Here is a 115,343-nt window from a genome sequence, read left to right on the forward strand (position 1 = left end):
CGGACGGGGACGGCTCCAGCTCGCACCGAAGTTGGCAGAACAACCCGAACGGTCGTCGCCTGAACCGTGGAAGGACTGGTTGGAGTCGCGCCAGCGAAGGAGACCGCAGTATCGGCGGGCGTATCGCCCAGGAAGTTGCGGCCCGTGATCGTGAGTGTGTCGCCTGTGAAGGCAGTGGCGGGAGCGATGGCATCGATCGTCGGAATGTCCGCCGGCAGCACAGCAAGGTTGCGTTTCTGCACTGGCAGATTCGACCGCACGGGCTGCGTATCGCGAATGAGCACCACGGATACCTGGTAGGAAGTGGTTGGCCGGTAGTGCGTTGAGAACGCCATCCACAACCGCGAGATTTCTTCGTTCGAGAGCGCCTCTGGTGTGATCTTGAGTTGTTCGAACTGGCTTGCGAGAGAGGTCTTGCTGACGAGCTTGGCCTCTTCTGTTGCGGCGCCCAGCGCTGCCAACGCATCCGAAATCGTGTCCCGCGAGATCATCGGATTGTTGTGGAAGACCTCCATGGCCCAGCCCAACAGGATCTCCGGGTCATATTGCGTGGCGCCGTACGCCGAGACAAGATAGTGCAGGTTTAAAGCCAGCGGAGGGTTCGTCAGCAGCCCACCGGAAACATCGCGGCTGGGAAGCTCCGCGTTGCGGTAACCCGTGTTGAGGCTGGCGTAGTACATAAACAAATTGATCCTTGGCTGCTCGTCCGGTCCCGTCGGAATCAGATCTGGCGGGTTCGCACTGATGGAAGTGGGCGACGTAAGCAGCGTGCCCGGCCCACCATCGGTAAGTGCCGACAGCAACAACGAGCGAAGGACCGCACTCACTCCACTGATCGCCAAGTATCCGTTCATCTGCGTGCACTCCTGGCGAGGAAGTCACTCAGAGAGACCCGTGGACGGAAGGGCGGCGTGCGTGGACGATCCGGCGCACGAACCGCGGCCTGCACTTCGATGTGGTCGATCGAAATCTCAAGGATGGGCTGAGTTGGAATACGCGCAGGCTCCGCTGGAGAAACTTCACTCGGCGCGGCCGACGTCTGTTGCGATGTCTCGGTGCTCGTCGATCTCTTCGCGTCGGGCACGAACAGCACCGTATGCGCCACCGGAGAACCGTGCTGTGTCTCTTCGCGCGCGAACGGCTCCGTGTCGTGCTCTGGGTTCCCGCGCTGCTCAGCAGGTTTGTGTTTCAATTCGGTCTCGCGGAAGTCAGGATCCTCTGGATTGGGAACCGCTACTGCCCGATCCACGCTATGCAACGGCGCTGATTGCAGCTTGATCTCTTCTCGCAACACCTGCGATCTGGATGGCGCATCCGAGGTCGTCGTTTGCACCATTGTCGCCCGCGTCCTCGGCATCTCGACCGATGCAGGGGAAGGAACCGCCATGGCCCGCGATGTCTCTGCGTCCTGCATTACTTCGGCGGGAAGGTTCGTTGCTGCGGCCAGCCGCAGCGCGGCTCGCGAGGGTCGCAGTGGCTCAAGACCGCCACCTGGAACGGCCGCACGTTGCAAAACGCGATGCAGGAGACCACTCATGCCGTCGCCCCCGCGCCCACAATGTGTTTCAGGTAAGCCTCGCGGCGGACTTCGCTCATCCTGAGGATGGAACGTTCACCCCAGCCATAAGCGCGGGCAATCTCATGCACATCGCCCAGCAACACAGAAACGCGATGCCGTATCGCCAGCCAGACAAAATGTGCTGGATCAAAGTCCACGCGATTCAACTCGCCGCACTCTGCGCACTCCAGCGTGCATGACATCTCCGCGTCGGCATTGCGGGCGGCAACGGCGGTTTGAAGCGCCGCTAGAGCTGACTCGCTCACGCTGGACTCGTCGAAGGCGCCCCTTGGGTCGGATCCGCCGGCGATGCACGATAGCAAGAGGATTCGCTCTCTGTCAGCCACGGCCTCTGCCTGTAAGGCGTGCAATACCATCCGGGTGGTGATCTCGAGTACACGAACCGCATCCTTTTCTCCTACCGCTATCTCGTCCTCTTCGGCACGGTCCGGAAGCACGCTGAGCAGGCCTTCGACTTCGCTGCGGAACTCCATTGCGGCGCTGCAGCGCATGCAGGTTGAGAAACCCTGAAGTTCTGGTCCGAAGGTGGAGGCGTACAGCTGCAGTAGCAACCGGTTGCGTCGCACCAGGGAAACATCCTCCAGCGCCTCTGCACTGGTCCCAGGCATGGCATGTGATAGCAGCCAAAGCGGACGCCGTACCGGGTCAGACGCAGCGGCGTCCTCCCATGCCAGCAGCAGTCGTTCTCCTTCCAATGAACGCATCAAGGTTCCCCGCCCCGCGACGATGCGCGGGGCAAATCCTGCGTGACTCTCGTAATAAGGTGAGGCGGCAACAGCGCCGCATCACGACCGCTTCCTCATTCGGCTGCGCTAATCAGGCGCGCGTGGAAGCGAAGCTGGGCTCCGTAGGCTCAGTGACGGACGTGTCCCGTTCCCATCCTTCGTTCTCAAGCTTCAAGTGCTGGATCGCGACCGCGTTTGCATTCGCATCGAGGTCGGGCAGTGCCTGATACTCCGACACCCAGGCTCGATAGATCTTGTAGCTGATCGCGAGTTGGCCGGCTTCGTTATAGAGGTCGAGGATGACGTCTTTGCGGAAGTCCTTCAAAGACACTTCGGCACCAAGCCCCGCCTGCAACTGCCACACCTTTGCAGCCCACGCCTCAAAGTCAGGGTCATGCGTAACGCCGCGCTCTAGTGTGATCGCGTCATACTCGGTGCGTCCCGGCGACTTGCGACTGGTACTGGCATCGCCACCTTCACGATGCTTTACCACTTCCGTCGTGCGCTTCAAGGCTGAGACCTTGCTTAGACCTGCTACATAGCGACCATCCCACTTCAAGCGGAACTTGAAGTTCTTGTACGGATCGAACCGCTGCGCATTGACTACAAATTCCGCCATGGCCTTTTCCTTTCGTTACGACACCGACTGACTGCTGATCTGCTGGATCTGGATCACGACAAATTCGGCGGGCTTGAGGGGAGCAAAACCAACCAGTATGTTCACTACGCCCGAATCGATGTCGGTCTGCGTGGTGGTGGTGCTGTCGCACTTCACGAAGTACGCCTCCTGCGGTGTCTTACCCTGGAATGCGCCACGGCGAAACAAGGTATTCAGAAAGCCTTCGACATTCAAACGGATAGACGCCCACAGGGGCTCGTCATTCGGCTCGAAGACAACCCACTGTGTTCCGCGGAAGAGGCTCTCTTCCAGAAACAACGCAAGCCTTCGCACCGGTACATACTTCCATTCGTTCGCACGGGCATCTGCGCCCAATGTCGTCCGCGCACCCCACAGGACCGAGCCATATACCGGGAAATTACGGAAACAATTCAAACCCAGTGGATTGAGAGAGCCATTCTCCGCATCGCTCAGTTTGTATGCCATGCTCTGCACGCCGATCAGTTGTGCATCGATGCCGGCAGGCGCCTTCCACACACCACGCGAAGCATCGGTGCGAGCATAGACGCCCGACGCAACACCCGACGGCGCGAAGGTGCGCAGCTGAAAGTCATTCAGGGGATCGGGAAGTCGCAGACGTGGAAAGAATGCGGCCGCATTGCGATCCTGAACATTCAGTTGGGTCGAAACCCAGTCCACCGCTGCAGCGGGTGTGTTTACATTCGGTGGAGGGTCGATCAACAGGAACGCGCGCCGCTCATCACAAAGCGCAATGGCTGCACTGTAGATTGCATTGGTATCAATGTTCGAATCCAAGGACGCCGGGTCGCCTGGATTTGCGCGTGTCGCATCCGGAATACTCAGAAGATTGAACAGGTCTACCTTCTCCAGCGCGTAGATACCCGTGAAGTCTGACTGACTCCCGATGAGATCGCCCGTCTGCGGCAGACCCGTACCATCACCACCTGCGACCGACGCCGTCTGCGAACCAAAGACATGCGCCGTCCCGAGCGAGTACTGCGCCACGTTTGCAGTCGTGCCCAGGCCAAGCAGCGCAGACGCATCATTCAAGCCGCCGGTTGGCGTGCCCAGCGTAATCACCGCATCCGGATTTTGAGGCAACGTCACCACCACTCGAAGACCGCTACCGCTCCCTGACTTTGTAACGGTCACGCGCGCCGCACTACCGGGCAGCTTCGACTGCAACGTTGTATTTAGCGCGCGAGCCAGTGCCTGCGCTACTCCCGGCAGACTCTGCGGTATCGTGTTGCCATCCGCGAAGACCGTGATGTTCAGCGGCAACGGGGCGAGCGTCGCTGGACTGCTCACCCCCAGACTCAGGGCGTAGTTCCCGTTGGCAACTGGCTGAAGGATCTTACCGACTGCGGTCGGGTTGTCATTCCCAGTGAAAGGAGGCGCGAGCGTCACCGCACCGGTCGCGGAGTCCAGCTTGGATACGGCATAGACCCCGTTTGTAGCGTCTCCATCAAAGGAGAGGAACTGCCCCACACGCAGCGCCTGCAGGTTCAACGGATTTGAAGCCGTGGCCGTCGCACCGTCCTTCACAACCGCGAAGGTTCCAGTTACAGGTAGCTTCTTCGCGGCACTTCCCAGAATGCCAGCCGCGGTAATCGCACTGCCTGTGAGGCCGGTGCGCGCCGGGGCTACCGTCGGCGCGGGACTATGGACCGATACCTTCACCAACTGCGATCCGGAGTCAGGATCATTTACGACATTGGGCGCAAAATCCTTGCGGACCGGGTCAAGAGACAGGCCAGAAAATGTCTCCACGGTACCGTCAATCAGGTTCGTGATGGTCAGATTGAAGCCGGTTGGCACAGCGGTCTGATCGACACTGTCATAGTTCACATCTGCAATCAGGTTTCCGTTCGCCCAGGTTCCACTACTCAGCGCAGTAAGCGTGATTCCCTCAAATACCGCGGTCGCGTCCGTCGCGCCGTGTTTCGGCACGCGAACGACATACGCCTCGCTTCCACCGTTCTGAAAAAACTGCTGCACTGCATAACTGAGTTCGCTGTCCGAAGCGAAACCACCGAAGGTCCTCTCGAAATCCGCAAAGCTGTAGAGGTGCTCCGCGCGGTTGTCGATGCCGCTCTTCGTGTATCCCACAAATGCCGTTACAGACGTCGCTACCGACGCAATTGTATGTACCGGAGACTCTAACTCCTGGATATAAACACCGGGATACGTATACGCTCCCATGGGAATCGCCTTTCCGCAGCGAAGCTGCAGCACGTTATGCGGCGTGATGTAAGAACGATAGGGGTAACTACACTCGGCGATCGAAACAGGGGTGTTTCGAAGGTGATTCCTTTTACGCCCGCCGATCCTGCCGGTCAAGATTATTTTTGTGAATTATCGATTTAGGGAAAAGGCGCGACAGATAGCGCAAAACAAGTAAATCTTGCGTTTATGCGGGATGGGCTCTCCTACACGCACCTTTGATACCTGTCGCCTATCAACTACATCACTTTGCGATAACTGCGACTTTCACAGACCGTCCGCATGATCATGTCAGCTTAGTGTGGGGTCGATAACTCAGATTTGCTGGTAACTTCATGAACGATGCTGACTTTAGTCCGCAAGTGCCTAATATTTTGTTGTCAAACCCGATGCTTCGTGGAAAATGTTCACTCGCGTCATGTGAAACGGTGCGGCCCCGGACGATGAGCTGCTGGTAGATTTTCGCTTCCCACCACCAGCGGGCATCCGCGCCCTAAGAAATCAACTGAGCGGTTGACAAAATCCGCAGGCGCCGTAAACGATGCGGAATGACAACTGACCGCTCAACATTGCGCGTGTATTCGGACCTATGACCGGGAAGTCGCGACGAGAGGTGACGTTTGAACGTTTACGTTACACAATGGCCCGGACGGAAAAATGGCCTTGCAAAACGCGTCACGGGGTGGGTCCCGTCCTATGCAGCGAGCGGGATTGGCGCCTTCGAGCTTCCGCCTCTCGCACAGACACAATTTGGTCCAACCTCGTCTTCGCTTGGGTACGATCCGATCTGCGATTACAACGTGGGGCAGTTTCCTGGCGAACCGACACGCATCGGTACAGGTGCGGAGATCCAGGCTTGTTCGCGGGCCTGCCACAAGCGGGGATTGCGTCTGACGGCAGATTGGCCGATACATCAATACGGTGGACGTCCCCCGTACGTCGAGCGCGGCTCCAACGGCAAGCCAGATCGCAAGCTCTTCTTCAAGGCAGCCGGGCTATTCGGTGGACCTCGCGACCGTCTCTTTGATCCGGAGATTGTGCCGGACGACGGGACCCGGGTTAACTACCAGACGTCAAAGCCTGCTGGCTACATGCTGAAGCAAAAGCAGCTTTCTGGCAGGTGGCTGGATGCGCGACTGGGGCTCGATGGCTTCCGGGAAGACGAAGCCAAGAGCGAGTCCATTGCCACATCCAGGGCACTGAATGCGGCGCGTCCCGGCATGAATGTGGCGGAAGTCTACACGGGAGACATGAACGAACTGGACGCCTTCTGGAGGCAGGTCGGCATCCCCGTGATCGACTTCCCGTATCACTATGCCTGCCGTGACGTCTCCAATGGAGCCGGCTTCGGGCGACTGGTCGACAGCGCTTACGCCGACCGTAATCCGGAGGGCGCTTATCGCTATGTGGAGAGCCTCGACACGGACGGCCCGGGCGGCGTGGTGAACAACAAGCTATGGTTTTACCTGCATGGCATGACGACCCCCTGCAAAGGCTTTCGCATTTACGCCGGAGACTTCGAAGGCTACGGCCTCGGCAAGTGGATCTTGAACTATGCCTGGATTAGTTCCCTCGCTCTGGGACCGCTCCTCTACCAGCATGTCGAAGATGACATCCTGTGCTGGTCGCGGGATGGCAATGGTGGGCCGTTTGGACGAACGGCGGGGTTGATCTGCGGCATTTCAAAAGACCCGGTTAACACTCGTTGGATCTGGGTGAACACGCCCTTTGGACCGAACAAGCAATTACACAACTACGCCACAAGTGGTGGTCCAGATGTATGGACAAATGCCGATGGATGGGCCAACCTGCCTTTCGGACCGAACGTATTCGGCAGTGCCCAAAACGGTTTTGCGTATTCGCTCGCGGGGCATCAAGGACGAATCAGACTGCCTGCACTTCCTGATCACATCAACGGATCGCTGACCGATTTCAGCATGTAGGGAGCAGAGACATGAAGATCGCCTCATTATTATTATGCGCAACCATCAGCGCGTCGGCACAGAACGTTCTCACGAAGAGTTATGACGTTGCGCGCACAAGCGAGAACCGCAGCGAAACAATCCTCACTCCGGCGAAGGTCGCCCAGGGAATGACCATGCTGCCGCGCATCCCCTGTATCGGCGATGCGCGCGGCTGTGAAGCGCAACCACTGATCGACGGGAACGTGATGATCCTTGCCAGTGACGCCAATGTTATCCGCGGCGTCAACCCAATCGGTGGCGCGGCCATCTGGCAAACGCCGCAGCTCTGCGCGCCGGTGAGGTCAATTCCAGGTAACGACATGTGGCGAGTGCAAACAAACTTCGGAATGCTCTCCACCGGGGTGATCGATGCGGACACTCACAAGCTGTACCAGGACGCGACATGCTCTTCCGACGGGTCAGGTTCCCAGCAATCCATGCAGCAAAAGATGTTTGTCCTTGATGACCGGTCCGGCACGGTGCTGGCAAGCACGATCCTTGACGCCACCAGTAACGGCCAACGCTACTCTGCGGCCCCACGCAAACAACGCTCGGCGCTGGCCCTCTGGTCGCGAAACGGGACTAAGTTCATCATTATTGCTGCGGGCTCTTTCACGGAAAGCGGCCCGGACGCAACGGGATGGATACTCGCCTTCGATACGTTTGATCTGAAGGTAAAGGCTGCACTTGCGACACGGGCAGGTATCTGGATGTCGTCCCAGGGTCCGGCCATCGACTCGGATGGATTCATCTACGCCGGTGCCGGTAACGGATCGTTCAACGGCACTACGGACTTCGGCGAAGCCAGCATGAAGCTGCAATTCGTTCCATCGACAGCAACGACAGCCGCGTCGTTGTCCGTAGTGGGCGCATGGGCGCCATTCTCTGATTCCTCGCGTGAGTGCGGGAACGTGCAACTCACCAATGCGAAGGTCCAGGTATCAGCCGTCACCGGAGCAACCCCCGGTGCGCAGATGCCCATGAACAGCGGCTGCAATAGCCAATGGACAGACCAAGATGCGCACCTCTCCGGGACCTTGGTCGAGCGGTTCCACCAGTACATCACTGCCGGAAAAGACGGCATCGGATATGTCGTCCCCACGCGGTCCTTTCCGCAGACGGCTCCAGCCGACTTCAAGAACCCAAAGGCGAATTGCGCGAAGGTAGCTCTCTACGAATTTGGTTGGGACCTTGGGATCGATCCCTGTCCCGTCAAGCTATCAACGCTGAATCAATTCTTCGGCGGGAAGACGAGGCACCAACACGCTCCAATCGCTCACTACACTGCGCCCGACGGGACGTTTTACCTATTAATGATGGCCGAGAACTCCCCTCTGCAAATGTGGCGGGCAGACACAGGCGGGATCTACCACTTCGTCGGACGCAGTGCTGAGGTCGCGTCGCCCCAGTCCACCGGCAATGGCGGCATGCCCGGAGGCTTCTGTTCCGTCTCAGACAGCAACGGCGCCAACGCCATCGCTTGGTGCTCCGTGCCAAACGGAGACGCGAACCGGACAGTGACAACGGGATTTCTCTATGGCTACGATCTCACCAAGTTGATTGCGGGCCAGCCCCCGCTGATCTTCAAGTCGGAACAGTACACCTACTCGAAATTCTCTCAGCCGATCGTCCACAACGGGACGGTAATTCTGGCGGACTACGCAGGCTCTGTCATGGAGTGGAAGCTGTCGGGTCAATAATGATTCAATGCTCGACTGACCGCTGGGATCATCGCCTTCCCACGCAACGATCGAGACGCGTTGATGTGGGTTTGAGTCTACTTGGGCGAGTGGAGTATTTTGGGGATAGACCGAGTGCCATCAAAGGCATCCAGATGGTCTGGCGCAAGCCACCTGATACCCGCAACTCGCAGATCCATCCAAGAGGTTTCATTGCAACGTAGCTCCCCTCGCCAGATTGCACTTCCATGGTCGCGCCGCCAATTTCTCAGCAGCGTTCCTGCCTGGGTTTTCATGAGCCGTGCGATGAAGGCTCAACCTTCTGCAGGCAGGGTCCTTCTCTGCTCCACAGCCAAAGCGGGTGGTGTCATTCAGTCCGCGACGTGGAACTCTGCAACCGGAGAGATCGGCACGCTGCATGAGTCAGCGAAGATCGTAAGTCCTGCGTTCATGGCATTCGATCGCACGGGAGGCGAAGACCGTGTCTATGTCGTCAGCGAAGCAAACGGCTCCAAGGCCATCGTGAGCGCGTTCGCCGCCGACCCAACAACCGGTGCTCTTCAGCTCATCAACACACAGTCCAGTGGCGGCGATGGACCAACCCACGTTGCGACCTCTCCAGACGGACGCATGCTGGCCCTTGCGAACTATTCCGGTGGCAGCATCACGACCTATCGGATCGATAGCCGCGGTGCCCTATCCACGCCGGTATCGCATATTCAGTACATGGGGCACGGCCCGAATCCCGACCGGCAGGAGAGCGCGCACGCGCATTCTGCGCGTTTCACTTCCGATAGCCGTTTCCTGCTCGTCAACAACTTCGGCTTGGACCAGATCTTGATCTACCGTGTAGATCCCCTCACCGCTGTACTAACGCCTCACTCCACCCCGGTGTGGGCGGCGAAGCCCGGCAGCGGTCCGCGCCACATCGCATTCCATCCCAACGGCCGCTGGATCTATTGCCTCAATGAACTCGACTCTACCGTTGAGATCCTGCAGTGGGATAGCAAAGCAGGGACCGTGACGTCCGCCGGACGGGTCTCGAGTCTTCCCAAGAACTTTCCGCCGGGTAAGGCTTTCTCAGGCGAGATCCAGGTGTCACCTGATGGACGTAATCTTTATATCGGCAATCGAGTCGCTTCGGACACAATGGCAGTCTTCCGCATCGAGAAGGCAGGCGGCGGACTGACCTTGATCCAACTTGCGAACAACGGCGGCAGGAACACGCGCCATTTCGCAATTGACCCAACTGGACGATGGTTGATCCTGTGCGAGATCGCTTCCAACACCGTTGTGATCCTTGAACGATCGGCGTCGACGGGCAGGCTCTCCGAGCCAGTGCATACCTATCCGTTGGAGAGCCCTATGTTCGTCGGCTTCCTGCCCAACTGAAGCAGCCACCGACTAACGCCGGAACGTGAGTGTCCCCCAACGATCGGGTATGTGCATGTTCACCGCGCCCTGTGGTGACCATACCCAATTCTCTTCGCGTGGATGCCCTTGCAGCCACTCCACTCGGCTGAAGTTCACACGCCATTGCGTCCCGTCCGTGGGCACAGTCACTTGCTGCCGTGTTGCGAACGCGTCCAGCGGCAAGGCAATTTCAAGCGTCCATCCCTTGTCCTTGTCGTCACTCTTGTTGAGGGTCCCCTGCACGGCAACTGCGGTCTTGATGCCTGTTGCCTCCCACGCACTATCAGCCTTACCACCTTCGAGATATGGCCGATTCAGGTACAGGTCCCACGTCGTGTTGAGTGCGTTTATCTCGTATTCGAAGTAGTCTTTTGCGGCGGGTACCGGCTTCAGGAAGAGCTCGAAATCGTTATCGTGGAAGATCACGGAATCGTGCGCCGTCAAGGTCCCGTGGACATCGGGCTCTTGCAGTTCCGCAGCGATATAGAGACGGTGGTCGTCCCACAGCATCTTCATGCGCGTGCGATACAGGGGACGCAGCTCTGGGTCGCCCGTGATGTCAACAAAGTCCGTCGTCCACGGCGCTTGCCGCCATGCGGCATCGTCAAGCTTCCCATCGATTACGGGTGGCGCGGCCACGTGATGGCATACATAGCTCAGTGGTGTTGTCACCTGCGAAGCAAGCGGCAGAGCGGTAGTTGCGGCGCATGCCATGAAGAAGATCACTCGGGTCAAGTCGTACCTCCAGATGATTGTTTATCGCAACGCCATGAAGTTTGTGGTCCAGGCGACCTTTAGGCGCATCTTCACGCGGGGCGCTAGGACATATGGCCTAGCCGCATTGCGGAATTTTGGGTTTTACTGACACCACGTTAAACCACCACGAAATCTGGATTAATTGCGGCACAGGCAACTCTCTGTCCCTCTGGTTTGTTCCATTTGAAGATTCCCCTCAGGAGACCAAGTTGATGAAACGTTCTTTACTTTGTTTGTCCGCGGTGCTTGTGTGTACAGGCCCAAGTGCTCTGAGTCAGACCATTACAGGCAGTATCAACGGTACGGTGACAGATGCCTCGGGTGCAGTGCTGCCCGGCGCAAAGGTCATTGCCACCAACGTTCAAACGAACGTTAGCAGCACCACCGAATCCACCAGCTCGGGCGTCTACAACCTCCGCTTTCTGCAGGTGGGCCAATACAAGGTAACGATTCAGGCCAATGGCTTTGCTCCCCAGACGCTGGGGCCGTTCGCGCTCGAAGCCGGACAGGACGCGAAGTTCGATGCAAAGCTGGGCGCAGAAGGCGGAACGCAGACGGTCAACGTGACAGAAGCGTTGGTTCCACTGCTCAACACGGAGAGCGCTGAACTCGGTTCCACGCTTGACTCGCACGCCATCGACAATATCCCGCTCCAGGGCCGTAACTTCTCATCCCTCACCATCTTTACGCCTGGCGCAGTTGCGACCGATCCCACCAGCTTCACGGGCACCAACGCCATTGAGCGCAGCACCGGTGGTGGCGGGCAGGTTTCCGTCAACGGCAACCGCCAGCAGTCCAACAACTTCCTGCTTGACGGTATCGAAATCAACGAGACCATCAACAACAGCATCGGCTTCAATCCAAGCCCGGACGCACTGGATCAGGTTCGTACGGTCAGCGCCAATGCGCAGGCTGAGTACGGCAATGTGAACGGCGGCGACGTAATCGCTCTGACCAAGAGCGGCACGAACCAGTTCCACGGCAGCGGTTTCTATTACGTCAACGACGACAGCTTCAACGCGAATACGTGGTCCAATAACCACAACACCACGCCGACTCCGAAGTCGAGCGCGACCAGCAACATCTTTGGCGGCACCTTCGGCGGCCCGATTCTTAAAGACAAGCTGTTCTTCTTTGCAGACTATTCCGGTAACCGGTATCACACAGGCGGTACATCGGCCGTGAATGTTGCCACGGCCAAGATGCGTGCAGGTGACTTCTCAGAGTTGCTGGATCCGACGCTTGTGAACAAGACGATCCAGCTCTACAACACGCAGGTGGCTGGCTCTCCCGCCTACGTTAATAATCGCCTGCCGGTGACAGCGCTCAACCCTGTCGCGCGCTACCTCTTCGCACACCCTGAGCTGTATCCTCTGCCCAACCAGGCAGCGCAGCCGGGAACCTTGACGAACGGCAACTATCGCGGCGTGACGAAGCAGCGCATCTATAACGATCAGTTCGATGTGAAGGTCGACTATCGTTACCACGATAAGGACACATTCTTTGTTCGCTACAGCCAGAGCACGGCGGGCGACACGAATACGGCACCCATCGCGCTTGCGTTCCCGACCGCTTCGACTTACCCGACAAAGGGCGTCGCCATCAACTATGTGCACACCTTCACGCCGACCATCCAAAACGAGCTCCGTGTGGGCTTCTTCCGGACGGCCTGGCATCAGGGTCTGCCGCAGGACACGACAGGTGTCTTTGGTCTTAACGGCAACAGCCTCCTCGGTATCAGTGGCGGCAACCAGGTCCCGGGCTTCTCGGCACAGAACATCACCTCGACTGGATCAAACCTCGCCTCCAGCAGCGGTGGTTCCGCGTTCGGTAACGCTGGTATTTACTCTGACAACATCATGAACAACTTCACCTATGGGGATAACCTCACGGTGCAGAAGGGTAGCCATGTTATCAAGATGGGCGCCCAGTTCATTCGCTACCAGCAGAACAGCCTCTACACCGGCAACGACGGCGCACAGGGCCAGATGACCTACAACGGTAACTACACCGCAGCGAATGGCTCCGCCGGCTTCGGCGTTGCCGACTTCTATCTGGACCGTGCTGCAACGGCTGGCCGGGGAACGCTCGCCGGTCATACCGGTCAGCGCCAGTGGCGCGACGCTGTCTTCGCTCAGGACGACTGGAAGGTCTCTTCTACCTTCACGCTGAACCTGGGCGTGCGCTGGGAGTACGACCAGCCAATCTACGAAGTCAACAACAAGCAGGCGAATCTGAACCTCCAGACGGGCGCCATTCAGTTGGCTGGCGTGAACGGCAACAGCCGCGCACTGTACAACCCGGTGTGGACCAACTTCATGCCGCGCGTTGGCTTCTCCTGGAACCCCCAGCCCCGCCTGGTATTGCGTGGCGGTTTCGGATCCACAACCTACATGGAAGGCAGCGGCGCCAACCTGCGTCTGAACATCAACCCACCGTTCCAGAGCTCGGTGAGCTACACCGGTTCGGCTCCGTCGGGCACCAGCCTTGGCAGCTACACCACGGCTGAAAATGCCTTTGCGCAGAACACCGCAACCTGCGCCTATTCGACGAATCCAGCGTGCGGCCAGCTCTTCCGTGCCTGGGATCCGAACCTGAAGCCTTCCACAGTGAACGAGTACAGCCTCACCTCGGAGTACCAGCTGAGCAATACCAGTTCGGTCCAGATTGGCTACGTGGGTGAGTACGGTTACCACCTCATCCAGGCAGTCAACGCGAACCAGCCCTACCAGCCTTGCCTCTCCAACGGCGCGGTGCTCGCGGTCAATGACCCTGCCTGCTTTGCAGTCAACAAGACGCCCTACTACCAGGTTGTCGGTCAGTCCGGTCGCGTGGCGCTTACTGCGTCGCAATCCATGATGAACTACAACGCACTGCAGGCGAGCTTCCGCCAGCGCCTGAAGGGCGGCCTGCAATTCACGGCGAACTACGCCTACGGCAAGTCAATGACGAACAGCATCGGTTTTTTCGGTGTGTCGGGCGTTCAGACCAACAGCGCGTATGCGGAAGATCCGCGTAACAACACCATCGAGTACGGCCCGGCAGGAACGGACGTACGCCACAACATCAACTTCACCATGACCTACGACCTGCCGGTCGGCCGCGGTCGGATGCTGGGCGGAAACATGCCACGCATCGCGGATGAAGTCGTTGGCGGCTGGAAGCTTGCTGTCTCTGGCTTTGTCTACTCGGGCTTCCCGACGACGATCACCAGCAGCAACATTAACTCGGGCGTGAACTCATTCCAGCAGCGCATGGTCAAGTTGCGTCCGTTGCATATCGTTAACCGTTCTGTCGGTCACTGGTTTGGCACCGATCCTTCGGCAACGTCCTGCACTACACCCGGCGTTGACAATGGTGTTTGCGCCTACGGCCTGCCGGCCAACGGTGTCGTTAGCCAGCAGCGTCCGGGAACCGAACGCACGCCCGGCTACCAGCAGTACGACGCTTCCCTGTTCAAGGACTTCAACATCACCGAGCGCCAGCACATCAGCTTGCGCGCGGATGGTACGAACGTCTTTAACATCGCAAGCTATGGCAACCCGGACAGCACCGCTCAGGATGCCAGCTTCGGCAACATCACGAACACCCGCTCTGGACCGCGTCAGCTACAGATCTCGGCCAAGTACGTGTTTTAACAAGCAAGCGAGCGGCGGTGTGGGAGACTCTCCATGCCGCCGCAAGCTTTGATGAGCGCAGGAAGTCCCTGCGCTGATCAAAGCTCACAACACAGAAACGAGTCTATGCCGGACACTGTTCTTCGCACGGATCCACGCTTCCCGCTCGCCAGCCGAACGCGCAATGCACGCTTCCCCTCCTCGGATGCGCAGCTGGCCGGCCGCGTGGAGTACTGTCTCGACGCTGAAGATGTGGCTCACGCGCTGCAAGCCACGCTGGACGCAGGACTGCGCCCGACGGTTCGTTCTTCCGGCCACTGTTACGAAGACTTCGTCGTGAACAATCCGAACGGCGCGATTCTCGACGTCAGCTCACTGGATCGCGTTCAGACAGATGTGATGGGCAAGGGCTCCTACTCTCTCGGACCAGGCACCATGCTCGGTCGCGCCTATGAGCAGCTCTATAAGCGCGGAGGTGTCTGCATCCCGGGTGGCACCTGCTACACCGTCACCGCGGGCGGACACATCTCCGGCGGTGGTTATGGAACGCTGGTGCGGCAGTACGGACTGACGGTCGATTGGGTCACAGCGATTGACGTTGTTACCGTCGATCAACATGGTCGCGCAGTGCCACGCCGCGTCTCCAAGCAAAGCGAGCCGCATCTGTTCCGCGCACTCCGTGGAGGGCAGGGTTCGAACTTTGGTGTCATCACGAACTTCCATTTCGATCATCTTCCGCCGACGCCGCAGGAAGTCGTCCACGCGAGTGTTTCCTGGGACTGGAAGGACATGACCGAAGAGAAGTTTGTTTCGGTGTTACTGACCTACGGAAAGTGGATGGCTGAGAACAGTGCTAAGAAAGAGACTTGGGGGCTCTTTGCCGGCTTGTATCTCAGTAACAAGACGAGCGGTCGTATCACGATGCGGGCTGAGTTGATGAATCCGAACGGACCGGTGACCGATCTGTCGGTCCTTTACGATCTCTGCGACAAGCTTCAGCCGTGCAAACCTCTTATAGAAAAGCCGAGTACCATAACGCCCAACGTAGACGATCGTCGAGGCCCACCGCCTGGCGATTCCGTCTGTTACGGTGATCGCCCCGTGGACCGACAACCCTGGCTGGAATCCACACTCCAGAACCAGGGCGGCAGCACCATGGCCGTCAATCGGGGCCGCGCCAAGTACAAATCCAGCTACATGAAGGCCAACTTTACAGAAGAGGAAGCACGCAGCTTTTACCACGTGCTTTCCGACGAGTCGACGCGTGGCGTGCTTGTCGCGATCGACTCCTACGGTGGTGCGACAAACAACCCTGATCGTATTCATGACACTGCCGTCCCGCAACGCTCCTCGGTCATGAAGCTGCAATACATGAGCTTCTGGGGCAATGAAGCCGATGACGCGTTTCGCTTGAAGGGTATCCGCGATCTTTACAACAACGTGTACTCCACAGGCAGTGTCCCGGAGAAGTACAAAGGCACACCCTTTCCCGGTGAGCAGTATGACGGCTGCTACATCAATTATCCAGACGCAGATATGTTGCAGCATGACTTCTGGCCGCAGCTTTACTATGGCACTGGCGAGCTCTATCCGTTCCTGCAACAGGTGAAGCGGGAGTACGATCCTCACAACATCTTCCATCACGCTATGGCGATCCAAGCCTGAGGTGAACCGCATGCAACAGAGTTGGACGAGACGACACTTTCTCGGCGCAGCCAGTCTGACCATGGCAGCACATGGCATTCGCTTCGCAAAAGCACTACCTCCCCATGAAGGGGCGACGCACGCCTACGTTACAGTGCAGGACCGCGACGGACACGACGGTATCCAGGTACTGCGATCCGCCGACGGGGTGTGGCAGAAAACTCACTTCATCGAAACCTTTGCCCCATCAGCCATTCTCCTCAGTGCAGGTGAGGATCTGCTCTTCGTCGCAAATGCGCGCAACCGTTTTGAAGGATTACCCACTGCATCGATCGAAAGCTATCGTATCGATCCACACAGCCGTATCCTCACACGCATCGCCACACGGAAGCTCGGCCTTGCATCCGTGATGCCGCATGCGATGGCTCTCTCTCCTGACGGGTCCCTGCTCGTCGTCGCCGCTGCTGCGGGCGTCTACAACATCCTGCCTGTCTCCCTTGAGGGAATCCCAGGCGAGGTCACAGCGGTACGGAAAGAACTACGCCTCAATTCAGAGTCACCTACGCGCATGAACTTCGTGAGTAAGAACAAGCTCAAGGTTCAAGATCAACACGGCACCCGTCTCTACCATTGCGATCGAGATGGCATGAGTCAGCTTCAGGCATTGCCGTCAAGCACGCAGCAACAGAAACCTGGGCCTCCACTCCTTGTGCCGGGTCAGCGCTCTGTGGTCTTTGCACGCTTTGCGTGATCACTTCTGCGAAAAGTCCTTGTGCTGCACCGCAACGCGTTGCGCCGTAAAGAGGACTTCTGGCGCTGAAGACATTGGTGTACTTGCAACCGACCGCAGTCTGCCGGCGTGGAACGCGGTGGACATAAACCCGCCGTCGCCGCAGCATACAGTCTGGCAACGTATTGAATTTAGAGTCAGCCTCCACTTCGGCACCGCCGCCTGTCTCGATCGCGAGTGGGCGACGGACCGGCGGATCCCAAGGTCTTACGCGCGGGCGTGGCGCGCATTCGCTAGTTCCAAATCTTTCGCTTGGACGATCCTTCGATAGCCGCGAAGTGATTCAAGACACAAGAGAAAGGTGAAGCCTAGGCTCCACCCTTCTCATGTGTCTGATTGATCGTCACGCCTTGCGTGCCTGCCAGGAGGCAACGCCGTATTCGCCAAGCTCAACCGAACCGCTGGCGGTGTTGCCTGCGACCGTGCCCTTGAAGTTCCAATCGATCTGATGACCTGAGACAGGCATCGTGCTGCGCAGCTTCAGGTCGTCGCCGTGGATGGTTCCCTTCAGCACCGCGTTGAAGAGTTCGCCCCTCTGCGTTCCGGACAATTCGCTGCCCTGCTGTGTCAGGTCAAACTCCTGCTCGCCCTTCCCGCGCAGATACTGAATCGCGACATGCCACTTGCCGTCTACCTTGCTTGCGCCAGGTGCAATCACAGGATCGGAGTAGTGGTCAGGATGCGAAAGCGCCACGAAGATAGCGTCCGCGACGATCTTCTCTTCGCCCGGTGACATCATGTAAGGCATCACGGTGAGCGTGCTTGCCATGGTCTCAGGGCGCACGCCGGTGCCCCCGTCGAGCATGATGCGGGGATTGCCTGCATCCAGCTTTGCTGTCAATTCAGTACCGGTGATGTTCAGCACCTTTGCATCCCAGTGCACGCGCAGACGAGGCGAACGGTTCGAAAGATCCTCCGGTTCCAGGTACTCAAATGTCGTCGACTGCAGCGGCTTCAAACGTGCTTCGATGGTCTTCAGCCAGCCCATCCACATCTTCTGCTCGGCCTCGTGATCACGCTTGCCCCACTGCTGCACAGCAGCGCGGATGCCCATGATCTCTTCCTTGCCAACCTTGTAGGCGCGCCCATAATTGTGGTGCGGCGAGGCCTGGAACCATGCAGCCTTGGTCAGTTCCTTGTCGCCCAGCAACAGACCCGCAGCCTGTGGTCCGCGCATGCACTTACCACCTGAATAACCCACCAGCGATGCTCCAGCCTGCAGGTGCTTGTTCGGTGTCAACGGCTCTTCCGCCGCAGCATCGACAAAGACCGGCACGTTCTTCGCACGCGCGATCTGACAGATGTTCGCTATGGAGAGGGGCCCTCTCTCGGCAAGCGGCGAAGACAGCAAATAGACCATCGCAACCTTGTCCGTCAGCTTCGCCTGCAACTCTTCCGCGCTATCGACTTCCACGATCTCCGCACCGGTCATGCGAACACCGAAGTCATACGGATTACGCGAATGCTTCGGGATGATCACCTGCGACTTCATGCGCTTGTACGGGAAGGCTTGCGACCATTCCACGTTCGTGCCGCACGAACAGGCGACCGTCGCAAGCGCAATTGCCGCTTCGCAGCCAGTAGTGACGGTGCAGCCGGGCGCGCCTAGCATCTGCGCAATCTCAGACCCGACCTTATCCATCAGTTCATCGAGGTGCACGAAGTAGAACGAGGCTTCGTACATCGCCTGTTTCACCTCAGGCAAAGAACGCGAGCCCGTGATGATGGTGAAGGTGCCATGCGCGTTCACGATGGGACGAACACCGATCTTCGTGAAGAGGTTGTCCTGCGGTGTGCCGTGCGATGTCGACATCACCGCGGGCGACGACTGACCGTCCGCCAGCAATGCGGCGTGTGCGGACAGTGGAGCAGCAACGGCTGCCGCAGAAAGTACACCAGACTGTTTAAGAACATCGCGTCGCGTGGGACGCGCCTTGCTGAACAGAGACATGATCTTCCTTTGGTGTTTCGATTCCACAGCAGCCATTTGGAACTAGACGTAAGCGATACAGTCCATCTCGACGAGCGAGTTGCCCGGTACACCACCTGCGGGAGCAACAGTCGTGCGGACCGGCGGGATTCCGGTGAAACGGCCCATGTAGGTCTCGTTCATCGCCTGGTAGTCCTTCAGGTCATTCAGGTAAACGTTGACTTTCAGGACCTTGTCCATCGAAGAACCGCACTCGATCAACTGCTTCTCGAGCTCATCAAGCACATGCTTTGTGTGCTCCTGGATCGTCCCCTGGAAGTGTGCTCCGACGCCCGCGAGATACAGCGTTCCGTTGTGCAGCACAGCGCTGGAGAAGAGACGCTTCTCGCCATCCTTCGGCTTGGGCCATCCCTGCTTCTGCTCCTTGGGCGCTGCCGCGGCTGCCATCGACGGTGCCAGCGCAGCTGCGCCAGTGACAGCAGCGGCAGCTCCTGCAGCGTTCTTCAAGAGGTTACGGCGAGTTGTCTTATTTGCGAGGTTCGGCATGTTTCTCCTTTTCAGCCCAGGGCTGGTTTACGAAGCGTTGGGTTGCGTAAGCAGCTTGCGTAGCGCGGCAGCGACCACTTCGGCCTCGCCGGGTTGCAGCATCCACGTCGCAAGCACAATCGTATTCTCGTCGGCAGTATGAATGCGGCCACTGTTGCCGGTCGCAGGATTCAACTCGATGGGAGGTCTCTGAGCGCGCAATTTGTCAGCGACCTGTAGCGGCGTAATGCCCACAACCTTCGGGTCGTAGCGAAGGAAGAGATGAGGAACATGGTTCGCGATCTTTGGCATGAAGATTTCGGTCTTCATGGTCGGCACATCTTTCAACGCGGCCTGGATGACATGCGTGCGATCGAGAAATTCTCGTTGCATGGTGGCGTCATCCTGCGAAAGGATCCAGTCGACCGCCGCGACCATTCCGGCAATCTGTTCCTTCGCGACCTTCATGCCTCGGCCTACGGCATCGCTATTAGGACTGTCGTTGTCGGTTGCCAGATCGATCAACTTCTTCTTGCCCAGCAGCAGGCCAGCGTTCTGAGGCCCGCGGATACCCTTACCGCCTGAGAAGCAGACGAAATCAAAGCCCATGCCCGTGTACTTCCACAGATTTTCAATTGGCGGCATGTCGGCTGCTGCGTCGAGGTGGCAAGGCACGTTCTTTTCGTGCGCAATGTGGAGCCAAGTCTCACGATCAATCAGTGCGGAAGGATTGTTCTCTGGTGCCGCGTCGTTGAAGTAGTTCGTCATCACGGTGCGGTCGTTGAACGCCTTGCGATAGTCGTCCACCGTGGTAACTTCACGCACCTTCACACCACACAGAATCATGGCGTGGTCGTATTCGTATCGATGCGATTTCTGCACGATCACTTCGTAGCCGCGATCCAGTGCGGCCTGCGGGATCTCTTCGGGCTTGATGCCGCCCTTCGCGGCAATCGACGCAGCCGTTGCAAGTGTTAGTGCGGCAGATGCACCAGAGGTGACCAGCGCTCCCTCGCATCGCAGACGCTTCGCGATGTACTCACCCGCTGCTTTGTGTAAATCCTTCAACCGAACAGGATGATGTGCCGCAACAGCGACCGCACGCTGCACAGAAGGTGGCATAACCGCAGCTGTCAGATAGGTATAGGTTCCGGCCGCGTTAATTACGGTGGAGACACCCAGCTTGGCGTAGTAGTCGTCAGCAGCCGGATCGGCCACCGCTTGGGCCATGGATACACCGGGCAGCACAGCCGACGCTGCAACGGCTGTACTCAACTCAAAGAAGCTTCTGCGAGAAAGCAATTGCTGTTCCGTCCGCTGTGTCACGAAAACACCTTTCCCTGGAGAGCGTGCCATTCAACGTAATGAGTCCGAATACCGCTAGCCTACCTGTGCTGCCCAACTGAATGATGGGGCAGATGTCCTAGACTGTTCGTCAAATCCGGCCGAACTGCTTCACTGCCGCGACGATGGAGTGCAGGCGCTCAATATACGGATACATCGCATGCTCCGTCTCGTCCAGCTTCTGCGCAGCGACCAGGACTTCAGCTGCCCGTGCACGAGGGATTACCACCACACCATCCTGATCGGCAGAGATGATATCTCCCGCGTTGACCGTAACGCCATCGCAGTCCACCGGAAGGTTCATGCCGCCGAAGCGATAGTGGCCCACAGAAGTGGACGGCACAGGGCCAGTCGCATATACAGGAAAACCGATCCGCTTTAACTGTGGAAGATCTCGCACCCCCCCATCGACAACCGCTCCGGTAAAGCCACGCGACCACATGGCCGTGCCCATCAGGCCTCCCATACCGGCAATGTCTGCACCGTCTTCGATCTTCATCACATACACCGATCCCGCACCACCGGTATCAATGGCCTTCAGCATGCCGCCCAGCGCGTCCGGATCGTGGTTCTCTTCTTTCTTCAGTAGCACCGTCAAAGCCGTTCCGACGAACTTCGTCGGGAAGATCGCCTGCATCTTGTGACTCATGTAGTGCTTCTCGTGCAAAGTCTGTTCGATCGCATCCGAGACCGACGCAGCCTCGACATGCCGGTATGCCTCAAGCATGCCCGGAAGATCCTTCTCGTAGTCCGCTGCAGTCTTTGGCGTTTGCGCCATTACCACGGTGCGTGTGCAGACCGCAGCACAGGCTGTAAGACTCAACACAACTGTTCCAACGATAATCCGCCGATGCAATGCCATTCGTTCGTACCTCTGTCGTAAATCTAAACTCTCCACTGGAAAGATTAGCCGCCGGATTGCTCCGGCGGCTAGAGACCAGTGAAGTTTGAAGCGGGTTAGAAGTTGATCTTGCCTGCCAGCTGCAGGGTACGCGGCTGGTATCCAGAGGCCATCTGCGAAATGGTTCCAAAGTTCGATCCGCTGAAGTTGAATGCGCCGGCCGTGGTGGCCGAAGGCAGCGTGGAGTTCGGGTTGCCGAGGTTGGCGTGATTGAACAGGTTGAATGCCTCACCGCGAAGCTGAAGCTTCAGACGCTCAAAGATCGCGAAGTCTTTGGACATGGAGAAGTTCACGTTGGCAAAGCCCGGTCCCTTGATGTCATTGCGGTGCAAGGTGCCGAAGGTTCCCAGCGCTGGCAGCGCGTAAGCCGTGGTGTCGATGCAGGCTGTCTTCGAAATGACAGTCGAACGGCCGCAGCTCGCGGAGTTACCGAGGTGGACGAAGTTCGGACGCTGCGTGCCGATGCCCAGCACATGAGCGCGATCGTCCGTGATGCCAACGTTGAATGGAATGCCGCCCTGCAGGGTGACGATACCGTTCGCGTGCCATCCGCCCAGCAGCGAGTTGCCGATGAGGCCAAGCTTCCGGAACTCAGGCATCGCGTAGGTCACCGTGCCGACGAAGCGGTTACGGATGTCCCAGTTAGAGTTCGCGTAGTCCGCGCGCAGATTGTTCTGGATCATTGCCGTACCGCCGCCGTTCGCGTCGCTCGACGTATCCATGTTGTGCGCCCACGTGTAGCCCAACATCACGTCCAGTCCCTTATAAGCATGCTGGCGATAGATAGCACTCAAGCCGTTGTATGTCGAGAAGCTATCGTTGTTGATCTGGCGGATCTGTCCAAAGAGCTGGTAAGGACGGTTAGCATTCGTCGTGGCGGCAACCGATGGTAGCGGCTGGTTCGGGTAATAGGAACGATCCAGATACACGCTCTTCGAACCGAGGTATTGCAGCTCAAGAGCGCCTCCCTTCCACATCTCTACTCCGGTATCCAGATTCCACTGGTACATGCGCGGGGTAGGTAAATAGTGGTTATCCGTGAAGGCGCTGACGTATGTTCCGGGAGTTCCGGCAACCGGAGCAGCAGCGCCCCCCTGTCCACCCGTCGGGTTTGTGTAGGTCAACGGCGCCGTCGCAGCATTGGCGACAGTGTAAACAACCGACGCTGCAAGGGGGTAGTTCGTGGATGCAAGCGTGAATGCATTCAGGTGGTTCGGGTTGTAGTAGATGCCGCCACCACCACGGATGACAACCTTCTCATTCGCGCGGTATGCGAGGCCGAGACGCGGAGAGACCAGGTTCGTGTTGGAACCAACAAACTTGAATCCGGGTGTCGGAACGAACGAAGCTCCAGTGGTAGCGGTGCTATTAGGAATCAGAGCCGTGTAGTCCGAGTTGAGAATGCGAGCAAAGCCATTCAACGAGTACGGCGCCAGCGGCAGTTCATAACGAACGCCGTACTGTACCGTCAGCTTCTGCGATGCCTGCCAGTTGTCCTGCGCGAAGAAGCCATTACGCCACGATGCTACCGAACCCTTTACCTGGTAGACCGGTGTCGTGGTCTGGTAGATATCGCCAGCGATGAAATCGGCTGCTGCGTTGCCGGTATATGAGCCGTTGAAATTGAACTGACCACGCGGAGTATTGCCAGCGGCACGACCGATGCTCATCTTGCGGATGTCAGCACCTACCATGATGTTGTGCTTGCCGAAGTTGTAGCTGATCTGGTCATAGCCATGAATCGTACGGTCATCCTGGAACCAGTTTGTACCTTCTGCACCCAGGCCGGTGTAGTTGGTAATCAGGACCGTGGGGATACCCGGGTTGGCGTTAGCGGTATCAGCGTTGAAGCCGGGTATACCAAGGGCCGTTCCCGCATTGTTCAGTCCAGCCGTGTAGAAGTAGTTAAGCGCATTGGACGAAAGCTTGTTGAAACCAATGCGGAAGTCGTTGATCAGGCGTGGCGTGATGATATGCGTGTACGCAATCAGGCCGTTGGTGTTCTTGGTCGGCGACGAACTTGCCGATGTAGGAACGATGTTGCCCGAGGCCGTTTGGATCGTCTGGTAATCAAAACGTGCAAACAGGCGAACCTTCTCACCGATGTTGTAATCCACGCGATCCAGTGTCTGGTCCTGCATGAAGCTGTTCGGTACGCTTTGATTCGCATTGTTAGTCAGGCCTGCGACGTTTGGCGTGGCATAGTACTGCAGCAACTTTGCAGCAACGGCTGACACCGGTACTTGGTTGTTCGTGTAGAAACCGCCGGCTGGATTACGCAATGGCGTTGTAATCGCAGAAAAGTCGCCCCGCTGCATCGCAGAGGTCAGCAGCGTCGCAACCGTCGTCGTCTCCTGCTTCTGGCGGACGCCTTCGTACGATCCCATGAAGAACAGCTTGTCGCGACCGTTGTACAGGAATGGCAGCACGACAGGACCATCAAGGACAAAGCCGAACTGGTTGAAGTGCTGCACGGGCGTCTTCGCAGTCGATGATGCGAGGAAGCTCTTAGCGTTGAAAGCGGTGTTCTGCACGTAGTCGAACGCAGTTCCGTGGAAGCTGTTGGTGCCTGCTTTGGTGTCCACGTTGATGTGAACGCCCATGTATGCACCGTACTGCGCGGTGTAGTTACCGGTCTGCGTCTGCACGGCACCGACGGCGTCTGCATTCGGCGTCACCGGTGAATTCGAGATAAGCGAATTCATGATGGTGATACCGTCCAACGTCAGCGAGTTCGTGACCTCGCGTGTACCGGCACCGATGTAGTTCGCGCCCGGAGGCGTACCGCTGTAGCTCGTCTTCGGTCCAACAATGATGCTTGGGTTAGTTGATGCCAGTTCCATGACGCGGCGGCTGGCCATCGGCAGATTCTCGACCTGCTTGCTCGTCAGTGTCTCGCCGACCAGCGCGTCATCCGTCGAAAGCGCAGGAGTTTCAGCTGTAACCGTGATTTCCGTACTAGAAGAGCCGACTTTCAGCGTTACATCGGTACGCGCCGCCATGTTCAACAGCACTTCAGTACCACGGCTCGTCACATGCGAATAGCCACTTTGCTCAACGCTGACGTCATAGCTGCCCGGTTGCACAAACTGAATCTGATAGAAGCCCTGTTCATTGGTCGTGCCGGCGTACTTAACTTTTGTCGCTGTATTCACAGCCGTGACATGTGCACCAGCTACAACTGCACCAGTGGTATCTGTGATAGTTCCTACAAGGGACGTATTGTTCGCGACCTGCGCAGACATCACGGCAGGAAGAACGATCGGGGCAAGGTAAAGAAGAGGCTTCTTCAATGGGGCTCCTGGTCGAACTGGATATGCATACAGGCGATGAAGGCGCGGCGATGCCGCACTCACTCGCGAAACTGGTTGTGCTGATAAACGCATTTCATATGACAGCAGCCTTTGGCGCATCGGCCAAATTGCGCAACGATGCCTAAGTCAAATGACCTAGGAGCGGCTGTTGGTTTCCATGGATGGAAGTTCTAAGCCCCGTCCAGATGGACGAGTCCGCGCTGAAGCGCAAAGATGGTTGCCTGTGTGCGGTCACGGGCGCCGACCTTGTCGAGCACCGCGCTCACATGGATCCGAACCGTCTTCTCCGCAATGTGCAACTCTTCCGCAATCTCGCGGTTGGAGCGGCCTCGCGTAATGCAGGTCAGCACTTCGGCTTCGCGCGGGGTGAGATCGGTTGCAGGGATGCGTTCCGCCAGACGGTTGAGAACTGCCGACGGAATGTAACGAAGATCGCGCCCCACAGCCTCAATCGCATTCAGGACTTCATCGCCACTTGCGTCTTTGGTCAGGTAACCAAGCGCCCCGCCCCGCAGTGCGCGGTAGATATCCTCACTCCCCTGGTAGGACGACAGCACGATGCACCGTGCCTGCGGAAACTCTTTGCGGATTGTGGTGAGGACCTCAAAGCCGCTCATCCTGGGCAGTCGCAGATCCAGCAAGACGATGTCTGGCAGAAGCTCACGGTACATCGCAACGCCCTGCTCGCCATCGACGGCTTGCCCCACAATCTGGAGACCGGGCTGCATCGACAAGACGCTGTTGAGCGCCATGCGAGCCAGGAAGTGATCCTCTACCAGCAGGATTCGTGTGAGCTTCGTCATCAGGATCAAAGTATCAGAAAGCGGGTCACCACATGGCTGCCGAGAGTGCGTTCCGTTGCGGCACCGCTCTCGCGTCAGCCGTGGAAAACGGAACCCGCACAACGATCTCGGTGCCTCCACGCGGCGTGGATCGCACAGCGAAATCCCCGCCCAGTTTGCGTGCCCGCTCTTCCATCACCATCATGCCGAAGTGTCCGCTCTTGCCGGTGATGCGCCCCGGCTGGAAGCCGCATCCATCGTCCTTTACTTCCAAGCGGACCTCCCCTTTGCTGAACACCAGTTGCACGTCGATCCGCTGCGGCGAAGCGTGCCGAAGCGCATTCGAGATGGCTTCCTGCCCGATGCAGACCAGGTGGTGCACCGAGCCCGGTGGCAACATGAGCTCCGTTCCGTCTACATGAAGCTCCACATGAATACTGTGTTCGCGGTAGTGCGCATCAATGGCGCGGGACAGCGCGTGCGACAGAACGCCCGAGACTTCCTGCGAGTCGCGCAAATCCCAGATGATGCGACGTGCCTCGGCCTGGCAGTGCAACACCATGCTGTGCGCCAGTTCACACGACTGAACCGCCGCAGCTGGGTCGGTGCCGTCCACCAGCCGTTTGGCTGTAGCCTCCACCTGCCATGCCACTGCCGCGAAGCCAGCCATCAGGGTGTCATGGCACTCGCGAGCGATACGATTGCGCTCTTCCACAACGACTGCCAGCGATGCGCGAACGCGGCTGATGCGCCGCCGATACCAGACCACGGCAGCCATACCGCATAAGAGCAATGCGGCGACCATGAAATACCACGTGGCATACAAATGAGGCATCTGCCGCACGCTTAGGGACGACGACGATGAGATCCAGTCGGTGCCACTCTTGCGCGCCTGCACTTCAAAGCGGTACCGCCCTGAAGGCAGATGCTGGTAGTGCGCCACGCGCGAATGGGTTGTGGTCCATTCGCTGTCATAACCAGCCAGCCGGTAACGGAATTCGATTTGCCCCGGGTTCGAAAGCTCGCGTGCGTCGTAGAAGATACGCAGATCTGTCTGTCCTGGCTTGAGCACCAGCGAGTCGTCACTCTGCAGCGGCTCCATCTCACCACTGGCTACGGGACTCCATCCTTCGATCGACGCCGCGGCAACACGTGGGCCTGCATCTTCCGCAACTGCTGTTGTGTGAACGAATCCGCGTGTCGTCGCAAACCACAAGGTCCCATCAGCCATACGCGTTGCCGCAGGCTGCGAGGGCCCGCTGCAATCGCTGGATCGCATACCGTCGGCCTTGCCAAAGAGGACGACGTCCGGAACCGTTCCGTGGTGATGTATGGCGCGCACCATCTGGGCACGCGACACGCGAAGAATTCCGCGCGACGTGCCGAACCACAGGTGCCCATCGAAGTCCTCCAGGCCACTGTAGATCGGGAGGCTACCCAGGTCCCCGCCTACGTGCAGCGCCTCCACACGGTTTTCCCGAAGTTGCCCAATGCCGCCTCGTCGCGAGCCTACCCAGACATTCCCCGCCAAATCGTGCGAGAGGGAGAGCACATAGGGGTGTGGCAGACCCTCGATAGCCGTTACCGTTTCACCGCGCACGCGGAACAGACCTTCGCTGGTGCCAACGAGGACGCTCCCATCCTGATCCCGTAACAAGCAGGTGATGAGCTTGTTTTCCAGCAGGCGCGTGCTCTGCCCTTTGCCTGGCTCTCCAGAGGCGAAGCGAAAGATGCCCGTATAGGTACCGATCCATAGCTCACCTTCCTGTGAGTAAAGCAGCGCACTCACAGCGTTCACGGGTGATTCGATCCCTAACCGATAGTGCTGCTTTCCTCTGTCTGTCACACGGTAAATCCCGTCAAACCAGGTGCCCACCCATATCTCCCCTGGCTTTCCTTCGGTCAGTGCGCGGATCGGCGTAGAGGGCTGCATCTCAGGCAGCGGCATCGGCACGATGACTTCGCCATGCTTCCGGAACAGACCCTGTCCCCATGACCCGAGCCAGACGTCTCCGCGGCTGTCACCGAAAGCCACCGCTGCGTACCCTACGGCCAATCCTTCCTGTCGTCCGTACGGCGCAAAAGGCGCCTTGCGCCAACGGCTGAGTCCCCCCGTCAGCATGCCGATCCAAAGATTGTCCTCATCGTCGATAAAGAGCGAACGAACCGTCTCGTCCTCAAAGCCTTCATGAGATCCCCAGTGTGCAACCTCGGCTCCAAGCTTTCCGGTGGGGGGGCTATAACGCCAAAGGCCATCATGACGCGTACCCACCCACACATTGCGTCCAGCATCGGTAACCAACTGTGTGACGGGGCTCTTCGTGGCCATCACCTCACGCACCAACGGGTCATTCCCCGACTCGTCCAGAACCTGCAGGAGCGCGTGGTCCGTGCCAATCCATAGAGCCCCTTCGCGATCTCGAAAGAGGGCTGTCGGAGATCCAAACTGCTTCGGTAGTGCCAGCGCCTGCAGCGTTTCATTGTTCCAGCGAAACAGACCACTCGAAGTGATGAAGAGTATTGGCCCCGGCCTGCCGTTCCTCCCAGGCGAGTCCGCGAAGACAACTGTGATGTCACCTGCGATGGTCCCGGTCCCGGGGATGCGTTCCATTCGACCATCGCGAAAACGCTCAATGCCGTTCTGCGTCGCCACCCACAGCATCCCGGTGTGGTCGATCACCATGGTACGAATGCGTTCATGAAGAAAACCGGCCTGCTCGCTTACGTTCACCACGCCGGTCTTGGTCTGGTGCAGAACACCACTGCCGTCTGTGCCTACCCAGAGATCACCGTCCTGACCGGGTAGCATCGCGTTTACCGCTGCGCCATTCACAACAGTCGGGTTCTGAACACTGCTCACCGGTGCAAAACGTTGGCCGTCAAAGGTCAGTACGCCCGAAAACGTCGCCAACAGCAGCTTCCTGTCTGGCCCCTGCGCGATCTGCCGCACATTGCTCTCGGAAAGGCCATCTTCGACCTGCCAGTTCTGTTTCTGGTATTCCGACAGACGCAGTCGCGTCGGAGAATCGTGCGAACGTGTCTGCGAAGGAGGCAAGGGTAAAGAACGTAGCTGTCCAGATGCAAAGCCAATGGACAGGAGCGCCAAGCAGATCGCAGATAAAATCTGCGACTGCAGAGGCCTTGCGCGCTTTAGGATGCTTCTTTTCACGAGTTCCTTCATCTACCAGACCACAAGAGATCAAGCCTCCGCAAGCGTTTGCAGGGCTCGGGGCCTGCTCTCACCTAAGACTATTGCCTTAGACTTGACATGGTCGATGGGCCGATGACAGATACGTAAGCAGGATTGATGATTTGTTTTTCTGCAAGCTAGCCGTAAGGAGTACCCATGCGTTTCCCGTTCCGGTCCCGCTCTATGGCGTTTGGACTCATCCTGCTGTCTGCCGCCACGCTACACGCTCAGCGCTACGATCTGTTGCTACAACACGGCCATGTCATCGACCCCCGCAACAACATCGATGCGGTCATGGACGTCGCGATCGGCGGCGGCAAAATTGCGAAGGTCGCCACAACGATTCCGGCAGCCGATGCCGTTAAGACGGTCAATGCGACAGGCCTGTATGTGACGCCGGGCCTCATCGACATTCACGCGCACGTCTACACCGGGACTGGCGAAAAGAATTCTTATGCTGGTGACAACGGTATCTATCCGGATGGCTACACCTTCCGCGTTGGCGTAACAACAGTTGTCGATGCAGGCAGTTCCGGCTGGCGCAACTTCGAAGATTTCAAGCAGCGCGTCATCGATCGCCAGCAGACGCGCATCCTAGCAGAACTGAACATCGTGGGTGCAGGTATGCGCGGCGCCCACTACGAACAGAACCTGGACGACATGGACGGCACTGCAACGGCCGAGATGGCTAAGAAGTATCCAGGGCTCATCGTCGGCATCAAGAGCGCTCACTTCGAGGGTCCGGAGTGGAAGCCCTATGAGCAGGCCGTGAAGGCCGGCACCATCGCCAACATCCCCGTCATGATCGACTACGGCAACGACCGCAAGGAACGTCCGCTGTATGAGCTTCTGACCAGGGTTTTGCGCCCCGGCGACATTTACACCCACGTGTACAGCGGTCTGCGTGAAGAGCAGGATCCGGTCACACTGGGACCCCAAAAAGGGCTGATCAAAGGCCGACAGCGCGGAATCTATTTTGACGTTGGACACGGCGGTGGATCGTTCAACTGGAACGTGGCCTACCCGATTGTGACCAAATTTAAGTTTCTACCTGACTCCATCTCGACAGATATCCACATCACCAGCATGAACGCTGGCATGAAGGACATGCTGAATGTGATGGATAAATTCCTCGCAATGGGTGAACCGCTGCCGCTGGTCATCAAGCAGTCGACGTCGAACCCGGCGCACGAGATGAAGCAGGACCAACTCGGAAACCTGTCGGAAGGTGCAATCGCCGATCTGGCCGTATTGCGCCTTGAGAATGGTAAGTTTGGTTTTGTCGACATGAATAACGTGCGCGTCGACGGAAAGCAGAAACTCACCTGTGAACTCACCATCAAGGACGGCAAGGTGGTCTACGACCTGAACGGTATCTCGGCGGACGCCTACGGCGCACCCGCATCCAGCGCGCAGAAGCAGTCCAAGCGCTGGACGACGATGCACACCGTCTACGGCAAGGATCAGGAAGCGCACTAAAAGTCTCACTTCCCTACTATCCCGAACGGCGTCCCTTCCGCGGACGCCGTTCTCACTTCACGAAAAGGCATGCAGCTAGGACGCCGCGAAGATTTCCGGATTCTTGTGCGTCCTAGCCGCAAACGGAGACAATTCAGGCATGGTTCCGAAGGCATCATCCGTACGTGTGCGTTATCTGCTTGGATTTCTCCTCTTTCTGTTGAGCGGCATCGCCTTCCTTGACCGCACGAATATCTCCATCGCCGGCCCGCAGATAAGCCGGGAGTTTGCGCTGGGGCACGAGCGGCTTGGATGGATTTTTAGCGCCTTCCTGATCGGTTACGCACTCATGCAGGTTCCCGCCGGCTGGATGGCCGCCCGATTCGGACCGCGATCCGTGCTGACCGTTGGAACACTCTGGTGGGGTGTCGCGACAATCCTGGCGACGCTGCTGCCGGTAGGTACACCAACTGCCGTCTTCTGGTTGATCGCGCTCCGCTTCCTGCTCGGTGCAGGTGAGTCCGTCGTCTACCCCGCCGCCAATCAATTCGTCTCGAACTGGATCCCTGCCGGAGAACGCGGCATCATCAACGGCCTGATCTTCGCGGGCGTCGGCGCGGGCAGTGGCCTTACACCGCCGCTGCTGAACTGGATCATCACCCAGCATGGCTGGCGTGCTGCCTTTTGGTTCAGCGCACTGCTGGGTGCGTTGATCGGCTGCATATGGTGGTTCGCATCCCGCAACATGCCAGAACAGCACCCGTCCGTTTCAAGTGAGGAACTCCAAGAGATTCGAGCCGGGATCACGACAGACTCACCCGCTGAAATCGCCGCAGCTCCCAAGGTTCAGTGGAAGGCCATGTTCACGCGGAAAGATCTGCCCCTGCTGATGAGCGCGTACTTCTGCTTCGGCTACATCTCGTGGATTTACTTCAGTTGGTTCTTCACGTACATGTCGGAGGTGCGCGGCTTCAATCCGAAGTCCAGCGCACTCTTCACGATGTTGCCCTTCATTTCCATGACCTTCTTCTGCCTGCTGGGTGGCGCACTCAGTGATCGCATCACGCGGCGCTTTGGCCTGCGCGCAGGTCGCTGCTGGCTTGCTTCCGGTGCGCTGTGCCTGACCGCCTGCTTTCTTGTCTTTGGTTCGCAAGCAAAGAACCCGGTCACCGCCGCCATCATCCTCTCCTTTGGAGCGGGAGCGCTCTACCTTTCGCAGAGTTCCTTCTGGTCTGTCTCGATCGACATTGCCGGGAAGCAGTCGGGCGTTTTCTCCAGCCTTGTGAACACGGGCGGTCAGGTAGGAGGAGCCGTCACAGCCTCGCTGACGCCCTGGATCGCACACGGCTTTGGCTGGACCTCGTCCTTCGGAACCGCCGCCTGCATGGCCCTTCTCGGAGCAACATGCTGGGCTCTGGTGAACCCTGCACCGGTGCCAGCACGGAATGCGTAGCACGCTAGATTGCCCTCATCTCTACTGGACGTAGCCTGAAGGCGGGAGATCGACCCGCGTCTCCCGCCTGCTGCACTACCGCAGAAGGCCTGCCACGGCGCCATCGCCTAACGTCAGCGCTGCAACCGACCCAAACCGCTCCGAACTCTCAGAGACGCCATTCGCGATGATATGAAGATCACAGCGGCGAGGGTCCGTCCACAAACGCTCATTGCCGGCTAGTTTTTCGTGTCGGCGCTTGCAGGTCGCGCGGACACCTCTTGCAGATGTTTGATGGCCGCCCGACCGAGCGGACGTTCGTGCAGGAGCAGTTCGGCAGCGCGGACCCTCGGATTAGCGTGGAACCACGTCTGGAAGATGTTGTTCCGCAGCAGGTTGGTTGCGGCCAGCAGGCACATGCCTTGGTGGTGAGCCATCCAGCTTCGAACAAGTTCCGGTGACTTCTCCCCAGCGGTGTAGTCGCACGCCTCGTAGAAACCGTAGTCGCCCACCCAGCCGAGATCTGCCATTTTACGGAGATTCTTCAACGCGATCTGACGTGCGAACGGCAGGGTCAGAAAGGTTGAGTAAGGAGAGATCACCGGACCATCTTCCGCGCCGTACTTCAACGCGAGTTCCGGGATACCCCAAGCCTGATAGCCATAACGGCCAAGCGGATCACGCTTCGCCATGCCACTCTCAGAGATGCCCCACGGAATGCGCTTCGTATGGGTGCGTTGGATGGAGACTGCAGATTCCATTGCACGAGAGACAAGCGTGTCGTGGTACTGCTTCATCCACAGGGCTGGCATCAGGTACTCGAACATGGTGCCAGTCCAAGAAAGCAGGCTCACCCGTCCCTTCACGAGAACGTGAGTACGATCGAGCCGAAACCATGCGCGTTGCGGGATGTCGCCCTTTGCGACTGCGAGGAACGTAGCAATGCGGGCTTCCGAAGCCAGCAGATCGTAACAGGCGGAGTGGAGTTCTTCCTGCTTGCCGTCATAACCGATGGAAAGCAGCTGGCGCGCCTCGACCAGCAGAAAGTCGAAGCGCATCACGCTGGCGGCCTCTTCGCTGCGGTCAACGATCTGGCTTAGCTGAGTGGCAAGATTGGCGACGTTCTCCTCCGCGGCCGACAACAGGGTACGCAGCTCAAGCGCAAGCTCTTCGTCTCCGCCTGTCGCGGCGTGAGCCAGTTCACCCAGCCGTTGATTCAGGTTGCGAACGTGCTCGACAGCGCCGATAACGTACGGGATCACGTCGTTCTCAGGATGCTGGAACTGACTGATTTCAAATAACGGTGCAAAGCGCGGCATGAGCCAAGGCAGGTACTTTTCGATGTACTCCCGGACCTGCAGCCTCCGTCGCTCAGCTTCTTCGAGCATCCATTCCCCCTTGCCCGCAACGGGATCAAGGTCGAAGAGCCACTTCACCTGCTGGCGGATAGTTTCGGTGGAGCGTACCGCTTGCTTCTGGTCCAACATGTGGCGGATGGCCGAGAAAAGTTCGGGCTCGATCAACGGCTTCTTCAGTGAATCCATTGCACCGCCGTGCAGCGCATACAGACTGGCGGCGAGGTTGCCGCTATCGACCGTTGAGATGGTGAAGGGCTGCACGGCTTGCAGCGTGGGGATGTTGATCCAGTTGTAAATATGCCCGTTTACCTTCTCAAGCCGCGAATATGTGTCGAGTGTGCCGAGCGTTGCGCGGGTAAATTCCGGCAGCGTAATGAAGCCGAGCGCCAGTGCCGCCTGGCGCGCGTTGAACAGCATGCCAAGGTTTGTTGGTGTCAGTGTCAATACCTCGTGGCGGTTCTTCTCCTCCACATTGTCAGGGATCAGCCAGTGGTTGTCTTCGCCACCGAAGTCCGAATAGTAGCGCCAGGTGAGCAGCGCCTGCCGTTCAAGGAAATGCTGGTCGTCCGCGCTCAAGGGACCTTCGAGCTTCCGAGGTGGCGAGTTGAGCCATCCAGTGATCAGCGGAGCGCAAGCCCACAGGATCAGGATGGGACCGGTTACGAACAGGTCGAAGTGGTGGCGTAGAGCACTGAGTCCTGCGATGACCAGTGCGACAACTGGCGAGGCCTGTAGATAAAGATCGAGCGAACTGCGTGATTGCTTCGCCTCGGCCTGCGCCGCTGTCTCCCATTCGAGAAGCGAACGACCGGTGAGGAAGCTACGCACCAGCGAACGCACGATAGCGTCGATCGCGAGCAGTGTCTGATGCGGCAGGAAGGCGAGGTTTAGGATCTGGAAACCAAGTGAGCTCCAGAATGCGCGGAACGCGTCGAGGCACCCTTCCCAGCTTGCATTCAGCAGCGCGCGGCCGAACGTGAAGACAAGCTGAACGAATACAGGCAACAGCATGAGCGTAAGTACTACAAACGTCCAGTAGCGCGCGCCACCGGGCAGGATCAGCCAGCCACAGATCAGCAGGATGAATGTCACCGGCTCGACAAGGCTTCTGCGAAGGTTATCGACGATCTTCCATTGCGACAGCAACGAGATCGGATTGCGAACTTTCTTGCCGGATTCTTCCGGAACGCGGTCGAGCAACCACTGCGTGATTTGCCAGTCGCCACGCACCCAGCGATGCTTGCGGCGTGTGTACGCTGAATAGTGCGAGGGATAGTCGTCGATGATCTCGATATCGGTGACTAGCCCTGCACGCGCGTACGCCCCTTCAATGAGATCGTGCGACAGTAGCGTGTCCCGTGGAAAGCGCCGGTCGAGCACTTCATGCAGCACGCTTGCTTCATAGATACCTTTGCCCGTGAAAATGCCTTCCCTGAAGAGATCCTGATACACGTCGCTTACGGCCCGTGTGTAGATATCAAATCCCGTTTCGCCGGAGTAGAGCGTCGCAAGACGTGACCGCGATGCCGAAGCAACGCTGACGCCCACGCGCGGCTGCAGAATGCCATAGCCCTTTGTCACGATGCGAAGCTGCGGATCGATGATGGCCTGGTTGAGCGGATGCGCCATGGTGGCGATCATGCGCGCGGCGGTCTTGCGTGGCAACTGCGTGTCTGAGTCAAGCGTGATGACGTAGCGAATGCGGCTGAGGAGGTGTGTTGGACCAGCCTTTACCGGGAAGCTGTCAAACTCGCCTCGCAGCAGCTTGTTCAGGTCGAGCAGCTTGCCGCGCTTGCGCTCCCAACCCATCCACACGCCCTGCTTTTGGTTGAAGACACGATGACGGTGCAGCAGCAGGAAGGACCCGCCACCGTCATTGCCGTACTTTGCGTTCAGGTCATCGGTGAGACGAACCGCGAGGTTTACGAGTTCGTTGCGATCTTCTGTCTGCGGACGCGTAGCCGAGTCCGGCAAATCCGTAAGCAGGCCAAAGTGGAGGTTCGGATCTGTGTTCGAAAGCCAGCGGGCCTCGATCTCTTCGAACAGTTCGAACACCTGTGCTTCATTCAGCAGCAAAGTCGGCACTACGACGAACGTGGATGATTCGTCCGGAATGCTCTTCATGTAATCAAGTTTGGGCAGTGCCCGAGGTTTGATGAAGGCAGTCACGGCATTATTGACGATGTCGCTTGCGCCCTGTGTTGAAGGCAGAAGAGCGAGCAGCAGGGCCGCAATCGTCCAGATGAATTCGTGGTGCGGCACCAGCGGCCGAATGAGTGCTGCGACGCAGGTGATGGAAAGGACAATGATGCCGATGATGTAGACATCTTCCGCGTACTTCATCAGCCATGTGTGGAGTCGCTCGCGGAACGGTGGATGATAGCCGATTCTATGCGACAGCTCAGGTACACCTTCTTCAAAAAGAAAGTACCCAACGTGCCCCCTGCGGCGATCCAGACGCGTGTTGGACGTCGAGTTTCCTGCTGCGGCCTGCGCCAGCTCGATCGCCGTCTGCGCAACCTGAACTTCGTTATAGTTTGAGCGTTTCGCGAGCTCTGCCACGCGCTCCATGTAGCTGGTGCGCGTCTCTTCATCCATGCACAGGAAAACGGTATGCGGATCTTGCGCAAGCACGGAGTAAAAGGCCACTAGAGGCTCAAGCAATTCCGGCCACTCGTACTGATTCAATCGACGCAGCGAATGGAGCGGACCGGAGAATGGTGACTGCTCGATAGGCGGAATGACACTGGCAAATGTTTCATCTGCACGATCGAGAACAAACTCAAGCTGGGCGAGCTTGAGGAAGGTTGGCAGCATCTGAATCTCACGCAGGTTCAGAGATTCCTCTTGCTGTATAGCATTGATGAAAGTTGAGAGAGACTCACCGGACCAGATGCCGTGCGCCGTGTCGAGGTACTCTTCCGTGACCCGCATCACGCGGGGAATCTTGTCTCCTTCCGGACTTTCGACCAGCAGAAGCTGCAGGATCTGTTTTTCTGAACTCTCTGCTTCTTTCAGCACGTTCTGCAACATGCGCGTGCTTTCCAGTAGCTCGAGCTGCGGAGTCAGCTCTGAGAGCCTGGAGATTTTTTCGCAGGCGGCCAGGCGTTCCTCAAGCCGCTTCTCCAGCTTTGCAAGCTTGGTTTGCAAAGCTAGGGTGACCTTGCCCTGCAGACCTGCCGGGTGAAGCTCCCGTGCCAGTTCATGCGCTCGGTGCTGTAGGACCTCGTCGCTTACATCTGGTCTCTCGATCAGACCAGATGTCTCAAAAACCGGAGCGATGAGGGGAACCTGCCCCACGTTGGCTTGTGACTGCGACTCTGTCAGATTCTTAATCTCGTTCACTTGATCCATTACCGATAACTCGCGGCTTGCAGTTCGAACATTTCGGCGTAGAGACCGCCCTGCTCCATAAGCTTCTGGTGATTGCCTTCTTCAAGCAGACGTCCTCCGCTGAGGACGACGATGCGGTCGGCCATTCGTACGGTTGAGAAGCGATGCGAGATGAGCAGTGCCATCTTGCCCTGCGTCAACTCCGCAAACCGGTCAAACACTTCCAGTTCGCTTCGGGCATCTAACGCGGCCGTCGGCTCATCGAGAATGAGCAACTGCGCGTCTCGTAAATACGCCCTTGCCAATGCGACGCGCTGCCACTCGCCGCCTGAGAGCTCAACGCCGCCCTCAAAGCGACGGCCCAGAATCTGGTCGTAGCCATGCTCCAGTTTGGCCACGACGGAATCCGCCAGGCTCTTATGAGCCGCGTACTCAATATCACTGTCGCCATCTTCGCTGGGACGATCGATACGACCGACGGCAATGTTCTCACGCGCCGTCATTTCATAGCGCATGAAGTCCTGAAAGATGACACCGATCTCGCGGTGCAGATCTTCGAGTTTGTACTCGCGCAGATCCTTGCCATCCAGCAGAATCTCACCTTCGGTCGGATCGTAGAGCCGCGTTATCAGCTTCACAATCGTCGTCTTGCCCTGACCGTTTTCCCCGATCAAAGCCACCCGCTCACCTGGTCGCAGCGTAAACGTAAAGTTCTTGAGCACGGTGCGATTGGTTCCGGGGTAGGTAAACGAAACGTTGCGGAACTCGAAGCCTTGGCGAATCGGTACCGGCGCGGCTAAGCCATCGGGTTTGGAGTAAACCGTAGGCTCCATCTTGAAGAACTCGATGAGGTCCGTGAGGAATAACGCCTGATCCGCAATGCCGGAAGCTGTTGAGAACAACTGCTGCAAATTGGAATTCGCCTGCTGAATTGACGCGGTGAGAAACGTGAAGTAGCCGATGCTATACGCGCCGTGGATGGTGCGCATGATTACGAACAGGTATGCGCCGTAGTAACCCAGGGTGCTGATGACTCCAAGTAGACCGCCGAGCCAAAGCTTTTTGCGTGAGAGCTCAACATCCTCGCGATAAATCTGGCGCGCAAGCACTTCGAAGCGTTCCGTGAAGTATTTGCTGAGCCCGAAGAGCTTAATTTCCTTGGCGCCGTCGCGACTGCCCGCAACCGTTCGCAGGTAGTCCATCTGGCGCTTGGCGGGAGTTTGACGGAAGTTCTTCGCGTAGCCCAGGAAGGCGAAGTGTGTCTCTCCAAGGAATGATGGCAGCACTCCCACCAGCATCAGCAGCACAAGCCATGGCGAGGCAAGCACCAGCGCAATCGAAAACACCAGCGTGGTGATGCTTTGCTGCAACAGTCTGCCGATCTGCTGGATCATGACGAGGCGGTCCGTCGCCTGCACTCGCGCACGTTCGAGGCGGTCATAAAAGACCGGATTCTCGTAGGTGGTCAGATCAAGCCGCGACGCCTGCTCCATAACTTTTACGGAGGCGTAATGAGTGTAGCTGTTGGCCAGGAGCGCATCGCTGTAGTCGGTGCCTCGCATCAACAGGCCGATCGCTACGTTGATGCCGACCTCTGCGCCGACAAAGTACCAAAAGTGCGGGTCGACTGGCTTGCCCCGCAGCTTGTCAGCGATGTCGTTGATGATGTACTGGACGACCTTCGCCGCGGCGAAGGGTAGCACTGCCACCATGAGACGCAGGAGAACGCCCCAGACAACTGCCTGGTGACTCGATTCCCAAAGAATTCGCAGAACCAGCGGAACGTTACGGAGAGCAACGATGCGTTCGCGCCACGGGTTCGTATTGCCGGAGGTTTCAGTCATCTCACCGAACCAGATTTTTGCCAGAAGTCGACAGTTAAATCCTTAGGATGCACAAATGCACAGATCAGTCGACGCGGAATGCCATTGATGTTCATTTGCAGGCGAATTGACGCTCGTCTGCCTTGCCAGTCGGTGCACGCGAGACGCGAAACGCTTCACCTCATGGAGAGTTCCTGTATCCCCAGACTTCACCTTTGCACGCACGGCGGGGACTAGTCAGAGCGGGTCTAGCATACGGTGGCATGGTTTTCGTGGAGAATCGGAGTTCGACGGTCATCGAAGACATAGAGACGCAGATTTCCCTTTGCTGTGTCACAGTGGCAGTGAGTGGCTTGAAAGTCGTTTGCTCCTACGAGCGTCGTCATCGAGAAGGCGATGCTCGTTGTTTAAAGGGAAGACCGATTGACTGCGTCGAGATCGTTGCCCTTCATCGAGATCGCTTCCAAACGAAGGGTGCTCTTCCTGGAATGCAATGGACACGAACGGGGGCCACCGGCACATCCGGGCCCATTGACTTCATCAGAGCAGTTTGGGAACGCGAAGCTCAGAAGATCCGGGCGACGTGGTCCCGAAGCGTATAGAGCTGGGCTAAATAGGGCATCGGGGAGCTTTAGTCCAAAGCACGCGAAGGATCTACGGCGTCTGCGGCGTCTGGATGCATTCGCACAGGAGAAATGTGCTGACCGCGATGCCCACGCCATCCCGAGCCAAATCTTCTGAGCGTGTCTACCGTCCGGATATCGACGGCTTGCGTGCTGTTGCCGTTCTCATGGTTCTCGGTGCGCACTTTCGCACGCGCTTCCGCGGCGGATACGTAGGTGTTGATATCTTCTTCGTGATTTCCGGCTACCTCATCAGTGGCCATGTGATCTCGCAGCTCGAAGTCGATTCCTTCTCCATTGTCGGCTTCTACGAACGCCGCATCCGACGAATCTTTCCAGCACTGGTCGTGGTCTTGATCTTCACAACTGTGCTCGCCTGGCACTACCTCTTCCCTGCGGAATTTAGCGACTATGCGAAGTCGCTGCTTGCGGCGATTTTCTCTTACTCCAACCTGCTGTTCTGGAAGCAATCTGGCTACTTTGATGCACCAAGCCAGACCAAGCCGTTGCTTCACACCTGGTCCCTTGGAGTTGAAGAGCAGTTCTACATCTTCCTCCCGATTTTTCTGATTGCAATCCGCCGTTTCGCCCGCCAGCACATGAGGACAGCGATCTACCTGGTCTCAGCGCTTACCTTTTCACTCTCCATCTACTGGGTGCGTCGCGATGCAACCGCGGCTTTCTTCTGGGCACCACTGCGCGCGTGGGAGCTGCTGATTGGCACCATCATTTCGCAGCATTACTTGCCGGTGATCAAAGATTCATTTGCTCGCAATGTCGCGTCTGCCACTGGTCTCATCACGCTGCTGGTGGTAGCGCTCCGTTACACGGATGCGACGTCTTTCCCAGGGGTCGCGGCACTTGCACCGTGTGTCGGAACGGCGCTCATCATCTCTGCCGGCGAAACCGGATCGTCAATCGTCAGCGGGATCCTGAGCTTGAGGCCGGTTGTCTTCCTCGGCACGATCTCCTACTCGCTTTATCTCTGGCATTGGCCTCTGCTTGCCTTCAACAGCATTGGAGACCTTGTCATCGATGGCCCACCTTGGTCACGCTCGTTGAAGAGCGCTCTCTTCGCGCTGTCAACCGCAGCTGCAGTCCTGTCCTGGCGCTTTGTGGAGCGGCCATTTCGCGAAGGATGTTTTCTCTCTACGAGGAAACCTTTGTTCCTTTGCACCGGAATCGCTGTCGCTTGCTTCACGATGGCTGCAATGGCTGCGATCAATTCCGAGGGAGCACCATCGCGCTTCTCTCGACCTGCTCTCGATGCGGCTAGCTATCTCTCCACGGACGTAGAGAAGTCTTTCGGAGACGAGTGTTTCCTGGGAGGTTCGGATTCCCTCATAAAGTTGAATCAGCCCATCTGTCTGCACGCGAGCTCATCCGGTACGTCTTATCTCCTTTACGGTGACAGTCACGCTGCGCAACTCTGGCACGGGCTGACCCAGATCTTTCCCGATCGCAACATATCGCAAGCGACAGCCGCTTTCTGCACACCATACGTACATCAACCCTCTGGAGTTCGCCTTACTTGCGTGCAGCTCAGTGATCTTATCTATCGCGACTACCTTCCCAGACATCCCGGACAGACCGTCATCTTGAGTGGCCGATGGGAGCGTCAGGACCAAGTTGCGATTGGCGATATGATCGATGCCATTCACGCAGCAGGTTCCGAAGTGATCCTGCTGGGCCCCATGATTTACTACACGTTGCCTTTACCAAGACTCATCGCCGAGTCGATTCAGCGAAGACAACCTGGTTATGTGGAATCACACCGCGACCTTGAGGCGCAGGTCCTGGATCAAGAGTTACAGCACCTCGCCCAGACGATTTGGAAGGTACACTACATATCTTTCTACCAAGACCTCTGCACGCCCGTTTGCCCCGCGTATGCAACTCACGACGTTCCTATGCTCTTCGATGCTCACCACTTCACGCCGCAAGGATCCATCGCATTCGCACTCGCGATGAAGGCACGCAACCAGCTTCTTTGACCTTGGAATGTATGTCGGCTTCCTAATCTCTTCGAACATCGCAACCTTGTTCTGGTTAGCACCGGATGCCGCGATTTTCCGTGCGGCTCAATCCGTCGAAGTACGGATGCTGATCTCCAAAGGCGTCTGAAAGCTTCCGGTTAGCAAATCCGTATCCGAAGCGGGCGCAACACCTTCGCGTGCGAGAAGGATTGATAAGACAATCTGATCTCGATTCGTCAGCGCTAGATCAGCGTTCGCGACACGCAGTCTACTTCGCTTCTCAGCAGCAAATCTGGAAATGCAGGGTGGTCGTTCATTTCACGTTTTTTCCCGTTCATACATGCTGACTTCTACATGCAAGGGATTATCTTCGGGTTTCTTAAAACTCAGGGAGGCGGTCTTAATACTTACGTTTCCCTCGACACATTTACTCGTGCATTTATGACCCTTAGGATCGTTACATTGGGCGAGCGCGCTCAAAACAGCATTGAAGACGTACGCCCCCCGGTATGAAACCAGACCCACCAGTTCAGGTTGGGTTGGTTACGAAACCACACTCACGTCCGGCTTCGCCGGCTTAATCAATCACCTCGGCGAAAGGATGCGCTTGCATCTGCGCGCCCTATGCAAGTCTGTGCGTTCCTGCGTTGCGGTTCATGGAAACTCATTGAGAAAATTCCCCGTTGTTGTGCTGTTGTTCCTCTTGACTGTGGTCTTTCATCGTACTGCGAGTGCTACGGCGACCGTAGATATTGCGGTGGGATCCGCTACCACGATTCCTCTCAACACCCACAGCAGTCTCTCCGGCATGTGCGATGACGCCAATGGTGCCACGTATGACCTGGGCTGTGTCGTCAGCGGAGGATACGCCACGTACAACCTAAGCGTGCAGCAAGCAGGCACTTACAACATGACGCTGAATTATGCCAGCCCCGTCGGAGGTACATCTGCGGCGATTCTGGTAAACGGTGTGAAGGCAGCAAGCGTCGCGTTTGCAAATACAAACGGATGGGGGAACTATGTGAATGCGGCACCAGTCGCCGTTATTCTGCCAGCCGGCCAGGTCAGCTTCACAGTGTTGGCACAGAACTCCGGCTTCAACCTGGATGGCGTCATGCTTACGCCAGCGATCCCCACGATCACAGCCAGCGGTTCCACACCAATTCCGTTGCAGGGATACACTGCAATCTCTGGAATGTGCCCTGACGCTAACGGAGCGACTTTCGACTTGGGTTGCGTGCAAGCGAACGGTTATGCGACCTACGCGCTAAACGTTACGCAGGCAGGCAATTACACCGTCACTGCGACGTACGCCAGCCCGACTAATGATTCAGCCGCTTATCTACTGGTAAACGGTAGCGTCGCGGCAAGTGTGTCCTTTCCAAACACCGGCACGTGGTCAAACTACATCAACGCGTCACCTGTGACAGTCACATTACCGGCGGGGCCCGTGACCTTCAAGGTACAAGCGCAAAGCGCCGGTTTCAATCTTGCTGGGTTGGCGTTTGCGTCGGCCACCTCCGCTGCTCCCATTACGCCATCTCCAACGACAACTACCTTGCCCGAACCGACGCCGATCGCCTGGTGGAAATTTGACCAGAACAGCGGAACATCCGCAGCCGATTCAATCGGAGGCTCCACGGGCGCTCTGCTGAACGGTGCGTCGTGGACGTCGGGTGCAAGCGGTAACGCGATCGCAGTGGGGAGTCCTTACTACGGTGGTGGCGGCGCGGTCTCATTACCGGTCAGCCTTCCACCGACCTTCACCCTTTCATTCTGGGCCAAGGCAAATGGCTATAGCAATGCCACGAACATCGAAAACAATGTTGTGTTGGGCGGTGGCACGTACCAGACCAATGGCTTCCGAGCAGGCTTCAACAGCGAAGGCGTCTTTACCTTTTGGACGACGGAGTCGGGCGGCACGCTGCAGCTATCGGACATCCAGGCAGCGCCCGTGGGCACATGGAATCAGTTCGTCATTTCCTACCAGAACGGCACAGCCGCCCTTTACCGCAACGGTACGCTGGTTTCCACCGCGAACGGAACCTATGTTCCCGGTGCAACGTCCATCGGTATCGACACGGGTGTAGGCGGCGTCAATACGTTCTGGGGTGCCGTGGATGATCTCCGCGTATTCAATGTGGCGCTGCCCGGAACCCTGACAAATAACTTCGGGACGTTTGGATCGTCGCAGAACCAGGTGATCGCTACCTACACGCCGAAGTTCGACGACGGCACAGTTCCGGCAAGCTACTTCGGAATGACAGTTCACAGTCTGGGCCAGCCCAATATTGCCGGCGCCACTAACACGACGCCGTTTCCACCGTTCTCGATAGCCACATTAAGATTGTGGGACGTGGCCTACTGGCAACAGATCGAACCATCGTCCGGCCAGTTCAACTGGACCAACATGGACAAGACCATTCTTTCGGGTACACAGAACGGAACGACGGATTTCATTTTTACCCTTGGTCATGTACCGGCCTGGGCATCCAGCAAGCCCACGGACTACACCTGCAGCGAAGGTCCAGGGTCCTGCGATTATCCAACCATGGCCGCCTTCGATGACTTCCTGACGCACGTTGTGCAACGTTACTGCGGGACGGTGAAGTACTACGAAGCATGGAATGAACCGGATAACTACACGTTCTGGAATGGCACGAACCAGCAACTGCTTGAGATCGCGAGCCATGTCTACAGCATCGTGAAGAGCCCCGCCAATTGCGCGATCGGCGGTGTCAACCCCAACCAAGTGCTCTTGCCGCCCGTGTCTTCAACGGGGCTGCAGTCCCTGTCGTGGCTGGATAGCTTTCTCGCAGTAGCAGGCTCAAAGTATCCCTACGCCGATATCACGGCCTTTCACGGATATGGCTATGACAATTCTCCTGAGGGCATCACGCAGGGAGTGGCTGCCTTCAAGCAGGTGGTGCAGCGGTATGGACTGGGAAATCTGCCGATATGGAACACTGAGGCAAATTGGGGAACACGCAACGCGTATGTGTCGCAGGACCAGGATGCCGCATGGCTTATGCGGTACTACCTGGCGCAGGCGGGTACAGGCGTTTCGCGCTTTGTGTGGTACGCCTATGACAACTGCGCATGGGGCCCGCTGTGGGGATCGTCGTGCGACGCCTCAAACAAGCCTTTGGACAGTTGGAGCGGCATACGTCAGGCAGGCCTGTCATTTGGCGTGCTGGAGCAATGGATTGTCGGCAAGACTGTGAGCGAATGCGATCGCTATCAGAACGGCCTCTGGTCGTGCAGGGTGCAAGGCGCGTCCGGCTATAACGGCTGGATCGTGTGGAGCACATCTGGCAGCCTCCCTGTGACTGTGCCTTCCGGCATGACAGACTACCGTGACTACCTGAACAATACGCACTCCGTCCCGGCGGCACTGACAGTGAGTAGCCTGCCTCTACTGCTGGAGAATTAGCTTCATGGAATAACGACCATGCCCGTTCACAGGACCTGTGAACGGGCATGGTCTTTTTAGTACAAACTCGTTGTCTAGAGGATCGAACCCGGGACACCCCAGAACGAATCCTGTTGTCGCAGCCACTCCACCGTGCTGCGTACGCCTTGCTCCATGCTGATGGGCGGCATGCCCAGCACCTCGAAAGTGGGACCCATCGGTGTGAGATAGTCCTGCGTCATACTGTGAAAGCGAGAGCTATAGAGCGGCGGCTTTGCGCCACAAATTACCAATGCATCGCCCGCCAGAGCCAGGGCACGCATCACTGCGCGCGGAACGGTGCGCACCGACTTCCCTGTCAGTGCCCGTGAGAACGCATTGGTCCACTCGATAATTTCGATTGGCTCATCGCCAACGTAAAAGACTTTGCGATCTACCTTGTCGCGTTCTGCTTCGAGGATTGACATCACCTGGTGTACGACATTGCCAACGTATCCATAGCATCTACGCACCTTATAGCCGCCCGGATGGACATAGCGCCCCTGTCGCAGCACACGCCAAAACTCCTGTGGGTATCGCGGATGCTTTGGGCCCCAAATATTCGTTGGACGGATGATCGTCCATGTTGCGGTAAGAGGTGCGCGCCAGACCGCCTGCTCGCTCAAGACCTTACTTCGACCGTACGGTGTGTGCGGCCTGTAATCGAAGGCATCGCGCGGAGGCGCGCCAGGCCCCACGACAAACTGGCTTGAGGTGAAGACGACTCGTTCAAGATCGTGGCATTCCTGCAACGCTACCAGCAGATTCGCCGTGCCCACGTGGTTTCCAGGATAGTCGTCGGCGGTGGAACCATACATGTCTGTGCGGCCTGCAAGGTGAACGACATGGGTCGGTTCAAAATCCTGAACGGCGCGAATCAAGCTCACTTTGTCGAGCAGATCCGCCCGCTGGAACATGTACCAGTGCTCGCGCTCCGGTGGGGGAACAAGGTCAAGATTCAAGACACTGTCCTCTCCGCGCCGTATAACCTCATCGATGAAGTTCGAGCCGATGAAGCCGCTGCCTCCCGTCACCAATATGCGTCGCGCCATAAGTGCTTCACTCCCTATGAAGATTGTGCAAGCGGATTCCGGCGGGTCGGCGCAAATATGTCTCGCAATCCGCTGAGTGACGGCAACAGTCCGAAGAAGGACGTTTGAGGCCTTTGCAGGTTGTTCTTCGGCCCCTGGTGCGCGAAGCTGGAAACTCTGATCGAGTGCAAATTTCATTCCGTCAGAGAGGAAGGCCGGTTGAAGATTCTTTCCGTTAACAATACTTCGGACCTTTACGGTGCAAGCCGTTGTATGGAACGGCTCTTCCGACAGTTCGTTCTGGCCGGACACGAAGTACATGCTGTCCTGCCCGGCACCGGTCCGCTCGTGGCACTGCTGCGATCGAGCGGTGTTCAAGTCCATATTCAGCCCGGAATTTCCATCGTTGATCGCGCACGCATGCGCACCGCCTGGGGCGTAGTCAGCTTTGCAGTGTCAACGCCTTTGTCCGTGCTCCGGCTTGCGTGGCTCATCGGACGTTTGCGTATCGACGTAGTTCACACCAACACGGTGGTGATGCCCACACCCGCGTTTGCCGCGTACCTCATGGGTGTGCCGCATGTCTGGCACGTTCGCGAAATCCTTTCGGAGTTTGAAGCCTTTTGGAGACCCTTTCAGCACGTGGTCACCGGCTTATCGAACTCCGTGATCGCTGTCTCACAGAGTGTGCGACAACAGTTTCTACCGGGGCTGCAGCATCAAGTCACAGTCATCTACGATGGGCTTGGCGATGAAGCAGCAACGGTAAACGAGGCGTATAGGACCGCACTCCGCGAGCGCTTCTGTGCGGATGCGCTCCTTGTTGGCGTGGTGGGTCGTATCAAATTCCATCGCAAAGGCCAAGAGATTCTGGTGCAGGCCGTTAGCCTGCTGAAAGGCAAGTACCCGGAGGCGCGCTTCCTTGTGGTGGGATCGCCACCACCGAGGTCCCCGGACGAACTCGGCAGGCTGTCAGCGCTGATGGAAGAGTGCGGCGTGCGTGAGCGCTTCACGCTGCTGGGCGAGATCGACGATCCGGCCTCGCTGTTTGCCGCATTGGACATCACCGTGGTTCCCTCGGTACACCCGGAACCGTTCGGTTGCGTCGTGATTGAAGCAATGGCAGTGGGGACGCCAGTCATCGGCAGCGACTGCGGCGGCATCGCGGAGCAGATCGTAGACGGGCAGACAGGCCTGCTTTTTAAACCGGGTGACGCGGCCGCGCTTGCAATCGCACTTGACAGGATGCTCTCGGACGCGGACTTACGCTATCGCATGTCACAGCAGGCATCGATTCGAATGAAAACCTGCTTCCGCACCGAAGATACCTTCCTTGCGACTAACGTCATGTTCCAGTACGCCATGGGGACAACGAGCATCCGTAACACCGGCTCGTAGCAGTCATCTGTATGACTTAGCACACGCGGCAGCAAATCCAAGTCGGAACCGCCGAGATACCTCGACGCAAAGGGCATTTCATCGTAGCATTCGGCGGACGCTGCACTGTCGACTTCAGCCGGAACGCTCACAAGCCACGGTCCCCTACACTGTTCGTGCGTGCCTCTCTTCACCCAAGTTAATCGTCGTTCCGTCTGTGGACGCGCGGTCGGAATCTCTAACACGCTTCTGATTGAATCGGCTCCAGGGTGACCGTTTCTCTGGGTAGGCTGCGAGGAAGTGAGCTATGCGTCATGTTGAATCATGGCAGTGGTCATTTGCGATTCTCCTGCAATGGGGAATGTCTGGCTACCTTGCTGCAGGCATGATAGCGAACGCGCAGACCGATGCGACACGGTCTAAATGCCCACCAGAAAAGAGCGGCCTTTGCCTTCGCGAGGACTATCACATTCAATTGAGTGATGTCATCGAAATCCATCTGCCTTTCTCGCCGGAATACGATGAGACAGCAACGGTGCAGCCAGATGGTTTCATTCGCATGCACGAGGCTTCTCCTGTGCACGCGGCCGGCATGAAGGTGACGGATCTCGAATCTGCAATCGCGCAGGTGTATCGCCCCATCCTGCGCGATCCTGTCGTGTCCATCGTTCTGAAGGACTTCCAAAAGCCATCCTTCTTTGCTGGAGGCGAGGTCGGCCATCCTGGCCGCTATGAGCTCAGGAGCAACATCACGCTGATGCAGGCAATCACTGAGGCCGGTGGGCTGATCAGTGAACGTTCCAGCAGGAAGCAGATCATTCTCATGCGGCCGGAAGGCAACAGCATGTATCGGACAAAGGTCGTGGATGTCAGCGCGTTGATGAAACCGTCCGGTATGCACGAGGACCTTGTGATGCAGCCGGGCGATGTGATCTATGTCCCACAAAAGAAGATGGCGAAGATTGCCCGCTTTTTACCCACTCCGAGCCTCGGAGCTTACTTGGGGCCGGGTGTCTTTTAGGACGCCAACTTTGTTGCTATAGGAGCATGCGATGCTGTTGCTCGAATCAGACTCGTCCCTTCTGCCTACGGCACGGGATATGGCGGCTCGCATTTTTCGCCAGCGATATGTCGCCAGCATCGTCATATTGCTCGTAGTGCTGTTTTTTTTGCTCAGTGGTCAGTTCCGCCCGAAGTATATGGCGGAGATGAAAGTGTTGGTCCGCAAGCAGCGCGTCGACCCTGTCGTGACCACAGGCAACAACAGCATGCCGCAACTTCTTCAACTCAATGTCTCGGAAGAAGAGATCAACTCCGAGATGTCGTTATTAAAGGGTGAAGGCTTGCTAAAGCAGGTAGCGCTTCAGTCGGGCCTGGTGGAGGGATCGACGTCCGACCCGGTGAACATTGCTAAGGTCCTGCGCAAACTTAGCAAAAACCTCGAAGTCTCCGTGATTCCAAAGACCAACCTTATCTCAGCGAAGTACGAGGGCCGCACGCCAGAGAAAGCACAGACTGTCCTCAAGAACCTTGGATCACTTTTCTTGTTACAGGCACGCGAGACGCCGGGACGCGCTTATGAGGTGAAGTTCTTCGAGAACCAGGTGAAACAACACCGCGAGGCACTCCGGGAGGCAGAAGCCAGGCTCAACGAGTTCACGCAGCGCACCGGCGTCGTCTCCGGCGACCTCGAGCGGGAACTGTCGGTACGCAACCTTAGCGAAGTACGGCAGCAGCAGAAGCAGACTGCAACCGCACTGTCGGAGGTGCACGCCCGGGAGAAGGACCTGGTCTACGAGATGGTTGGCCAGCCAGAGCGCATTCCCACAGAAAACATCTCACGGGACAACCCGCAACTATTGCAGCAATTGAATACGACGCTGCTGCAGCTTCGGCTGAAGCGCCAGGAGTTAGCCAACAAGTACGACGACAGCTACCGACTCGTACGTGACGCGGACCGCGACATCGCCGTAACGGAGCAGACCATTGCAGCCCAGGCGCAGGCGCCAGTTCGCGACCTGAGCTCTAACGTCAATCCAATACACCAGTCGATCGAACGTGATCTGCAGCAAACACGTACAGAGCTTATGGCATTGAACGCGCGTGCAGGTCAGCTTGCGGAGACTGCAGCATCACTCAAGCAATCTGCAGAGAACCTTGTAGGCCAGGACACCGAGCAGAACGAACTGATGCGCACTGTAAAGCTCGAAGGGAATCAGTTCCAGCTCTACCACGACAAGCTCGAAGAGGCGCAGATTACGGCGGCCCTCGACAGCAATGGAATTCTGAATGTAGCGATCGTTGAGCCACCCGAAGAGCCTGCGCTACCGCAGCGCTCGATTGGAGCGGTGCTCGGCATCATGGCTTTCACATCAATTGTGCTCAGCATGGGGACCGCGTTTCTATACGACGTTCTGGATCCAACCGTTCGCACCCGCGGCGAATTAATCACCACGCTGGATCTGCCTGCGCTTGGCGGTTTCCACCGCGAGCTCTATCTCGAGGGGACCGATCGATGATGACAAAACTTGCAGTGCACACGGTGACGCGAGAAGAGACGGAGCAGACTGCCATCGATGGCGTAAGTCCGGTGCTCCTGCGTCCCTTGAATAAGGCCTCACGCGCGGAGATTGAGCGGCTGGCGCGGGTGCTGTTTCGGGGTGCAGAGGGCAGCGCGCGGGCCATCCTGCTAGCGAGTCTTGAAGACGACGGGGGCTCGTCCGAATGGGTCGCGCTACACATAGGCCACGCACTCGCTTCGAACGGCAGCCCCACGCACGTGCTTTGTCTTCAACAGCGCTCCGAGGCTGAACCTGCCGACAGATATGAGGTTAGTGTGGTGCTATCGGAGCGCTGTAAGGCCGTGTGGGTCGATGAACGCGGGACTCACGAAGACACGTCACGGCAGGTTGGGCTGCACCTTATCGAGGCACGCAAGTGTGGCGCGCAGGCGATTGTCCATGTGTCCAACCTTCTGCACAGACCTGGGGTTCTTACCTGCTCCCGCCTACTCGATGGAGCCGCACTCCTTGTACGCTCTGGCTATACGCGTAAGTTGTCGCTGGCTGCTGCGAGGCAGCAGATTGCAGCGGCGGATCTCGCAGTGCTCGGCGGTATTCTGACCGACCAGACCCATCCCATACCAGAAAAGATCTACCGGATGCTCTGATTTTGCGACGCTGCATCTCGGGTGTCGGCTTCAACTCAGCTCGCATTCACGAATCATGATGGCAGAGCGTGGACCGCATCGCTTACATGCTGCGCCAGAAGAGCAGGTCTCCCGGCAGATGCAAGCACCCATCCACGGTGCTTTAACGCATCGTAAGCCAGTGACACTATCACCGCATCCGCGAAGAACGAGTAGAAAGTGAAGATGGGACCGATCGCTGACAAGATCACGATCATGCAGTGCAGCACCCCGACACGCACAATCCACACACGCGAGCCATGCAGGCTGATGAAAGCCACACGGACGTATCCAAACGTAAAGAACAAGCCACCGAGCACGCCTCCGTCGAGCACGATTTCCAGCAGTCCATTGTGCGCCTGCCCAGACCAATAAACAGCCTTCAACAATTCTTCGCGTGCACCTTCGAAACCGTAGCCAACGAGGACGCCATCGGAAGCGAGTTCCAGTGTCTTTTTCCAGACGAGATCGCGGCCGTCGAGTGTTGAGACTTCGTGGCTGACCTTGTCACCGTAAATCTGCGATGCCGCGACCGTGACATAACGTGCTGGGATCAGGTCGACCACATCGCTGGCTGCGAGCACCGCGCCCACCACGATCCAGGACAGTCCAATAGCAGCCAGAGTGACGCTCTTTACACTCCACCGCCGCTCCATCAAGTAGCCTGCGACGGCAAGGAAGAGCAGCGCCGCAGTTGCAGTTTTTTCCCCTGCGAGGATATTGATGGTCAAGAGGAATGCCTGCGATATCCAGCGATAGCGACCGCCCAGCAGGCGCCCCAGCAGAAACATCAGCGCACTCGTCTCGGCAACGGAATTAGGGTGCATGTCAAAAAGGGTGAGGCGGTTGCGGTGAGTCCATTCCTCAGACAGGATGAGCGGGTATCGTGACGGAAACGCAAGCGCCACCGCCAGCCCGAGCAGCGAGAGGGAGATGTAGCCCGCGTAGATACCCCTCAGAAAGCTCCACGTCAAATTGATCTGGGCCATCCACGATGCCATGGCCAGCACGGCGAAAAAAAGCGCTGTCTTCGTGACGCTAAGCGATGGGCTGAAGGATCGAAAGGCGGAGGCAAGCGTTAACACGCCGAATGCAGCGAGGTAAGCCATAGCAGGCTGAGGCGGAACGCGTCTGTGCCCGCGCCAAGACATAATCAGCGCAACCGCAAAGGCCAACGCCACAGATCCCGTCTCAAGCACCGCCTCCAGCCCGAGCGATCCACTCAGTGGGTCACGTTTGATGAACTTCCAGATAGAGACGCTATAGATGAACCCGGCCAGCACGCCGAGCCGAGCGTCCCATCGCGCGGACATCCCCCTTGTCATCCGGACAGGCCCGGTAACCCGATGACTCTCGGCGCGATTGACTACGGTGGACATGGCAGCACTCCGCACGAAATCTTTCATCCTGCCTGCTCCTCTGCTCCAGGCACGAATGTCTGCTTTACGCTCCACGAATATCTAAGCGCATACAGTGCAAGCGCCACGCCGCAGACGGCGCGTGTCACATTCACCAGCAGCAGACCGACCGCTGCAGCAGCAAGCCCCTGCCGGTACACCATCGGAAGCGCAATAAGCCCGGCAGCCATGAATCCAGAGGACTGCACCCAAAACAAGCCTCTCGCACGTTCCATCCCACCCAGTACCGATGTGCTGATGAGTGCAACCACCTCGAAGCTCCAAGCCATTGCCAGGGTCCGCAGCTCCGATCCGAAGGCTACATAGCGCCCGTGCGAGCCGTACAACAGCGAAAGGACCTGGGGGCCGGCAGTCCCCACCAGTAGCAGGTAGGCCCCGGTGAACACCGCCGTAAGGAGAATGTAGCGATAGCCTTCGCGCGGGGAGTCACCCCGAGTTCGCGCGAAGCTTGCGGTTATGAGACTGCCCATGCTCAGCAGGACCGGGTTCGCCAAGGCGATGATCTGAAATAGCGCCTGATAGGTCGCCACTTGGCTTGTCCCATGGCGGAGCGCAATCGCCCATGGAAAGGCCTGGAGGGTAAAGAATCCCATGATCCGGGCAGGTACCGCCCACCTTCCCAGGCTCCAACAGTCACGGAACATTGTGGTCATCGACGCAACGGAAGGTCGCTGGAGCCGAAGCTGCCACAGTTGCACCAACAGACCCAGCAAGGAGGTACCACCGACGACGCTCCATGCCAGTGGTACGGAAACATGATGTGCGCGGCAGAGCATCCCGATCACAGCAGCCTGGCCAAGATAGCTGATCGAGTCGCCCGGCACCGCTTCACGCTGCCGCAGCTGCGATTGGAAGGCTCCGCGGAGCGTGTCCTGAAGCTGCCACAGCAGAACCGCCAGAGCCAGCGGCACCGCCAGCGCCGGTCGTTCCATTCCAACACAGACACCAAACAGTATTAACGAGTTCAACAGCGAAAGAGCACCGGTCGCGCCCATGGCGCTGGCGACCAGATCACGGAAGTGGCGTGTGTTCGACTGGGCGCCTCTCACGCAAAGCGGGTAGCCGATCACCGACTGCTGCATCGTATTCAGAAAAATCGCGGCGTTCAGTATCAGCGCGTACACGCCGAATTCATCGGGCGGCAGCGTACGGATCAGCAGGAGCGTGGTGCAGAAGTTACCAAGGCTCACAATGGCCTGATCAACCAGGCCCCATGCACTATTACGAAGAGCCTCGGCCCGGCGCAGGCGAGGCCGAGATTGAACTGGCCCTAAGCCTTCCTCTACTGCCTTCATGGGCTTAAACGGCGTAGCTTGCAGCGGACGAGGATGCCCGCCCAAGAGAGGCTTTTGGTGCAGGCAACGGAGCGGGCACCGCGCTTGAACAGGTAGGCGGTCGAATCGCTGCCTTGCGCGTGCGCGACGGCGTAGCAGCGACGCTGCTGGTGGAACGAGCAGTGTTGGCTGCAGATTGACGCGAGGGCGCGGGAGATGGCCTTCGTGATGCGTTCGTCGCGTAGGCCATCAACTCCGTGCGGCTCGAGACTCCGAGTTTATCGAACACATGGAACATGTAGTTCTTCACAGTGTGTTCACTCAACTCAAGCGTGGTCGCAATATCTCGATTCGAAAGCCCGTCCATCACCAGCAGCACAACTTCTTCTTCCCTGCCTGTCAGTAGCTTCAATCCCGCAGCGTCAACGATATTCAGCTTGGCACTTCGCTGCGGCGTGGTTTCAAACGCGGTCATCACCCAACCGATCTCTTCGTTGCTGGCCCAGATCTGTCCCCGCTCAACGCAGTCGACGCAACGACACAGCAGTTCGAATTCCACGTGTGGCAGCGATATCACACCGCGCGCGCCCTGGCGGAATGCGTCCACAACGACATCCCTATCGCGAAGCTCGAGCAAGGCGACCAGCTTCGCATGAGGTAGTTCGCGAAGCAGGCGGCGGAAGAGGTTCGGCTTCGGAGTAGCGACGGCCAAAGCGGGACTAACCAAGGCGATATCAATGCACTCCCGGTCTATGATGCCGGAGATCTCTTCGGCAGAATTAATATGAGCTACAACACGGAAGCGCGGACTGGCGCTCAGCGCAACTTTGAGTAAGTCCAGCATCAACCCTTTCGGAGATGCAATCAGGATATTGATCACGTTCTTCACGTTAAATGTCCTCGCAGAAGGGCTTAATCAATCGGTAGATACCCCCACCGCTCGCACAAGATGACCATCGAGTTCGCCGTCAGCTCAGAGGGGCCGCGTCCGCAAAGAGTCTGAAACCCCGCGAATTCAGCCTTACTGCCTCTGTCTCCGCTCGCACAGAAGCGCCAATCAGCAGGTCCGGCAGTCAGCTTTGCATGTCAGGGGACTTGGGACCATGCAGTTCAGAAGCTCTTTATTGGTGAATGATGGGATGAGTCTCCCATTGCCTGTGCTTGCTGTCAATGAAATGACTCTATCTGTAGGCCACGACCTACTAAATTCGTGGAATGCACTAACCACGCAGAAGAATCGGTGAGATTCCGATGGATACACTCGCGCCAGCGACCGGCCGTGTCGTTCCCTGCAGATCGGTTACAGTGCGAACGTGCCACTCCGCAGGTATGTTGAAGAACATCAAAGAGTTAACATTCCAAACTATCCATGAGCGCCCTTCGGGGCGGTTCAGGGCGCATGTCCATGTGCCGCCCAGTTGCGCCTTACATGGCTTCATGCTTGCGCCAAGCATCCAAAACCGCGTTGTGGCATATGCCCTCGCCGCGGAGGTCGGAGCCTGCGTCTCTGCGGTCACCATCTCCAGCGTGACCCACTGGTGATTATCCCAGGCATACCAGTAGAGACGTTGCACACCCATGGGCCAGTTGACAATCAACGTGCGCGACACGAAGGCAGCCTTTTCCTCCTGCGACTGAAAGACCTTTGGCTTGGCCCATCCGGTCTCTGTGTCCCACAGGGGTTTGTTGCCGATGCCGTGCATCTTCATGGCATGCCGCACGGCCTCCCCCAGCGGCAACATTTCTTCGGGTGGCAACGGATTGACATACAGGTGGTACCCCACTGCATCGACATAGCGCCCCGCGCCCAGGGCAAGATATTGATTGAACCAATCGATGCCATTGCTTGCCGTGGCCGACGCAGATACCACCAGTGCACCAGGATCCACCTTCTTGATGATTCCGTAAGCTTCGCGTGTCATCATCACAAGCTGCGGTACGGTGCCGCTGAAAGCATCTTTGCGATTTGGTTCATTCCAGATCTCATAGGCTTCGATGCGACCCTTGTAGCGCGTTGCAACAGCGCGCACATAGTCCCTCCACCACTGCATATTGCTTGGCTCAGCGGCGTTGCCGGGTTGGTAATCCGATTTCTCTTTCGGGCGCGCAGTCGCCCACGCGGGCGTCAATCCCAAGGTCAGCAGTATGTGAACATGGTGTTGCTGCGCCAGGGTTACATACTGGTCGAGCCGTTCGAAATGCCACTCGCTATACCTGGGCTCGAGGTCGGGCCACGCGACACCCGCATCCCATAACATCCACGAGCGAAATGGCGTGTCGGGCCAAGGCGTACCCGTGGCAGCGTTGTGGATGTGCATGCCAAAGTACTCTTCGGGTAGAGGTTTCTGTCCGCCAGCCGAAGGGGCAAGCAGACACAACAGAAGCGAGAAGAGATGCAGGCACACATGAAGCCTGTGGTGTATGGAAGATTGGATCTCTAGCGCGCTCAGGATGTTAACTCCTCGCTCTCCGTCAGGCTGACCGCGGCGCTCTCAAAGGCAGAGGTTTTCGATGTCCGTGCGATGGCCTCGACCACCGTCGCAGCGACACGCGGAGGCGCAATCTGCGCGATCATCTTCTTCGCGTTGTTCGACATCGCAACCAGGGTCTCCGGCGTCGCACCCAGGGAACGGTCGAGCGCACGAGACATATCTCGCACGTCCCACGGCGAAAACAGCCAACCGGTTTCGCCCTCGACTACCAGTTCGTCCGTGGCGCCGCTGCAAATGCTTCCCAGAACTGGGAGACCCGCAATCATCGCTTCGTTGACTACGACACCCCATTCATCGCCGAGGCTTGGAAAGACATAGATGTCAGCCTGCTCGTAGTGCTGGCTAAGGCCTTCCTGTGCTGTCCCCTCCAGCAGTTCCAGATCAAGATTCTCCGGTGTTCGGACGGCCTGAAGCGCTGCGTGCTCGGTGCCGTCACCGACGATGCGAAAGATCACTCGCTTGTCGGGGTGCTCAGCGCACCAGTGACTCAGCACCATGCAGAACGGCAGTAGGCCTTTGCGTTCGATCAACTGGCCCGTAAACAAAAGGCGTCGGACATCCGACGAAGGACTATAGCTCTCCCGCGTGAACAACCCAGAATCGATTGTGTATGGGACCGTAAAGATCTGTCCCTCGAATCCCAGGCTTCGGATATAGCTGTCACCGCTTCTACCGTTCACGAACACGGCGTCTGTGTGCTTCAGTATCCAGCGACGCACAGCGTGTCGGAGCTTCCCGCGCGCGACCTCGGTGTGCTCTGTTACATGCGCCCACACAATCAGGGTCACATCGGGATGTGCCATACGGTAAAGCGTGCTCAGCACGCTGCGCGCGCCACACTCTGTGGAGATGATCACATCCGGGGCAAACTCTCCTAGCTGTTGCCACGTGTCATAAGGAAGATTGATATAAGACACATCCCGGTAGCCATGCCGATTGCGAAAGCGGTGAGCCCAGTTGATCGACTTTTGAATAACGACGTCAACTTCACCTTTGGCCAGCGAGAATTTGTGGGGCTCGTCATAGGGTGAGGAGACAAAGACCCGTAGCTTAGTGAACTGGCGCGCAACGTTCTGGATTAGTGGCAGGCGATGGGGGGTAAGCACATGAGTCAGAACCGCAACCTTAAGGGCCACTTTGTTGTAGTCAAGGACCGCTTCATTGCTGCTCATAGTCACTCCTATGCAAATTAGCTTCGGGACATTGCCAGAGAAGCATTGGTTCAGCTCACCCAGGCCATCACAGGCTCGGCCAGGCTCCCGCCTGTAGCCTGCCGCAAGAACGAAAGTTCGGGACGGGGGGCGGTGCCGCCCTGTCGCCGCGCTGTCTGCACGTCACTCACGATTGAAGTCATCTCACGGCACCGGCTGTACTGTGTGTGTTCCGCCAGGATGCGGGCCCGCGACACACCGGCGATAGCGTGCCGCGCTTCCAGCGAAAGTTGCAGCAACTCATCACAGAGCCCGACGGTTTCTTTGACGTTGTGAGCGAGCCACCAGTCACGGCCCGGCTCCAGCAGCCGCTCCACGCCCGGCACGTGATAGTCCACCAACGGGACGCCGGATGCCGCTGCAATGAAAGGGCGGTCCGACGCATAGAAGTCGTAGTAGGCATTGGGCGTTCCACCCAGCACCACTGCTGACCGCTGATAGATCTGCTGCTGCTGTAAAAAGGGCGCGTATCCCTGCCACGAAGCGTTGCCCTCCCACCCTTTGCCGAAAAGACCGAAGCGCGGTCCGTAGCAGTTGGTCAGCGCTTCGACAAAGGCGACTCGCTTCTTCGCCACCCAATAGAAATGGCTTAACGGATCGCGAGACTGCATGCGGTTGCCCACAAACAGTACATCGAACTCAGGCTGCTTCGCTGGCTCCGGAGGCGGCGCGGCGAATCGCACCTGGCAGCAGCCGTGTGGCATTAGCACCAGGTTCTGACTACCGTTCGAAATAAGCTGCTGGGCGAGGTAGCCCATGCCAGTCAGAAACGTGAGATCACAAAGCGCACTTGCAGACTGGAAAGCCCGCGGAACACGCCGCGTCCAGCGACCATACGGATCGCCCAAACTGCAGAACACGATTGGTCGACCCGGTAGCTGCTTCAGTCGCCGAATTCCCCCGCTTGGGTCGGGCATGGACACGTGGAAAAAATGCAGAAAGATAGCGTCTGCCTTCATCTCCTTTGCGGCAGCGCACGCCTTATCCCATACCGCCTGCCAGCCCTCGCGTCTTGCGATGCCTACGTAGCCGAGTCCACGATGCATCGCAAGTTTTCCTTCATATACGAGACGCTCGAAGCCGTCATAATACCCGGGATGATCTGTGGCGGGATCATCCGCCTGGTAAAGGACCAACAATCTCATGTGGCCTCATTTCGAGGACGCTTCCGCGTCAGCATTGACATGCATTTGTCGGCTCATAGGTTTTGCACGGTCTCCCACCCTGCCGGGTAGAGATCAGGAAAATAACTATCCGGCGTGTTTCCCCAAAAGCGTGGTGCGAAGACACGCTTGTCAGACTTTTCGTTCAGCCAAGCTCCCCACCAAGAGAAACTGCTGTTGGCAATAATGTGGTGACGGTATAGCGACATCAGCATCATCTCTTCCTGCGCGGTGTCCGGGCCATTGCCTTCGACGAATATGCAATTAGCAATGCCGCCCAGTAATTCGCGTGCTTTCGGAGGATCGTCAGAGAAAACCACTAACGTGAAGCTGCTGTCGCAAGCCGCTTCCAGCGCAACGATCGCACGCTTGTAGTACTCCCACGAGAGCACCTGGCTCACTGTCTTTTCATTCCCGGTCGCGTGCCGAATCAGTGTGTAATCGCCCATGCGCACGTGCACCGAAACCGGACACAGCAGCCTGCGGATTTTATCGGCGAATCTGAGGTTGTGCTCCTTGAGTGGCTGTTTCAGCGCGAACTGCTCACGCACTTGCGGCGCGACTGCCTCAACATAAGCAGCGGCCTGCCAGTACCCAACGAGATACGCACTCCGCTGCAAGGACGTACCAATGCGAGCCGGCTGCCAAGTGTAGGCTTGTGGCTCCTCGAGTGCCTCCGCGCCAAGCAATGACCGGAGCATACCGCGCAAGCGCCTCGTCTTTGCGCTTCGCGACACCAATAGGCGGTCGAGGATTCCGGCCTCGCGCACGGGCGCAGTTATACAGAATTCGCTCAACTGGAACGGCCGCCTGTATCCGTTCCACTGCTGGTGCGCAGCGATTGGTTTGAGCACCTCCAAGGTGCGAGAAAACTCCCGCGCGAAGTATAGGCCGGCAGCATATTCAAACATCTGATTACCCAGGCCGCCATCGCAGTTCACAATCAACCGCCCTCGATTCCAAGCACCTTCTTTCGGAAGCGATGGCGCAGCCTCTACCTCAGTCGCCGTCTCCCTCTCGTCCGCCAAATCAAGTACAGAGGGCTTCGTCATGCGACACCCACTTCCTCTTGAATCTGCACCACCGCTGTTCTGCCGCGAACCCCTCCAAAGACGCTCGCCCACGGCTGGAACATGCTGTCGTAGAAAAACATCCGATACAGCAACGTTCCAACTGCCAGGCCCGCGAAGATCAGCAGCAGCAGACGAAACAGCAGCGGCGTATCCGGGCGGAAGCGGCTGATGCTGGTCTGCAGTGTATAGACCACTCCACCGACTATCGCGCCGCAGAGCGCACCAGGTACCCAGGAGTTCAGCAGTTTGAAGAGGCTCGTTCCGAGCGAACGCGCACTGAGCCAGTGCAGCCAAAGCGTGCGCAAGAACTGCAGTACAACGAAGACGTACGCGACCATCACGATCCCGCGCGGAGCGGCAACCACCGCAGAAGCTGCAAGGACCATTCCGTAGAGCACCTGAACGATCAACTTCGCCCGAAACCGACTCAGCACTTCGAGTTGAATCGTCGGCAGGTGAAAGCTCGCATCCAACGCCGCATCGATACAAAGCGCCTGGTAAACCGGTATGCTGCCTGCCCACTGCCTGCCGAAGATGGCAGGGATCAGCGTAGGGGCGGCCACCGCAGCTCCGATGCACACTGGCAGGATTACCCCCATTAACTGCTGCTCGCTACTCTGCAACATACTGCGGCACTCGGCCAGCGTACGCTCCGCGGCGCGCGCAATCGATGGATGAAACACACGCGAGAGTCCCGTCGAAAGCGCGTAGATAGGTTGCATACTCAGCGTAAGGCTGCGGTTATAAAGTCCCAGCACTTGCGGGCTCACCAAGCGGCCAAGAACCAGTGTGTCGGCGGAGCCACTCAGTGCCTCAACCATCGTAGTGACAGAAACCTTTGCGCCGAACCCGGTGATATCCCGGAAGTTTTCGCGGACGAACGTTAGCCGCACCGAGTGACGCCGCGCAATGTAATAGCCAATGGCTGCGAACAGCGTCTGCGAAACATTACTCGCCACCAGCGCCCACACGCCATAGCCTTTCATCGCCAGCGGTAAGCCTAGACCAAACGTTGAAAGTAGATAGGCCGCGATGTCACAGATGGCGAGCTTGCGGATCTGCAGTTCACGCCGCAGCAGACCACCGGCAATCATCGCAAACGATTGGAACAGCAGGTTCAAGCCGAAGGCAATGATGATGCCCGGAAGTCTCGGCTCGCGGAAGTAGAGTGCCAACCCGTGCGATGCCGCGGCGAGACCAGTGAAGCCGACCAGCCCTGTAGCCAGGCTTGCTGTGAGTGCGGCTTGGATGTTCCCTTCCGTAAGGTCCGGCCGCTGTATGATGGCACGATCCATGCCGAGTTGGGTGAAGTACGACGCCAGATTCGAGCAGACCATCGCCATCGCTGCCAGGCCATAGTCACTCGGCTTGAGGAAGCGCGTGATCACGGTTGCAGCAATCAATTGCAGTGAGGCCGTGGAGAGCGTCGAGATGTAACTCCATCGAAGGAGGGATTCCCTGCTGTTACTGCCCATGTATTCCTCTTCCTGCTGACTCGTCCGCTGCTGACCGCGCGGCGCGATCCACTTCTCGAGTTGGTAATACTGGATTGGATCTTGAAAGATCTTCCGCGCAGTTCGTGCGTTGTGAGGAACGCGCACATTGCTCAGGTGTGTCCGTTGGCAACTCGCAACTGCGATGTCGTCATGACCCGCACGAGCAGCCGGACCATTGAAATTTTTAGGACCGGAGTGTCGATTCTGCGTCGATCGTCCATGCATCCATTGATGCCTGCCTTACTTCTCTTGCGCGGGACAGATCAGCGGGTTACCCCTCGCATCGATTCGATCGAGCATGTTGATTGCGCCGCACGCCCGACGCAGGCAGATTCACCGATGGGTAACCAGACTCGATACAAGTGTTCTTGCATAGGGTGACAGCGCGTAGTGCATCCAACGCCAGCCGTAGTGGCGACGTGTGAAGAGCAACCATTCCGTGAAAGGCACGCCCTTTGGCGACATCAGATTTTTCCAGCGCTTGCGCATAGGAGCACTCGCGTCCTTCCATGTGCCTTCGGGATTGCCGACAGTGCACTGCCCTACGTATCCCGGAGCTACCATCAGATCGAATCCCATCCGCTTTGCGCGCAAGCCGTAATCCACGTCTCCAAACTGGTGCCGGAAGCCCGGTTCAATGTTCCCCACGGACTTCGCCACTTCGCGCGGAATCAGCGTGAAGTTGCCGTTGACAGTGTCACAGCGCATCACTTCGTAGGTGTGTGGCTTGATCTTCTCAAACTCCAAGACCAAGCCGTGGGCATGCAATTGGAATCCTCCGTAACTGTGCTCGCCTGTGGCCGGGCTAACGGTGCTACCCGCCACGATGGCCGGCTTGCCATGAGCGCTGGCTTCGCGTGCGCATGCAACCACACGAGACATCGCGTCGCGGTAAAGAATGGTGTCATCGTTGAACCACAGGTAAGCGTCAAAGTCCCCTTTCAGCGCTTCGGCAAACGCCGTCCGCATACCACCATTCCAGAAAAGATTGCCGCAACCCTGCAGAATGCAAACCTCAGGAAACAGCTTCCGTACTGCGTCTGCCGTGCCGTCGGTGCTGCCGTCGTCCACCAGGAAGACTTTCATCTCGACGTCATCGATGCCCTGCTGCTGATGCAGCGAACGGAGCGCCATCAATGTAAGTTCGCAGCGGTTGTGGCAGGTCACCAGGACAGCGATCCGGTAAGGTGCGATTGCCCTGGACCACGGCATGGTGTGTTCTTCGGTGTAGGTCATCATCGTATGGGTCTCCCTGCAGGTTACTTTTGCTGGTAGGGCCTATGGCAAAACGGCCGCGGGTGGAAGAATCTCGATCGCTCGATCCCGGTGTCTCCGTGTAACGGCAGTCGTCATTGCCAAATACTCGGCCTTCCGCGCGGAAAACACGGCCATCAGCATCGTGCTCCAGGTAAGCGAAAGGTCGAGGAAGCTCGCCTCTGCAAAGTTGCGAACCAGCAGCATCAGCACGACCATCAGGAGCCAGACACCAGCTCTGCTCCGATACTCGGACCGCAGGCGCCTGGCACGGCGGAGCGACTCTGCAATGAGAAACAGAACAAGCAGCAGTCCAGACACCCCCAGGTTCAGGCAGATGTCCAAGTAGCCGTTATGCGACTGTCCAGGCTTCCAGACTGAAAACTGGTTAATGGAATCTGCCTGCGTTGCCCAGAAGGCGCCGTAGCCATAACCCAGCACCGGTCTCTCGAGAATCTTGGCTGCGACCATCGACCAAATCTCCGTGCGTCCTGTGAAGGTGAGGTCTTTACCCGTGGTGCTCGTAAAGAAGTCGCCAAGGCTGCTGACGGTGAAAGCAAAGATCATAGCGGCGCCGGCGAGTGAAACAAGCAAGACCATGCGGATTTGGCCACTGGATCGCGCATAGAACACACCAATCAGTGCGATTGCCGCAGTCACGACTGCCGTGAACGATTGCGAAAGCACCAGCAGCGCGACGCATACCGCGAGGGCGCCGATGCGAGACAGCGTCCACTTGCGCCCTGCAGCAGCCAGCGCTGCGACTCCGATCGCCATGGCTGCTCCCAGGTCATTCTTTTGTGGGAATACGCCTGTCCATCCCGGAGCAAAATCGCCGTTAGCTGGGAGTGTGAACTGCGCTGGGATGCTCAGTAGACCAAGCACCACCATGCTCGTCGCAGTACATCGCACCAGTTCGGCCGGTCTTAATTCTGCCGCGATGTATGCAGCAGCGACAAGGTAGATCATCAGGTAAGCGCAGGCGCGCACCGTCTCGATAGCGCCGGCGGTCCATAGTATGGACATGGCTGCAAACAGGTACAGCGCCGGTATAGCGGCCATGCTGAACAAGACTGTGCGAATCCGGCGAAGCTTGAGGAATCCCCCAAGGATCGCCGCGCTCGTGAGAAGCACCGTAAACATCAGCAGTAGCGGATCCGAGTTGCCGCCCGAGATTGCAGTCGAGTTACTCCCACCCGCCTGCAGAGCCCCGTGCCCCCCAAGGACGCGCCGCACCGCTCCTGAGGTCATTGCCAGGAAGAAGAACAGGAACACTTTGTCGAATGTCTGCTTCATCTCACTCTTTCATCCGAGGAACGAAAGTGTCGCTAGACTTCCGTAGCAAGCTGCTCTGTGGCCGTGGGTAGTTTCGAGTCCTGCATCATGCTGCGGTACAAGGCTTCATACTTGGACACCGTGCTTTCCAGGCGGTAGGTTGAAGCGGCATGCTCGTATCCGGCATCGCCCACTCGCCGCCGCTGCTCCGGACTGCGGCCGAGTTGAATCATCGCTGCCGCAAGCTCAATGGGATCGCGCATGTTCACCAGGACGCCTGCCTCGCCGTAATTCAAAACCTCTCGAACACCAGGCGTGAAAACACCTGCAAGGACCGGTTTACGCAACGCCATCGCTTCTAAAGCGGCCATCGAAAAAGATTCATCCAGCGACGGATGGACCAATACATCGACGTGGTCGCTCACGCGCGTCAGCAATTCTTCGTAAGGGACGGGACCGACGAACGTTACGCCAACGTTCAGTTTCTGCTTGATCGCCCAGCGGTGCGCCGGACCTCCGGGTTGGTAGTCATAGCCGAACATCAACATCCGAGATTCTGGCGCCGCACGCCGGACACGATCGAAGGCGTATAAGGCTACGGATGCGTTCTTGCGTCTCGACCATCCCTGCAGCACAGTGGCGAAGGTACAGCCCTTACTCTGCGCCATAGGTTTAATCTCAGCTGCGAACCTTTCCGACGACAGCCCATTGTGGATGACGGCGATCTCCGCACCTGTTTTGAAGTAACGGCAAAAGTGTGTCGCTGCATCCTGCGAAACTGCCGTGAAGCGCACACCGCGGGCCGCCACCTCGTATGCCATGAGCAACCGCATCACACGATGCGGATCGCGATAGTAACGGAGGACATTCCATGGCAGATCATGAATGGTAGTGACAGTCCTGACACCAGACCGCAGAGCTCCCAGCGCGAACTCATAGGTCCAATGCGCATGCACGAACGGTGGCGCTGTGCGCTCAATCCTCTCTCGCAGCCAGTCGATCTCTTGGCGATAGTAGTTCCTCGCCAAATGACGTGTGCGGCACGGTCCAACGTGCACCGTCAGCTCTCCCCATCGATACGTCTCTGCGTTCTCGAGGTTTTCGCTTAGCGTGTAAACCGTGACGCTATGCCCGCGTTGCAGCAGCCCGATGATGAGCGGAGTGGTTGCAGTACTGCCAAGACCGGGCGCGACTCCCGCGGTGTCCTGTCCGCAAAATCTTGCCAGAGCATGAATGTCAGTTGGAGCGCAAAGGGCGATCATAGTGGGATCCAACTTTCTTGCTGCACTGGCAGCACGTGAGTGTCGCGTTCGTAGAGCTCGCGCACGATGGTTTGGACACCGCTGCGCGCAGAAAAGCGCTGTCGCACACGGCCACTATCCTCCCTGGCCCTGCCCGCTCGCACGGTTGCGGGCGTAGCCATCAACATACGCAGACCCTCGGCGATGGTCTCCTCGTCCGTTCCGGTCACGACAGTCCAGTGTGTCTCCGCTGCAACATCGCTGAGGCCTTCTACGTTCGAGCACAACAGAGGCACACCAGCAGCAACTGCCTCAATGGCCGAAAGCCCCAACCCCTCCACCAGCGAAGGCATCAGGAATGCATCCGAAGCCCACAGGTACGGCAGCGGGTCGAGCTGCGATCCGGCAAACTTGACTACGTGGGCAAGTCCCAGTTCCGCGGCGGTCGCGCGTTCCGGGAAGTTTGCCTCTTCGCGTCCTACATGCAGGTGGATCAACTGCCTCTCAGACCCCAACCGCGCGAGCGCACGAAGCATCGCCGTATGATTCTTTGCAGAATTGCAATTGCCCACCGATGACGTGACAAATGCATCTTCCGGGAGGTCAAACGACCTGCGCGCAGCCGCGCGTTCTTCGGGCGTCGCCGGGCGAAAATGCGTAACGTCAATCCAGTTCCACGTCCTCACTCCCGGATTGCGGAATCTGTCCCACTCACACGTTCTGACGCCGTCACTCACCATGCCATAGCGCCCCCCGAGGCTACGCACAAAGCCACGTTCGTATCGCTTTCGTGCCTTCAGGAATCCGTCAAACTTGAAGGCATTGTGAGGCGTTACAGCAATGCGCGGTACTCCGGCAAGCTTCGCCAGCGGCGCCACAACCAAAGGAGCAGATTCGGAATGAATGTGCACCACGTCATAACCCGACCTGCACAAGGAATAAACTTCGCGCACGAAGCTCATCCGCGGCAAGAAACGATGGCCACTGCGGAACGGGATGTGAAACACCGCGTAGCCACATGCCCTTATCAGTTCCGCGGCCGGTCCTTCACTTCGCGCTGTTGCCAGTACGTCGCACTCGTACCCCAGCCGCCGCCACTCTGCGTAACTGCTCAGCAACATAGTCTCCATGCCCGAGCGCTCGAGACTATCCATTACATGCAGAACTCGTTTCATACCGTTTGCTCCGTCCGTGTGGACTTAGGGTGCGCGATAGATCGAGGCCGAAGTCGCTGCGCTCAGAACACTGGAGCCATTGCTAACGGCGACCTTCCAGCCGCTCAACGGCACATAGAGCACATCGTTACGCTGGAGTAGCACCTGCTCTGCGTTGCCCTTCTGCATCTTGTTCAGTGGCACGCGGATTTGGGTGTAGCTGTCGCCCTTCGGTCGCACCACCGTCGCCCAGCGCGTCCCCGCTTGCAACGTCGTGCCGCCAGCCAACGAGACCGCCTGAGTCACATTTAGCGATCCGCCATCGACCATCAGGTAGCCACCCGGCCGATTCACCGCGCCCAACACGTACACAATGCCGGACTTGTGCACGATGACCGTGTCACCTGGCTCGATCACCGTAGTCTGCAGTACGTTGCTCTCCTTGCCGCGGACGTAATCCACGTGGCGTGTGGTGGTTCCGCCTTCCTCGGCAGGATGCTGGATCTCGATATCGTTACCGGCAACGTCTGTCTCTCCCGCGGCCAGGGCCAGCACGTCTGCTAAAGGCTTAGGACCAAGCAGCTGGACCCGCCCCGGACTACGTACCTCGCCTAGTACCGAGATGTTCTTGCCTGTGAATTCGATAACGTTCAGCGTCACCTGGGGTCCGATCAGGATCTTTTGCTGCACAAGCTCTTTCGACAACATCGATTCGGCTTCGGCCAGGGTCTTGTCGGCGAGATGAATGCTGCCGAGCAGTGGGACGGTTACATTGCCCTGCGCGTCGATGCGCATCTCGCGAGACATCTCTGGCGTGTCATATATCTCCATCTGCAAGAGGTAACCGGGTGCAAGCTTCAGCTTCTCAAAGTCCTCCGGAGACACCGTCATGCCGCTGCGGCCAACCGAGGAGTTCTTCGTTCCTGGGCTTGAGCTTTCGATGATTCCCGCGTTCACCATTCCGTTCTGCATGTTCTGGGACTGCAGTGGAAATGAGAACGAAACCGCAGCGACCACCGCAGTCGCGCACGCGAGCTTACGCCTGGAACTGGGGAGTTTCGCCATAGTAGTTGCTTCCCTTCTTGTCGTTGCGATACATGGGATATCCGACAACACGTGTATTCATTCCGTTCAGCACAACACCGAGCGGTCGCGCGCGCGAGTTTTCCAAGACGGACAGAGAACTTCGAAGTGCAGACTTCGTCGTCTTTCCCGCGCGCAGCACGAGCAAGTAGCCGTCCGCATAAAGTGACAGCATCTGACCGTCGGCAACTAACAACAGGGGCGGTGAGTCGAGAAAGACATAGTCGTATTGCTTTCTCAATTGATCGAGCATCTGGCGGAAGCGAAGGGAGCCGATTAATTCGGCCGGGTTCTTCGGGATCGCTCCGGCCGGCAGGATCGATAGGCTATCCACATCCGCGGAACGATGGATCGCCTCGGTCAGCGGCACCGATCCGCTCAGGTAATCGCTCAGCCCTTTCCGCTCGGGCCAGTCCACAATGCGTCCCTCAAACGGCCGCCGCATGTCCGCATCAACATACAGCACGCGGTTACCCTGAATTGCAAAGGCCGACGCCGTATTGAAGCACGTCGACGATTTCCCTTCCTGAGGCGCGCCACTTAATACTGCGACCACCGTCGCTGTTGTGTCCCGCTTGCTCACCAACAGCGCTGTGCGCAAGCCACGGTATGCTTCGGAGATGTGCGACTGCGGGGCATGCACCAGCCAGGCATTGGGGCTAGTGGCAGCACCGATCGACATCCGAGCACCATTCGTCGGCAGCGGTTTTCGCTTCGACGGAAAGTCCGGGATGACGCCCAACATGCGGATGGAAGTGACCTCTGCGATCTGTGCAGGGGTAGAGATCGACTCGTCACTATAGTCCCATAGGCATGCGGAGAGCAGACCACAGATCAGGCCAAGTGCACCGCCCATCTCAAGCCGTGTCAGTTCGCGCAGCGAAGACGGTTGCACCGGAACGCGCCCCGGGTCTACCGGCGTAACCTTCGAAGCGTTGATGCCCGCAGCTACCGTCGCCTCTTGCAGTTTCGTATAAAGATCCTGGTAGAGGTTACGGTTCGAATTAGCTTCCTGCTGTAGCAACAGCAATTGGTCAGACTTGGCGCTGATGTTTTGGACCTGCTGCTCCTGCGCTGCGATGCGTCCACGGATTGCGCTGGTCGCAAGCGATGCCATGGTGAAGTCGTTCTTCGCCTGCGCGCGGATGCGCCCCATCTCCGTCTGGATTTGTTCGGCTTGCGCGGTCTCCTGATCGTGAAGCCTTATCAGAATCGGGTTGCGCTCACCATATTTCGACGCGGCGGCAACGATCTGCACCTGCAACTGCCCCTGTTGTTGACGAAGCTGCTGCAGCAGCGCGACATCCGGATTGCCAGGTGACAGCACAGTATCCGCGCCCAGGCTCTGTGCTAGTGTGCTCGACTTACTGCCGAGCACTGCATCGGGATCCTGCGTCTGTGTGGTGCGATAGACAGCTTCCTTTGCAATGCGCGAGACCTCTGCGCTGGTGAGGTCGTGATTCAGCTCAATCAGCCTCTCCACCGGAATGGAATTCGCCGAGGTCATGAGGCCCGCATCCCCCGGATGACCGGTCATGCTCATACCCACCAGCCCAGACTCCTGCTGATACTTCTCCACCTTCGTCTGGCTCTCAGCTACCTTGTTCTTTAGATCCGCAAGCTGCGTCGCCAGCCATGAGGAAGCCTTGGTGCTTGCCTGAAAACGCGACTGAGTGTAATCCGTCATGTAGGAATCCACGATGGCGTTCGCGACCTGACTGCTGCGTACAGGGTCAGGATCCCTGTACGTGATCTCAATCAAGCGAGTTCCTTTAACAAGGCTCACGTTCAACCGCGACTTGAACATGCGCAGAAGTTTGTCGTCTCGGAGGGGGGCCTGCCCCAGCTTCGCATCATCACCATTCATCAAGCTCAGGTAAGGCGGATACTTGTACAGACGAAGCTTTTCGATCACGCGCATCGCGATGTTGTCACTCATAATCACCGCCTGTTGCGTCAGCAGATCGTTGTTCAGATCGTCGATCGTGGCGGAGGCAGAGGAGTTTCCGGAAAGATCGCGCAGGCCAAGCGCGTTTTCCTGCTGCTTGTTCACTTCGACCGTCGCCGTGGAACTGAACTCTCGCGCCGCAAAAAGGCCGGAAGCGCCCCCAAGCACGATGCCAAGAACAAACAGCAACAGAACGATGAACTTTCGCCGCTGAAGGATCTGCAGCACATCGCGAAGTTCCATGTCGCGGCGCGAGTGCGAGCAAAAGTCTTCAGGCTCAGAGAAAGCCAACCCGGCCTTGGATGAAATGGACAAATCAGATGGCATAGAGATCTTTCTTTTCGGGCAGAGATTCCTGCCGTTGTACGGGTGCCTGCAGTGCTATCGAAGAACTGGGGCAAAACGGATAAGATACCGACCGCTGGAGTTCCTCCGCCATCGCGGCAGCCCGAATCAGCCGTTCCGTCGGACGCCGCGATCTCATCCATTGCAAGAGGAAAAACACCATGAAGCGTGGGTTGTGCTTGAGATAGCGATGCGCCAACCGACGCGGTTCTGAGGCTAGTCGGAAGACCCATTCCAGACCACTGCGCATCATCCATCGCGGTGCTTGAGGCTTGGTTCCCGCAAGAAAATCGAAAGCTGCACCCACCGCCAGCAGCACCATCTGGAACTTCCCTCGGTGATCGAAGATCCACTGTTCCTGCTTGGGGCATCCAAGACCGATGAAGAGCATCCGCGCACCCGACTCTGCGAGTTTGCGGACCACTTCCGTATCTTCTTCAGGGCTCAGCGCCCGAAACGGGGGTGAGATCGCGCAGCGCACATCAATCCCCTGAAAGCGCTCCTCCACGACCTTCACCAAGGTCTGCAGCGTATCCTCCCGGCCGCCATAAAAGGCAATCGGTACATGCTCGTCCCGTGCTGCTTCCAGCAAAACTACCGTTGCATCCGGGCCGTAAACTCGCGCTGCCTTGCGGTGCCCAAGCGCGCGCAAGCCCCATACGATGGGCATGCCGTCTGGATTGACAAGATCGGCGGAATTCATACTCGTGCGGAAACCGGGGTTGTCCCACGCCTCCATCACCATATGAACGTTGGCGAATACTACCTCGCGGGGTTCACCCTTCTGGGCCCACGCGATACAACGCGCAGCCGTATCCGCACAACTGCTCACAGCGACATTCACGCCGAGTATCTGGTTCACCATTTCTGCTCCTCACATGCGCGCGATCAAGCAACAACAAAAGAACTTCAGTTCTCGTGATAAGCGAAGACGGGATAACCATGCCCTTTGACCAGAGCATCGCGTTGAGCGTGCTTCAGGTCTTCGGCGACCATCTCTTCCACCAACGCGCGGAAGCTCGTGGTTGGAACCCATCCAAGATCCCGCTTGGCCTTTGCGGGATCACCGAGCAGCGTCTCTACCTCGGTTGGGCGGTAGTAACGCGGGTCGATTGCAACCGCGAGGTTCCCAGCCTGGTCATAGCCGCGCTCATCTTCGCCGCTACCTTCCCAACGAATCGCCAGATCCAGGAAGTGCGCCGCCATCTCCACGAACTCGCGGACGGAGTGTTGCTCGCCGGTAGCGATTACATAATCGCTTGGGGTCTCCTGCTGCAACATGCGCCACTGCATCTCCACGTAATCGCGGGCATGCCCCCAATCGCGCAGAGCATCGATGTTGCCCAGGTAAAGAGTGTCCTGCAGACCCATCTTGATGCGGGCCAGGGCCCGTGTGATCTTGCGAGTGACAAAGGTCTCCCCACGCATCGGCGACTCGTGATTGAAGAGAATGCCATTGCACGCATACATGCCGTAGGCCTCTCGATAGTTCACCGTGATCCAGTAGGCATAAAGCTTTGCCACCGCGTACGGCGAGCGCGGATAGAAAGGCGTGGTCTCTGTCTGAGGGATCTCCTGCACCAGGCCGTAGAGTTCGGAGGTTGACGCCTGGTAGAAACGCGTCACCTTCTCCAGACCACAGATGCGAATGGCTTCCAATAAGCGCAGCGTGCCCAAACCATCCGTATCCGCCGTATACTCTGGCGAATCGAATGACACCTTCACGTGGCTCTGCGCCCCGAGGTTATAAATCTCATCCGGCTGAACTTTTTGGACCAGTCGAATCAGGTTGCTCGAATCCGTCAGATCACCATGGTGAAGGATGAAGCGACGATCCTCGACGTGCGGATCTTCGTAGAGGTGGTCGATGCGTTGCGTGTTGAAGACAGAGGCGCGACGTATGATGCCGTGTACCTCATAGCCTTTTTCAAGCAGAAGCTCCGCTAGATATGACCCGTCCTGTCCCGTGACGCCAGTGATCAGTGCTTTCATTTTGAATAAGCCCTCCAGGTTGGTAGAAGCTCTTCGGACACCACCACAGCAGATCGCCGCGCTAGGGTCGGACCTCTAGACGCCGCGCATGGCAAACATCACCGTGTGCAGCAAAAGGGCCACGTCCATAAAGAAATTGCGGTGACGTATGTAGTACGCGTCGTACTGAGGGTTTTCGTGGATCAGAAACGCTCGGTCTGCACTAAGCTGCCACAGCCCGGTAAGACCCGGAGTGACCTGCAGCCGCTGACGTTGCAGATCGCTGTAGCTCTCCACAATGAATGGCATCTCGGGTCGCGGTCCCACGAGAGACATCTCTCCGCGAAAAATATTCAACAACTGGGGCAGCTCGTCCAGACTGGTGCGTCGCAGCCAACGACCAACACGCGTCACACGCGGATCATGCGAGCTCTGGGGATGGAAACCATATTTCGGCGCGTCTATTCGCATGGAACGGAACTTGTAAAGGCAGAACGGAAAGCCATTCTTGCCGATGCGGTCCTGAGTAAAGAAGACGGGCCCAGCCGAATCAAGCCGAATCGCGAGGGCTATCGCAGCCCATAAGGGCAACAGGAGAACAAGCATTACCGCTGACAACGAAAGGTCAAAGACGCGCTTGCCGAGGTCGTAGCTGCGCCTCGCCGATGGCGCAGCAAGTGACGATATCAGTAGCCCATCGACATCCACGTAACCGGCGGACATCTCAGCCCCGCAGTTCAGAGCGGGCACAAGCGAAACGTTGCATCCCTCTGCAAAAGCCTCGGCGGCCGCTTGGTCGCGTTGCCTGCAATCAATCGAAGGAATACCGATCAGTAGAAGAGTTGCATTGAAACTGCGAATGAGATCGCGAGTCACTGGCCCCCGCGTGATTCGTAGACTATGCTGCCGGCGATATCCCGAGTCATATACCGGCACATCGGCTAACCGCTCATCATCGTCAATGATCGCTACGGGCTGCAGGCCAAGCTTGGGAGAATGTACCAGCGCAGAGAAGATTCTGCGTCCAGTCGCTCCGCCGCCATAGATGATGACATTTTGTATGCCGTATCCGCGGGCGTGCATCGTCCGCACCAGATGCACTTTCAATTGCTTCACGCAGGCAAGTGCAAGTGGTACCATCACGACCGCTCCGGCAAGAACTGCGCGGGATAGCTGGTGTGCCCACAAGAAGTTGAGGAAGAACACCGTGCTGAACGCCATCACCGAAACGCGAAGCACTCGCTCTGTCTCGCGAATGCCCAGCAAACTGCTCGCCGGCGCATACGCCCCATCCCGATCCAGAAGCACAACGTACATTACCGCGAACGCCACCGTCGCGATGATCAATTCCTCGAGTCTGTATTGAACAGTCTTACCGATGTGCAGCTTCTGGTAGAGCCAGTACGAGAAGAGGACAGCGAAAGCGATCGTGGTGAGGTCCACCAGCACCTCAACCAACGTCATCGCGCTCACAAAGCGCTGACGACTCCAGAGCACCGTGTCGGCCAGCTTTGGATTCACTGATGCCGTTAAGGAGAATGCGGGAACTCGAGCTCTTATGCTTTCCATCGAGACCTCACGAATGAGTCAGTATGCGACGGGTCCACCGCGCCCCCGTGTGGGTAACGCGAAGTGATTGCAAGCTCCTGCTGCTTGAAAGAGAAGACTGGGAAGAAAGGGCGCCTACTTCACTGGCGTGGACAGAGCTTCAAGATCAGCCTCATCCACTTCCACCGAGATGCTTTGTTGAATGAGTTCCACCGAGATCACTACGCGGAGCTCATTCTTTTTACGGATCAGAAGGCCTTCATAACCGAAAAGCGGTCCACGCTTTATCCGAACGTTTTCGCCGATCGCAAGGTACGGCTGCGGCTCTACCGACCGCATTTCGAGACCGGCACGCAGGAGATCGATCTCGGTGTCTGGAATCGAAAGCGACTGCCGACGGTTACCGACAATTGACAGCACTCCGGGGATGCCCAGAATCGAACCCCGTTGAGATTGCCGAATACGCGCAAACACATACGTTGGAAACAACGGGAGTTCCAGGACTACCGGCACTCTCTTCTTCCATTCCCGTTCTTGTTGATAGACCGGGAGAAAAGACTCAATCCGACGCAGGCCGATAAGTTCGGCAACGCGCTTTTCGTGACGAGGCAACGTACATACTGCAAACCACCGGAGAACATCGGATTCGCCTCTATCATCGAGAGTCATTGACAGAACCCTCCGTGGGTAGATACGAGCTATTGAGATACAGTCAGGGCTTGCAGTCGAACTCCCGCATCTTCGGGCAAGGCTTCGCCAGGCTTGCTCGGCAGTGCATCTACCGTTCGCTATCGTGAGCCGCATCGGAGATCCATAGCCGCAGACCTCGCGGTGCTGCACCTGGGGCCAAGCGCCTGTACCTGTCGATCTGCACCAGTTTTGAGTGAAGCAAAAACGAGGAAGTATTCCCGGATCATCAAAAGTTCAGCTCTATGTCGCGGAGAGAGCGTTTCAACCCTGCGCTGAGGCTAAGTTTCTTGGTGTCCTGCTACAAGAGGAGAAATGTCTTTGAGAATATCTTCTCTAGTTCGGCACCCACCGGTGGTGGCACCGGGCGTGCAGCTCACAGGATCGATCCCGCTGTACATGAACGATGTCTTTGATCAGTGGAGACACGCGCAGCGCGCCGCCTACCCAGACGTTAATACACCGAGGAGACGAGCGATCATGATCGCCGGGTCGTGCTAGATATCGCGTAAGAGTTCCGAGAGAGGCATTTTAAAGCCGACCGCGAATATCTCCAACGTTGTGAGACTTAGGGATTTATGGCCGCGTTCCAGCTCGCTAACATAGGAGCGGTCAATCCCGAAGCGATCCGCTAATTGTCGTTGAGTCAAATTGTGCTTCTTGCGAAGATCGCGTAGACGCATTCCCAAGCGAACCGTGACGGGAGTATGCATCTGCTTCGGCACAATAGCTAAGCGGGGGGCGGGCCGCGTCGCAACGCTCTGGGCAGAGGAACTGATCATGAGAGGGACCCGTAAGAGAAATGACGTTCCAGGTACAGGCACAGCAATTTTCAGTCGAGGCGGCCGTATCATGCTCTGCTGAAGACGCCTACTACCCAAAGATATAAAACAGCTCCTTCGCGATTATGCAAGAGGTTCTCGAAAATGTGGATTGTAGCCTGCAGTTGCTAAGACCGAAAGCAGCCATAAGCATCACGAATTTGCATCAATGTGCCGAATTATCGCAAATAAGTCGCAGGCATCGAGGGATCACATCCAAGGACGCCAAGGATCTCATTGAGATCAGGTAAGGGTCGAGATATTCATAAGATTCCGGTCCGAACTCCTAGAGAGATTACTGTCCGCATGATCTCCCTATAGGGGATCCAGCGGGTCCGCACCGGCTCCTCCGGGTATTTTTTTGCCGGACGCCTCATTTTCTGCTGGACGCCGCTTATTGTTGCGAGAGTGGCCAGTCCTATCGGTAATATGGGGCATTCAATGGTGGAAATTCGATGTAAGAACACTTCTTGGGCGATCCCATGAAGGAACAGTGAATGGCGCGAAGGTTGAGATCTTTTGAGGAGAACAAGATGTCTGGATACATGCCGGTTGACGCACCGATTTTCATTGCGGGCCATCGCGGCCTGGTAGGTTCTGCGATTGGGCGTGAACTGCGAAGGCTGGGTTACACGAATCTGTTGACGCGGTCTCGTGCAGAGTTGGACCTGTTGCATGCTGACTCTGTTGCCGACTTCTTTTTGAAGGAGCGACCGAAGTTCGTCGTGCTGGCTGCGGCGAAGGTTGGCGGCATTCTGGCGAACAACAGCTATCCGGCAGATTTCATAAGGCAGAACCTGGCGATTCAGAGCAACATCATCGAAGCGAGCTACGCGAATGGCGTCGACCGCCTGTTGTTCCTTGGGTCGAGCTGTATCTATCCGAAGATGGCGCCACAGCCGATGCCGGAGAGCTGCCTGCTGACCGGGCCGCTGGAGCCCACCAACCGACCCTACGCGCTGGCAAAGATCGCCGGCATCGAGATGTGCTGGTCGTTCAATCGGCAGTACGGCACCCGTTACCTGGCGGCGATGCCGACCAACCTCTACGGGCCGAACGACAACTTCGACCTCAACACATCGCACGTCCTGCCCGCGCTGATGCGCAAGACGGCGAAGGCCATTGCAGAGGGTGCGCCAGAGGTCGAGGTGTGGGGCAGCGGAACGCCGAAGCGCGAACTGCTGTACTCCGACGACCTGGCCGAGGCATGCGTCTACCTGCTGAATCTGTCCCAGGAGAAGTACAGCACGCTGCTGCGTGACGACGTTCCGCCGCTGATCAATATCGGCACCGGCGAAGATGTAACGATTCGTGAACTGGCCGAAACTGTTGCTCGTGTCCTCGGGTTCAAAGGAGTGCTACGCTTCGATCCCTCAAAGCCAGACGGTACACCGCGAAAGCTGATGGACGTAAGCCTCATCCACGCGCTTGGCTGGCAACACAGCGTCGCACTGGAAGAAGGGATCAAGCGTACGTGGGAGGCCGTCCAAGGTGAAATCGGAAACTGATACAACGGCAAAGGAAACAGTGGATGGGGCCGCCTTGCTATATCGGTTTCCGCGATGCAGTAGTCATAGACTACAGTCGACAGCCTTAAGGATTCAGAAGATTTGAAGGCAAGACATGGATGCTACCTTTCGTTATCTGATGCATATCCATTTCGTAAGATCAGCGACGAGTCAATCTGCTTCGCATGGTCGCCCGAAACCGCCCCGTACATCGATCAGTGGGCGGTTGAATCGGTCTGATAACCATCAGTCAGCGTCTTCAAAAATGAAACGATCGCAGCTTCTTCCTGTGGACTCAGACCGAGGTCTCCCAACTGCTTCTTATTCACGTTTACAGAGCTCTCCGGCGGTGGCCAGCATGAGAGTTTTTCGCCCGGATGTTCGGGCGTGCAGATGGGCAGGACATCGCGGGTGTTATAGAAATGAACTACTTCCTGCAAACTCTTGAAGTATCCGTTATGCATGTAGGCCTTCACGAATTCCGGCGAAGGGCGCATGTCGACGTTGCGTAAGGTCGGGACCTGGAATTTGCTCTCAAACTGAGTGGCTAGCGGGGTCCAGGATGAATCCGGGTTGGACTGTCCGCTCAGGCTCCTTGACTTTCGTAGAAATCCCCCGACACCTGGATCGACGTACCGCTGTCCGTCTGGGTTGGGCTTATAGCCCAAAGCGTCTGTTCCGCCTTCGAAGTAAATCTGCAAGTCGGGATTTCGGGGTACGCCGAGATTCGAAGCGGTGAAATCCGTGAACAAAGGTTCTTCTCCTGGGCCACCGTCACGGTGGCAGGCGTTGCACTGCGCCTTCCCGCGGAAGAGCGAGTAGCCAAGAGCTTCCTGCGCGGTGAACTTCGCTCTCCCGGTCTGGACGAAGTCATACTTCGATGTAAATGGGCTCACTTCTGGAGAGATTTCATAAGCGGAGATCGCGAGGGCAAAGCCATCGTAGGCTCGATCGGCCCGGGCACGATCCGAGTTGTTAAGGTGCACGGGGTAAGGGTCGCTCCCGGGCGCGGGCGCGGGCGTTGAACACACGCGTTCGACATTCGCGGGCCAACGGATCGAGAAGGAGTCCTGGCCCCACACGGTCTCAAAGAGTCGCCTGTAGCTGGCCTGCGAGAGACGATAGACCAGGCATGCCGAGTCGGGTAAGCCCATCTCGACGGGGTTAGTCGGCGGTGCCTGGGCCTGCTCCGCATTGGGGCTTTGCAGGCGATACCCGCTCGCCCTCATATCCCAGAAGTTGCCACCGACAAGGTCGCCTTGCAGGGCATCGTAGTGCAGAACGGGCGCATATGCAGCGTACATATAGCTTTGCGGCTTGCGGTTGCTGAATCGGGCTCTTACCGAACCTGGATAGGCGATTGCGCTCTGATTCAAGGATTCGATGGGCCCCGTAAAGCCGGTATTTGGCGTATGACAGAAGCTGCAAGCTTCGTTCTTGTGAACGGACAGGTTCTTGTCGAAGATAAGCAGTTTTCCGAGGGTGCGTATCTGCCCTTGTCGATCGAGCGTGGTGATCGCTTTCTGATCGAAGGCTTTCTTTTCGATGTCGTCGATCTCAGCGACGACGCGAGCCACCTCCCTGTCGAAATTGGCGGGCATCTTTCCGCAACAAGGAGTCCCTTGCAGGCCTGTCGTTGACTGAGCGGTCCGCCGCGCTTTCTCTTGGTTCTTGGCGGCGACTGGAAACAACGCCACCGCGATCGCGGAGCAAAGCATCACCTTCCTGAATCTGAGTGTCACGATGTTCCTCTCTTATGGCGAACGCCATGACATCCTGCGTCGATCATGGAAGGGAGCTTAGCCCCTTCGCGGACCTTCTGCCTCCCCCTTTCGAGGAGTTCCGAGGCACCCATAACTTGCAATGACTTCGTTCTTACTTCACCCGATACTGAAAGCGGCGAGCCAGTCACCGCGGCGCCAAGAATGCTGGCCTGGTGATTCCGAATCAATACGGAACGACGGTTGTTTTATAGATAGGCGCAGATTCGCGCGAGGAGATTTGCAATGAACATGCAGCTACAAGGAAAGACAGCCATCATCACCGGAGGCACAGGTGGTATCGGTTTTGCAATTGCTGCATCGCTCGCTGCCGAGGGCGCTGAGGTCACCATCACCGGGCGTACGCAGGAGTCGATCGACAAGGCTTTGGGCGAGTTAAGTGCTTCTGTCGGATCGGATGCCAAAGTGAAGGGACTTGCGGCGGATCTCGGAACGGCGGGCGGAGCCAGGACGCTTCTCTCAGCCCTTCCGGCGACCGACATTCTGGTGAATAACCTCGGCATCTATGAGGCCAAGGCGTTTGGCGACATCACAGACGAAGACTGGCTGCACCTGTTCGAAGTCAACGTGATGAGTGGCGTGCGAGCTTCGCGCGGCTATCTACCGGGCATGATCGGGAAGAATTGGGGACGCATCATCTTCATCGCCAGTGAGTCCGCGATCATGGTGCCGCAGGAGATGATTCACTACGGCATGACGAAGACGGCTCAACTCACCATCTCGCGCGGCCTGGCGGAGACCACCAAGGGCACCGGCGTTACTGTCAACGCAGTGCTTCCCGGCCCTACCCGGTCCGCGAACATCATGGAGTTTTTGCGTTCGGTCTCGGAGCATCCTGACGCTGGTGAAGCCGCTGTTGAGGCAGAGTTTTTCGATAAGTACCGTCCAACGTCGCTCCTGCATCGGCTGATTGAGTCGGAAGAGATCGCGCACCTTGTGACCTATCTTGCAAGTCCGCTCTCTTCGGCCACCAACGGTGCCGCACTTCGTGCCGAAGGCGGCCTTGTTCGCAGCATCGTCTAGCGTCTTGAGGTGAGTAGTGGAACTTCCCTATCCTCACCCCTCGGCCTGCTGGATCGCGCGATTCACATCGCTTCCATTCATCTCTGCATTCAGGAATGCCACGGACGTTGGCAGCTCGACGTGCAGACGATGAATGGGAGAGATTCTTATCGTTACGTCCTGCGCAATAAAATCGAGCATATGGCCGCCGACCGTCTTGTCTTCGCTCAGAAAATGAAGGTGGAAGCCAGCGACTTGAAATCCCTGCGCGTAATCGGGTGAGAGAAACCCAACCAGAGTACCCTTTGTCAGGCGGACGATGTTCTCCGCGTCGTCTCCAGCTGCTTCCGTCAGGGGTGGGTATGGTCTGGTCTGCTTTGCGACCGTTCGCGTTCGTACCTCTTGGAACAGTCCTTCGATTTGCACCGCGGTGAAGAGATTCTTCTGGGCTGCCCATGCAATGATCGGCAGCAAGTCATTCCTGCTGACTGTGGCCGTGACACGCAATTCCTGCTGTGGAACGAAGTGCGTGACAGCGGCAAAGGGCGTCTTCTGGTCTGGACGCACGGGCGTTGCGGTGCCGTCTGAGTGCAACTGATAGAACTCACCCTCGGCGGCGACCATCTCGCCATCCAGACCGTTGAACGTTCCAAGACCAAAGTCACCGTGACGCATAACTTCGACGAACTCCATCTCGCCGTCGTACACGCCTTGCAGTAGTGCTGTGATGAGTGACGTTTGATAAAGCTCACCGGACGCCGTATCCCCAGCGATCCTGCGCCATGCAACCTTGCTCGCGTCCATGCCAATAGTCCTTAGTCCCACGCGTTGGGCAGCACGTGTTGTCCGATCTCGAGATTGTGGCTGTAGTCAACGGGCATATCCACAACGACGACGCCGGGAGTGTTCAACGCCTTCTCAATGACCGTACGCAGACTGGAAGGTGTTTCGACCCGCATGCCGATCGCTCCCATACTCTCCGCGTAGCGGACAAGATCAGGATTGCCAAACTGTACGCCAGAGGTGCGGCCAAAGCGAAGCTGCTGCTGGAAGGCCACCATGTTGTAGCCTCCATCGCGAAAGACGAACACTGTGAGATTGAGCTTGTGCCGGACCGCTGTCTCCAGTTCCATGGAGGAGTAGAGGAAGCCTCCATCGCCGACCGTCGCGACAGCCTTCCTGCCGGGATAGAGGAAGCTTGCCGCCATGGCCCACGGAATGCCTACCCCCAGGGTCTGCTGACCATTGCTGAAGAGCAACCGGCGAGGCTCGTACTCGAAAAAGTGACGGGCCATCCAGATGTGATGGGATCCCATGTCACTCGCAATCACCGTACTATCGTCCACGAGTTCGCGCAAAGTGAGCACAAAGTGCAAAGGATGCACAAGCGGGCCAGTCTCCCTGGCCGGCGGGGTCTGCAGCAAGCGTAACTCCTGCTGAATGGCCTGCAATTCCGGCGTAGAAACACCCGTGCGCGTCCCAAGCTCCTCCGCAAGTGCGGCCATGGTGGCGGAGACATCGCCGATCAGTTGCACTTGAGGCTGATAGTGGTTATCGATCACTGCTGCAGTGTCGTCCAGATGAAGGATGGTCGCGCGTCCCGCAGCGTTCCACGCATCCGGACCATACTCGACGGGGTCGTAGCCGATGGTGAGCACGACGTCAGAGAGTGCAAGGACCTTATCGCCTGGTTGGTTGCGAAAGAGACCAATGCGTCCATGGAAGTTGGCCGTGAGATCCCGCGAAACAGTGCCCGCTCCCTGGTAGGTGCCGACAGTGGCCATGGGGTACGAAGTCAGAAAGGCGCGGATGGCACTCACTGCCGCAGGTTCACTTGCCCCCATGCCTAAGAGAAGCACCGGCAGCTTTGCCTTGCGCAGCGTCAACGCTGCATCGTGGATACACTCGGACGGCGCTGCACCGAGACGTGGTGCCTCACTCCAAGGCATTGCAGGAATATCGGTTGCAACGGACTGCACATCCTGCGGGAAAGCGAGGAATGCAGCACCGGCCCGTGGGGATACGGCTGCGGCGAAGGCATTGGCAACGACCTCGCCCGCTGCTTCCGGCGTTGGGATGGCGGCGCTGTACTTCGTCACCGGCTTCATGATGGTGACGGAGTCCATGGTTTGATGGACTTGCTTAAGAGTGTCCGTGAGCGGCACGACACCCCCGATGGCGACCATGGGATCGCCCTCGGACGTAGCCGTCGCGGCAGCCGTCACGAGGTTGGACGTGCCGGGGCCCGATGTGACAAGACATACACCGGGCCGGCCAGTAAGACGACCGACCGCCGCCGACATGAATCCTGCGTTCTGTTCATGTCGGCAGACAATAAGCTTCGGCACATCTGGAATATCCAACATCGCGTCGAAGACAGGCATGATCTTCCCGCCGGGGATCCCGAAGATGTGCGAGACACGCTGCTCGGTCAGGCCTTGGACAAGAAGGTGTGCCGATCTCCTGGTCCATGCCGACGTCTTCCCCGTGTTGCCCTCCGATTCACTTTGCAATGGTTGCCTCGCGATCCTGCGGTGCGGAGCGAATCGTGGACACATCGAGCTTCAGGTGCGCCTGCGCCATCTTGTCCGGCATGCTTGCGATCCACTGGTTGAGCGAGATGTCCGCATAGGTGTGGCTCTTGAACGCCTCGAGAAAGACGATGTCTTCCGTGCCGGTGTTCTCAATGCAGTGACCTGCCATGCTGGGGACGAAGCCCACATCATTCGCATTGAAGTCCATGGTGCGAGCGGTACCACCGGTCGTCACGACGGTCATGCGGCCCTTGCCCTGCAACCAGTACTGCCACTCCCCTGTGTTCGGGTGCCAGTGCATTTCACGCATGGCTCCGGGCTTGATGATTACGATAGCCGCGGAGATCGTCGTTGACACCGGGAAATTCTTCGAGTCGATGATGTAGACACTGCCCGTGGACGTAAGCTGTGCCGGTTCCATCTCAGACTTCTTGAACGTGTACCGATTCACGGTCTCCAGTCGATCTCCAAGAAATTCCTTATCGGACTCAAGGGAATCTGGAAGCGCGGCCGGGAAGATGTAGAGCTGCTTATCAGGAAGCTGCTTCCACTGCTCTTCTGTCCATCCGGTATTCTTCTGGACGAGTTCCGGCGATGTATGCGCAAGAAACTCCGACAGCAGAAACGTGTCGTCCTCCGAGAAGTCTCCCTGATCGAAGACGAGCAGGAACTCGCAACCCTCACCGCCCAGGCCCTGGATCGAATGGGGCATGCCCGCAGGGAAATACCAGAGATCACCCGCCGCAAGATCATCGATGAACATTTTGCCGTTTGGCTGGAAGACGGTAACGCGTGCCTTCCCGGTAAGCATCAGTGCCCACTCATTCGCGTGGTGCCAATGCAGTTCACGAAATGAACCATCCGTCAGCCGCATGTTTACGCCGGCGATGTCCGTGGAGGAAGGCAGTTCTCTTTGCGTGACCTGGTGCGTCCAGCCGCCAGGCTGCACTCGCTTCGGGGCGAGGTCAAAGGAATACCATAAGGGGCCCGGATTGCCATGGTCCGTTGCGGGAGGCGTGTTGGAGTCCGGGTTTTCGATAAGAAGCACTTCGTTCTCAGGGCCGGGATCGTTCTGTGCGATGGCGTTTCGCTTCGCATCGGGGACAGTGTTGGAATTCATTCATTTCTCCTGTCGAGCAGTTTGTGCTTGAGTAACGGGCAGGTTGGAGATGCGTGCGATGTTGGCCGGATGACTGGCAAGCGTTGCCAGGATCAAGGGGAGGCAAAGAAACAGTGGCGCGTATGTTGTCGACGCGCGTTGGGCTGCAACCGCAGAGAGTGCTCCTGTGACGAAGCCCACGAGGACAGAGCAGGAGATGATGGCTGCGATCCCGGCCCCTGCTTGGTCAGTCCCCCTGCGACCACGGGTCAGGGTGATGACCGCCTTCGTGAGTCTTGTCACGGTGCCGGTCATATAACTGACATGCACAACAACACCGTCGGCGACGCCTGTGTAGCCGTTCTGTACTCCGAGGCAGAGGGCGAGCACGACCAAGAGCGCCCATGTAAACCAATGCGAAAGGCGGACCCCGTCAAGCACTATCGTGCAGAGAAGCAGGCATTGGAATAGAAGCACGATCCAGTGGACCAGTCGCACACGGCTCTTCTGCGCGATGATGCCAATTACAGTGGCCAACAGGAACGCTGCAAGGGCGACAAGCGGCTTGAGCATCGCGAGCGTATGTCCCGAAGCAGCGGAGGTGATGAGCAGGACCAGATTGCCCGTAATGTGTCCCGTGAAGCTGCCCGCGACCATGAAGCCTGTTGCGTCCGCATAGCCTCCAGCGAAGCTGTAGCAGAAGGTCGAAACCATATCTCCATAAGCAGGCTGTGAGGCTAGAGCAGGCGGAGGCATAAAGGCATTCACCTTCGCCTCCGGGCTTCTCGCGTGATTCACCTGCGGGCTAAATAAATGCTTCACACGCATGACCGATGCATTTGCGAAGCCAAACGTGACACCTGCAAACGACCCGTTAAAATGGGGCGTCTAGGGCGGCCTTTGGACGAAGCGTGTCGACGCGCCGACACTGATGTCGATGGGTCGACACTCTTCAGGTAAACACGGAACATCCTGCATTCAGCCAGCGCCCAGTCACGAGACACCGCTGATAGAGTGACGTTGACCTCCGAGGAATCACCTTGAAGCTGCATCAGCAACGCGCATGCTATCGCTTACTTATCGCCGTCCAGTGGCTGGGCATGCTCTTCCTTCTTGCAACGCCAGAGTTGGCCGTGACGCAAGGGACTGCTCCACGCTTGACGCAATATGCGCACGAGGCGTGGAGGGTCCGTGATGGCCTGCTGGCGGACGCACCAATTGCTTTGGCGCAAACGACGGATGGTTATCTTTGGATCGGCACAAGTGCCGGTCTGGTTCGTTTCGACGGCGTGCACTTTGTGCCATGGAAGACGACGGACGCGAAGGACGACAAGTCCGTCGGTGTGCTCTCGCTGCAAGCGGCGAGGGATGGCAGTTTATGGTTTGGAACAGGAACTTCTCTTGCGCAACTGAAGAACGGCCAAGTGAGAGTTCTGCCCGGACTCAAGGCGCGCGTCAACGATCTGTCAGAAGATGCAGAGGGGAATCTCTGGCTCTCGCTTACCCGCATGCGCCGTCCACTGGACGGTCCCTTGTGCAGGACCAATGGGAAAGACCTGAAGTGCTTCGGATCACACGATGGACTCCCCTGCACTTTTGGCAATGTCTTAGCGCACGGTAGCAATGGAGCAGTGTGGATGGGCTCGTATCCGGGCGCATGCTCATGGTCAAAGGGCACAGGCACTGCATACCTACCAAAGGGAATGAAGCAGGGCGACGTCACGACTGCCGTGAACGGCATCCTTGATCAGGGTAAAGAAGGCGTCCTCCTGGGGTTCGAAGCTGCTGGAGGTGGCCTTGGTCTGCAGCGCGTTGTCGATGGGCGCTGGCGTTCGTTCGACCTGCCCGGGGTGACCGGTTCGCAACTCAAAGTCACAGCGCTCTTCTCCAGTAAGAATGGGGATATATGGGTCGGTACCGAAGACGATGGGGTCTACCACATCGCCAATGGAAGGGCCGATCACTTTGGCCTGGCCGATGGGCTTACGGATAATGAGGTGCGGCGCTTCTACCAGGACCACGAAGACAACATCTGGATTGGGACGGCGGGCGGACTGGACAAATTTCATCCGCTGCCAGTTACGACCATGTCTGTTCGTGAAGGCCTTAACTCGAATAACGTGCAGACAGCTTTGGCCTTGCCACGCAACACCATGGCCTTCAGCACACGCGCCGGGCTCAGCCTTTTGCACGATGGGAGCTTCACTTCCTTCGCGCCACAAACCAATGCAGCCGGCATCTCCGGGGCTTCTACCTTTGTAGATCACGCGGGCACACTCTGGGTCGGCATGGGAACCCGGTTGACCATCTTCGTCAACGGAAGTTTCCGAAGGATCGACCTGCCCGATGGTTCTGCGCCCGGCCAGGTCACGGGGATCTGTGAGGATTCACTCCATACGATATGGATCGTTACATCGGCGAAAACCCACAGGGTCTTCCGCGTTGTCGACGGAGTTCGTTTGAAAGAGATAGATATAGGTCAACCCTCCCCCGGTGCAGGCATCGTGGCTGATCCCGTGCATGGGGTGTGGATTGACTACTCGAGGAGCGGACTCCTCCACATGGACGCCGGCGGCCAGCTCGAAGACATCAAAAGCAGCGACGCTACTACCATTGAGCGCTTCGCATTCGACCCCGACGGCTCGATCTGGGCGTGGAGTTTGAGCGGCTTATTCCACTTGAAGGACCACCGATGGACAAAGCTTGATGCGACCAAGGGACTTCCCTGCAGCCAGGTGATGTCTATGCTGAAGGATGGGCGCGGATCGACCTGGGTCTACCTGTCGTGCGGGCTGGTTGTACTCAGTGATGCGGAGTTGCAACGATGGTCGCGCCAACCCGCATCGAGCGTTTCGCTGACTCATGTCTTCGATGGCACAGACGGCGCGCACATGACGCACTCGCCCTTTTCGCCACATGCCGCCGTCGGCTCCGATGGACGCCTTTGGTTTGCAGGTGACGGCCTGCTGCAGACTGTCGACGCTACGCAACTGGCACTGAACACTGTCGCTCCACCCGTTCATATCGAAACCGTGATCGCAGATCGAGTGACCTATGCGGCGACTGATGTAATTCACCTACCCAAACTGACTCACGATCTCGCCATCGACTATTCGGCACTCAGTCTTGTGACACCGCAGAAGGTACGCTTCCGATATCGACTCTCCGGCGTCGACAAGGATTGGCAGGATGTCGCGCAGAGACGACAGGCCTTTTACATGAACCTGCGGCCGGGCCGCTATGTCTTCCAGGTTATCGCCTGCAACAACGACGGTCTTTGGAACATGACAGGAGCGCACCTGGTCCTGGTGATCCCTCCCGCTTTCTACCAGACTTTCTGGTTCTATGCCCTAGTTGCTCTCGTCGTGATATGTCTGCTCTCGCTTACCCTTCGCATTCGCATCCACTCAGCGACACGCCATGCAGAGGCGCGACAGTACGAACGACTTGCGGAGCGGGACCGCATTGCGCGCGAACTCCACGACACGCTTATCCAGGGTTTGCAAGGCATTATCCTCAATGTTCATGGGGTGATTCTTGAAGTTACTGGTAACGAACGACCCAAAGAAAAGATGGAGAAGGTGCTCGATCAAGCGGAACGCCTCCTGGTGGAGGGACGCAACCGCGTGCGTGATTTGAGGTCGCAGACAGTGGGCGGCGTCGATCTTGCCGAACCGTTGAAACAGGTGATCGAAGATTTACGACCAGTGAGTGGACCTGAGATCACACTCGAAGTGGTGGGAGATACCCGTCCCGTTCAAGTCCTGGTTCGAGATGAGATCGTGGCGTTTGCCAGAGAAGCACTTCTGAATGCAGTGAGGCACTCCCGTGGCGTAAGTATCGATTGTGTCCTCGTCTATGAACGATCTCTTCTGTCATTCCAGTGCAGTGATGACGGCATTGGTTTCGATGAAGATCTGCTTGCGTCGAGGCGAAGCGAGGGGCACGCCGGGCTTACCGGCATGCAGGAAAGGGCAGCTCAGATCGGTGCCACCATGAGCCTTTCAAATGAAGGCAAAGGTGTCTCTGTGAGACTGAGCGTGCCGGGTCGTGTTGCGTTCTCGCAGTGGCGAAACGCGTCACGCAGTGCGGGCAGAATTCGACGCACATGGAAACGTGCCGTCGACTTAGCAGGATTGTGACCTCACTCAGCGGGAGGCGCTGTCAGTGAGGGTCGTAAGAACCTCGCCAGCCTTTCCTTGAAAGAGCGATTCGATGCGCGCCGGCTGGGGATCTCCAAGTCCAATACAGTTCCGCCGTGGAGGGGTTGGAGGTAGGTCAGCGTACCTCGCAGCCGCTGTGCGCGTTCCCGCATGCCATGGATGCCCCAGTGTCCTGGCACTTCCCCACCGTTGAGGACCTTCGGCGGGAGCCCGATGCCGTCGTCCGTCACTGCGAGGCGGAAACCATTCTCGTTGCATGTAAGAACGACTTCGACCCTTGACGCGTTTGCATGCTGTAGCGCATTACGGATTGCCTCTCTCCCGATCTGAAAGATCTCGTGCACGTCGTAGTCAGTCTCTGATTCGAAGGTCGCCACAGTTTGCACCTGCAGTTCCGTACGCGACAATTGAACGTCACGCGCGAGTTCGCGGAAGGCTCCCGGCAGTTCCACCAGCCTCATGGGGGCTGTGCGCATCTGCTGAATCGAGTCGCGACCGCTGATTAAGGACAGTTGGGCGCGGTCCATCGCGGAGTCCAGTTGAGGACGAAGGCGATCATCTTCCGGCATCTGTGCGGTGACGCTCGCCAAGCGCAGGATGAGCCCTTGAAAGTCCTGCAACAATGTGTCGTGCAACTCCCTGGCGAGGGCGGTTCTCTCACGAACACGCCCCTCAGTACGGGCGTTGAAGATGGCTGAGAGTCGTCTGATTCGGGCGCGATAGGCAAGCCTCGCGATCAGGAGCGTAAACGAGATGTAAAGGGTGTACATCCACCAGGTCGCCCACCATGGTTTCGCGATCACAACAACCAGCGTGATGCCCGGATCTTGAGGGTTTCCTTCGGAGGAGACAGCCTGCAGATGCAATGTGTACGTCTTTCCTGCAAGATGCGCAAAGCTAAGGCTGTGCTGCCCTGCGGGAACCATGACCCAATTTTCATCAAGGCCATCGAGCCTGTAGCGGAATCGTGCGGTCGCAGGACTGCGGAATTCCAGCGCAGAGAACTCAAGGGAGAAATCATCTTGCGAGTAGGCAAGGTCCAGCCGAGCGGTCTGTGTGATGGAGCGCTTCAGTGGCGAACGCGGTCCGATGGAAATAACGCGATCTTCGATCAACAGGTCGGTCAGCAATACGTGCGGAATAACTGGATTCTTCGTAATGTCTTCCGGGATGAAGCTCGCAACTCCCGCGAATCCGCCGAAGAGGTATCTGGATTTCCCACTCTTGGCACAGGCTCCCCAGCCGGAGAGATCCAGCGACGAGACGCCGAAAGCACTGTTATAGAGCGCGAACTTGCGAGCGTCCGGGTCGAACCGGAGCAGTCCCTGGTTGCTACCCATCCAGAGCTTCCCCGAGCGGTCCTCCAGGATGCAACTGATGATCTGGCCACCCAGTTCATTCGGTTGCGCGAATCGCAAGAACCTCTGCGCCTGCGGATCAAAGAGATTCAGGCCACTCTGCGTTCCCACCCAGAGACGCCCATGAGTATCGAAGCGCAGACTATTGATGCGTGAATCACCAGGACCTGCCTCACTCCCATTCAGGTATGGGTAGGAATGGGCGACGCCCGTGCGCGGGTCGATCCGCCGAATGCCCGAGGAACTGCCTATCCAAAGGGTGCCATCGGGCGATTGCGACACGGCTTGAAAGTCTTCGCCGCCAGCTGCGGTCGCCAGCGTAGTGAAGTCGTTGCTGGCATTACTGAAGTGCATCAACTTGTCCCGCAACAGGACCCAAAGGCCACCGCCAGGATCTTCAAGGAAGCGGTGGACGTCCTCCCCCTGCAGCAATCGTTCCGCAACTTGTGCTCCGGGGCGCAATCGGTAGATGCCCTGATCGCTGGCAAGCCAGGTTCTGCCTTCGTGATCGCGATAGATATCGAAGACATCACGCTTTACCAGGTAGTGAAAAGGCTCGCTGTATCGCCCCGTCCTCTCATCCAGAACCTGGGTCGCACCACTTGTGGCAATCAGCAACTTCCCCGCTGTGAGTTCACCGATTGCGGTCACGAGTGAAGACCGTAATCCGTTGCTTCTGCCCGGCTGGAAGGACAGCGTCTCAGCGGTGGTGCTATTGCGTTGAATGACGATGGGCGCAACATCATGAAACCCAACCCAGATGTCACCAGATGAATCCTGTGCCAGCATCGTCACGCGGTCTGAAGGCAGCGAATTCGACGAACCGACCCGGGGCGAATAGCGCTCGGCAGCACCGGATCCATGCGGCAGATGAATGACACCCATATCAGTCCCAAACCACATGTCCCCGTTTTCGTCTTCCATCATCGCGTTGACTGGTCCGGGACTTTCCAGGTTCAAACCCGGAATCTTGCGGATCTCGCGGACCAATCCACTGTCCAAGTCGACTCGATACAGACGGAAACTTGCGATCAGCCAAAGGTTTCCCCAGCGGTCCTGGTGAAACGATCCCGACGATACGCTTCGGCCGAGAGAGACGCGACGCTCTGCGACTCCCGTCGTCCGATCGAATTGCACCAGAGCGTTTGGGGTTAAAGCCCACAGATGATGTGCGCGATCTTCTTCTATCCAGGAGATCGCCTCGGTATCAGGCTCTCCGCTGACCGCGTCACGCAGCGGAAGAAGCAAAGAGCTACCGGTCTGCGGGTTGAAATGGATGCCGCCGCCCAGGGTCGCGAGCCACAGGGTACCGTCTCGATCTTCTGAGATTGACGAGACGACGGGCGTGGAGCGGGTCCCGTGGTCCAACAGTTGGAAGTGATGGAAGCTCTCTATGTCCGGGTCATAGCGATCCAATGATCCATCGCAACTAATCCAAAGACGGCCACCACGATCTTTGAAGAGATGCCGGATGTAGAAACATCCCACGGAGGAAGGGACTTTCGGATCGTGGAAGAACTGTTTCACACGGAAACCGTCATATCGGTTCAAACCAAACTGCGTGCCCACCCAGATAAAACCGCTGGCGTCCTGAACGATGTCGCCGGCACGCGTCTGGGAGAATGAGATGCCGGCGGGCAGGGGTGTCATGTGGGATTGCACCAGATCGCCGCTCTGCCCGTGAAGGGGGAACGATGCTGCCAGGCAGAAATATGCAATGAGCAGCAATGCACGCTGCCGGGACTTTATTCCGAAGGTCATCCGCCCCCTTTCGGAACGGTGTATCGCCGAGTAGGGTCTTCTGCTTGCGCGAGATCCACTGCAAGAATCGTTGAGAACGCGTTCCGGGTGGACCTACCCGAATTAGGGGGAGAGATTCTCCTCGTTCGGGCGATACGAAGACATGATGTGTTTGAGCATGCTTAGAATATGCCCTTCTTCGGTGTTGATCGAGCCTGCCTACGAACCTGTTGTACTTTTTTCATCATCTGGCTGCTCTCCGGCTCGGTTTCCGCAGCAGCCGTTGGCCCGGCAGCAACCCCTGAGACGCCCTTGCAAGGGCTGCAGCATTCGCAGTGGACCAGCCGCGATGGCGCTCCTGCGAGCATCATGGCAATGGAGCAGACCTCCGACGGTGTGCTGTGGTTGGGATCACGACAGGGGCTCTACCTGTTTGATGGACTGCACTTCACGCGCGTGACGGTTGTAGACGAGAGCTCCTGGTCGCCCGCAGACATTTACGCGTTGAAGTCCATGCCGAACGGCGACATGTGGATCGGCCAGTTCTCAGGCGGAGCCATGTTGCTCCGCAACGGTAAGGTCACTCGGTTTCGCGAGGGATTGCCGAAGGCGGGGGTCACACAATTCTTCCTCGATCGCCACGGAAACTTCTGGGCGTCCACCACGCAGGGGCTCGCACGCTTCGATGGCAAGATGTTTCATCCGGCCGGATCAGACTTGGGCCTGCCTATCGGCACATCCGTCACGGCCGCACTCGATGGCGCGGGAGACCTTGTCGTTCGAACCAATAACTTCGGTCTGTTCGCATGGAGTTCACGCAGCAAGCGCTTTGAGCCAGTCGCAGACGGACGACTCGGCTACATGCCACTTGCACTGGATGCGGGTGGCCGCCTCTGGGAGAGCACGAAGGATGGCCTGTTGCTGCTGGGCCCGGGAAACGTGCCGTCCGGCCCCCTTGTGCCATGGTCGTACTCCTTCTTCTCGCCGGACATTCGCTTCGATCACACGGGTGCGCTCTGGGTGACAGAACGCGGCTTTGGTGTACGCCGCGTGCTGCCGATGCTGAGAGGAGCACCTCTGAATGCTGCAGCCCGCATGCAGACCTTCCACGAGAAGGATGGCCTGACATCCGAGCAGACGATGTCGAACTTCGTAGACAAGGACGGCGACATCTGGGTCGGCACCGAACGTGGACTGGACCGCTTTCATGCAGGCACTGTAGATCGAATTGATGGACCGATTGGTTCCGCCTACCTGGGCGTGCAGCCGGCCGGCGGCGGCTCCGCGTGGCTCGCTTCCTTCACAGGCGGTGCCTGGTTACGAGACGCCGCCGGCAAAATCACGCGCAGTTCTTCGCTACCAGCTGCTGTAACCCGAATCACTTCGCTCACTGCGGACGGCAAAGAGGGCCTGTGGATCGCATCCGACGCTGGCATCGGTCTGCTGACTGCCAGCAAATGGACGGTGTTCCAGCTAGACCCGGTGATGGTCAAGCAGACCATTACCGCCATGGTTCCGGATGGAAGCGGTGGGTTTTGGGCCGCAGTCAACACAGTGGGGGCGATGCACTGGGACGGCCACGGCTGGTCCAGGCCTGAGGGCTTGTCTCACATGGCGATTACATCACTTGCTCACACCGGTCACAATCTCTACGTGGGCACACGGGACGGTGTCCTGCTGACCTATCAGGACGAGACACGAACCCAGGACAGGCAATCGCTCACTCTTGGTCCCGTGACGGTGATCACGCCCTCAGCCGAAGGTGTGTGGGTCGGTGGAGAAAAGGGCATCGGCTTGTGGAATGGCCAAGAGCTGCAGGTCGTCGCGACGCAGAGTGTGCCGCCGATCTATCGCATTTCGGGACTTCTCCTAGACGCGAATCGTGATCTTTGGCTGAATACTGCAGTGGGCGTCGCCCATCTGAGTCGCGGTGCCGTGCAGGCTGTACTCGACGGAACTGCCATGACCGTTTCGGCGGAAGTCTACGACGCTTCCGATGGGGTCGAGGGATTGCCGTTGCGATCTTTTCTGACACCGACCGCAGCCGCACTCTCGTCGGGCGTCATGATCTTCACGACGCAACTAGGTGCATACGCCGTCGATCCCGCATCGCTAAGCATTCGCGCACCAGCACCGGCGCCCTACCTGACCAGCCTGCGTGCCGATGGTGAGGCGTTGGAGTTGCAGACGGAGTTGCGGCCGAAGATCCACACGTTAGAAGTCGATTACGGCGCCGCGGCCCTGCGGGACGTGCAACGCCTGCGTTTCCGCTACCGTCTTCGCGGCTTCGATAAAACGTGGCAGGATGCCGGTAACCGGCGCGAGGCCGTCTTTACAGATCTTCCGCCGGGATCGTACACCTTCGAAAGTGAAGCGTCCTACGACCAGAAGACCTGGAGCCCACCGTCTGCACCGCTGCCGGTGGTGATCCCACCCTCTGCGATGCAGCGGCGGTCGGTGCGTGCGGCGATTTTCGTTACTGCGCTTCTGCTCACATGGCTGCTGTTCCGCTGGCGAATCGCGCAGATCTACAAGGTGGCTCAGCTTCGCTTGCAGGAGCGTGTGCAGGAGCGCGAAAGAATCGCGCGGGATCTGCATGACACACTCCTGCAGGGTGTGCAGGGACTTATCCTGCGCTTCGGCGCCATCTCTCAAGGGCCGCAACTCGATGCCACGCTACGGCAGAAGATGCAGCAGGCCCTAACCCTCGCGGAGTCTGTTGCAACCGAAGGACGAGATCGCGTCCGAGATCTTCGCAGCACCAGCGCGGATCCGAACGAGTTGGAAGAGATTCTGGCGGAAGCAGGCACTTTGCTCGCGCTCTCTGGAACCGCCACCTTCGCGTGGAGCACTCGAGGACACAAGCTTCCGCTGCACCCGCTGATCCTGGATGAGGCTTTCTGCGTTGGGAGAGAGGCACTGCAGAACGCGTATCAGCATGCGGGAGCGACGAGGATCTCCATCCTGCTGGAGTATTCCCCTGAACAACTGAAGTTGACCGTGAGTGATAACGGCAAAGGTCTGGGAGTTGCGGCTGAAGAGGCAAGCCGGCCCGGTCATTGGGGTATTGCCGGCATGCGCGAGAGAGCCACCCGTATCGGCGGTCAGCTTTCCATTCGCTCCGACCTCGGACGAGGCACGGACGTCAGCCTCTGCGTCCCGGGATCGATTGCTTATCCGAAGTCCACACCATCACGCTGGTGGGATATGTTCAGCACACTGAAGACCCAGGAGCTCCGTTGATCGTGAGGCAAATTGCAACACAGAACAGCGCAGCCATGGCTGCGCTGTTCTGTGTTGCAATTTTCGATTGCTTAGCTCTGTATGAACGCCAGCAGATCCTTGTTGATGGTCTCCGCCTCGCTGACCGGCATGCCATGAGGAAATCCCTTGTAGACCTTTAACTGAGCGCCCTTCACGAGCTTTGCAGTCAACTCACCCGAAGCTGCGAAGGGAACAATCTGGTCATCATCGCCCTGCATCACGAGCGTGGGGATATCCATCTTTGCCAGATCGGCGTGGAAGTCCGTCTCAGAGAACTGCTTGACGGTGTCGTACTGGCTCTTGACGCTGCCCATCATGCCCTGCATCCAGAAGCTCTGGCGAATGCCGATCGAATCCTTCGCACCGGGGCGGTTGTAACCGAAAAAGGGTCCTGTAAGGTCGAGATAGAACTGGGAGCGATTGCCGGCAACGCCGCTGCGGATCCCGTCCAGCGCTTCGATCGGTGTGCCGTACGGATTGGATTCTGACTTCAGCATGATGGGAGGTACCGCGCTGACGAGCACAGCCTTCGCGACACGCTTTGAACCGTGGCGGCCGATGTAACGCGCAACCTCGCCGCCGCCGGTGGAGTGGCCAACCATGATCATGTCCCTTAGGTCCAGGTGCTCGATGAGTTCTGCAAGATCGTCGGCATACACGTCCATAGTGTTGCCATCCCACGTCTGCTCAGAACGGCCATTTCCACGACGGTCATGCGCGATGACGCGGTAGCCGCGTTCGCCGAAGTACAACATCTGCGCGTCCCACGCGTCGGCCGACAGAGGCCAGCCGTGTGAAAAAACGATGGGCTGCCCTTCGCCCCAATCCTTGAAATACAACGAAACGCCGCTCTTCGTGACAAACGTGCTCATATCCGCTCCTTTGATCTGGTGTTTTACAACCACCATGATCATGAGCCGTCGGAGAAGATGACCCCAGCCTCTTCAGGTGAGTCGGATACACCCTCATTCGAGTGAGGCGGGACTTCTCTGCCCCATGCCTCTCGACTAATGGAGATCTAGAAAGCCCCGGCGCATCGCAATGGTCACTGCATGTGTGCGATCGTTCGCGCCAAGTTTGGCCAGGATGCTCTTCATATGCGCCTTCACAGTGTCTTCGGTGATGGCGAGCTTGTCGGCCACAGCTTTGTTGGCATTGCCGGCGGCGACGTGCAATAGAACTTCAATCTCGCGAGCGGTCAGTGCATCGTCTGCGGCATGCTCCGCCATCTCCGCCGCGACCTCGGCCGGTACCCGCCGGTGCCCAGCGTGGACCGCACGGATGGTATCGAGCATGTACATCCGCAGCATGCTTTTCAGGAGGTATCCCGACGCCCCGGCCTTCATCGCCCGCAGCGCCTGCACATCACCCTTGTAAGTCGTCAGGACAATCATGCGTGCATTCGGCGAACGGTCACGAATGATCGCCATTGCTTCCAGTCCATTAATGTCCGGCAGACGAAGATCCATAAGAGTCACATCGGGCTTGTGAATCTGAAAGAGCTCGACCGCCTCACGTCCCGTGGACGCTTCCGCAACCAGAATCATGTCGGGCTGCGTGGACAACATGGCGCGAACCCCCTGACGGAAGACTGGATGGTCATCCACTGCCATAACCCGGATTGGTTTCTTTTCCGTCATCTTCATTCCTCATCACGTTTCTCGACACTTGAATCGTCAGGATAACGCTCGCTTTCGTCCGTTCAACCTTCGATCGTCTTCGACCACTCCAGGGCAAGGTCACGACACATGTAGTCCCAACCGCGGTTCGGTGCTTAGAGAAAGGCGGACCTGTTGCAGCAATCGGGCAGGGTGAAGCGGCTTACGCAAAAGTGTGCAGCGCGAATCGCGCTTCTGGAGCATCTGCCACTCCCGGTCGCACTCCTGAAGATCCGAAGAGAACAGGATCACGCTGCAGTCGATGCGACTATGAGCCTCCATCGCCAGGTCGATGCCGGACATACGGCCCATGCGGAAATCTGTAAGGAGCAGGCGTGGCGACTTTCCGATGCTGGCCAGAGCGTGCTCTGCGGAGAAGAAAGTCTCCGCACTGTAGCCATGGTTACGCAGGATAATCGCGAGTGTTTCTGCAATGATGCGTTCGTCATCGACGACAAAGATATCCATGCCAGCTCCAGTGGGAAGGTCTGCTCCCATCATGGCGGCTGGGTATTCCTTGCGCAGCCCCCGTAAGAGCGCAACCAACCCTGCTCTTTCGAGGTACGTCGAGACCACCGTATAGCGCAAACCGATACAGGCCAGCGCGACCTTGCACTTACTCGCTTGCTGCAAAGCTTCGTCCAAGGCGTTGTCCATACGCGGCGATCGCAGTGCCAACAGGGTGGCGCTGCAGGTTGTAAAGGTTCAACGCCTCTTCGACAGTCTCGCTTTGTTCCAGCGCATCGCGCAGAGCCATTGCGTCGCCCGCAGCTTTGGATACTCCCATGGCGGTGTGAGGTCGAACAACGAAGGCCGCATCCCCTAGAAGAGCGACCCGTCCGCGATTCATTTGCGGAGCTCCGTAATCGAAGATCGCCTGTAGAAAGGGACGTGGCTCGCTGCGTACTAGTTCAGCAAGAACAGGCGGCAGCAACGATTGGGCTGCGTCTGCGAGCTCCCGCACGGTGGCATTCGATAACCCGCCGGGTGGCGCGGAGTACAGCCGGTCGTCCCCTGCCTCGGTTTGCAGCGCCGCCTGCAATTGTTCGCTGTCTAGAGCACGATACCAAACCCAGTTGTACCGCCTGCGTCCGGGCGCGATACTGCCATCCGGGCCTGCGACAAGATAGCCCAGATATTGCGACCGAAAGGCATTGAGGAAGGCGAAACGTTCTGAGAGCAGGTCGGCCGCAGCCTTCGAGAGTCGTGTCTCGGGCGACAACCCACGGAACGCTGCATAACCGGCATAACGAAGTTCCGTTCCTGGAGCAACCATCTGCCGGACAACGGAGCCAATACCATCAGCGCCAATCACAACATCTGCAGTCCTTTGTGCACCGTCCTCGAAACGAACGGTAGCCTCGGAGGCGCTCGATGCAACGTGCACAATGACTTTCCCCGAGTGATACTCTGCGTCGGCTACGAGACTTCGGAAGGCCGAGAACAACAGGTCCCAGGACATCTGCGATTGGGGCGACGGGATTGTCTCGCTGATCGCCCCAGATCGATCAAGAAAGATACGCTCGTGCGCGATGACTCCGGAACTCAGGACATCGCGCCGACCTACCTCTTCAAGGATCGCCGCAACTTCGCTCTGCGGCACAAGCCCTGCACCCTTGCCGGCCAAGCCGGAAACTGACCGCTCATAGAGGACAACATCCCACCCGGCCCGCTGAAGCAGCACGCCCGCAAACAGCCCGCCCACCGAGCCGCCCGCGAGGATCGCCTTACCGGGCTTCAACGCGACACCAGCTCAGACGGCAGCTTCAATATTCGTTCCGCGTTGCCGGACGCGATCTTTCGCAGGTCATCGGGAGTGATCTCCAGATGCTCAAGAAAATGAGCGCCTGCGACGTTTGATCGATACGGATAGTCGACGGAATACAGCAACCGATCTGCGCCGACCAGTTCCCTCGCACAACGAAAAGGAGCTTGAGTGAAGTAGCCACTTGTCGTCACCGAAAAGTGATCGAGGAAGTACTCGGAGACACTGCGTCGCAGATGAGTCACCGACGTCGGAAGTCCATCCTGCGCCCGCATCAGCGAATAAGGTAGATGCTCGCCCATGTGGCCGATGATGATCTTCAACCTCGGAAAACGGTCGAAGGTACCAGCGAGGATCAGCCGCAGACAATGCATGCCGAGTTCCGCATGCCACCCCCAAGCCGCAGTCGAGAGGAAGTAAGCGCTCGCCTCCGGCAGGCCACGGAAGTACAAGTCCTGGATCGCCAAGGAGGGCGCGGTCGGGTGAATATAGAGTGGCACATCAAGCGCTTCGGCCGCTTCGAAGAGCGGCGCAAATCGTGGTGCGTCCAGAAAGTCACCGCCCTCTGTGCCGTTGAGAAAGCCGCCAACGCAGCCCAGCCGCTCCACGCCGCGTTCGAGTTCTTTTGCTGCCGCGGCAGGATCTTTCAGCGACAGGCTGGCGAACATGCGCAGACGCTTCGGGTGCCTCTGGGTCGCTGCATAAGCTTCGTTATTCGCATCGTGAACGAGGCTGGTGGCGTCCGCCGACGTAAGCTGCTCCTGGCCTGTTGCAGCAAGTGAAAGTACCTGAAGATCCACGCCGCCTTCGTCCATCGCAGCGAGGCGTCGCTCATCAAGATCAAGCAGCTTCTCCTCCAGCGCAGCGGAGGTTCCCAGAGCCGGTGTGAACGGAGCTGTCGCTCGCAGAAAGTCAGGTGTCGTAAAGTGCTCTTCGAGAGTGATTACCCGGTACAAGGTCGGATCCCCGATGCCGGACACTGGCTGCTGCTGAATCGCCATGGTTCTCCTTACCGCGTCTGTGGTCCGCTGCTGGCGAGACGCAGCGTGCGGACCACGCTGTGCTTCCCAAGGTCAATCTTGAAATTGTTTTGGCTGAGCGGCACGGCGCCTTGAAGCGCGAGCTCCGCTGCTTCGTGGAAGGCCTCATCGTTCGCGGGCTTGCCCAGAAGGCTCAACTCCGCCTCACGCACTCGCCACGGCATGGGTGCGACACCGCCAAGAGCAAGCGCAGCGCGACGGATGGTTCCGTCTTCGCCCCGCTCGAGGCCAGCCGCTACGGAGACAAGCGCGAAGGCGTAGCTGTGACGATCCCGCACCTTCAAGTACCAGGAGTTGTTGCGCAACCGGGATGGTGGCAACTCGATGCCAAGGATGAGTTCATGCGGGTGCAGCGCGTTATCGAACTGCGGCGTATCGCCCGGAAGGCGAAAGAACTCCTGCAGCGGAATGTACCGCTTCCCATCGGGACCCTGCACATGTACCACGGCATCCAGGATGGCGAGGGCGACGGCCATATCGGACGGATGGATCGCAACACACTGCTCGCTCGCTCCGAAGAGTGCATGTTCGCGATTGAAGCCATCTTTCGCGGCGCAACCGCTGCCAGGTATGCGCTTGTTGCAGGCTTGGAAGCCGGTCTCCATGAAGTACGGGCAGCGAGTGCGCTGCAACAGGTTGCCACCCGCAGTGGCCATGTTGCGCAGCTGCGTTGTGGCACCACTCAGGATGGCCTGGGAGACGACTGGGTATTGCGAACGAATGAGATGGTGGTTGGCGATTGCGCTGTTGCTGATGCCGGCCTCTACGAACACACCGCCCTGCGGCGTGGCTACAATCTTCGAAAGGCCGAGCCGGCGAAGGTCGACCAACGCTGGCGGTTGCTCGACCGTTCCCTTCATCAGATCGACAAGATTGGTGCCGCCAGCAAGATACTTCCCACCGGTTGCGACAACCTTCCGGATCGCGTCTTCAACAGATGTCGCATGGTGAAACTGAAAGGTGTTCATCGTCTTGCTCCCCGCTCGACCGCTTGAATCGCGGCGACGATGTTGGCATAGGCACCACATCGGCAAATATTTCCCGCCATGCGTTCACGCGCTTCCTGATCGCTCAACCCCATGCGCCCGGTGGTCACTTGGTCGCGCGTGCCCTCGAACGACACCATGCTCAGGTCACCGCGCGCATGCTCGTGCAACATGGCGTGCGCGGAAGAAATTTGTCCCGGCGTGCAATAACCGCACTGAAAACCATCGTGGTCCAGAAACGCCTGCTGCAGGTCACCTAAGGTTCCATCGTGCGCGAGACCTTCCACGGTGAGCACTTCACAGCCATCGATGGAGGCTGCAAGCGTCAGGCAACTGACAACGCGTTCCCCATCGACAGAGAGTGTGCAGGCTCCGCACAATCCGTGATCGCATCCCTTCTTGGTTCCAGTAAGGCGCAGACGCTCGCGCAGAAGATCGAGCAGCGTGGTCCTGGGGTCGATCGTGAGGGTGACGAGTTCCCCGTTGATACGAAGGCGCGTCTCAATCTCACGCAGACGAGTGCTTCCGCGCAGTTCAGTGTTGTTCATGGCTTCACTCCTGCCGGTCCGTAGGGAGCCATGAGCTGCTCCAGTGTGATGGGAAGGTTACGCAGGCGCTTGCCAGTTGCGTGGAAGATTGCGTTCGCGATCGCCGCAGGCACGCCGCAGGTGCCGATCTCACCAATGCCTCGCACCCCGATGGGATCGAGCGCGTAATCCGGCGATTCGATGAAGTGAATATCGAACTCGGGACGGTCCGCATGCGTTGGCAGGTAGTACTCGCCGATGAGCTGTGCTGTCATCGTGTCGTATGGGACCTGCTCCAACAGCGCCATGCCAAGGCCGAAGGTGATGCCGCCCATGATCTGGCTGCGTGCAAGCTTGGGATTCAACACACGCCCACAGTCGAAGACTCCCACCCAGCGAGTGACGGTCGCGCGACCTATCTCCTCGTCCACTTCCACCTCGCAGAACTGTGCACCGAAAGACTGGAAGGCAAACTCGTCCTGGTCACCCGCAGTCGCCTGCACATCGAAGCTGAGCTTCTCCGTCACCGCATTGCCGGGCAGCAACTGCAAGAGCTCCCGAACAGTGAGTGCAGTCGCGTCTATTGTTGAACTCACGAGACCGTTGTCCAGCTTCAGAGCGGCTGGATCATGCTGGTAGAAAGGAGACGCCGGGATCGCCGTCAACAGTTGAAGGAGATGCATCTGCCACCTTTGCGCTGCGAGGTGCACGGCAGAGCCAACCGTCGCGGTGGTCTGCGATGCACCGCTATACGGCGCACCGGGGAAGCCGGAGTCTCCAGACAAGAATTTAACCTGCTCCAGGGGCAGCCCCGCCGCATCTGCCGCAACCTGCGTCATCACAGTGCGGACGCCGTTCCCCACTTCGTGTGTGGCAGAAGCGAAAGTGACATTGCCCAATGAATCTGTGGTGACACGGCACCCTGCAGCCATGCGCCGACCGGGATAGGTTGCCGTTGCAACACCCCAGCCGACTTTGACACCGTCACGTTCCATCGAACGCGGCTCAACCGATCGGCGCTCCCAACCAAACTGAGCAGCTCCCTGTGTGTAGCATTCCAGCAGATGCTTGGTGGACCACGGCTTTCCGCTGGCCTGGTCCATGGGGGCGTGGTTGCGGACGCGTAACTCAATCGGATCCAGGTTGGCAGCGTATGCAAGCTCATCCATCGCGACCTCCAGCGCAAAAAGCCCTGGTGCCTCGCCGGGTCCACGCATGAAGCAGGGCGTGGGGCCATTGATGCGCGCGGTGCGATGCGACACCACCAGGCGCGGCGACTGATATAGGAAGCGCGTCGAGAGTCCTGCCGGTTCGCAGAAGTGCGCGACCGTTGAGGTTTCGGTCAATGTGTGATGCTCGGTGCTTGCGATCCTCCCTTCCGTATCTGCGTGGATGTCAAGCGTTTGCGCCGTGCGCGGGCGATGGCCCGTAGAAGAAAACATCTGATCGCGCGTAAGCACCAACTTGACGGGGCGACTGACTTCGCGGGAGGCCAGCGCAGTCAAGACAACATGCATCCACAGGAAGCTCTTCGAGCCAAAGGCACCGCCCACAAGCGGCGAAAGAACACGAATCTTCTCCTCCGGCATCTTCAGGTACGCAGCAAGAGCGGCGCGTTCGCCGATGATCCAGCGTGTGCTGTCGTGCACAGTCAAAGAGTCCCCGTCCCAATGCGCGATGCAAGCAGATAGCTCAATGGGATAGTGGGCATTGATCGGCGTGGTGTACCGCGAATGCACGTGCACCGGCGCGCTCGAAGCTTCGGCGGGCCCACGTGCGTCCTGGAGCTTCTCCTCCACCAGCTTCACGAAGTGATCCGGCAGATAGCTGCCGTGCCGTACTGCCCCGTCGTGTTCATCCGGCGCAACCGGCGCCTCGAGCACTGCCTTTGCAGACAGCAACGCAGGCGAGGTCTCGTAGTCCACATCGAATTGCGCTGCGGCGAAGGTGGCGTTCTCAAAACTATCAGCCACAACCAGCGCCAGATGTTGACCGACATGCTGCACCGTCAGGTCAGAGAGAGGTGGTCTGCGTTCCAGCGGCAGGTCGAACGTTAGTTCGCGAGGCAGCACCTGCAGCGCGGGGCAGTTCAAGGGCGTAAGAACGAACGACACCCCAGGCGCGGCAAGAGTGCGCTGGGTCGCCGTCTCCAGAGAAGCCGCCGTCACTCGTCCGCTCGGTATCTCCGATTGGACCAATACCGCGTGAAGCAGATCCGCAAGATGGTAGTCGGCAGTATAGAGTGCCGTCCCACTCACCTTCCCGTGCCCCTCGACCCGGTTCAAGTCGGTTCCAACTAGTTTCGTTGCCATAGCATCTTCGCCTATCCTTGGTTGCAAAGCTATCCGTGCTGGCAATCAGTGACCACCCCCGGAAGAGCATCACCCTTGTTACTCATTTGAGGGGATAGCCTACAGCGACTTGCAAGCTTGCGCATTCCCCGAAAGAGGGGGGCGGTACCAGCGGTCGCATGGCACACTGACGGTACATCCCGCGGGCACCGCGACATCGATTGAGAGAGCTGCAATGATCAGAGATCCGCTTCATCCCATCCGGATCATGACCGTGGATGATCATCCCGTCTTTCGTGGTGGCGTGGGCGCCATGCTGGATACCCAGGGTGATATGCAATTGGTGGCCGAAGCCTCTACCGGACGCGAGGCAGTAGATCTGTTCAAGGTTCACCGGCCACAGATCACCCTGATGGACCTGCGTCTGCCGGACATCAGCGGGTTACATGCCCTGGAGCTGATTCGGCAGGATTTTCCCGATGCACGCGTTATCGTGCTGACGACTTACAAAGGAGACGCCCAGGCACTTGGCGCGCTGAAGGCAGGCGCATGCGGCTACCTGCTGAAAAGCATGCTCTGCACACACATGCTCGACACCATCCGCGCAGTCCATGCCGGTCAGAGGCGCATCCCTCCAGAGATCGCATCGGAGATCGCCGAGCACGCCGGGTACGACGCACTTACGCTGCGCGAAATCGAGGTGCTGCGATGCGTTGCTGCCGGAAATGCGAACAAGATGATCGCGGATCAGCTCTCCATCAAGGAAGAGACAGTAAAAGGACACGTCAAGAATGTTCTGTCGAAGCTGGGCGCCAACGACCGGACGCATGCCGTAACGATCGCCATACGACGTGGCTTCCTGGAGCTGCACTGACCTACCCGAATGAGGGGAACGAAGTATCTCCAAGTGGGGCTGCGGCAGTCCGAATGCGGAGCGCATGATGGCAGTGCTGGTCCCAATCTCTGCTTAAACCCACGAGGAAGTCTATGAGCCACCCCTCCCATCTGTTCGCACCCTTCGCCATGCGCAGCGTAGTGCTGCCTAACCGAATTGCGCTCTCGCCCATGTGCCAGTACTCTGCCGTGGACGGCATGGTGAATGACTGGCATTTGGTTCACCTTGGAAGCAGAGCAGTAGGCGGCGCGGGACTGATCCTCACGGAGGCGACTGCCGTCTCACCGGAAGGCAGGCTCTCGCCGGGTGACCTTGGACTCTGGTCTGACGATCACATCTCCGGGCTGGAACGATGTGTGAACTTCATCCACCAGCAGGGAGCCGCTGCCGGCATCCAGCTTGGTCATGCCGGCCGCAAGAGCAGTATTGCACCTCCGTGGGAACAGACGCGCGTTGTGCCCGCGGCTGAGGGCGGTTGGGAAGAGATTCTCGCTCCTTCCGCATTCGCCTTCAGTGAACGCCATGCTGTGCCGCGGAGCCTTTCGGTCAGCGAGATTGGCCGCATCCAAGATGACTTCCGCACCGCTACAGAACGAGCCTACCGGTCCGGCTTTGACGTGATTGAGTTGCACGCTGCACACGGCTATCTCTTTCACCAGTTCCTCTCTCCTCTCAGCAATACACGTGGCGACGAGTATGGTGGAACGTTCGACAACCGTGTACGGATGCTCCTTGAAACCGTTCGACTCATTCGGGCCGTATGGCCCGAGCACCTGCCGTTAATCGTCCGCATCTCCGCAACCGACTGGCTGGAATATGACGGTCACGCGCACCCCGAAGGCCTTGGCTGGATGATGCAGGACAGCCTGCGCCTGGTGCCGCTGCTGCGTGATGCGGGCGTCGATCTTGTGGATGTGAGTTCGGGTGGCAACGTAGCGCAGCCTGCAATTCCGGTGGGCGCTGGCTATCAGACGGCCTTCTCTGCGCAGATTCGCGAGCAGACAGGTGTGGCGACGGGGACCGTCGGGATGATCACCTCCCCACAACAGGCAGATCATGCCATCCGGACCGGACAGGCTGACCTGGTGCTGCTTGCACGCGAGCTACTCAGGAATCCTTATTGGCCGATCGAGGCTGCTCGACAGCTCAAAGTAGAGGTTCCCTGGCCGGTGCAGTACGTCCGCGCGGCCGATGGACGCAAGCCTGCAAGGCTCCCCTGGGCGCTAGGCCCGCGATAGAAGCAAGCCTGCGCGACACGCACTCCGCCACCGCCAACTCTGCGGAGGCAAACACCCACGACTTACAAAGCTGCAAAAAAGGAGAAAAATATGTCGAGCGTCGTTCAACGGAAAGAAGAGAGAATGGCTCCCCTCAAACTTGCATCGGACATCGCACCAGATGCCGTGAAGGATATCAGCGGTGGACTGAATGCCCTGCTGGCAGATACCTTCGTGTTGTATCTGAAGACGAAGAACTTCCATTGGCACATGAGCGGTCCGCACTTCCGTGACTATCATCTGCTGCTGGACGACCACGGCGACCAGCTCTTCGCCATGACCGACGATATCGCTGAGCGCGTGCGAAAGATCGGCGGCACCACACTGCGGTCCATCGGACACATCGCCCGGCTCCAGCGCATTCACGACAATGATGCCGATTACGTAACGGCCACCGATATGCTGAGCGAGCTGCATGAAAACGAAAAAGCCCTCACGCTGAGCATGCGCGCCGTTCACACGTTGTGCGATGACGCAGCCGACGTTGCCACTGCGAGCCTTATCGAGAACTGGATCGATCAGTCGCAACGTCGCAGCTGGTTTCTCTTCGAGGCAACACGCCCTTAGTCCGGTCTATCCCTGCATCCACCTCGCTGGCTGGCGTGCCTCGCACCAGCCAGCGCTATTTTTTACTTTGAAGACCACGCCTCTTATCGTAGCGACGAAATGGTGTCCGCGACGCGTGTCTACTGCGTCGATCGGTGGGCTGGTACTTCCACAGTGTCGCCATCCGTACGATACGCCCCGAGCTTCACGGCGTAGCCAACACTCACGACCGTTCGACCGTAGGGTTCGCCGCTGGCGAAGATATTCGCAAGAAAGTGATGGCCATTGGATTCCGTGAAGACAAGACGGGACTTCGCCACTGGAACGTCCGCCTTTACATTCCGGATTTCCATCAATGCCATGTACAAACCGTCTTCACTGCGGGCCTCCATGGTGCTTGTGCCGGCGACTTCCGTGACTTGAAAGCCATACTTGCCAGCGGGAAACGTGACCATGCCTGCGTGGAAAGGAAAGGGAATGTCCGCTTCGATCTGGTCTACAGACTGTGCGTGGGCGCTTAGTACTCCTCCGCAAGAGACCAGAACCGCAACAGCGAGTGACGCAAGATAGGCCTTCATAAAACCTCCGGGTGAAACGGTTTCGAAAATTCTTCTCGACCGGCTAAAAACGAGTCCGCGGCCTGGCTACGTCCCTCGACGTGTAAGAAGTGCAGCTATTCGTCATCGCTCTCCTTGTTATGCACCAGGTAGTCGGCGTGGCTGCGAGTTGCGGCCGATGCATCACGCTTCTGCACCTTGAAGCGATACGTGAACGATAGGTAGACGATGGTCAGCGGAGTTCCCTTGCCTGCCTCAGACAAGACGCCGCCCGGAAACAAGTGCCCCACACCAACGTTCGTAACGAAGTCGTGCTTAAAGTATTTAGCGGAGAGATCCAACTCCGTTCCCAAATGACTTATGTGAAAACCATCCGATGGTGCTAGCAGTAGCGCTGCGCCGCCCGCCCCGTACGCAGCGTCACTCACGCTGGCAAGATGCAGGTCCTCCGCCTGGAAGCTCACCGTGAGGCCCTTCGCCGGTATCAAAGTTGTGCCAAGTCGAAATTGCTGAATGTTTTGCCATCCAAATAGATCCACCAGCCCGAAGACATTGTGATCGCTGGGATAGAGCTGATCGAAGGTCAACCGTCGATCCGGTCGGCGCGGGTCTCCACCCGTCGCGAAGTCATACTCCACGCTCGCCTCCGGAGCTAAGGGCAATTTCCGGGCGGTGTAGCCTACCCGCGCAATGACACCGCCAGAATGGATGGACTGTCCCGCATAACTTCCACGCTGTAGCGCCGCGGTACCGGAATAGAAGAAGCCGTTTGGCAAATCGCCCGCCGCGAACGCACCAAACGTGAACTGTGTTTCGTGGCCCCGGGTCTGCAAAGGGCTACTGACGTTTGCGACTGTCTGGACAAAGAGGAACGGCTCAATGGACGTCCGCGGCACTACCGAGTCGAGTGCCAGCACAGCCCCATGCAAATGCAGTCCACCGTTCGCGCGGTCCGGCCTACCTGGGTACACGTTCACTACGGAAGAACTAAAGACCGAAATGCGATTCTTGCCTTCCGTTTCAAATAGAACAGCATCGAAGGTGCGACTCACATTCGTCCAGTCACTGATCCCAATCAGCCGCTCATCCCCAAAGCGCAATGGCTGCCGCCCAACGACGATCTGACTTGACCTCTTCCGAAAGGAGATGACAGCTTGACGCAGATCGAAAGTGTCGCGCATGGTGGGCGAAGCGTCCTGAGAAGAAAGCCCCAACGCATGAGAATCCTGTGCCTGCACATATGCGTTGAACCAGGGAGTCGGCTGGAAGCGCAGTCCGACCCGAGCCCGTGTCAGTGCGTAGACAGGCCCCTTGCCGCGATCCAGATTGACGGCCGACTGCGACTCCACACGCGCCCGGAGCGAAGTATCGAACGTCAACCATTCTGGTATTTCTTTGAGGCGGAGTGCCTGCACATCGCCGGAGATTTTCGGATAGCGTGCATACTGCGCTACGCCGTATGTGGACGACAACAGAAGCATCACCATCAAGCGGTATGTAGATCGAAACGTGTTCATTGCGTATCCATGAGAGCTCTTGAAATCAAAAAAATGCGGGGCACGATTTCATGTGCCCCGCGTTGAGAGAGATCGATCGAGGGGTTAGAACTTGTGCTTCCGGCCAATCACACTATGCTCTTTCACGCTCTTGGACCTCGCATAAGATTTTTCAGCCTTGGTGGGCTCAAACTGCATCCCGAAGCGCTGCCCCTCAATCCACACTTTGCTGAGATAGTCACGATCGCCATAACGCTGGAAGACGACGTCTGACTGACGGTGCTCCGTGCTCGCATGCATCGGAACATACTCCGCTAGAGCACTGTGCGTCGGTGACTTATCGCCTTCGATCAAGAGGATCGGATCGCTATCCGTCTCCTTGCGAATGGTGTAAGCGCCGGCGGGCATCAGCGCATTGCCGGCATAGAAGGCGAAGTCTGTCGTGAAATCGATTGTGCCCATCATCTGTGCGTGCGCACTACGACCCGTCGCCACAGTACCAAGCAAGATCACGAACAACATGCATAGATTTTTCATTATCTTTCTCCTGTTTCGGTTTTCGTCTTTTACGGTCTTCCACACAAGTGCAAGGAAGAAGGTCTTTGCGGAACGGTCTACTTCAGGACTTCCTGTTTCTCGGCCGGAATCTTCGAAAGCGTCTTGGCATCTAGATTCAGGTGAGCACTGGCAATGGACGCCGGCAGACGACGGATCCAGTTGTTGAGCGTCACGTCCATGAATTGGTCCGTCGCAAACATCTCAAGGAAGATCAAGTCGGTATCGCCGGTGTTTTCGATGTAGTGACCAGCCACCGCTGGTACGAAGCCAACATCATTCGCGTTGTAGTCCATGGTGCGAGCATTGCCCACCGGCATGAACACGGTCATACGGGCTTTCCCCTGCAGATAGAACTGCCACTCAGTGGCATTGGGATGCCAGTGCATCTCGCGCATGGCTCCCGGCTTCACAATGACCAAGGCAGCCGCAATGTGTTTGGACACTGGGAAGTTTCGCGAATCAACAATGCGAACCTCACCGCCCGCTGTCTTTACTGTCGGCTCCATAGAGCGCATACGGAAGGTGTACTGCGGTATCGATGCGACCTTTGCACCACCGATCTCCGCCTTATCCTGCGCGACCGAATTCTTTGGCACTTCGCCGGGAAAGATGTAGAGCGAGCTAATGGGCAGCTTTTCCAGTTGCCCTTCCTGTAGACCGAAGTTCTTGGTCAGCACCTCCGTCGGCGTATGTGCGACCCACTCCGATATGAGGAATGTGTTGTCTTCCGAAAAGAGTCCCTGGTTGAACACAAGCAGAAATTCACAACCGTCCGGCCCAAGGCCTTGGATCGAATGTGGATAGCCCGCGGGAAAGACCCACAGATCGCCTTCGCTCACATCGCCCACAAACATGGTTCCATCAGGATTCAGAACCGTGACGCGGGCGTTGCCATAAAGCATGTAGGCCCACTCATCCGCGGTATGCCAGTGCAGTTCGCGATAAGCTCCAGCCGTCAGGCGCATGTTCACACCGGCAATGTCAGTCGAGCTCGGGAACTCGCGAGCCGTCACCTGGTGCGTCCAGCCACCTTCCTGGATGCGCTTGTGCACAAGATCGAAGGAGTACCAGATAGGACCGACATCGCCGCTATCGCTGGGAGGTGGATTGTTGGAATTTGGATTCTCTCCAAGCAGGATCTTGTTCTCCTGCGCAGGGTTATTCGCAGAGTGATCGTGCTCTGCATTCCTCGTTCCCTGCCTCGTCTGTGCTCCAGACGGTAGAGCGACAAGTGCTGCTGCTGCCAGCGCCGCAGAACTTGATCCCAGAAATTTCCTGCGAGATGGATTGATGCTGCTGCTCTTCTCGTCTTCGATACCGCTCATGCGCTTTCTCCTCGTGGACTCCGTAGTGTCTTTTGGCGGTGAAGCCATACGGGTAAGTGCAGACGAAGTGCCAAAAGCCAATACCCTCTCGCATTTCCAATTGCTCCGCAAAAACCACTGTCACTATTGGTGTTTCCGTGTTCTGCGAATATTCGCTGTCTGAGAATTGCAAGCTCACGGAGTCGTCCTATCGACACATAAGCGTCAGCTTCGACACTCCTTCGCGGACATCCGCCAAACTAGGAAGGGAGCGCCTCAGCGCTCCCATGTGGTGTGAAGTCTTCGACTAGGTCAGGGCAACGGGATCTCTTCCCAACCGCCACCAAGCTCTTTGATCAAAGCAACGGAGGCGACCATCGCGTGACCGGAAAGAACGCAGATGTTCTGTTCGGACAATTCCAGCGCTGCCTGGGCAGTCGTGACATCTAAATAGCTCACAAGCCCGGCGGTATAACTCTGTTGAGCGAGCCTCAAGACGTCCCTGTCCGCCTCTGCCACTTCACGCTGATACCGCAGCTGTTGCTTCAAGGACTCCAGTGCGGCCAACTGATCTTCGACACCCCCATAGGCTTGCAGGACAGTCTTCTTGTATTGCTCTAGAGATTCTCGATAGGCGGCCCTCGCCTGATCTTCCGCCGCGTGCCGGCGCCCACCCGTAAAGATTGGAGCGACGGCCGATATTGCGAGTGATTCGACCGTGCTCTGCCAGTCGACGAGAGACGCAGCGTTGGTGCTCTGATATCCGGCAAGCCCTGTCAATGTAAGCGTCGGAAGGAAATTTGCCTTTGCAAGACCGATACCCGCACTCGCCGATGACATCTGACGTTCTGCTTCTGCGATATCCGGCCTTCGAAGCAGAAGTTGTGCGGGCACGCCTGCGGGTATCAGTGGCGAGATGAGCGGCCGCGTGCGCACCGCGATCGTGAAGCGCTCCGGGGGCTGCCCAGTCAGGATCGCGATTGCCGTCACAAACTGTGTGCGGCGCAGGCTGACCACCTGCCGATCCGCTTGTAGTTGATCGGCCAGAGCGACTGTCCGTTGAAGATCCTGTGCAGTGCTCAGGCCGCGATGAAGACGTGTACCAACGAGCCTCGCAGCATGGGAAGCATTCGCGATCTGCTCGTCAAGGATTGTGAGTTCCTCATCCGCTTCCCGTACGTCACAAAGGTCTGCAGCGATCTCCGCTTGCACGGTTAATCGAACGAAGCTCACTTCTGCGCTTGCCGCCTGACGCAGCGCGGAGGACTTCTGGATAGAGCGCCGAACGCGTCCCCACGCATCCAGCTCATAGCTCGCAGTAAGTTCCGTGGCGAAGTCGTTGTAGGTGATCGCACGCCCGGTCGTAGCATTATTCGGTCTGAACTTCGGCTCGCGGTTGCGCTCCGCCCCAACAACCGCGCCGACCTGGGGCAAACGACCGGCACGCATGGTGCGCGTCGTGGCGGCTGCTTTGTCATAGCGAGCCACCGCGATTGCAATGTCTTCATTCGCGATTGCCGCTACAGACTCAAGATGATCGAGTTCGTCATCCTGAAAGATGTGCCACCACGCCACCTGCCCAATGTCCTGACCGCCCTCTGCAACAGGCGCGGTATATGCCGGTGGCGTTTGCACTGCAGGCCGAATATACTTCGGCCCGACCATGCAACCTGTCAACAGGTACACGCTTGTCTGGGCAGCCGCAGTTACCAGACCGAGGAAACCCCTACGTGAAAGCTGTAACTTCATGTTGGCTCCTAGTGCGCTTTCGCGACGACTGCCACCGGCGTTCCATTCAGGACATAATCCGGAGGAGAAGAAACCACCGCGTCGCCGCTTCCGACACCGTCAAGAACTTCAATCGTCTCTCCAAAGTCAGTGCCAAGGCGCACCTTGCGAAGCGCAATTCGGCCATTAGTCACCACAGCAACCTGTGGTCCCGCAGCCTGATATAGGACAGCCTCTGAAGGCACAATCAATACGGGCCGAACGTCGCCGACGTGAAGAGTGACGTTCGCAAAGGTGCCAGGCAGCATGCGTCCTGCGGGATTCGGCACGTCCACTTCCACCCGCAGCGTATGAGACGCCGGATCGATCGCGCGGCTGCTCCGCACGACTCGACCCGTAAATTTCTCTCCAGGCAGCGTGAGAGGCTCCACGACAGCCTCCATGCCAGTCGAGACATTCGCACTGTTCGTCTCCGGAACATTCAGGAAGACGCGCACTACGCTCACCTGCGCCAAATGAAACAGCTCCGTTCCAGTCGCACCACGCCCGGCGTTCACCAGATCACCAATGTCAATACCTCTTCGCGTGATGACACCGTCGAAGGGCGCCACAACCTGTTCGAACCCCTGCAGCTTCTTCAGCCGCACAGATTCCGCAGCGGCAACCTGAACGAATGCCTGTTGCGCCCGCAGACCCTGCCGGGTTTGATCCACGTCCTGCTGCGAGACCGCTTCCGATCCCTCGAGCCCTTCATAGCGAGCAGCCGTCGTGTGCGCGAGATGAAGATTCGCACTCGCCTGCTCCAGGGAAGCAGCTGCCCCGCGGACCTGTTGATCGAGTTCCGGCGTGTCCACTACTGCGAGCGTCTCGCCCTTGCGCACGCGAGAGCCAATGTCCGCGGACCAGCTTCGCATGTAACCATTGCTGCGAGCGAAGACAGAGGCCTCTGTGTAAGCTTCAATCGCCGCAGGCAGAACCAGCAGTTCTGTGGAGTTGCCGTGACTCGGAAAGACCACAGACACAGGCTGTATCGCCAGCTTGCGCGAATCGTTAGCCAGTGACTGGGAATCATGATGACGAATGACGGCAACCGCAACGCCCGCAATGCACAGCAGCAGCGGAACAAGAAGGAATCGCGACACCCTGGCGCTGGTGCCTGCAGGTAAGTCTGCTGGAAGAGCATTGTTCATCAAAATCCTCCGTTCTGCGTGAGGCCGGTTGGGGGCGCGCCGGGGACTGGGCGCGGCCGCTGTATTGCAGAAAACACGGTGGGAACGAAAAATAGCGTGCCGGCCGTTGCAAACAACAGACCACCAATGACGGCCCGTCCCAGCGGTGCGTTCTGTTCGCCTCCATCGCCCAAGCCAAGCGCCATGGGGATCATGCCCATGACCATTGCAAGTGCCGTCATGATCACCGGACGTAGACGCGTCTGCCCCGCTTCAATCGCCGCGGACACGCTGTCGCCCGTGGCGACGAAGCGCTCATTCGCGAACGTGATGACAAGGACACTGTTGGATGTTGCGACACCCACGCTCATGATCGTGCCCATTAAAGCCGGCACGCTCAGAGAGGTGCGCGACAACAGCAGCATCCAGCAGATGCCCGCAAGCGCTGCCGGCAGCGCCGCGATGATGATCAACCCCTGGGCCCAGGATTGGAAGTTCACGACCAGCAGGCAGTAGACCAACACTACAGAGAATGCGAGGCCAAGAAACAGGTCATGCAGCGAGCTCTGCATCGTGACCACTTGGCCTCGGGTTACCAGCTTGCTGCCGCGCGGCAGGCTTCCGGAGATCTGCTTCGTGATGCGGGCAATATCTGTGGCCACAGCGCCAAGATCGCGTCCCTGCGTGCTCGCAAACACTTCCATAACCGGTTGCACATCGTAATGACTGACGACAGCCGCCTCACTAAAGCGAGACATTGTCGACAGGTTGCTGAGCAATTGCGACGTCGACGTCCCCACCGCAGCCACGGGGATGGAATGAAGTGAATCAAGCGAGTGGACTGTGTACTGCGGCGCTTGCACCGCAATGCTGTACGCGACACCATTCTTCGGACTCAGCCAGAAGTTGGGTGCCGTCTGAAAGCTCGAGCTCAATGCCACAAGAACATCCCCGGCTACGTCCCGCTCAGTGAGCCCCATGCGTTGCAGACGATTGCGGTCGAGGGTCAACTGGAGTCTCGGCTGATCGACCGCCTGCTGCACGCGAACATCCACGGCACCAGGCACATTACGCACCTGCGCTGCAATACGCGAGGCAACGGCGAAATTGCTCAGCTGGTCCGGGCCCACGATCTGAATATCGATCGGGGCAGGAACGCCAAAGTTGAGTGTCTGCGCAACAATGTCCGCCGGTTCAAAGGAGAAGTCCGTGCCCGGGAACCTCAATGGCAGGCGTTCCCGTAACACCTTCACATAATGTCGTGTGGGATGGTGCTTGGCGGTCAGCGAAATCAAGAGTTCTGCGTCTGCATTCCCGATGAAACCGTTATTGCTGTAAGCCAGATTGATGCCGCTCGTTGGAAGGCCAATGTTATCCAATGTTCCGCTTAGCTCAGTCGGAGGAATCACGGAGCTGATCTCCCGTTCCACCTGGTCGACGAGGCGAGCTGTCTCCTCGAGGCGCGTGCCTGTCTTCGCCCGAAGGTGCAGTCGAATCTGTCCCGCATCGGCAGCTGGAAAGAAGTCCTCACCCAGGAACGGAACGATGGACAGGCTCGCCAGAAAGAAAAAGAGTGCGCCAGCCAGGAAGATCGTTCGTCGGGCGATGCAGGCACCGAGGAGGCGGGCGTAGTTACTCTTGAGCCCTTCGAAACCACGGTCAATAGCGCGATGTGTCTTTGCAAACCAACCCGGCCCCTGCCCTCCCTGCTTCTGCTTGACCTCGGCAGGCAAAAGAAAGCTGACCAGTGTCGGAATGATCGTCCGCGAGTAGAAGTAGGAAGCGCAAAGTGCGAAGACCACAGCCTCAGCAAGAGGGAGGAACAAGTAACCCGCCACGCCAGACAGAAAGAACATGGGAACGAAGACAATGCTGATGCACAGCGTGGAGACGAACGCGGGCATCGCAATCTCCTGCGCACCGTCCAGAATTGCCTGACGAAGCGGCTTCGACAACGCGAGGTTGCGCTGCGTGTTCTCAATCTCCACCGTCGCATCGTCAACAAGCACGCCCACCGCAAGCGCCAATCCGCCGAGCGTCATCACGTTGATGGTCTGGCCAAGCGCGCTAAGCAACAAAAGAGACGTGACGATCGCCAATGGTATCGAGACAGCGATGATCAGCGTGCTTCGCCAGCTTCCAATAAAGAGCAGAATCATCACCGACGTGAGCACGCCTGCGATCACTCCCTCACGAACCACGCCCATCAGCGATGCCTTCACAAACATCGATTGGTCAGACATCGGCTTGATCACCAGCGACTTCGGCAGCGTTGCTGCGATGGACGGAAGCGCCGCTTTAACACCCGCAACTACGGCGAGGGTCGACGTTCTGCCCGATCGCTCGATGGTGAGCAGTGCCCCTCGTTGACCATCCTGCTTCACAATGTTCTGTTGCACCGCAAAGCCGTCGCGGACGTGTGCGACATCATTGATGAAGATGGTGCCGCCATCTGGTGCGGTGCGAATCGGAAATCTTCCGATAGCGTCCACCGTATCCGGTGATCCATTCAACCCAACGTTGTATTCCGTCGTACCAATCTTCGCCGTGCCTGAGGGCAGGATCACGTTCTGAGCCTGGATCGCGTTAACCACATCGACCGCAGAGAGTCCTTTCGACTGAAGTCTGTGCAGGTCAATGTCGACCATCACCTGCCGCACCTTACCGCCGAAAGGATTGGGGACCGCCGCCCCCGGCACCGTTGCAAGTTGAGGACGAATAAAGTTATTGCCGAAGTCATTCAACTGCTGCTCCGAGAAGCCGTTGCCCGCCAGACCCAGCTGCAAAATTGGCACCGTCGATGCACTGTAACGCAGGATGAACGGAGGCGTAACACCGGGCGGCAATTGCTTCAGTACCGTCTGTCCACTTGCAGTGAGCTGTGCAATGGCGGCATCGACGCTGCCACCGGGTTGAAGAAATACTTTGATGACCGACACGCCATTGAGAGACTGCGACTCCACGTGCTCAATGTCGCCAACCGTCGTTGTAAGCACTCGCTCGTAAACGGATGTGATGCGATCCGCCATCTCCTGCGGTGGCAGTCCGGTGTAAGTCCAGATGACACTTACAACGGGGATGTCAATGGAAGGAAAGATGTCCACGGGCGTCTGCAACATCGCGACGGGTGTAATGAGAAAAAGAAGCAAGGCAAGCACAACGAAGGTGTAGGGACGATTCAGCGCGAGACGTACAAGCCACATGGAGTCATCCCTCCTTCGTGGGAAATGGCTCTGGGTAGAGGGTTAGCCGTGCCACTCTCTTCGAGCGCGACTAACCCGGATTCGACGGGCAGATTTAGGAGGGTGGGAATTTCCGGAACATCTTCGCCAGATTCTGGGTCAGGTGCTTCTCGTTATGCGAAGCATTGTTAGACAAGTCGTTGCTCTCTCTACCGCGCCAGACCAACTTATGCGACTTGCTGTCGAAGACATCCACGACGAGTGTGCCGACCTTTGTGTCCTCGGTCGTCGTGGTCGCCGTGCCAAAGCCGCCCGCACCGCCGCCAAAGCCGCCCCAGCCCCAGCCGCCAAAACCGCCTCCACCGAAGCTGTTATAGAAAGTCTGCGTGGTGGGTTGGTCCTTTGTCGTTTCGAATGCGATCAGGGTCGTGTCGCCGTCGGTATCCACGCGCTCCCACCCCTTCGCAGCCAGCTGTGCATCAATGCCCCGTCTGATGCGATCGGTCCAAAGGCCATCGCGTCCCTTCACCTTGCCCCAGGCATAGGTCTTGTACTGCGAAAAACTGCGCGGAGTGGTCATAGTCGACTGAAACCTGCGCAAACGCCGGCGCGACGCTGAGGAGCGTGGCAAGCATCGTGAACGAGACAAACTGTTTTTTCATTGGAATTTCCTCCTGTATTTCTGGGCTACGAGTGCTGACAACTTCGTGCTGGCTTCGCGGGTTACGCGAAGCTTGAATTGAGTCGCGCTCCGCCGGACAACGCCATGCGACCGATGTCGATATCTCCCGAGCGTTCAATCCCCAGCCGCTGCATCTTTGAGATCAGCGTCGTTCGTGGCAGACCCAGCCGTGCCGCTGCGCCGCGCGGGCCTCCGATAATCCAGGAAGTCTTGTCCAGAATCTGCAGAATGTGATCGCGCTCCACGCCAAGCAGCGTATGCCTGGTGCCAGCGCCGCTGGTTTCCACAAGCTTCCGCATCTCAGCCGCACGGGGAGTCAAGACAGAACCGCTACTAACGATCACAGCGCGCTCAATAAAGTTCTGCAGTTCGCGAATGTTGCCGGGCCAGTGATAACGCTCCAAGGCGTCCAACAACTCCTTGGGAATGACCAGATGCTGCTTTCCGGCCTTGGCTACGACACGCTTCAGGAAGTGATTGCAAAGTGCTTCAATGTCCTCCGCGCGATCGCGCAGCGCGGGCAGTTGGATCGGAAATACGCTCAGCCTGTAGAAGAGATCGGCGCGGAAGCGTCCGTCCTCGACCATCTGCGCCAAGTCTTGGTTCGTTGCCGCAACGATGCGCACATCCGCATGGATAGATCTTGTACTGCCCAGGCGTTCGAACGTCTGCTCCTGCAGCACGCGTAACAGCTTCGGCTGCAGTTCCAGAGGCATGTCGCCCAACTCGTCCAGAAAAAGAGTGCCACCGTTCGCCGACAGGAAGCGGCCCACGGTCTGCGTGACGGCACCAGTAAATGCGCCGCGCTCATGACCGAATAGTTCGCTTTCAAGCAAGGCAGCGGGTAATGCGGCGCAGTTCAACGCAACAAACGGCCCATTCCGACGCGGGCTGAAGTCGTGCACACACCGGGCGATGACTTCCTTACCGGTGCCGGTCTCCCCTTGGATCAGTACCGCGCACTGCGCATCCGCAACGGCATAGACGTCCTGGAGCACTTCCTGAAAGCGTGAACTATTCCCCACAGGTGTATTCATCTTGGCTGTCCTTTTCTCGCTTGCTGTCCACAAGATCTGCCGCACCACACGGAACGCAACGCTTGCTCCGTCAGGTCATCCGTCCGATTGCCTGAAGCATAGGGACCACCAAGCATCACCAACACCCTTGAATGGAGAGCGAAGGTTCACCTCGTTCCGGTAGCGGCCTCCCTACCCATAAGGGGGTCGACTCAGACACACTCGCGAGGCTTCTAACGGTCGCTGTTTGCAGATACCTTTGCAGATGCCTCACGACGCAAGTCGATGGTTGTGACCAAAGGCGTGCAAAAGGAGGCTCATGAAGACTATTTGGACTGCCTTCCTGATCACTTCTGAGCGCGCTGCAGCCGGCCCCGCACAGATCCGCACTTTTATTCCTTGCCCTGGTAGGAACGGCCTCTCCAGAGGTCTACCGAGAGCCGGCTCGCCGCATCGCCATCAACAACACGATCTTGATGCTGACTATGGAGGTGATCGGAGCCATCCTGAGCTTCTTCGGGATATCTCTTCCCATCGTCAAGGTCTCTGGCAGCCTGATCATCGCGTTCATGGGTCGGTCTGCATTAACCGATGCCTCATCCGAAAGCCTGCATGTATGCGGAGGAGTCCGAGGTCAGTACGACGACACCGTCGCAACCCGGCGTCATGGAAAAGACCTTCTGTCCGCTCACCTTCCC

At 57.9% G+C, this 115,343-nt stretch carries 82 protein-coding genes (2 of these 82 only partly in view); 24 read left to right on the top strand and 58 right to left on the bottom strand.

From position 1 onward, the window contains the following. From BLW03_RS00930 to BLW03_RS00950, 5 genes are all read right to left on the bottom strand, one after another. Positions 1-854 carry the 5' portion of a Pvc16 family protein gene (locus tag BLW03_RS00930; protein ID WP_074651929.1) on the bottom strand. It extends 415 nt beyond the left edge of the window, so only the first 854 of its 1,269 coding nucleotides appear in the window; it begins with the start codon at positions 852-854; its stop codon lies beyond the left edge, outside the window. Continuing rightward, positions 851-1,537, bottom strand: coding sequence for a hypothetical protein (locus tag BLW03_RS00935; protein WP_074651930.1), 687 nt, complete (start codon positions 1,535-1,537; stop codon positions 851-853). The genes BLW03_RS00930 and BLW03_RS00935 overlap by 4 nt, the downstream gene beginning before the upstream one ends. Beyond that, positions 1,534-2,283, bottom strand: a complete 750-nt coding sequence (locus tag BLW03_RS00940) for a hypothetical protein (RefSeq protein ID WP_074651931.1) — start codon at positions 2,281-2,283, stop codon at positions 1,534-1,536. Before BLW03_RS00940 ends, BLW03_RS00935 begins: the two co-directional genes overlap by 4 nt. Before the next feature lie 112 nt (positions 2,284-2,395). After that, a complete protein-coding gene (locus tag BLW03_RS00945) occupies positions 2,396-2,923 on the bottom strand; it encodes a phage tail protein (protein WP_074651932.1) in 528 nt (175 codons plus the stop codon). A gap of 15 nt (positions 2,924-2,938) precedes the next feature. Next, the gene (locus BLW03_RS00950; protein ID WP_170834912.1) at positions 2,939-5,146 is read right to left on the bottom strand and encodes a phage tail sheath family protein; all 2,208 of its coding nucleotides are present in this window, start codon (positions 5,144-5,146) and stop codon (positions 2,939-2,941) included. 821 nt (positions 5,147-5,967) lie between these two features. Here BLW03_RS00950 and BLW03_RS00955 point away from each other — a divergent pair. From BLW03_RS00955 to BLW03_RS00965, 3 genes are all read left to right on the top strand, one after another. Continuing rightward, on the top strand, positions 5,968-7,110 hold the full coding sequence (locus BLW03_RS00955; protein WP_212733103.1) for an alpha-amylase family protein: 1,143 nt from the start codon (positions 5,968-5,970) through the stop codon (positions 7,108-7,110). An 11-nt stretch (positions 7,111-7,121) separates the two neighbouring features. After that, complete coding sequence (locus BLW03_RS00960) at positions 7,122-8,831, top strand: hypothetical protein (protein ID WP_074651935.1); 1,710 nt, start codon at positions 7,122-7,124, stop codon at positions 8,829-8,831. Between the two features lie 285 nt (positions 8,832-9,116). Further along, positions 9,117-10,202 carry a lactonase family protein gene (locus BLW03_RS00965; RefSeq protein WP_244501905.1) on the top strand — a complete coding sequence of 362 codons (1,086 nt, stop codon included), beginning with the start codon at positions 9,117-9,119 and terminating at the stop codon, positions 10,200-10,202. A 12-nt stretch (positions 10,203-10,214) separates the two neighbouring features. On the opposite strand, the gene BLW03_RS00970 is transcribed toward BLW03_RS00965, so the two are convergent. Further along, positions 10,215-10,949 carry a carbohydrate-binding family 9-like protein gene (locus BLW03_RS00970; RefSeq protein ID WP_244502178.1) on the bottom strand — a complete coding sequence of 245 codons (735 nt, stop codon included), beginning with the start codon at positions 10,947-10,949 and terminating at the stop codon, positions 10,215-10,217. A gap of 242 nt (positions 10,950-11,191) precedes the next feature. On the opposite strand from BLW03_RS00970, the gene BLW03_RS00975 reads away from it, so the two are divergent. The 3 genes from BLW03_RS00975 to BLW03_RS00985 all read left to right on the top strand — a co-directional run bounded on the left by BLW03_RS00975 (position 11,192) and on the right by BLW03_RS00985 (position 16,991). After that, positions 11,192-14,617: a TonB-dependent receptor gene (locus BLW03_RS00975; protein WP_074651938.1), complete on the top strand. Its 3,426-nt coding sequence runs from the start codon at positions 11,192-11,194 to the stop codon at positions 14,615-14,617. A gap of 105 nt (positions 14,618-14,722) precedes the next feature. Further along, positions 14,723-16,261: an FAD-binding oxidoreductase gene (locus tag BLW03_RS00980; protein WP_074651939.1), complete on the top strand. Its 1,539-nt coding sequence runs from the start codon at positions 14,723-14,725 to the stop codon at positions 16,259-16,261. A 10-nt stretch (positions 16,262-16,271) separates the two neighbouring features. Further along, positions 16,272-16,991 carry a lactonase family protein gene (locus tag BLW03_RS00985; protein WP_074655683.1) on the top strand — a complete coding sequence of 240 codons (720 nt, stop codon included), beginning with the start codon at positions 16,272-16,274 and terminating at the stop codon, positions 16,989-16,991. A 382-nt stretch (positions 16,992-17,373) separates the two neighbouring features. Here BLW03_RS00985 and BLW03_RS00990 read toward each other — a convergent pair whose 3' ends face one another. From BLW03_RS00990 to BLW03_RS01010, 5 genes are all read right to left on the bottom strand, one after another. Continuing rightward, complete coding sequence (locus BLW03_RS00990) at positions 17,374-18,981, bottom strand: PLP-dependent transferase (protein WP_074651940.1); 1,608 nt, start codon at positions 18,979-18,981, stop codon at positions 17,374-17,376. A 42-nt stretch (positions 18,982-19,023) separates the two neighbouring features. After that, entirely contained in the window at positions 19,024-19,506 is a 483-nt protein-coding gene (locus BLW03_RS00995) for a RidA family protein (RefSeq protein WP_074651941.1), read from the bottom strand. A 27-nt stretch (positions 19,507-19,533) separates the two neighbouring features. Continuing rightward, entirely contained in the window at positions 19,534-20,811 is a 1,278-nt protein-coding gene (locus tag BLW03_RS01000) for a selenocysteine synthase (RefSeq protein WP_074651942.1), read from the bottom strand. Positions 20,812-20,920: 109 nt separating this feature from the next. Next, the gene (locus BLW03_RS01005) at positions 20,921-21,691 is read right to left on the bottom strand and encodes an RraA family protein (protein WP_074651943.1); all 771 of its coding nucleotides are present in this window, start codon (positions 21,689-21,691) and stop codon (positions 20,921-20,923) included. Positions 21,692-21,786: 95 nt separating this feature from the next. Continuing rightward, positions 21,787-25,023, bottom strand: coding sequence for a TonB-dependent receptor (locus BLW03_RS01010; RefSeq protein ID WP_074651944.1), 3,237 nt, complete (start codon positions 25,021-25,023; stop codon positions 21,787-21,789). Between BLW03_RS01010 and BLW03_RS20520 the strand changes: the two genes are divergently transcribed. Then, positions 25,023-25,169, top strand: a complete 147-nt coding sequence (locus BLW03_RS20520; RefSeq protein ID WP_170834913.1) for a hypothetical protein — start codon at positions 25,023-25,025, stop codon at positions 25,167-25,169. The genes BLW03_RS01010 and BLW03_RS20520 overlap by 1 nt on opposite strands. Positions 25,170-25,214: 45 nt before the next feature. On the opposite strand, the gene BLW03_RS01015 is transcribed toward BLW03_RS20520, so the two are convergent. Both BLW03_RS01015 and BLW03_RS01020 read right to left on the bottom strand, forming a co-directional pair. Continuing rightward, complete coding sequence (locus BLW03_RS01015; RefSeq protein ID WP_074655684.1) at positions 25,215-25,847, bottom strand: response regulator; 633 nt, start codon at positions 25,845-25,847, stop codon at positions 25,215-25,217. A 25-nt stretch (positions 25,848-25,872) separates the two neighbouring features. Further along, a complete protein-coding gene (locus tag BLW03_RS01020) occupies positions 25,873-28,881 on the bottom strand; it encodes a sensor histidine kinase (protein ID WP_244501906.1) in 3,009 nt (1,002 codons plus the stop codon). A gap of 291 nt (positions 28,882-29,172) precedes the next feature. On the opposite strand from BLW03_RS01020, the gene BLW03_RS01025 reads away from it, so the two are divergent. Next, positions 29,173-30,495, top strand: a complete 1,323-nt coding sequence (locus BLW03_RS01025; protein ID WP_074651945.1) for an amidohydrolase/deacetylase family metallohydrolase — start codon at positions 29,173-29,175, stop codon at positions 30,493-30,495. A 139-nt stretch (positions 30,496-30,634) separates the two neighbouring features. Further along, on the top strand, positions 30,635-31,927 hold the full coding sequence (locus BLW03_RS01030) for an MFS transporter (protein ID WP_074651946.1): 1,293 nt from the start codon (positions 30,635-30,637) through the stop codon (positions 31,925-31,927). A 218-nt stretch (positions 31,928-32,145) separates the two neighbouring features. On the opposite strand, the gene BLW03_RS01035 is transcribed toward BLW03_RS01030, so the two are convergent. Then, positions 32,146-36,609: a glucoamylase family protein gene (locus tag BLW03_RS01035; RefSeq protein ID WP_244501907.1), complete on the bottom strand. Its 4,464-nt coding sequence runs from the start codon at positions 36,607-36,609 to the stop codon at positions 32,146-32,148. 8 nt (positions 36,610-36,617) lie between these two features. Beyond that, positions 36,618-38,441: an ABC transporter ATP-binding protein gene (locus BLW03_RS01040; RefSeq protein WP_074651947.1), complete on the bottom strand. Its 1,824-nt coding sequence runs from the start codon at positions 38,439-38,441 to the stop codon at positions 36,618-36,620. A 676-nt stretch (positions 38,442-39,117) separates the two neighbouring features. On the opposite strand from BLW03_RS01040, the gene BLW03_RS01045 reads away from it, so the two are divergent. Both BLW03_RS01045 and BLW03_RS01050 read left to right on the top strand, forming a co-directional pair. After that, positions 39,118-41,037 (top strand): acyltransferase family protein, encoded by a 1,920-nt coding sequence (locus BLW03_RS01045; protein WP_074651948.1) that lies wholly within the window; start codon positions 39,118-39,120, stop codon positions 41,035-41,037. A gap of 649 nt (positions 41,038-41,686) precedes the next feature. Further along, a complete protein-coding gene (locus BLW03_RS01050; RefSeq protein WP_170834914.1) occupies positions 41,687-44,452 on the top strand; it encodes a LamG-like jellyroll fold domain-containing protein in 2,766 nt (921 codons plus the stop codon). Positions 44,453-44,526: 74 nt separating this feature from the next. Here BLW03_RS01050 and BLW03_RS01055 read toward each other — a convergent pair whose 3' ends face one another. Further along, positions 44,527-45,522, bottom strand: a complete 996-nt coding sequence (locus BLW03_RS01055; protein ID WP_074651950.1) for an NAD-dependent epimerase/dehydratase family protein — start codon at positions 45,520-45,522, stop codon at positions 44,527-44,529. 198 nt (positions 45,523-45,720) lie between these two features. Here BLW03_RS01055 and BLW03_RS01060 point away from each other — a divergent pair, with 198 nt between their 5' ends. From BLW03_RS01060 to BLW03_RS01075, 4 genes are all read left to right on the top strand, one after another. Further along, positions 45,721-46,899: a glycosyltransferase gene (locus BLW03_RS01060; RefSeq protein ID WP_170834915.1), complete on the top strand. Its 1,179-nt coding sequence runs from the start codon at positions 45,721-45,723 to the stop codon at positions 46,897-46,899. Between the two features lie 286 nt (positions 46,900-47,185). Further along, positions 47,186-47,899 (top strand): polysaccharide biosynthesis/export family protein, encoded by a 714-nt coding sequence (locus tag BLW03_RS01065; RefSeq protein ID WP_083350228.1) that lies wholly within the window; start codon positions 47,186-47,188, stop codon positions 47,897-47,899. A 31-nt stretch (positions 47,900-47,930) separates the two neighbouring features. Further along, on the top strand, positions 47,931-49,397 hold the full coding sequence (locus BLW03_RS01070) for a GumC family protein (protein ID WP_074651953.1): 1,467 nt from the start codon (positions 47,931-47,933) through the stop codon (positions 49,395-49,397). After that, positions 49,394-50,047, top strand: coding sequence for a hypothetical protein (locus tag BLW03_RS01075; RefSeq protein ID WP_074651954.1), 654 nt, complete (start codon positions 49,394-49,396; stop codon positions 50,045-50,047). The genes BLW03_RS01070 and BLW03_RS01075 overlap by 4 nt, the downstream gene beginning before the upstream one ends. 53 nt (positions 50,048-50,100) lie before the next feature. On the opposite strand, the gene BLW03_RS01080 is transcribed toward BLW03_RS01075, so the two are convergent. The 19 genes from BLW03_RS01080 to BLW03_RS21240 all read right to left on the bottom strand — a co-directional run bounded on the left by BLW03_RS01080 (position 50,101) and on the right by BLW03_RS21240 (position 73,552). Then, positions 50,101-51,471, bottom strand: a complete 1,371-nt coding sequence (locus tag BLW03_RS01080; protein ID WP_083350229.1) for an O-antigen ligase family protein — start codon at positions 51,469-51,471, stop codon at positions 50,101-50,103. After that, entirely contained in the window at positions 51,468-52,778 is a 1,311-nt protein-coding gene (locus BLW03_RS01085; protein WP_074651956.1) for an oligosaccharide flippase family protein, read from the bottom strand. Before BLW03_RS01085 ends, BLW03_RS01080 begins: the two co-directional genes overlap by 4 nt. Positions 52,779-52,782: 4 nt before the next feature. After that, on the bottom strand, positions 52,783-53,646 hold the full coding sequence (locus BLW03_RS01090; protein ID WP_139285050.1) for a response regulator transcription factor: 864 nt from the start codon (positions 53,644-53,646) through the stop codon (positions 52,783-52,785). 331 nt (positions 53,647-53,977) lie between these two features. Next, entirely contained in the window at positions 53,978-55,075 is a 1,098-nt protein-coding gene (locus BLW03_RS01095) for a GH39 family glycosyl hydrolase (protein ID WP_074651958.1), read from the bottom strand. Between the two features lie 128 nt (positions 55,076-55,203). Beyond that, on the bottom strand, positions 55,204-56,421 hold the full coding sequence (locus BLW03_RS01100; protein ID WP_074651959.1) for a glycosyltransferase family 4 protein: 1,218 nt from the start codon (positions 56,419-56,421) through the stop codon (positions 55,204-55,206). Between the two features lie 50 nt (positions 56,422-56,471). Further along, positions 56,472-57,605, bottom strand: a complete 1,134-nt coding sequence (locus BLW03_RS01105; RefSeq protein WP_083350230.1) for a glycosyltransferase family protein — start codon at positions 57,603-57,605, stop codon at positions 56,472-56,474. A gap of 53 nt (positions 57,606-57,658) precedes the next feature. After that, complete coding sequence (locus BLW03_RS01110) at positions 57,659-58,675, bottom strand: alpha-1,2-fucosyltransferase (protein WP_074651961.1); 1,017 nt, start codon at positions 58,673-58,675, stop codon at positions 57,659-57,661. Next, positions 58,672-60,171, bottom strand: coding sequence for a lipopolysaccharide biosynthesis protein (locus BLW03_RS01115; protein WP_212733104.1), 1,500 nt, complete (start codon positions 60,169-60,171; stop codon positions 58,672-58,674). Before BLW03_RS01115 ends, BLW03_RS01110 begins: the two co-directional genes overlap by 4 nt. A 354-nt stretch (positions 60,172-60,525) precedes the next feature. Continuing rightward, entirely contained in the window at positions 60,526-61,431 is a 906-nt protein-coding gene (locus BLW03_RS01120) for a glycosyltransferase family 2 protein (protein ID WP_083350231.1), read from the bottom strand. A gap of 39 nt (positions 61,432-61,470) precedes the next feature. Beyond that, positions 61,471-62,742, bottom strand: coding sequence for an O-antigen ligase family protein (locus BLW03_RS01125; RefSeq protein ID WP_074651963.1), 1,272 nt, complete (start codon positions 62,740-62,742; stop codon positions 61,471-61,473). A 32-nt stretch (positions 62,743-62,774) separates the two neighbouring features. Next, the gene (locus tag BLW03_RS01130) at positions 62,775-63,983 is read right to left on the bottom strand and encodes a glycosyltransferase family 4 protein (RefSeq protein WP_074651964.1); all 1,209 of its coding nucleotides are present in this window, start codon (positions 63,981-63,983) and stop codon (positions 62,775-62,777) included. After that, positions 63,980-65,137 (bottom strand): glycosyltransferase, encoded by a 1,158-nt coding sequence (locus BLW03_RS21175; protein WP_083350232.1) that lies wholly within the window; start codon positions 65,135-65,137, stop codon positions 63,980-63,982. The genes BLW03_RS01130 and BLW03_RS21175 overlap by 4 nt, the downstream gene beginning before the upstream one ends. A gap of 24 nt (positions 65,138-65,161) precedes the next feature. Next, positions 65,162-66,181, bottom strand: coding sequence for a polysaccharide biosynthesis/export family protein (locus tag BLW03_RS01140; protein ID WP_074651966.1), 1,020 nt, complete (start codon positions 66,179-66,181; stop codon positions 65,162-65,164). After that, on the bottom strand, positions 66,153-68,390 hold the full coding sequence (locus BLW03_RS01145) for a GumC family protein (protein WP_074651967.1): 2,238 nt from the start codon (positions 68,388-68,390) through the stop codon (positions 66,153-66,155). Before BLW03_RS01145 ends, BLW03_RS01140 begins: the two co-directional genes overlap by 29 nt. A 73-nt stretch (positions 68,391-68,463) precedes the next feature. Then, positions 68,464-69,237: a WecB/TagA/CpsF family glycosyltransferase gene (locus tag BLW03_RS01150; protein ID WP_212733105.1), complete on the bottom strand. Its 774-nt coding sequence runs from the start codon at positions 69,235-69,237 to the stop codon at positions 68,464-68,466. A 164-nt stretch (positions 69,238-69,401) separates the two neighbouring features. Then, positions 69,402-70,484: a GDP-mannose 4,6-dehydratase gene (gene gmd / locus BLW03_RS01155; RefSeq protein WP_074651969.1), complete on the bottom strand. Its 1,083-nt coding sequence runs from the start codon at positions 70,482-70,484 to the stop codon at positions 69,402-69,404. Between the two features lie 75 nt (positions 70,485-70,559). Continuing rightward, positions 70,560-71,984 (bottom strand): sugar transferase, encoded by a 1,425-nt coding sequence (locus BLW03_RS01160; protein WP_212733106.1) that lies wholly within the window; start codon positions 71,982-71,984, stop codon positions 70,560-70,562. 162 nt (positions 71,985-72,146) lie between these two features. Then, positions 72,147-72,680: a UpxY family transcription antiterminator gene (locus BLW03_RS01165; RefSeq protein ID WP_212733107.1), complete on the bottom strand. Its 534-nt coding sequence runs from the start codon at positions 72,678-72,680 to the stop codon at positions 72,147-72,149. A 515-nt stretch (positions 72,681-73,195) separates the two neighbouring features. Continuing rightward, entirely contained in the window at positions 73,196-73,552 is a 357-nt protein-coding gene (locus tag BLW03_RS21240) for a helix-turn-helix domain-containing protein (protein WP_083350236.1), read from the bottom strand. Between the two features lie 500 nt (positions 73,553-74,052). Between BLW03_RS21240 and BLW03_RS01175 the strand changes: the two genes are divergently transcribed. Next, positions 74,053-75,027, top strand: coding sequence for a GDP-L-fucose synthase family protein (locus BLW03_RS01175; protein WP_083350237.1), 975 nt, complete (start codon positions 74,053-74,055; stop codon positions 75,025-75,027). A 215-nt stretch (positions 75,028-75,242) separates the two neighbouring features. On the opposite strand, the gene BLW03_RS01180 is transcribed toward BLW03_RS01175, so the two are convergent. Further along, positions 75,243-76,628 (bottom strand): cytochrome-c peroxidase, encoded by a 1,386-nt coding sequence (locus tag BLW03_RS01180; RefSeq protein ID WP_074651972.1) that lies wholly within the window; start codon positions 76,626-76,628, stop codon positions 75,243-75,245. A 70-nt stretch (positions 76,629-76,698) separates the two neighbouring features. Between BLW03_RS01180 and BLW03_RS21110 the strand changes: the two genes are divergently transcribed. Continuing rightward, on the top strand, positions 76,699-76,830 hold the full coding sequence (locus BLW03_RS21110) for a hypothetical protein (protein WP_280138025.1): 132 nt from the start codon (positions 76,699-76,701) through the stop codon (positions 76,828-76,830). Positions 76,831-77,039: 209 nt separating this feature from the next. Then, the gene (locus BLW03_RS01185; RefSeq protein ID WP_244501908.1) at positions 77,040-77,831 is read left to right on the top strand and encodes an SDR family NAD(P)-dependent oxidoreductase; all 792 of its coding nucleotides are present in this window, start codon (positions 77,040-77,042) and stop codon (positions 77,829-77,831) included. Between the two features lie 33 nt (positions 77,832-77,864). Here the strand turns inward: BLW03_RS01185 and budA are convergent, their stop codons facing one another. From budA to BLW03_RS01205, 4 genes are read right to left on the bottom strand one after another with little or no spacing between them, the layout of a single operon-like run. Continuing rightward, positions 77,865-78,614, bottom strand: a complete 750-nt coding sequence (gene budA / locus BLW03_RS01190; protein ID WP_074651974.1) for an acetolactate decarboxylase — start codon at positions 78,612-78,614, stop codon at positions 77,865-77,867. An 11-nt stretch (positions 78,615-78,625) separates the two neighbouring features. Beyond that, entirely contained in the window at positions 78,626-80,368 is a 1,743-nt protein-coding gene (gene alsS / locus BLW03_RS01195; RefSeq protein ID WP_083350239.1) for an acetolactate synthase AlsS, read from the bottom strand. Next, positions 80,313-81,464, bottom strand: coding sequence for a cupin domain-containing protein (locus tag BLW03_RS01200; RefSeq protein WP_074651976.1), 1,152 nt, complete (start codon positions 81,462-81,464; stop codon positions 80,313-80,315). Before BLW03_RS01200 ends, alsS begins: the two co-directional genes overlap by 56 nt. Next, complete coding sequence (locus tag BLW03_RS01205; protein WP_074651977.1) at positions 81,465-82,157, bottom strand: DUF1275 family protein; 693 nt, start codon at positions 82,155-82,157, stop codon at positions 81,465-81,467. It abuts the gene before it with no gap. 326 nt (positions 82,158-82,483) lie between these two features. On the opposite strand from BLW03_RS01205, the gene BLW03_RS01210 reads away from it, so the two are divergent. After that, positions 82,484-85,585 (top strand): sensor histidine kinase, encoded by a 3,102-nt coding sequence (locus tag BLW03_RS01210; protein WP_074651978.1) that lies wholly within the window; start codon positions 82,484-82,486, stop codon positions 85,583-85,585. Positions 85,586-85,587: 2 nt separating this feature from the next. On the opposite strand, the gene BLW03_RS01215 is transcribed toward BLW03_RS01210, so the two are convergent. Continuing rightward, complete coding sequence (locus BLW03_RS01215) at positions 85,588-88,614, bottom strand: sensor histidine kinase (protein ID WP_170834921.1); 3,027 nt, start codon at positions 88,612-88,614, stop codon at positions 85,588-85,590. A 279-nt stretch (positions 88,615-88,893) separates the two neighbouring features. Between BLW03_RS01215 and BLW03_RS01220 the strand changes: the two genes are divergently transcribed. After that, positions 88,894-91,947: a sensor histidine kinase gene (locus BLW03_RS01220; RefSeq protein WP_074651980.1), complete on the top strand. Its 3,054-nt coding sequence runs from the start codon at positions 88,894-88,896 to the stop codon at positions 91,945-91,947. A gap of 71 nt (positions 91,948-92,018) precedes the next feature. Here the strand turns inward: BLW03_RS01220 and BLW03_RS01225 are convergent, their stop codons facing one another. The 8 genes from BLW03_RS01225 to BLW03_RS01260 all read right to left on the bottom strand — a co-directional run bounded on the left by BLW03_RS01225 (position 92,019) and on the right by BLW03_RS01260 (position 100,256). After that, a complete protein-coding gene (locus BLW03_RS01225) occupies positions 92,019-92,840 on the bottom strand; it encodes an alpha/beta fold hydrolase (protein ID WP_074655690.1) in 822 nt (273 codons plus the stop codon). Between the two features lie 135 nt (positions 92,841-92,975). Further along, the gene (locus BLW03_RS01230) at positions 92,976-93,608 is read right to left on the bottom strand and encodes a response regulator (RefSeq protein ID WP_074655691.1); all 633 of its coding nucleotides are present in this window, start codon (positions 93,606-93,608) and stop codon (positions 92,976-92,978) included. Positions 93,609-93,707: 99 nt separating this feature from the next. Beyond that, positions 93,708-94,094 carry a response regulator gene (locus BLW03_RS01235; RefSeq protein WP_074655692.1) on the bottom strand — a complete coding sequence of 129 codons (387 nt, stop codon included), beginning with the start codon at positions 94,092-94,094 and terminating at the stop codon, positions 93,708-93,710. Positions 94,095-94,242: 148 nt separating this feature from the next. Continuing rightward, positions 94,243-95,367 (bottom strand): FAD binding domain-containing protein, encoded by a 1,125-nt coding sequence (locus BLW03_RS01240; protein WP_074651981.1) that lies wholly within the window; start codon positions 95,365-95,367, stop codon positions 94,243-94,245. Beyond that, positions 95,364-96,392, bottom strand: coding sequence for an amidohydrolase family protein (locus tag BLW03_RS01245; protein WP_074651982.1), 1,029 nt, complete (start codon positions 96,390-96,392; stop codon positions 95,364-95,366). The genes BLW03_RS01240 and BLW03_RS01245 overlap by 4 nt, the downstream gene beginning before the upstream one ends. Before the next feature lie 8 nt (positions 96,393-96,400). After that, positions 96,401-97,399: an FAD binding domain-containing protein gene (locus BLW03_RS01250; RefSeq protein WP_074651983.1), complete on the bottom strand. Its 999-nt coding sequence runs from the start codon at positions 97,397-97,399 to the stop codon at positions 96,401-96,403. Continuing rightward, complete coding sequence (locus BLW03_RS01255; RefSeq protein ID WP_074651984.1) at positions 97,396-97,965, bottom strand: (2Fe-2S)-binding protein; 570 nt, start codon at positions 97,963-97,965, stop codon at positions 97,396-97,398. Before BLW03_RS01255 ends, BLW03_RS01250 begins: the two co-directional genes overlap by 4 nt. Next, positions 97,962-100,256, bottom strand: coding sequence for a xanthine dehydrogenase family protein molybdopterin-binding subunit (locus tag BLW03_RS01260; protein WP_074651985.1), 2,295 nt, complete (start codon positions 100,254-100,256; stop codon positions 97,962-97,964). Before BLW03_RS01260 ends, BLW03_RS01255 begins: the two co-directional genes overlap by 4 nt. Positions 100,257-100,503: 247 nt before the next feature. Here BLW03_RS01260 and BLW03_RS01265 point away from each other — a divergent pair, with 247 nt between their 5' ends. From BLW03_RS01265 to BLW03_RS01275, 3 genes are all read left to right on the top strand, one after another. Next, positions 100,504-101,109 (top strand): response regulator, encoded by a 606-nt coding sequence (locus tag BLW03_RS01265; RefSeq protein WP_244501909.1) that lies wholly within the window; start codon positions 100,504-100,506, stop codon positions 101,107-101,109. Positions 101,110-101,222: 113 nt separating this feature from the next. Beyond that, positions 101,223-102,368, top strand: a complete 1,146-nt coding sequence (locus tag BLW03_RS01270) for an NADH:flavin oxidoreductase/NADH oxidase (protein WP_074651987.1) — start codon at positions 101,223-101,225, stop codon at positions 102,366-102,368. A 90-nt stretch (positions 102,369-102,458) separates the two neighbouring features. Then, positions 102,459-102,974, top strand: coding sequence for a Dps family protein (locus tag BLW03_RS01275; RefSeq protein ID WP_074651988.1), 516 nt, complete (start codon positions 102,459-102,461; stop codon positions 102,972-102,974). Positions 102,975-103,093: 119 nt separating this feature from the next. Here the strand turns inward: BLW03_RS01275 and BLW03_RS01280 are convergent, their stop codons facing one another. The 9 genes from BLW03_RS01280 to BLW03_RS01320 form a co-directional block, all read right to left on the bottom strand. After that, the gene (locus BLW03_RS01280; protein WP_074651989.1) at positions 103,094-103,531 is read right to left on the bottom strand and encodes a hypothetical protein; all 438 of its coding nucleotides are present in this window, start codon (positions 103,529-103,531) and stop codon (positions 103,094-103,096) included. Between the two features lie 95 nt (positions 103,532-103,626). Then, positions 103,627-105,027 carry an alginate export family protein gene (locus BLW03_RS01285; RefSeq protein WP_083350243.1) on the bottom strand — a complete coding sequence of 467 codons (1,401 nt, stop codon included), beginning with the start codon at positions 105,025-105,027 and terminating at the stop codon, positions 103,627-103,629. A gap of 84 nt (positions 105,028-105,111) precedes the next feature. After that, on the bottom strand, positions 105,112-105,543 hold the full coding sequence (locus BLW03_RS01290; protein WP_139285052.1) for a hypothetical protein: 432 nt from the start codon (positions 105,541-105,543) through the stop codon (positions 105,112-105,114). Positions 105,544-105,620: 77 nt separating this feature from the next. After that, positions 105,621-106,889 carry a cupin domain-containing protein gene (locus BLW03_RS01295; RefSeq protein ID WP_074651992.1) on the bottom strand — a complete coding sequence of 423 codons (1,269 nt, stop codon included), beginning with the start codon at positions 106,887-106,889 and terminating at the stop codon, positions 105,621-105,623. Positions 106,890-107,180: 291 nt separating this feature from the next. Continuing rightward, entirely contained in the window at positions 107,181-108,617 is a 1,437-nt protein-coding gene (locus BLW03_RS01300; RefSeq protein WP_074651993.1) for an efflux transporter outer membrane subunit, read from the bottom strand. Positions 108,618-108,625: 8 nt separating this feature from the next. After that, positions 108,626-109,786: an efflux RND transporter periplasmic adaptor subunit gene (locus BLW03_RS01305; protein ID WP_074651994.1), complete on the bottom strand. Its 1,161-nt coding sequence runs from the start codon at positions 109,784-109,786 to the stop codon at positions 108,626-108,628. Beyond that, on the bottom strand, positions 109,786-112,968 hold the full coding sequence (locus BLW03_RS01310) for an efflux RND transporter permease subunit (protein ID WP_074651995.1): 3,183 nt from the start codon (positions 112,966-112,968) through the stop codon (positions 109,786-109,788). Before BLW03_RS01310 ends, BLW03_RS01305 begins: the two co-directional genes overlap by 1 nt. A 94-nt stretch (positions 112,969-113,062) precedes the next feature. Further along, complete coding sequence (locus BLW03_RS01315; RefSeq protein WP_074651996.1) at positions 113,063-113,527, bottom strand: DUF4136 domain-containing protein; 465 nt, start codon at positions 113,525-113,527, stop codon at positions 113,063-113,065. A gap of 143 nt (positions 113,528-113,670) precedes the next feature. Further along, positions 113,671-114,666, bottom strand: a complete 996-nt coding sequence (locus BLW03_RS01320; RefSeq protein WP_074651997.1) for a sigma-54 interaction domain-containing protein — start codon at positions 114,664-114,666, stop codon at positions 113,671-113,673. Positions 114,667-115,049: 383 nt separating this feature from the next. On the opposite strand from BLW03_RS01320, the gene BLW03_RS21245 reads away from it, so the two are divergent. Further along, positions 115,050-115,343: the 5' portion of a hypothetical protein gene (locus BLW03_RS21245; RefSeq protein ID WP_432279818.1), read on the top strand. 315 nt of this gene lie beyond the right edge of the window; only the first 294 of its 609 coding nucleotides appear in the window; the start codon lies at positions 115,050-115,052; the stop codon falls past the right edge of the window.

It is taken from the genome of Terriglobus roseus (assembly GCF_900105625.1).
GTDB classification, from domain to species: domain Bacteria; phylum Acidobacteriota; class Terriglobia; order Terriglobales; family Acidobacteriaceae; genus Terriglobus; species Terriglobus roseus_B.

What these genes read in the sequence shown, in the direction of transcription:
- BLW03_RS00935 (WP_074651930.1), bottom strand. Translation starts at nt 1,537, where the DNA reads ATGAGTGGTCTCCTGCATCGCGTTTTGCAACGTGCGGCCGTTCCAGGT.
- BLW03_RS00940 (WP_074651931.1), bottom strand. Translation starts at nt 2,283, where the DNA reads ATGCGTTCATTGGAAGGAGAACGACTGCTGCTGGCATGGGAGGACGCC.
- BLW03_RS00945 (WP_074651932.1), bottom strand. Translation starts at nt 2,923, where the DNA reads ATGGCGGAATTTGTAGTCAATGCGCAGCGGTTCGATCCGTACAAGAAC.
- BLW03_RS00950 (WP_170834912.1), bottom strand. Translation starts at nt 5,146, where the DNA reads ATGGGAGCGTATACGTATCCCGGTGTTTATATCCAGGAGTTAGAGTCT.
- BLW03_RS00960 (WP_074651935.1), top strand. Translation starts at nt 7,122, where the DNA reads ATGAAGATCGCCTCATTATTATTATGCGCAACCATCAGCGCGTCGGCA.
- BLW03_RS00965 (WP_244501905.1), top strand. Translation starts at nt 9,117, where the DNA reads ATGAAGGCTCAACCTTCTGCAGGCAGGGTCCTTCTCTGCTCCACAGCC.
- BLW03_RS00975 (WP_074651938.1), top strand. Translation starts at nt 11,192, where the DNA reads ATGAAACGTTCTTTACTTTGTTTGTCCGCGGTGCTTGTGTGTACAGGC.
- BLW03_RS00980 (WP_074651939.1), top strand. Translation starts at nt 14,723, where the DNA reads ATGCCGGACACTGTTCTTCGCACGGATCCACGCTTCCCGCTCGCCAGC.
- BLW03_RS00985 (WP_074655683.1), top strand. Translation starts at nt 16,272, where the DNA reads ATGCAACAGAGTTGGACGAGACGACACTTTCTCGGCGCAGCCAGTCTG.
- BLW03_RS00990 (WP_074651940.1), bottom strand. Translation starts at nt 18,981, where the DNA reads ATGTCTCTGTTCAGCAAGGCGCGTCCCACGCGACGCGATGTTCTTAAA.
- BLW03_RS00995 (WP_074651941.1), bottom strand. Translation starts at nt 19,506, where the DNA reads ATGCCGAACCTCGCAAATAAGACAACTCGCCGTAACCTCTTGAAGAAC.
- BLW03_RS01005 (WP_074651943.1), bottom strand. Translation starts at nt 21,691, where the DNA reads ATGGCATTGCATCGGCGGATTATCGTTGGAACAGTTGTGTTGAGTCTT.
- BLW03_RS20520 (WP_170834913.1), top strand. Translation starts at nt 25,023, where the DNA reads ATGGGGCTCCTGGTCGAACTGGATATGCATACAGGCGATGAAGGCGCG.
- BLW03_RS01015 (WP_074655684.1), bottom strand. Translation starts at nt 25,847, where the DNA reads ATGACGAAGCTCACACGAATCCTGCTGGTAGAGGATCACTTCCTGGCT.
- BLW03_RS01025 (WP_074651945.1), top strand. Translation starts at nt 29,173, where the DNA reads ATGCGTTTCCCGTTCCGGTCCCGCTCTATGGCGTTTGGACTCATCCTG.
- BLW03_RS01030 (WP_074651946.1), top strand. Translation starts at nt 30,635, where the DNA reads ATGGTTCCGAAGGCATCATCCGTACGTGTGCGTTATCTGCTTGGATTT.
- BLW03_RS01040 (WP_074651947.1), bottom strand. Translation starts at nt 38,441, where the DNA reads ATGACTGAAACCTCCGGCAATACGAACCCGTGGCGCGAACGCATCGTT.
- BLW03_RS01055 (WP_074651950.1), bottom strand. Translation starts at nt 45,522, where the DNA reads ATGGCGCGACGCATATTGGTGACGGGAGGCAGCGGCTTCATCGGCTCG.
- BLW03_RS01065 (WP_083350228.1), top strand. Translation starts at nt 47,186, where the DNA reads ATGCGTCATGTTGAATCATGGCAGTGGTCATTTGCGATTCTCCTGCAA.
- BLW03_RS01070 (WP_074651953.1), top strand. Translation starts at nt 47,931, where the DNA reads ATGCTGTTGCTCGAATCAGACTCGTCCCTTCTGCCTACGGCACGGGAT.
- BLW03_RS01075 (WP_074651954.1), top strand. Translation starts at nt 49,394, where the DNA reads ATGATGACAAAACTTGCAGTGCACACGGTGACGCGAGAAGAGACGGAG.
- BLW03_RS01080 (WP_083350229.1), bottom strand. Translation starts at nt 51,471, where the DNA reads ATGAAAGATTTCGTGCGGAGTGCTGCCATGTCCACCGTAGTCAATCGC.
- BLW03_RS01085 (WP_074651956.1), bottom strand. Translation starts at nt 52,778, where the DNA reads ATGAAGGCAGTAGAGGAAGGCTTAGGGCCAGTTCAATCTCGGCCTCGC.
- BLW03_RS01095 (WP_074651958.1), bottom strand. Translation starts at nt 55,075, where the DNA reads ATGCACATCCACAACGCTGCCACGGGTACGCCTTGGCCCGACACGCCA.
- BLW03_RS01100 (WP_074651959.1), bottom strand. Translation starts at nt 56,421, where the DNA reads ATGAGCAGCAATGAAGCGGTCCTTGACTACAACAAAGTGGCCCTTAAG.
- BLW03_RS01105 (WP_083350230.1), bottom strand. Translation starts at nt 57,605, where the DNA reads ATGAGATTGTTGGTCCTTTACCAGGCGGATGATCCCGCCACAGATCAT.
- BLW03_RS01110 (WP_074651961.1), bottom strand. Translation starts at nt 58,675, where the DNA reads ATGACGAAGCCCTCTGTACTTGATTTGGCGGACGAGAGGGAGACGGCG.
- BLW03_RS01115 (WP_212733104.1), bottom strand. Translation starts at nt 60,171, where the DNA reads ATGGGCAGTAACAGCAGGGAATCCCTCCTTCGATGGAGTTACATCTCG.
- BLW03_RS01120 (WP_083350231.1), bottom strand. Translation starts at nt 61,431, where the DNA reads ATGATGACCTACACCGAAGAACACACCATGCCGTGGTCCAGGGCAATC.
- BLW03_RS01125 (WP_074651963.1), bottom strand. Translation starts at nt 62,742, where the DNA reads ATGAAGCAGACATTCGACAAAGTGTTCCTGTTCTTCTTCCTGGCAATG.
- BLW03_RS01130 (WP_074651964.1), bottom strand. Translation starts at nt 63,983, where the DNA reads ATGATCGCCCTTTGCGCTCCAACTGACATTCATGCTCTGGCAAGATTT.
- BLW03_RS21175 (WP_083350232.1), bottom strand. Translation starts at nt 65,137, where the DNA reads ATGAAACGAGTTCTGCATGTAATGGATAGTCTCGAGCGCTCGGGCATG.
- BLW03_RS01140 (WP_074651966.1), bottom strand. Translation starts at nt 66,181, where the DNA reads ATGGCGAAACTCCCCAGTTCCAGGCGTAAGCTCGCGTGCGCGACTGCG.
- BLW03_RS01145 (WP_074651967.1), bottom strand. Translation starts at nt 68,390, where the DNA reads ATGGAACTTCGCGATGTGCTGCAGATCCTTCAGCGGCGAAAGTTCATC.
- BLW03_RS01150 (WP_212733105.1), bottom strand. Translation starts at nt 69,237, where the DNA reads ATGGTGATGGAGGCGTGGGACAACCCCGGTTTCCGCACGAGTATGAAT.
- gmd (WP_074651969.1), bottom strand. Translation starts at nt 70,484, where the DNA reads ATGAAAGCACTGATCACTGGCGTCACGGGACAGGACGGGTCATATCTA.
- BLW03_RS01165 (WP_212733107.1), bottom strand. Translation starts at nt 72,680, where the DNA reads ATGACTCTCGATGATAGAGGCGAATCCGATGTTCTCCGGTGGTTTGCA.
- BLW03_RS21240 (WP_083350236.1), bottom strand. Translation starts at nt 73,552, where the DNA reads ATGATACGGCCGCCTCGACTGAAAATTGCTGTGCCTGTACCTGGAACG.
- BLW03_RS01175 (WP_083350237.1), top strand. Translation starts at nt 74,053, where the DNA reads ATGTCTGGATACATGCCGGTTGACGCACCGATTTTCATTGCGGGCCAT.
- BLW03_RS01180 (WP_074651972.1), bottom strand. Translation starts at nt 76,628, where the DNA reads ATGCCCGCCAATTTCGACAGGGAGGTGGCTCGCGTCGTCGCTGAGATC.
- BLW03_RS01185 (WP_244501908.1), top strand. Translation starts at nt 77,040, where the DNA reads ATGCAGCTACAAGGAAAGACAGCCATCATCACCGGAGGCACAGGTGGT.
- budA (WP_074651974.1), bottom strand. Translation starts at nt 78,614, where the DNA reads ATGGACGCGAGCAAGGTTGCATGGCGCAGGATCGCTGGGGATACGGCG.
- alsS (WP_083350239.1), bottom strand. Translation starts at nt 80,368, where the DNA reads ATGTGTCCACGATTCGCTCCGCACCGCAGGATCGCGAGGCAACCATTG.
- BLW03_RS01200 (WP_074651976.1), bottom strand. Translation starts at nt 81,464, where the DNA reads ATGAATTCCAACACTGTCCCCGATGCGAAGCGAAACGCCATCGCACAG.
- BLW03_RS01205 (WP_074651977.1), bottom strand. Translation starts at nt 82,157, where the DNA reads ATGGTTTCGACCTTCTGCTACAGCTTCGCTGGAGGCTATGCGGACGCA.
- BLW03_RS01215 (WP_170834921.1), bottom strand. Translation starts at nt 88,614, where the DNA reads ATGACACCCCTGCCCGCCGGCATCTCATTCTCCCAGACGCGTGCCGGC.
- BLW03_RS01220 (WP_074651980.1), top strand. Translation starts at nt 88,894, where the DNA reads ATGCCCTTCTTCGGTGTTGATCGAGCCTGCCTACGAACCTGTTGTACT.
- BLW03_RS01225 (WP_074655690.1), bottom strand. Translation starts at nt 92,840, where the DNA reads ATGAGCACGTTTGTCACGAAGAGCGGCGTTTCGTTGTATTTCAAGGAT.
- BLW03_RS01230 (WP_074655691.1), bottom strand. Translation starts at nt 93,608, where the DNA reads ATGACGGAAAAGAAACCAATCCGGGTTATGGCAGTGGATGACCATCCA.
- BLW03_RS01235 (WP_074655692.1), bottom strand. Translation starts at nt 94,094, where the DNA reads ATGGATATCTTTGTCGTCGATGACGAACGCATCATTGCAGAAACACTC.
- BLW03_RS01245 (WP_074651982.1), bottom strand. Translation starts at nt 96,392, where the DNA reads ATGGCGATTCAGCAGCAGCCAGTGTCCGGCATCGGGGATCCGACCTTG.
- BLW03_RS01250 (WP_074651983.1), bottom strand. Translation starts at nt 97,399, where the DNA reads ATGAACACCTTTCAGTTTCACCATGCGACATCTGTTGAAGACGCGATC.
- BLW03_RS01255 (WP_074651984.1), bottom strand. Translation starts at nt 97,965, where the DNA reads ATGAACAACACTGAACTGCGCGGAAGCACTCGTCTGCGTGAGATTGAG.
- BLW03_RS01260 (WP_074651985.1), bottom strand. Translation starts at nt 100,256, where the DNA reads ATGGCAACGAAACTAGTTGGAACCGACTTGAACCGGGTCGAGGGGCAC.
- BLW03_RS01265 (WP_244501909.1), top strand. Translation starts at nt 100,504, where the DNA reads ATGACCGTGGATGATCATCCCGTCTTTCGTGGTGGCGTGGGCGCCATG.
- BLW03_RS01270 (WP_074651987.1), top strand. Translation starts at nt 101,223, where the DNA reads ATGAGCCACCCCTCCCATCTGTTCGCACCCTTCGCCATGCGCAGCGTA.
- BLW03_RS01275 (WP_074651988.1), top strand. Translation starts at nt 102,459, where the DNA reads ATGTCGAGCGTCGTTCAACGGAAAGAAGAGAGAATGGCTCCCCTCAAA.
- BLW03_RS01280 (WP_074651989.1), bottom strand. Translation starts at nt 103,531, where the DNA reads ATGAAGGCCTATCTTGCGTCACTCGCTGTTGCGGTTCTGGTCTCTTGC.
- BLW03_RS01285 (WP_083350243.1), bottom strand. Translation starts at nt 105,027, where the DNA reads ATGAACACGTTTCGATCTACATACCGCTTGATGGTGATGCTTCTGTTG.
- BLW03_RS01290 (WP_139285052.1), bottom strand. Translation starts at nt 105,543, where the DNA reads ATGAAAAATCTATGCATGTTGTTCGTGATCTTGCTTGGTACTGTGGCG.
- BLW03_RS01295 (WP_074651992.1), bottom strand. Translation starts at nt 106,889, where the DNA reads ATGAGCGGTATCGAAGACGAGAAGAGCAGCAGCATCAATCCATCTCGC.
- BLW03_RS01300 (WP_074651993.1), bottom strand. Translation starts at nt 108,617, where the DNA reads ATGAAGTTACAGCTTTCACGTAGGGGTTTCCTCGGTCTGGTAACTGCG.
- BLW03_RS01305 (WP_074651994.1), bottom strand. Translation starts at nt 109,786, where the DNA reads ATGAACAATGCTCTTCCAGCAGACTTACCTGCAGGCACCAGCGCCAGG.
- BLW03_RS01310 (WP_074651995.1), bottom strand. Translation starts at nt 112,968, where the DNA reads ATGTGGCTTGTACGTCTCGCGCTGAATCGTCCCTACACCTTCGTTGTG.
- BLW03_RS01315 (WP_074651996.1), bottom strand. Translation starts at nt 113,527, where the DNA reads ATGACCACTCCGCGCAGTTTTTCGCAGTACAAGACCTATGCCTGGGGC.
- BLW03_RS01320 (WP_074651997.1), bottom strand. Translation starts at nt 114,666, where the DNA reads ATGAATACACCTGTGGGGAATAGTTCACGCTTTCAGGAAGTGCTCCAG.